Below are 83852 nucleotides of genomic sequence, written 5' to 3' on the forward strand. Positions count from 1 at the left end.
TTTCTCCGGCGGGGGGGGGGGGGGGGGGGGGGGGCGGGGGAGGGGGGGGACGGCGGGGCGCCGAGGCCGCCAGCCACCCCCGCTGCCCGGCCGCCCACCACCGCGCCGGCGGGCGGCGCGGGGGCGGGCGGCGGGGGGGGGGGGGGGGGGGGGGCGGCGCGGCGGCGCGGCCCCCAATGCCGAGAGGCTGGGGAGCGCCTGTCCGGCGCCGTGGAGCTATATCGCCACGGCGCAAGCCAATGACGAGGAGATGCGCCAGCGTATCGCGCTGCACCGGTCGCGGCGAGGCGAGGGCTGGACGACCATTGAGGCGCCGCTCGACCTTGCCGACGCGATCGAGGCACTGCCTGACGGCCAGCCGGTGCTGATCGATTGCCTGACGCTGTGGCTGACCAACCATATGCTGGCCGAACATGATGTCGAGGCCGAATGCCGAAGGCTGGCGGATGTGCTGTCGCGGCCGCGTGGGCCGTGGTTCGTGGTGTCCAACGAGGTCGGCCAGGGCATCGTGCCGGACAATGCGCTGGCAAGACGGTTTCGCGACGCCGCCGGCCGGCTGAACCAGGACGTCGCGGCCGTTGCCGGCACCGTGCTTTTGATGGTGGCAGGGCTGCCGCTCAAGGTGAAATGACATGGCTGATGTTGATCCCAAGGACGAGGAACGCCACCGCGCCAAGATGGCCAAGCGCAAGGCGGTGCAGGACGCCGAGGTCGCGGCCAAGACGGTCGAGAAGGGGCTGCTGATCGTCAACACCGGGCCGGGCAAGGGCAAGACCACGGCCGCCTTCGGTCTGGCGCTCAGAATGCTCGGCTATAGCAAGCGCGTCGGCGTCGTCCAGTTCATCAAGGGCAAGTGGCACACCGGCGAGAAGGACGCTTTTGCCTGCTTCGGCGACCGCGTCGTCTGGCACGCCATGGGCGAAGGCTTTACCTGGGAGACGCAGGACCTGAAGCGCGACATCGCCGCGGCCGAGGCTGCCTGGGCGAAAGCGCTGGAGCTGATGGCCGAGCCGTCGATCAGCCTCGTGGTGCTCGACGAGCTGAACATCGCCCTGCGCTACGACTATCTCGATCTCGAAAAGGTGGTCGCGGCGCTGAAGGCGCGGCGCGAGGGCCTGCACGTCGTCGTCACCGGCCGCAACGCCAAGCCGGCGCTGATCGAGGCGGCCGATCTGGTCACCGAGATGGGCGTGACCAAGCACCACTTCTCCGCCGGCGTGAAGGCGCAGCAGGGGATCGAGTTCTGAGGAGTGTTGCTGGTTTGTCGAGGTCAGCGCTGCCCCTCATCCGCCTGCCGGCGACTTCTCCCCGTGAAGGACGGGGAGAAGGGGCTAGCCGCAACGCTGGCGATCCCCTCTCCCCGTCTTTCACGGGGAGAGGGTAAGGGTGAGGGGCAGCGCCGACCTGAAGCGATTATTTGAGGCGTAGCCCTATTTTGTTCTTGCTTTGTGCCGGCAGCTATGCTAGTAATTTGGCTATGGTGCTAATTGGCTCCAACGACCCGCCGCTTGGCGGGTTTTTTGTTTCCGCTCGATCTCGAGCGCAGGTCACGCCAAGATAACGAGCGCCGCGACTACCCCGAACAGCGCAATCAGCAGCAAGTCGGCGACGCGGTAGAGTTTCAGCGCCCGTCGGATGTCGGTGCTCTCGACATCATCGCGGCGGCCGCCTTCGCCCATCAATGCGTCATCGACCATGACGCCATCGTAGGAACGGGGCCCGGCGAGCGCCAGGCCGAGCGCGCCGGCCATCGCTGCTTCCGGCCAGCCGGCATTGGGCGAGCGGTGCTTTTTCGCATCGCGCCGCACGGCCTGCCAGGCGGCTTTGGCGTCGGCGCCCTTGACCAGGAAGGCGGCGAGTACGATCAGAAGCGCCGATAGCGGCGACGCCGGCAGGTTGATCCAGTCGTCGAAGCGCGCCGACGCCCAGCCGAAGGCTTCGTGGCGCGGGGTGCGATGGCCGATCATCGAATCGGCGGTGTTGGCGGCCTTGTAGGCGACGCCGCCGGCGAGCCCGCCGATACCGAGCCAGAAGGCCGGCGCGACGACGCCGTCGGAGAAATTCTCGGCCAGGCTTTCGATCGCGGCGCGGCAGACAGCGGCCCTGTCGAGCTTTTCCGGGTCGCGGCCGACGATCCGCGAGACGGCAATGCGGCCCATGTCCAGTCCGCCGCTGTCGAGGGCGTCGGCCACCGCTTCGACATGCTCGGCCAGGCTCTTCTGCGACAGCAACGACGTCGCCAGGATCGCGGTGACCAACAAGCCGAGGGGAATGCTCCAAAGCAAGGTTTCGAACCAGAGAGCGAGGGCGGCCGGCACCAGCACGATCACCAGCAGCGCGAAGACGCCCCAGCGGCGACGGTGGGCGTCGGAATCAGTGGCGCGGTTGAGCCTGCGGTCGAGAAAGGATATCAGCCTGCCGAACCAGGTGACGGGATGGCCAATGGCATCGAAGAGCCAGGCCGGGTAGCCGAGTACAAGTTCGATGGCCAGCGACAGGAAAGTGATCAGGATCGACATGAAGTCTCTTGATGGAGTGACGGCGGCAGTGGACCACGGCGGAAGCCTTGGCCGGGCGAGGGCGCTTTTCCCTCACGCGCCGCTGCCTTTCGTCGACCTCTCGACCGGGATCAATCCGCACTCCTACCCGCTTTTCGATTTGCCCGCCACCGCCCTGTCGCGATTGCCGGAAACAGCGCGCAGCCGCAACTTGGCTGAACTCGCGGCAAGCGCCTATGGCGCGCCGTCGGCGGCGAACGTCGCGGCGGCGCCCGGCACGCAGATCCTGTTGCCGCGCGTCGCTTCGCTGGTCAGCCCGGGCAAGGCGCTGGTGCTCGGGCCGACTTATGCCGAGCATCGGCGGGCAGCAGCGATCGCCGGCCATGCGGCGGCTGAAGTCGATGATTTCGAAGCCCTGGCGGTGGCCGACCTTGCCGTCGTCGTCAATCCCAACAACCCGGACGGGCGCGTCGTCGAGCGCGAAAGATTGCTTCGACTTGCCGCAAAATTGCGCGCCGGAGGCGGGCTGCTGGTGGTCGACGAGGCCTTCATGGATGTCGGCCCGCGCAGCGAAAGCCTGGCCGGTGACGTCGACCAGGGCGGCATCGTCGTGCTGCGCTCGTTCGGCAAGTTCTTCGGCCTGGCCGGCCTGCGGCTTGGCTTTGCACTGGCCGATGCGCTGACGGTCGAGCGGCTGGAGGCGCAATTCGGGCCATGGGCGGTTGCCGGGCCGGCGCTCGAATATGGCATAAGGGCGCTTGCCGATACCGGCTGGCAGGCCGGGATGCGGCGCCGTCTGGCCGAGGATGCCGCACGGCTCGATACGCTGTTCGGCCGCTTCGGTGTGCCTGTCGCCGGTGGCACCTCGCTGTTCCGCTATATCAGGCTGGCGGACGCCGCCGGCCTGTTTTCGGTGCTCGGCCAGCGCGGCATCCTGCTTCGGCATTTCGCCGACCGTCCGGATGTGCTGCGCGCCGGCCTGCCGGGAGCCGACGAAGAATGGCGGCGGCTCGAATCCGCACTTGCCGGCTGGGCCTCCGAGCGCGACGATGATGCCAAGGGAGAAACGATCCAATGATCCACGTCTGCTCGCTGTCCAAAGTCGAGGAAACGGTAACGAAGACCGGGGCCGAGCGGCTGCTTTCGCTGCTTGCCGCCGGCACGGAGGTGATGCGGCCGGCCTCGATCACCAGGGAAAACCATCTGCATCTGGTCATGCACGACATTGCGGTAGCGCAGGAGGGCATGACCATGCCGGGCGAGGAGCATGTCTTGAACCTGCTCGATTTCGCGCGCCAATGGGACCGCTCGCGGCCGCTGGTGGTGCATTGCTATGCCGGCATCAGCCGCTCGACTGCCTCGGCCTACATCATCGCGGCAGCGCTGGCGCCGAAGCGCGACGAGGCCGAGTTGGCCGAGACGCTGCGCGCGCTGTCGCCCACGGCGACGCCCAATCCGCGGCTGATCGCCATTGCCGACGCACTGCTCGAGCGCAACGGCCGCATGAGCCGCGCCATCGAGGCGATCGGGCGCGGTGCCGAAGCGTTTGAGGGCACGCCTTTTGCGCTGAGGATCGACGCTTGATTACGTCAGCCAATCCGCCAGCTTTGCCTTGCGCACGTCCCTCAGCAGGCCGATGAAGCCGTCGGCCTGATGCTCGGCGGTGAGCCGGCCTTTTTCGGCGGTGGCAATGCTGGCGTCGCCGACCACGCCATTCGGGTTGAGGTCGCTGGCGATCCAGGCGAAGGCGTGCGTTCCGGTTTGGCGCAGCAGCGAAAAGTCCTTTTCGGCACGGGCAACCTTGGACACGAAATTATCGGACTTGGCCATGTCGACGAGGTCAGGCCGGAAATGCAGCATCAGCGAGGTCTCGACGTCGCCGCCATGGATGCCGTGGCGGTCTTCGAGGTCGGTGTACATGCCGGCCGGCCGGCCAAAACGCTGCCAGCTGGTCTTTACCGCCAGCATCTTTGCCCGCACGCGCAATTCGCGGGTGATAATGCCTATGATCTCCTCATTGCCGCCATGCGAGTTGACGACGACCAGTTTTCGGATGCCGGCGCGCGCGACCGACAGGCCGAGTTCGGTCCATGCTTCGACCAAGGTCGTCGCCGGCAGGGTGAGGGTGCCGGGCGCATGCAAATGCTCGTTCGACTTGCCTATCGCCTGCACCGGCAGGATGCGGATATCGAGATCGCCGGGCAGGCGGGCGATCACCGTGTCGAGCATGCCGTTCATGATCGAGGTGTCGGTCGAAACCGGCAGATGCGGCCCGTGCTGTTCGATCGCTGCCAGCGGCAGAACGGCAATGGTCGCCTCCGGATCGATGGTCGCATATTCGGTGGTCCGGTAGTCACCCCACCATACGCGTTTTTTTGTCCCGGCCATTTTGAACCTCAAAGAGAGACTGAATGCGCGCTTGATGAGGGGCGGCGCCAACCTTTGTCGTGTAACTTGAGATCATCGGCCTGTCGATTCCAGCCGCTGGCCAGCGCTGCTCATCCCGCCGCAATGACCTCGATCTCGACCTTGAATTCCGGCCGGGCAAAGCCGGACACGATCATCAGCGTCGAGGCCGGCGCCGGGCTGGCGAACAGCCGGTCGCGAACCTCCATATAGGGCCGCAGGAACGCGCGGTCGGTGACATAGGCGTTGATGCGGACGATGTCGGACAGGCCGAGCCCGGCCTCGCCGAGAATCGCCGCTATGTTCTGGAAACAGAGCTCGGCCTGTGCGCCGGGCTCCTCGGGGATCTGGTCGTCCGCTGTGATGGCGACCTGGCCCGAACACAGCACCAGCCGTTTGCCGGGCGGCAGCTCGACGCCGTGGCTGTAGCGGGCGAAGGGCGGCTTGATCGACTTCGGCGTGAGAAATTTGAACATGGCAATCTCCGGTTCTCGTCAGCGTAAAGCTGGATGTAGGCGGGCATCAAGATGGCGGTGCATGTCACGAGGGCGATTGTGGACAGGCGATCAAAAAATAGGCACGATGCCTTTCGTACAGCATGACCCGTCCGGCCTTCGCGCCGCCATTGCACAGGCGGGCATTGCACAAGCGGGCGGTCCCGGCGCAACGCGCCGGTGGCATGTGTCTTGCTTCTTGAAACAATGGTGTCTAGCCCGGCGCGTGATGCGCCGGAGCGAACAAAGGGTGGTGTGGATGTACGGAAGACTCAAGATTTCGGCGGGCGCGATCGTGCTGCTTGGCGCAGGTACGCTTGCCGCGGCAGCGAACGAAAAAGTCACCTTCGGCACCAACTGGTTGGCCGAGCCGGAGCATGGCGGTTACTACCAGGCCGTGGTGGATGGTACTTATGCCGCCTGCGGCATCGACGTGACAATCATGCAGGGCGGCCCACAGGTCAGCGGCCGGCCGCTGCTGCTGGCCGGCAAGATCGATTTCTACATGGGCGGCAATCTGCTGTCGGCCTTCGATGCCGTGCAGCAAGGCATACCGATGCGCGTCGTGGCCGCCGACTTCCAAAAGGACCCGCAGGTCATCATGTCTCATCCAGGGCAGGGGCTGGACAAATGGGAAGACCTGAAGAACGCCGACCAGTACATCCTCGGCGACGAAGGTGCGCAAACCTTCTTTCAGTGGATGGTCACCGACCTCGGCTTCGATGCCGCAAAACGCGTGCCCTACACTTTCAACCCGGCGCCGTTCATCGCCAACAAGAAGTCGATCCAGCAGGGTTACGTCACCTCGGAGCCATTCGCCGTCCAGAAGCAGGGCGGTTTCACGCCGAACCAGTTTCTGCTGGCCGACTATGGCTGGGACACATATGCAACGACGGTCGAGACCATGCAGGAGACGATCGACAAGCGGCCCGAGGTGGTCCAGTGCTTCGTCGATGGCTCGGCCAAGGGCTGGTACAATTATCTCTACGGCGACAACAAGGCCGCCAACGAAATGATCAAGAAGGAAAATCCGGACATGACGGATGAGCAGATCGCCTTCTCGATCGAGCAGCTGAAGAAATTCGGCGTGGTCGATTCCGGCGACAGCGAAAAGCTCGGCATCGGCGCCATGACCGACGCACGCATCCAGAGTTTCTACGACAAGATGGTCAAGGCCAAGGTCGCGCTGGCGGGCGTTGACATCAAGAAGGCCTACACGCTTTCCTTCGTCAACAAGAGCGTCGGGCTCGACCTGAAGAAGTAGGCCGTGAAGCTGGAGAAAGTGGCGCAACAGCCAGGAAGTGTACCGGGGCCGACACTGTTGGCGCTGCGTGGCGTCGGCAAGGTGTTTTCCAACGGCGTCACCGCGCTCAGCAATGTCGAGCTGACGATCCGGGAGGGCGATTTCCTCAGCCTGCTCGGGCCGTCGGGTTGCGGCAAATCGACGGCATTGCGGCTGATTGCCGGCCTGTCGACGCCGACCTCGGGCGTGCTCGACTGGCGCGGCAGCGGCGCCCGCGATCGTTCGAATATCGGCGACCGTTCGAATATCGGCTTCGTCTTCCAGGAGCCGACGCTGCTGCCCTGGGCCGACGTCTTCGACAATGTCTGGCTGCCGCTGCGGCTGAAGGGCGTGTCACGGGGCAAGGCGGCGCCCGCGGTGATGGAGATGCTGGCGCGGGTTCACCTGACCGGCTTCGAGAATGCCGTGCCACGCGAATTGTCAGGCGGCATGAAGATGCGCGTCTCGATCGCCCGCGCCATGGTGACCAAGCCGCGGATTCTGTTGATGGACGAGCCGTTCGCGGCACTCGACGAGATCACCCGCTTCAAGCTCAACAACGACCTTCTGGAGCTATGGCAGGATGAGCGCTTTACTGTCGTTTTCGTCACCCACAGCGTCTTCGAAAGCGTATTCCTCTCCAATCGCGTCGTCGTCATGGCGGCGCGGCCGGGCCGGGTGTTCGCCGAGCTTGGCGTTGACGCGCCCTATCCGCGCGACGAGGCGTTTCGCACCTCGCCCGACTATGCCGCGCTTTGCCGCCAGGCATCCGACGTGTTGATCGGCGCCATCAACTCAACAGCCGGGCCGCATCATGACGGCCATTGAAGAACAAATCCTGGCGCTCGACCCGGAGGAGGCGCGTCGCGTTCGCCAGGAGCGCTTCGAGCGCATCGGCAGATGGTTGCTGCCGCTGGCGATCATGATCCTGGCGATCTGGCTGTGGGACCGCGTCTGCGTCTGGAACGACATCCCGAAATACATCCTGCCGCGTCCCGGCGTGGTGCTGCAGACGCTGCATGACGATGCCGGGCTGCTGTTCTCCTCGCTGCTGGTGACGCTCAGGATCACCTTCTTGAGCCTGCTTCTCGCCGTGGTCGGCGGCGTCGGGCTGGCGGTGCTGTTCGCTCAGTCGAAATGGGTGGAGATGTCGTTCTTTCCCTTTGCCATCGTGCTGCAGGTGACGCCGATCGTCGCGATCTTTCCGCTGATCAACATCTATGTCAACGATCAGACAACAAAGCTGCTGCTTTGCGCCTGGATCGTCGCCTTTTTCCCGATCCTGTCCAACACCACGCTCGGCCTCAATTCCGTCGACCGCAATCTGCGCGATTTGTTCAAGCTCAACGGCGCCACCCGCTGGCAGCAATTGCGCTATCTGCGGCTGCCGGCGGCGATGCCTTATTTCCTCGGTGGGCTGAAGATCGCCGGCGGCCTGTCGCTGATCGGCGCGGTGGTGGCCGAGTTCGTCGCCGGCGCCACCGGCCAGTCGTCCGGCCTCGCCTCGCGCATAATCGAGGCCGGCTACCGGCTCAACGCACCGAGGCTGTTCGCGGCGCTGATCCTGATCTCGCTCACCGGCATCCTGATCTTCCTGGTGCTGTCGCTGATTTCGCATCTCATTTTGCGGCGCTGGCACGAGAGCGCGCTGAGGCAGGAGCGGTGATGGTGGGCAGCGCCAGCACCCCCCTCTGTCCTGCCGGACATCTCCCCCTCAAGGGGGGAGATTGGATGCCATCCAGGATTTCGCCAATTACCAACGTTGCAAGACGAACACCATCGGCGAAGCTGCCAATCTCCCCCCTTGAGGGGGAGATGTCCGGCAGGACAGAGGGGGGTACGCCTTGATACCAGCTTCTGGTTCCTACCATCTTTCCAATGTCCGGCTTCACGCGTCGCTGACGCCGGGCCTTGCTGGAGGCTTCGACGCCGACGGATTTGCGCTTGCCGATATCGCCGTCGCAGATGGCAGAATCTCCAATATTGTCGGACATAGCCGATCCAACGCACCGGCAGACGCAATCGACCTCGCCGGCCGAATCGTGCTGCCCTGCTTCGTCGACTGCCACACCCATATCGACAAGGGCCATATCTGGCCTCGAAAGCCCAATCCCGACGGCACTTTCATGGCCGCGCTGAATGCAACCGGCGCCGACCGGGCGGCGCGCTGGAGCGCCGACGACGTTGCCCGCCGCATGGATTTTTCGCTGCGCTCGGCCTATGCGCACGGCACCAGGGCGCTGCGCACGCATCTCGACAGCGTTGCGCCGCAAGAAGAGATCTCCTGGCCGGTGTTCGAGACGATGCGGGAAAAATGGCGCGGCCGCATCGAGCTGCAGGCGGCCTGCCTACTCGGCATCGAGAGCGTGCGCGACAGGAAATGGTTCGAGAGGCTGGCCAAGCGGGTGGCTGCGGCCAAGGGCGTGCTCGGCGTCGTTACTTACATGGTGCCAGATCTCGAAGAACTGCTCGACCAGGTGTTCGCGCAGGCGATCAAGCACGGCCTCGACCTCGATTTCCATGCCGACGAGACCGACGATGTCGCGGCGATCTCGCTGAAGAAGATTGCCGAAGCAGCCCTTTGGAACGGTTTTGACGGGAACATCCTGGTCGGCCATTGCTGCTCTCTGGCGCGCCAGCCCGACCTCGACGTGCTCGACACGCTGGACAAGGTCGCCAAAGCCGGCCTGGCGGTGGTGTCGCTGCCGATGTGCAATCTCTATCTGCAGGACCGGCGCGGCGACAAGACAACGCCGCGCTGGCGCGGGGTGACGCTGCTGCACGAGATGAAGGCGCGCGGCATTGCCGTCGCCGTCGCCTCCGACAATACGCGCGACCCGTTCTACGCCTATGGCGATCTCGATATGCTGGAGGTCTATCGCATGGCGACGCGCATCCTGCATTTCGACCATCCCGTTGCCGACTGGCCGCAAGCTGTGACCGCGACGCCGGCCAAGGTGATGCGGCTCGATGGTTTCGGCACGCTTGCCGCCGGAGGGACGGCCGATTTCGTCGTCTTCAGGGGGCGAAGCTGGACGGAATTGCTGTCGCGGCCCGAATCGGATCGCATCGTCGTGCGCGACGGGCATGCGATCGAGCGCCAGCTGCCCGATTATGCCGAACTCGATGATCTGATGGTGGAATGATGGATATTGTGGCGCTCAAGCGCGACCTGGACGGCCTCAAGGTCGACGACCATCCGGCGATCGTCCAGCAGAAGAGCCGCGACTTCTACTGGTACAGCCCCGTGCTGAAGCAGCAGCTCGACCATGTCACCGGTGACCTGATCGTGACGCCGAAAACCGAAGACGAGGTCGTCCGCATTCTCGCCGCCTGCCACCGGCATGGCGTCCCGGTAACGCCGCGCGGCAGCGGCACCGGGAACTACGGCCAAGCGATGCCCTTGTCCGGCGGTGTGGTGCTCAATCTCGCTGAGATGAACGCGATCAAGACGATCGCGCCCGGCCGTGTCGTCACCGGTCCCGGCGCCGTGCTCGCCGACATCGACAGAGCGACGCGGGCGCATTCCGGCCAGGAGCTCCGGATGTCGCCATCGACCTACAATACCGCATCGATCGGCGGGTTCGTCGCCGGCGGCTCCGGCGGTATCGGCTCGATCCGCTGGGGCGGACTGCGCGACCTCGGCAACGTCATCCGGCTGAGGACTGTGACCATGGAGGCACAGCCACGTGTCATGGAGCTCACCGGCGAGGACGTGCTGAAGGTCATGCACGCCTATGGCACCAACGGCATCATCACCGAAGTCGAGATGCCGCTGACCGCCAGCTATGACTGGATCGACGTCATCGTCGGCTTCGACGATTTCATGGATGCGGCCGGCTTCGGCAACGACCTCGCCATCCAGGACGGCATATTGGCGAAACTGATCACGCCGATCGCAGCACCGATCCCCTACGATTACTTCAAGCGCCACCAGCGGTTTTTCCGGCGCGGCCAAAGCATCGTCGTCCTGATGATCGCCCCGCATGCGATGGATGCCTTCCTCGCCTTCACGACGCGCAGCAAGGGCGAGATCGTCTTCCGCGCCGACAAGGAGGCCGATCTCAAGGGGCTGCCGCCGGCCTATGAGCTGACCTGGAACCACACCACGTTGCGCGCCATCCGGGTCGATCCGACGATCACCTACCTGCAGACCCGCTATCCGTCGCCGGACCACCTCGGTCACGTCAAGGCGATGGTCGAACGCTTCGGCGACGAGGTGCCGGCGCATCTCGAATTCATCCGCTTCGACGGAGCCATCGGCATCGCCGGGCTGCCGCTGGTGCGATTCACCACGGCCGAGCGGCTGGACGAGATCATCCGCATCCACGAGGACAATGGCTGCTGGATCTTCAACCCGCACCGCTACACGCTGGAAGAAGGCGGCATGAAGCGGACGGATGAGGTGCAACTGGCCTTCAAGCGCGAGACCGACCCGCAAGGGCTGCTCAATCCGGGCAAGATGATTGCCTGGGAAAACCCGGACTATGATTATCGCTCCGGCAAGTCATTCCTGTTCAAGGGGCTGGAGAAGACGGGTTGAGACGATGACGGGCGTATGGCGCTGTACCCCCCTCTGGCCTGCCGGCCATCTCCCCCTCATGGGGGGAGATTGGCAGTTTCGATGTCTATCGAATCTTGCGGCTTTGGTGTTGAGCGAAGGCATTGGTGACGGCCAATCTCCCCCCTTGAGGGGGAGATGCCCGGCAGGGCAGAGGGGGGTGCCTCGCGCTGACCTGCGGGTTGTTCTCCTGTGAACATCCTCGTCCTCTACGCTCATCCGGTCGAGACCAGCTTCAACGCCGGTCTGCACCGGACCATCGTCGAGCGGTTGACGGCGGCCGGCCATGTCGTCGACGACTGCGATCTCTATGCCGAGGGTTTCGATCCCAGGCTGACGCGGGCCGAACGGCTCTCATATCACGACGCGCGCGGCGCCGGCGATCCTGCGGCGGCTTATGTCGAGCGCCTGCTCCGGGCCGAGGCGCTGGTGCTGTCGTTTCCGGTGTGGAACTTCGGCTATCCGGCCATTCTGAAAGGCTTTTTCGATCGCGTCTTCCTGCCCGGCGTGTCGTTCAAGCTGGTCGACGGCAAGGTGCAGCCGTCACTGCACAACATCCGCAAGGTGGTCGCGGTCACGACCTATGGCGGCAGCCGGTTCCGAGCCATGCTGATGGGTGACCCGCCGCGCAAGCTGGTCAAGCGGGTGCTGCGTGCGACCATCAAGCCCGGCGGGTCGGTTTCATACATCGCGCATTATTCGATGAACCTGTCGACCGACGAGACGCGGACGAGGTTCGTGGCGAAGGTCGCGGTCAGGATGGACGCATTCTGAGGTGCGTTACATCCTGACCCGTTCCGACTTCGGATCGTACATCGGCTTAAGCGAAGCCTCGGCGGCAAAGCGCTCGCCGGCGATCTCGATCTCGTAGGACGACGACAGCACATCTGCCTCGCTCTCGCCCTTGCAAGGCACGTAACCAAGGCCGATTGCGCCGCCGAGATGATGGCCGTAATTGCCGGAGGTGATCGGCCCGACGATCTTGCCGTCGCGCAGGATCGCCTCATTGTGGAAGAGCAACGGCTCGGGGTCGTTCAGGCGGAACTGCACCAGCTGGCGTGACAGGCCGGTTTCTTTCTTCCTCAGCACTGCATCGCGGCCGATAAAATCGCCCTTGGCCGTTTTCACTGCGAAGCCGAGGCCGGCCTCCAGCACATTGTCCTCGTCGGTGATGTCGTGGCCGAAATGCCTGAACGCCTTTTCGATGCGGCAGGAATCCAAAGTGTGCAGGCCGCATAGCTTCAGGCCGACATCGGTGCCTGCCTCCGCGATCGCCTCGAAGACATGGGCAGCCTGGTCGGTCGAGACATAAAGCTCCCAGCCGAGTTCGCCGACATAGGTGACGCGGTGGGCGCGGGCCAGGCCCATGCCGATCTCGATCTCCTGAAACGTTCCGAACGGGTTGTTGTCATTGGAGAAATCATTCGGGCTGACCTTTTGGATCAGCTTCCTCGAATCCGGGCCCATCAGGCAGAGCACCGCTTCGGCCGCGGTCACATCGGTGATGACGACGAACTCCTCGGCAAGATGTTTTCGCAGCCACGCCAGGTCGCGTTGCAGCGTCGCGCCGGGCACGACGAGGAAGAAGGCGGTTTCGGACAGCCGCGAGACGGTGAGATCGCTCTCGATGCCGCCGCGCTGGTTGAGCATCTGGGTGTAGACGATCTTGCCCGGCGCCACGTCCATGTCGTTGGCGCAGAGTCTTTGCAGGAAAGCGCAGGCGTCGCGACCCTCGACACGGATCTTGCCGAAGGAGGTCATGTCGAACAGGCCGACGCTGTTCCTGACCGCCAGATGCTCCTCGCACTGGTTGTCGAACCAGTTTTGCCGTTTCCAGGAATAGCGGTATTCGCGCTCCTGGCCGGACCTAGCGAACCAGTTGGCGCGCTCCCAGCCGGCGACCTCGCCGAACACCGCGCCGCGCGCCTTCAGATGTTCGTGCAGCGGCGAGCGCCTCACGTTCCGCGAGGTTGCCATCTGCCGGTAGGGGAAATGATCGGCATAGAGCAGGCCGAGCGTTTCGGAGACGCGCTCCTTGAGATAGCGGCGGTTCTTCTGGAACGGCTGGGCGCGGCGGATGTCGACCTCCCAGAGATCGAACGGCGCTTCGCCGTCATTGATCCATTGCGCCAGCGCCATGCCGGCGCCGCCGGAGGAGACGATGCCGATGGAATTGTAACCGGTCGCCATCCAGTACCCGGAAAGCTCCGGCGCCTCGCCGAGATAATAGCGGTCGTCGGGGGTAAAACTCTCGGGGCCGTTGAAGAAGGTGTGGATGCCGGCGGTGGCCAGCATCGGCATGCGGTTGACGCCCATTTCCAGGATCGGCTCGAAATGGTCCATGTCCTGCGGCAACTGGTCGAAGCAGAACTCCTCGCTTATGCCGTTCATGCCCCAGGGCTTCGCCACCGGCTCGAAAGCGCCGAGCATCATCTTGCCGGCGTCTTCCTTGTAGTAGGCGCACTCGTCGGGCACGCGCAGCACCGGCAGCCGGCAGAGCCCGGGGATCGGTTCCGTCACGAGATAGAAATGCTCGCAGGCGTGCAGCGGGATGGTGACGCCGTTCTGGGCGCCAAGCTCGCGTGCCCACATGCCGGCGCAGTTGACGACGATATCGGCCTCGATCAGGCCTTGCTCGTCGCCTTGCGCCCAGGAAACGCCGGTGACGCGGCCGGCCCTGGTATGCACCTTGGCCACCTTGACGTTCTCGACGATGGTCGCACCGCGCTGGCGCGCGCCCTTGGCCAGCGCCATGGCGATGTTGGCCGGGTCGCACTGGCCGTCGAGCGGCAGATGCACGGCGCCGACCACGTCTGACACATTGAGATGCGGATACATCTCCTTGACTTCACTAGGCGAAATCTCGCGCACATCGACATCGAAGGCGCGGGCGAGAGACGCCTGCCGATAGATCTCGTGCTTGCGCTCCTCGGTCAGCGCCACGGTGATCGAGCCGACCTGGCGCATGCCGGTGCCGACATCGGTCTCGGCCTCCAGCTTGACGTAGAGGTCGGCCGAGTACTTCGCCAGCCGCGTCATGTTCTGCGAGCCGCGCAACTGGCCGATCAGGCCGGCGGCGTGCCATGTCGTGCCCGACGTCAGCTGCTTGCGCTCCAGCAGCACGATATCGGTCCAGCCGAGCTTGGCCAGATGATAGGCGACCGAGCAGCCGGAGACGCCGCCGCCGATGATGACCGCCCTTGCTTTGGTCGGAATGGTTTTGGTAGGCGGGGCGCTCATGCGGCCTCACGGCGATAGCTTGAGGCGAAGCGGCGCAGGCGCGTGGCAGCCTCCATCAGCACCGGCTCAGGCTGGCAGAGGCTGAAGCGGATGTGGCCGGCTGCAGCCTCGCCGAAGCTCGAGCCGGGCATGACGCCGACCTTTTCCTGGTCGAGCAAAGCCCAGGCGAATTTCTCATCGTCCGGCTCGATGGCCGATATGTCGAGCATGACGTACATGCCGCCCTCGGAGCCGCGCACCGTGATGTTGTTCATGCCGCGCATGGCATCGAGGACGACGGTGCGCCTCGCGGCGTAGCGCTCGGCGATCTCCTTGACGCCGTAGCCATTTTCGAGCGCCTCCGCGCAGGCGAGACTGATGAAGGCCGGCAGGCCGTAGGTCATCACCAGATTGAGGTCGGTCAACAGCGAGACCATCGGTTCCGGCCCGGTCAGCCAGCCCATGCGCCAGCCGGTCATGCCGTGGCTCTTCGACATCGAATTGATGACCAGCGTGCGTTCCGCCATGCCGGGCAGCGAGCGTGGTGAGACGTGCTCGCCGCCGCCCAGTGTCCAGTAGACTTCGTCCGACAGCAGCCAGAGGTCATGCTCGCGGCAGATCTGCGCCAGCTCTTCCAGGCGCTCGCGCGAATAGACGGCACCGGTCGGGTTGTTGGGCGTGTTGATCAGGATGGCGCGGGTGTTCGGCCGAAGTGCGGCGCGGATGTCGGCGGCGCGCGGCTGAAAGCCATCCTCGGCGGGTGTCTCGACGACGCTGAACTCGGCGCCCGCCGCGCTGAATGTGTTGGGATAGGTGGCGTAATAGGGCGCGACGACGATGGCATGGTCGCCCTGGTCGAGAACCGCTTGAATGGCCGCGTAGAGCGCGGCCTGCCCGCCCGGCGTGGCGATGACCTGGTCGGGGCCGGTCGCAACGCCGGTGCAGAGCGTCGAGGCCGCCGCCATCGCCTTGCGCAGGCGCGGAACGCCGGCAAGCGGGGTGTAGTGGTGATTACTGGCGCGAACCGCCGTCACGCAGGCTTCGATGGTCTCGCTCGGCGTGTCGAAATCATGATCGCCGACCGACAGCATGATAATGTCCTCGCCCGCCTGTTTGCGTGCCCAGGCAGCGGAATGAACCTCCCAGCCGTCCTTGCCGGAAGGCACGATGCCGGAAATGCGTGATGATGGTCTGGGCATTATGCTACTCCCGACATTTCGTAGCCGGCCTGTTCGAGCCGGTCGCGCAGGGTGGCAATGTGGGTGGGGCCGACTTCGCAGCAGCCGCCGACGATGCCGGCGCCGGCCTCGACCCAACCGACCGCCTGGCCGGCATAGGCATCCGGATCGAGGTCGTGGCGGGCGTGCAGCACTTCCACGGTGCCGCCATGCTTGAGCGCCTCGACCGAGGTGAAGCCATTGGCATAGGCGCCGACCGGACCGCCGAGAGCGATCAGTTCGGGCAGCGCTGCAGCGATCGCTTCGGGCCGGCAGCAATTGATCAGCCGGGCCGCGACGGGCAGGCCGTCAAGAGCGCCTGACGTCGCTGCAATGGCTTCGCCGCTGCGCAGGCGCGGCGTGCCGTGGTCGGAAAGCGTCCACGACACCCATACGGGCTTGCCGCTTTCCGACGCCGCGGTGACGGCAGCGCGCGCCTCTTCGGCCGACGCCATTGTCTCGCACAGAAACAGATCGACGCCGTCCGCCTGCTCGGCAACGATGCGGCGATAAATGTCGAGCGTATCCTGGAAGGATATCGTCAGCGCCGGCGCATAGCTGCCGAACAGCGGCGACAGGCAGCCGGCGATCGCCGCGTCGCCGGCCTGGTCGCGTGCTTGCCTTGCCAGTTCGATGCCGCGCTTCTGCAGCGGCTTGAACAGCTCTTCCGCGCCCTCGCGCGCCAGCCGCTCCGGCGTGGCTGAATAGGTGTTGATGGTGATGACGCGGGCGCCGGCGCGGATGAATTCCGCATGCAGATCGCGCACCAGATCCGGTTCGTCGATCAGCACCCTGGCTGACCACAGCGGCGTCGGCTCGGAACTGCTGCGGCGGACCAGCTCCTGTCCCATTCCGCCATCGGTAAGGATGACTGTCTTCATGCTCTGAGCCTCTCGTTCTTTGGATCCCATAACGGCTCATCGTTCTGCACGACCGCCCGAAAACGTTCGCCGAAGATCTCGACCTCGACCGCGGTTCCCGGCTCGGTGAGGTCGGCGCGCAGCATGCCGAGCGCGATCGACTTGTCGATGCGATGACCCCAGCCGCCGGACGTCGTCTCGCCGACGATCCGGCCTTCATGCCACAGCGTCGACATATAGGGTGCGTCGCAGTCGCCGGGGTTCTCGACGACCAGCGTGACGAAGCGTTTCTTTACGCCCTGCTGCTTTTCGTTCTGCAGCGCCGCCTTGCCGCGGAAGTCGGGCTTGTCCCATCTGACGAAGCGCTCCAGCCCGCCCTGCAGGATCGAATAGTCGGTCGACAGGTCGCCCTTCCAGGTGCGGTAACCTTTTTCGAGCCGGAGCGAATCCAGCGCGTACATGCCGAACGGTTTTAGGCCATGCCTCTGCCCGGCCGCCCAGACCGCGTCGAAGATGGCTGCGGTATCGTCGACCTTGCTGTGGATTTCCCAGCCGAGCTCGCCGGCGAAGGACACGCGCACCAGCTTTGCCCAACGTCCGGCGATATTGGTCTCCTGATGCGTCAGCCAGGGCAGGGTGAGGTCGGCTGCGCAGACTTCGGCGAGGATGTTTCGCGAGTTGGGGCCGGCAAGGATCTGCGTCGAATACTCCTCTGTCCGGTCGACCAGCTTGAACATCGCGTCCTTCGGGATGCGCGACTTCAGCCATTCGAAATCATGCCACTGAGCCACAGCGGCGGTGATCAGCGTAATCAGGTTCTCGTCGTGGCGGACCACCGACATTTCGGTGACGATGCGGCCCTTGTCGTCGGCAAAATAGACGAGGCCGATGCGGCCGGGTTTCGGCACCAGGCCTGTCACCTGGAGGCTCAGCCATTCGGCGGCACCCGGACCGTCGAGATTGAAACGGGAAAACCCCGGCAGGTCCAAAATGCCGGCGGCATCGCGGACGGCGAGGCATTCCTCGCGCACGCGATGCTGCCACGGTCCGTCGCGGCGGAAGGTCAGGGTGGATTCTTCGGAGATGTCGTCGCCTGGCTTCGCATACCAGGTGGCACGTTCCCAGCCATTATAAGCGTCGAACCGGGCGCCGAGTGCCTTGATGCGGTCGTGGAGCGGCGACAGCTTGCGGTCGCGCCCGGCCGGCCAGGCATGGCGCGGGAATTGGATGGCGTATTCGTTGCCGTAGATCTCCATGCCCTTGGCGACGCAATAATCCGGGGCCGAGGCAAAGGCGGTGAAACGGCGCGGATCGCACGACCACATGTCCCATTCGGTCTGGCCCTCGGTCACCCATTCGGCCAGCACCTTGCCGGCGCCGCCGCCCTGGGCGATGCCGAAGGTGAAGACGCAGGCCTCGAAGGCGTTGGGCACGCCGGGCATCGGGCCGATCAGCGGGTTGCCGTCCGGCGCATAGGGGATCGGCCCGTTGATGACCTTGGACAGGCCGGCGGTGCCGAGGATCGGCACGCGGGCGACAGCATCGGCCAGGTAATGTTCCAGCCGGTCGAGATCGTCGGGAAACAGCTGGAAGGAAAAATCGTCGGGCATCGGGTCGTTGTGGCCGACCCAGTGGGCGCGGCAATTGCGCTCATAGGGGCCGAGATTCATGCCGTTCTTTTCCTGGCGCAGATAATAGGACGTGTCCACGTCGCGCAGCAACGGCAGCTTTTTGCCCTGTTCCTTCGACCACGCCGCCAGTTCGGGGATTTCCTCGAACAGGATGTATTGATGGCTCATCACCATCATTGGTACCTCGCGGCCGAACATCCTGCCGACTTCGGCGGCGCGGTAGCCCGCGGCGTTGACAACGATCTCGCAGCGAATCTCGCCTTGCGCCGTCTCGACCACCCACTCGTCGTTGTCTCGGCGCACGCCGGTAACCGGACAGAAGCGGATGATCTTCGCGCCCATGTCGCGGGCACCTTTAGCCAGCGCCTGGGTCAATTGCGCCGGGTCGATATCGCCGTCATTCGGATCGTAGAGCGCGCCTTTCAGCTCATGCGTCTCGATGAAGGGGTAACGGCGCTTGATCTCGTCGAGCCCGACCACGTCGATGTCCATGCCCTGGTAGCGGCCCATGCCTTTGGCGCGCTGGAATTCCTGCATGCGCTCCGCGCTATGGGCCAGCCTGAGCGAGCCGGTGACGTGGTAGTTCATGGGATAGCCGACCTCGTCGGCCAGCCGGCGATAGAGCTCGGTCGAATAGCGCTGCATGTTCATCAGCGACCATGACGAGGAGAAGGTCGGCACATTGCCGGCGGCATGCCAGGTCGAGCCGGAGGTCAGCTCGTTCTTCTCCAGAAGCACGCAGTCGGCCCAGCCCGCTTTGGCGAGATGGTAGAGCGAGGAGGCGCCGACGGCACCGCCTCCAATGATCACAACGCGTGCCGTGGTCGGCAAACCGGCCATGTTCTTCTCCAGATCAATAGACGGGCGGCGAAACCACCCAGATCACCACAGCCGGTTCCGTTCCAGGATTGCGCCAGCGGAACGGCTTGCCGTCGAAGCGGAAGGAGTCGCCTTCTCCAAGCCGGTGCCAGACGCCGGCAATTTCGATGTCGAAGCTGCCGGACGCGACGTAACCGGCTTCCTCAGTCGGCCGGCGCGCCTCGGTCTTCAGCTCGGCACCGGGGGCGAAGACCGAACGCAGCATCTCGAAGCTACCGCCGAGATCCGGCGACAGAAGCTCCTCCACCAGGCCGGAATCGCTTGTGCCAAGCGTGCGCCGGTTGCCGGCGCGCACGACCACGCCGCGTTCGGTCTCGACAGGCACGTCATGGCTGAAGAACAGGCTGACCGGCACGCCGAACAATTCGGCGAAGGCCCTGAGATCGCCGAGCGACGGGACCGACAGGCCTCGCTCGACCTGGCTGACCCAGCCGACGGAACGGCCGAGCTTCAGTGCGATTTCAGCAAGCGTCAACCCGCGCGCCTTGCGCAACGCGCGAATGTCGCCAGCCAGCAGCCGCTCGCCACTGTCCTGTTCCGATCTGGCGGCGGTTGAGGGCAAAGCCATCCCTGTTTCGGTGAAAAATTCCCACCGGATTTCATGTGATGGCAGGCTCATGAAAAAATCAAGAGGATTTTCACGCGTCCACAAGATTTACTTGCGCCATTTTGACGGTTCGGGCAAAGGCTCGGCGCACGAGCGGCGAGTGGGGGCGTCCGGTCGAGGCGGATAGGCTTATCGGGCGTTCAAAAGACGCACAAGGATGCTCCATCACTTCTAGTCGGCGCTTGATCCTTCCGGAAGGCCGGGCTCGGGATCATACGCAAAGGGACGGCCATGCTGGAAAACAACTCCCGGATTGCGGCGGCGATCGTCGATGACGCGATCACCTCGCGGCGGTCGGTACGCGCCTTCTTGCCCGATATGGTCGACGACGAGACCATCCGCGATATTCTCGCCGTTGCCGCGCGCGCCCCATCAGGCACCAATATGCAACCCTGGAAAGTCTATGTGACCAAGGGCGAGGTCAAGCAGCGCATCACCGACGCTATCCTCAGCTCGGGTATTCGCGCCGAAAAGGCCGAGTGGGACGAGTACCGCTATTATCCCGACCAGTTCTTCGAACCTTATCTGACGCGACGGCGGACCAACGGCTTCGGCCTCTACGGCGTGCTCGGCATCGGCCGGCGCGAGGTCGACAGGATGCGTGCACAGCACGACCGCAACTTCGTCTTCTTCGATGCGCCGGTCGGCATGATTTTCACCGTCGACCGGCGGCTGAACAAGGGGTCATGGATCGACTACGGCATGTTCCTGCAAAATATCATGGTCGCGGCGCGGGGCAGGGGCCTGCACACCTGTCCGCAAGCTGCCTTCGCGCCCTATCACCGGCAGATCAGGCCGGTGCTCAACATTCCCGACGAGGAGATCGTCGTCTGCGGCATGGCGCTCGGCCATGAGGACACGTCCAAGCCCGAAAATGCCTTCCGCACTGACCGCGCGCCGCTAGAAGAGTGGGTGACATTCGCCGAGTAAGGTGACGACGCGCCGTCCAGCTACTGCACTTCGAAGCCGACTTCCTCGCTGGCGTGGCAGAGCGCTTTCCCGAACGAGCGTGCGAACGAGCGGAACACATAAATGTCGAACTGATCGGCGCCGGTGCGCTGGATCTGCGCGAAGACGTCGTGATGCATGGTCGAGCGGCCGGCGCCGATCGGGAACGCCGGCAGCGCGAAGTCGATGGCGAAGAATTTTGCCAGCACCCACTCGGCCTTCGGCCCGGCGATACGGATCGCTGTGCGGCCGTGCGAAAGATCGGTCACCGTACCGATGGCCGAAGTGACGACACTGGCAAAGGCCGACGCCAATCCCTCGGCTTCATCGACCACAGTGAACTTTCCCGGCGCAAAGCCAAACACCGACCTGACGCCGTCCGTGACACCGCCGCCGGCACCGTCGGGCAAAGCCAGGCCGGTGACCGCATGGATGCCGGCCATCAACGTCTTCTCCTCGCCGGGCCAGGCGGCGAGCTGCAGGATCGAACCCGGCCTGGTTTCGGAGAGGATGATGTCGACACCGTGCTCGAAATTGCCATGCGAGCCTGGATGCAGCACCGGCTCAAGTGGTGATTGGCGCTCAACCATGCATGCGGCTCCCGTCCGGATCGAAGAAATGGTTGGAGACGATCTCGACTGGCCCGAACCGGTTGCGCAGTGGGTCCGAGACATAAGCGCGCGAGCCTCGCCGCGCCTTGCCGCCCTTGACCAGGGCAAGCGCGATATATTTGCCCAGCGCCGGCGAATAGCAGCAGGCGGTGATGTGGCCGAGCGAGCCGTGCGGATTGGCTTCGTCAAGCTCCTCGACGATGTGTGCGCCGCCGTTTAGTGGCTGGTTGTCGAGCGAAACAATACCGACGAGTTCCAGGCTGTCGGGTGCGATCAGCCCCTCGCGATCCATCATCGCCGAGCCGATGAACGGCTTCTTCTTCGACAGCATCCAGTCGAGATGCAGATCGCGTGCCGTGGTGCGGCCGTCGATCTCGGCGCCGGTGACGTGGCCTTTCTCGATGCGCATGGTGCCCAGCGCCTCCAGCCCGTAGGTCACCAGCCCGAACGGCTTGCCGGCTTCGATCAGCGCCTCCCAGACATGGGTGCCGTAACCGGCGCCGGAATAGACTTCGAAGGCCATTTCGCCGGAGAAGGATAGCCGGCAGATCATCACCGGCACGCCGGCGATCTCGCCGTGGACGATGCCCATGAAGGGAAGGGCGGCATTGTCGACGGCGGTGCCGCTGACGCAAGCAGCCAATATCTGCCTTGCCTTCGGCCCGCCGATAGCGGCACCGGCCCATTGGTCAGTGACCGAGGTGACGTGGACCTTCAACTCCGGCCAGATCACGTCGAGGAAATATTCCAGATGCTGCATCACCTTGCCGGCATTGGCGGTGGTGGTGGTCATCAGGAAATCCTGCTCGCCGAGGCGCCACGTGGTGCCGTCGTCGAAGGCGATACCGTCCTCGCGCAGCATCAGCCCGTAGCGCGCCTTGCCGACGGCCAGCGTCGAAAACATGTTGGTGTAGACGCGGTCGAGGAATTCCGCAGCGTCCGGGCCTTGCACGGCGATCTTGCCCAGTGTCGAGACGTCGACGATGCCGGCGCTCTCGCGCGTGGCTCTCGCTTCGCGCACATAGGCCTGCTCGATCGTCTCGCCGGGATGGCCGTAGATCATCGGCCGGTACCAGAGGCCGGCCGAATACATGGTGGCGCCGTTGGCGACGTGCCAGTCATGCATCGGCGTCAGCCGCTCGGGCTTCAGATCGCCGAAACGTTCGGCGGCAAGCGAGCCGATCGACACCGCCGAAAAGGGCGGGCGAAAGCGCGTCGTGCCGACCTCTGGGATCGGCTTGCCGAGCGCCTCGGCCATGATGGCGAGGCCGGGTATGTTGGAGCTCTTGCCCTGGTCGGTGGCCATACCGAGCGTGGTGTAGCGCTTCAGATGCTCGACCGAGACGAAGCCTTCGCGATGCGCTAGCCGCACGTCATCCGCCGTCACGTCATGCTGGAAATCGACGAAGCTCTTTCCTTCGGCCTTGATCTCGAACACCGGCGCCGGATCGGGATCGCCAGGTCTTGCGTCGATGGCAGGCAAGGCCGCCGGCGTGGCGGTTGCGCCCGCAGCGGACAGGCCGGCGGCGCGGCCTTCGGCGATCGCCTCGGCGGTGGAGAAACTGCCGGTGAAGGCGCCGGCGCCGATCCATTGCCGTGTCGTCGGCTTGGGCGGCAGGAACGCTTGTAACGCTTCGTTCCATTCGGCTTTGGCTCCGGCCTGGCTGGCCAGATGGATGGTCGGCGACCAGCCGCCCGACATCAGCAGGCAATCGGCATGGATGCTGCGTGCATCGCCGGAAAGCGCGCCGTTGACCATGTCGAAGCGCTGCACCTTGAAGCCGGAAAGCGCCTTGCCACCCTCGGTGGCGATCACCGCGTGGCCAGAAAGGATCTCGGCCTCCGCTTCGCCGGCCACCTTGCGCATTTCGCTCGAAAGCTCAGGGCGCACGTCGACGATGGCGACGACCACGGCGCCGGCCTTCTTCAACGCCAGTGCTGCGCGATAGGCGCTGTCATTGTTGGTGAACAGCCCGATCCTGTCGCCGGGCAGCACGCCATATTCATTGGCATAGCGCTCGGCCGCATGCGCCAGCATCACGCCTGGCCGATCATTGCCAGGAAAGACCAAGGGACGCTCCAGGGAACCGGTGGCTAGCACCACCGATTTGGCGCGGATGGTCCAGTAGCGATGGCGCGGCTCGCCTTTGCCCGGCGTTTCCTTATGGTCGGTGACGCGTTCGATCGCGGCAAGCGTGTTGCCGTCATAATAGCCCCAGACCGTGGTGCGCGGCAGCAGGCGGACATTGTCACGGCCTTCGAGCTGGCCAGCGGCGCGCGCTGCCCACTCGGCGGCCGGCATGCCATCGATCGTCTCGCCCGACCAATTGGCCGAGCCGCCGAAATGCGGCTCTAGCTCGGCCAGGATGACGCGTGCACCCTGATCGGCAGCCGCCCTGGCGGCCATCAGCCCGGCCGGGCCGGAGCCGACTACCAGCACATCGCAAAACGCGTTCATGCGTTCGTAGCGCGCCGTATCGGGAGCCGTGCCTGCCTTGCCCAGGCCGGCGGCACGGCGGATGAAATGCTCACAGAACATCCAGAAGCGAGTGCCCTTCAGCGGACCGATCACCGGTCCCATGAAGGTCTTGTAATAGAAGCCGGCCGACAAAAGCTTGCCGCCGAGCTGGTTCACGGCACTGACGTCCCAGGCAAGCGAGGGGAAGCGGTTCTGGCTGATTGCGGTCAGCCCGTCATAGATCTCGACCATGGTGGCGGGAATGTTCGGCTCGCGAACCTCGCCCCTCAACACGGTCACCAGCGCGTTCGGCTCCTCGACGCCGGCGGTCAGCACGCCGCGCGGGCGGTGATATTTGAACGAACGCCCGAACAGGGTGACGCCGTTGGCCAGCAGCGCCGAAGCCAGCGTGTCGCCGGCGTGGCCGGTATAGGGGGCGCCGTCGAAGGTGAAACGGATGGTCCGCAGCCGGTCGATGAGGCCGCCAGCCTCGGTACGGCGCGGGCTCATGGCTTGTCCTCGGCCCGGTGCCGCGCAACCGAGTTGTGGTCGCCGCGCGCGAACGCGGTGCTGGAGATCTCGTGCGTCAGCGTGTTGCGCACCACCCTTAGATGGGCGCGGCAGCCGCCGGAATGCTGCCAGATCTCGTTGTGGTCGCCGGCCGGGTTCAGCCGGTCGTAGACATAGGCGTTCCAGGCGTCGAGGTTTTGTGAGGCGGGCTGTGGGCGCTGGCGGTTGCCGTCCCCCTGATAGGTGAATTCGATCACGTCGCGCGGGCCGCAATAGGGGCAGGTGATGAGCATGGATCTCTAACCTAATGCAGCCGGGGCGTGGCGCCCTGGCCCTTGTCGTCGATCACCAAGCCACGGTAGAAGCGGTCGAGCGTGAAGGCCGCGTTGAGATCGTGCGGCTCGTCCTTGGCAATGGTCCAGGCAAAGCACCAGCCGGAAGCCGGCGTCGCCTTGAAGCCGCCATAGCACCAGCCGCAATTGAGATACATGCCCGGCAGCGGACCGGTGGTGATGATTGGCGAGCCGTCCATCGACATGTCGCAGACGCCGCCCCATGAGCGCAGCATCCGGACACGGGCCAGCCCAGGGAACAGCGCCAGCATCTCGCTCATCACCTCATCGACGATCGGCAGGCTGCCGCGTTGGGCGTAGCTGTTGTAGCCGTCGAGATCGCCGCCGTAGACAAGGCCGCCCTTGTCCGATTGCGACATATAGAAATGGCCCATGCCGAAGGTCAGGACCGTATCGATGAACGGTTTTAGCGATTCCGTGACGAAGGCCTGCAGCACGTGGCTCTCGATCGGCATTGTCTCGATGCCGGCAAGCCCCATGACCCGCCCGGTGCTGCCGGCCACCGCCACCGCTACCTTTTTGGCGCGGATTTCGCCGCGTGTCGTCGTGACGCCGGTGATGCGGTCGCCGTCGCGCAGGAAGCCGGTGACCTCGCAGTTTTCGATGATGTCGACGCCGCGGCGATCTGCGCCGCGCGCATAGCCCCAGGCGACGGCGTCGTGGCGGGCGGTGCCGGCGCGCCGCTGCATCAGGCCACCGACGATCGGGAAACGCGCGGTGGCTGAGACGTCGAGCGCCGGCACCAGGCGCGCGATCTCGGCCGTGGTCATCAGTTCGGCGTCGACGCCGAGATGGCGCATGGCGTTTCCGCGCCGGGCATAGTCGTCGAGCTGGGCAGGTGTGTGGGCGAGGTTCAGGCAGCCGCGCTGCGAGAACATGACGTTGTAGTTGAGGTCATGGGCCAGGTTCTCCCACAGCTTCATCGAATGCTCGTAAAAGCGCGTGTTGGCCGGCAGGAGATAGTTGGAACGGACCGCCGTGGTGTTGCGGCCGACATTGCCGGAGCCGAGCCAGCCCTTCTCCAGCACCGCGACATTGGTGATGCCGTGCTCCTTGGCTAGATAGTAAGCGGTCGACAGGCCATGGCCGCCGCCGCCGATGACGATCACGTCGTAGGACGCCTTCGGGTCGGGCTTGCGCCAGGCCGGCCTCCAGTCCTTGTTTCCGGTCAGCGCGTTTTTGAGAAGCGAAAAGGCCGAATATTCCGCCATTCTTATTGTCATCCATTTCAGGCTTTGCGGCAGACTATAGAGCAGGCCGCCAATGCAAAGCCAAGATTGCGCCATCGCTTTTCGACTCCCCGACTCCGATTGGCCGACTTCGATTGGCGACTTCGATTGGCCGACTTCGAAAGCGGGCCGTCAGGGACGGCTTGCCCCCAGATATGTCGGTCTTTATCAAGAGCGGGCCTTTAGAACGCCTTATCGCCCGTGAGTCGCCAGACAATCATGCTTTTCCGACTGCTCCGTTTCGTTCTGGTCCTGGCGCTTGTCGCCACGGCGCCGCTTTCGTTGCGAGCGGTGGCGCAAGGGCTTGGCCAGGCGCCTGCGGGACTGGTCAGCGATCAGCAGAAAATCCTCCAGGACCTGACGACGAAGACCGACAATCTCGAAAAGAAGATCCAGCAGGACGGCGACGACGACGCCAGCCTTGTCGATATTCGGCTGCAACTGGAAGAAATGTCGCGTGCGTCGCTGAACAGCGCGCTTGCTTTCCGGCCGCGGCTGAGCGAGATCAACAGCCGGCTCGAGCAGCTGGGCCTGCGGCCGGCCGCGGGCCAGCCGGCCGAGCCTGATATCGTGACCGGCGAACGCCAGGCGCTGGCCTCCGAAAAAGCCGAAATCAATGCCGTCATCGCCACGGCGCAAACCCTGTCGATCCGCATCAGCGGGCTGATCGAGCAGATCGGCAACATGCGCAGCCAGCTGTTCCGCAATCAGCTCACCAAGCGCTACGTGCTGTCCGATGCATTGAGCCCCGAGGTCATTTCCGACGCCAACGACGAATTTACCAGTTTCTATAAGGCGGTGTCGTCCTGGCTGAGCTTCGCCTTCAAGTTCAAGTTCCAGGCCATTCTTGCCGCGACCCTGATGGCGCTCGCGCTGGCTGCTGTGCTGTTCGTCGGCGGGCGGCGCCTGTTCGGCCGCGTCTTCGAAGCCGATCCTTCCGTCGCGGATCCCTCCTATCTCAGCCGGCTGTCGGTGGCGTTCTGGTCGACATTGCTGCCGACGCTGGCGGTAGGCGTCTTCCTTGTCTCGACCATTTTCTTCTTCAATTATTATAACGTGTTGCGCGGCGACATCGGCATCTTCCTGAATGCGCTGGTTGCCGTTATCGCGGTGGTGTTCTGCGTCAACCGGCTGACCAATGCGGCGCTGGAACCGCAGCTGTCGAACTGGCGTCTGATCCCTGTCGAAACCGGCCCGGCGCGCTGGCTGGTGCGGCTGACCACTGCCATGGCCGTCGCCATCGGCATCAATTATTTCCTGTCGGTCGTCAACGACAAGATGGGCTCGCCGCTGTCGCTGACCATCGCCAGAAGCTTTGTCGCCACCATCAGCGTCGGCGTCATCCTGATCCTGATGAGCCTGCTTAAGCCGTTCAAGGCTGGCGACGGGAGCTGGCGCCCGTGGCCGGCATGGCTGCGCTACACCGCCGTCGCGCTGGGGCTATTCACCATCGCGTCGGCGCTGCTCGGGTTTATCGGCCTTGCCATTTTCGTCTCGGTGCAGGTCGTGGTCACCGGCACGATCCTGGTCACCGCCTATATCGGCTTCCTGTCGGCGCGGGCGATCGGCGAGGAAGGCGGTTTCGCCAACACTTCGATCGGGCGCTGGCTATCGGCCAATTCAAGCTATGAAGAGACCGCGCTCGACCAGCTCGGGCTTGTCGTCAGCGCCGCCATCAACATCATGATCGTGCTGGTGTTCCTGCCGCTGATCCTGTTGATGTGGGGCTTCCAGCCCGGCGACATCCAGGCGTGGGCCTACAAGCTGGCGACCGGGCTCACCATCGGCTCGGTGACGATCTCGGTCACCGGCATCCTCACCGGCGTCGTCGTCTTCATCATCGGCTATTTCCTGACGCGCTGGTTCCAGGGCTGGCTCGACGGCTCGGTGATGGCGCGCGGCCGGGTCGACACCGGCGTGCGCAATTCGATCCGGCTGGCGGTCGGTTATGCCGGCGTCGCGCTCGCGGCACTGGTCGGCATCTCGGCGGCCGGTATCGACCTCTCCAATCTCGCGCTGGTCGCCGGCGCCCTGTCCCTCGGCATCGGTTTCGGCCTGCAGAATGTCGTCTCGAATTTCGTGTCGGGTCTGATCCTGTTGGCCGAGCGGCCGTTCAAGGTCGGCGACTGGATCGTCGCCGGCGACATCAGCGGCACGGTCAAGAAGATCAGCGTACGCGCCACCGAGATCGAGACGTTCCAGCGGCAATCGGTGATCCTGCCCAATTCAAACCTGATCAACAATGCGGTCGGCAACTGGACGCACCGCAACAAGCTCGGCCGCGTCGACATCAAGGTCGGCGTCGCCTATGGCAGCGACGTCAAGCACGTGCATGGCGTCCTCTTGGAGATTGCGCGCAGTCATCCGTTGGTGCTGAAAAATCCGGAACCCTTCGTGCTGTTTTCCAATTTCGGCCCGGCTGCACTCGAATTCGAGATTCGCGTGTTCCTGGCAGACGTTCTTAGTGGCAATATCGTCCAGAACGACATCCGCTTTACTATCTTCGATGTGTTCGCCGACCAGCATATCGAAATTCCGTCGGCGCCGCGCGCCGTCGTCGAGACCAAAAAGCACGAGGCGTGGCCGATCGACGACGACAAGATCGAAGTCGAATTCGCCGAGCGGGAACAAGCAAAAGCACTGGCGGCGGTCGAGGCGAAACGTCTCGCCAAGTCGGGACGCAAGGTACGGAAGCCCGATCCTGACTAGCTGTTTGGAGCTTGCCTTCAAGCCTTCGGAAACCAATTGCGGCATGAATGCGGCATTCAGTTGCCGTTCAGCTTGCATTGCATATAAGCTCACCTGCAAACGGCGAGAATGCCTTGCGAAATGCAACAGAGGCGGTGGCAACACCGATACTGCAAAATGTGGAAGTCTCTCGTCGCCGCCATCGCTCTTCTGGCCGTGGGCGGTTCGGCCCATGCCGCCAGCGCGGTCAACAAGGACGCCGAAACCCGCACGCTGATCGTGACGGAAGGCGGCGGCAAGACCGAGCTGGCGCTGGCCGCCGGCGAAACCGTGGAATTTTGCCCGAGCGGCTGTTTTGTTACCTTGCCGAATGGCGACCTCGAGGCGCTGACCGGCTCGGAAACCATTGAGATCTCGGGCGGCGTCGCGCGCATCAAGTAAAGTCGACGCCATGATTTTTGAAGGCCGGGCAAACGCCCGGCCTTTTATTTGCTTCCGGTAATCGGCGATGAAGGTATGCACTTTTCTTCGAAGCTGCGCAGGACTGGCTCTAGCAGCGCCTTCGTACCGAGCAGGGCGAACGCGTAGGTCTAACTGCATTCGACGAGCTGGTGGCGCGGGCTTTTTTGGCGATGTCGCAAACAGGCTGCAAGCGCGCCGCCGCGCCACCCTATAGTCTGCCGCAATAGCATCTTGGAGTCGCGGGCAATGGCAGGATTTCCGGAAAAGGCGAAGGTCGTCATCGTCGGGCTGGGCGGTATCGTCGGCGCGTCGGTCGCCCATCACCTGATCGAGCGCGGATGGGACGATATTGTCGGCATCGACAAATCGGGCATCCCGACGGATATCGGCTCGACGGCGCACGCCTCCGACTTCTGCTACACGACCAGCCATGATTTCCTGTCGTGCTGGACGACGCTCTATTCCATCGATTTCTACGAAAAGATGGGTCATTACGCGCGCATCGGCGGCCTCGAGGTCGCCCGCGTCGGCGACGACGCCCGTATGGCGGAAATCAAGCGCAAGATCGCTTCGGCGAAGGCCTTCGGCACACGCGCGCGCCTAATCGATCCCGCCGAGATCAAGGAAAAATTCCCGCTGATCGAAGAACAGATGGTACAGGGCGGCCTGTGGGATCCCGACGCCGGCCTCGTCATCCCGCGCTCGCAGACCGTCGCAGGCAAGCTTGTCGACCAGGCGGAAGCTTCCGGCAAACTCAGGGCGTTTGCCAACACCTCGGCCAGGTCGCTCGTCATCGAGAACGGCCGCATCAAGGGCGTGGTGACCGACCGCGGCACCATCGAAGCCGACTATGTCGTGGTCTGCACCGGCATCTGGGGACGGCTGATTGCGGAAATGGCGGGCGAGGACCTGCCGGTCATGCCGATCGACCATCCGCTTACCTTCTTCGGGCCGTACACTGAGTTCGCCGGCACCGGCAAGGAGATCGGCTGGCCGCTGCTGCGCGACCAGGGCAACTCGGCTTACATGCGCGATACCGGCGACCCCAAGACCGCCGAAGGCGGGCAGATCGAATGGGGTTATTACGAAGAGACCAATCCGCGCCTTTGCCATCCGCGCGATATTCTCGAGAAAAACGAGGCGCGGCTTTCGCCGTCGCAACGCGATCTCGACATGGAGCAGATCCTGGCGCCGCTCGAGCGCGCCATTGAACTGACGCCGATCCTGGGCGAGCTGGGCTACAATGAGAGCCATTCCTTCAACGGCCTGCTGCAGGTGACGGCGGACGGCGGCCCCTCGATGGGCGAAAGCCAGAAGGTGAGGGGCCTCTGGTATGCCGTTGCCATCTGGGTCAAGGACGGCCCCGGCATGGGCAAGCTCATTGCCGACTGGATGACGGACGGCCGCACGGCGATCGACCACCACGCCATCGACTATTCGCGTTTCTATCCGCACCAGACGAAAGAGCAGTTCATCTGGGACCGCTGCACCGAAACCGCGATGAAGGTCTACAACCCGGCGGTGCATCCGCGTGAGCCCTTCTCCAAGGCCCGCAATGTCCGCCGCTCGCCCTTCTGGGAGCGCGAGAAGGAACTCGGCGGCTATTTCATGGAGCTCGGCGGCTGGGAGCGCGCGCATGGCTACGCCGCCAACGAGCATCTGCTCGAGAAATACGGCAACCGGGTGCCGGTGCGTCAAAACGAGTGGGACAACCGCCACTTCTGGCGCGTCTCGAACGCCGAGCATCTCGCGATGAGCGAGGATTGCGGCATCGTCAACCTGTCGCATTTCGCCATGTACGACGTGGAAGGCCCGGACCATGTCGCGCTGATGGAATGGCTGTGCGCGGCAAAGATCGGCGGTGACGGCAATATTGGCAAGGGCATCTATACCCATTTCCTCGACGAGGAAGGCATGGTGCGCGCCGACCTGACCGTCATCCGCACGGCCGACCGCTGCCGCGTCATCGACGGCGCCGATGCCGGACCGCGCGACTTCCAGTACATGCGCCGGACGGCAGAAGACAAAGGCTTCGACGTTACCGTCATCGACGTGACCGAGAAGTACGTGACCGTCGGCATCTGGGGTCCGAACGCGCGGGCGACATTGAGTAAGTGCGTGGAAAACCCCGACGGGCTGACGCCGGAGAATTTTCCCTTTGCCGCGATCAAGCCCGTCAGGATCGCCGGCAAGGACGTGACCGCCTTCCGCATCTCCTATGTCGGCGAGCAAGGCTGGGAACTGCACATGCGCTACGAGGACGGCCTCACTGTCTGGGACGCGCTGCGGTCGACCGGCGTGATGGCCTTTGGCGTCGAGACCTATGCCAACAGCCGCCGTATGGAGAAGAGCCTGCGCCTGCAAAACGCGGATCTGTTGACCGAATACAATCTGCTGGAAGCCGACCTTGCCCGCCCGAAGGTCAAGGAGGCCGATTTCTGCGGCAAGGCAAAGCATCTGGAATATCGCGCCCGGGCGCATCAGCCGGCCATGCTTTGCACGCTTATCATGACGGACAATACCGATTCCAACGGCGTTCCCCGCTATCCGGTCGGCACGATGCCGGTGATGGATCCGCTAACCGGCGAGACGCTCGTCGACGAGCTCGGCCGCCGCTCCTTCACGACCTCGGTGGCCTATGGTCCGACCCTCGGCAAGAACATCGCGCTCGCCTACCTGCCCTGGGCTTATTGCCAGGAGGGCCGCAAGCTGAGCGTCGAATATTTCGGCGAGAAATACCCGGCCGAAGTGGCCGCCGTCGGCTACAGGCCGCTCTACGACCCGGAGAACCTCAATCCGCGCAGCTGAACGTTGCTTGCTTGCCGATTCTCCACACAGGCAGCCCGAGTAGTGCCAGCAGGACCTGAATGCAGAAGCCCGATTCATCGTCGGGCTTTTCGCTTTGTGGAGCGATGATTCTCGCTTACCGTCGCGCTGCGATTGGGGGGTGCCTTTGCGGCGGATCGGCTGGGACAGAAAAAACGATGCGCTTGTGTTTCAGCTGAACCGGAATATCCCGGTTCGCGTCAGCTGGACCTTGGCAATTCCCATCGTGCTGCCCTTCCTGAACGAGTGGGCGAGCCGACCCAAGGATGCACTGATCCATACCTCTATCTTTGCAGCGCTTCTATTTGCGTCGATATTTTTGCACGAACTGGCACACGCCTGGATCGGACGCCGACAAGGCGTCGCCACCGACAGGATAGAATTATATCTCTTCGGCGGGCTCACGCGTTTCAAACGCGCCGCAGCGCCATCGCCTGCCTGGGCGCGGATTGCGATAGCGGGTCCCCTGGCGAACGTCGCGCTCGCCGCGTTTTTCGCTGCGGCCTATTATCTGGTTTTTGGAGAACTCATCCCAGTTGCGCCCGAAAGGCCATTCGGGTGGCTGCCGTCAAGGTCGGCCGGTCCTCTGGAATGGACGCTTTGGATTGGCGCATTGTTGAACGTGTCGCTTATCGTTCTCAACATCCTGCCCGCCTACGATCTGGATGGCGGCGTGATTGCAAGACATTTGTTCCTGAGACGCTTCGGCGTCCGCCGGGCCGCGCAGATCGTCGGCATCTGCGGCATCGTACTTTCAATTCTGCGTTTTGCGATCATCTTGCCTGCCGCGGGTGCAGGTATTCTGTTGTGGCTTCCGCCGTCATTCAAGCCGAACTGGAGGGCAGCGCGCGGGGTCGGTACTAGAAAACCGAAGCCGGACCCATCCCCCGAGACGGATGTCGAGAAGGCCGTGGAGTGGCGGGGACGGGGCGGGCACCGCATCCACAAATGAAATTCATTTTCCGGCGGTTCGCAAAAATGTGACCGGATGAGCCCGGCTCTCCACCGGGCTTTTCTCTTTGTCGATCGGCGATTTTCGCTTACCGTGCGGCATGTCTGGTTTTGCCCGTGCAAGACATCTCGTCTCGGGCGCCGCCGCGCTGGCGTCGGCGCTGTGGCTGACTGCGAACTCCCGCGCCGCCGAGCCGGTTGATGTCCAACTGGTGCTGGCCGTCGACGTATCCTTGTCCATGTCGCCCGACGAGCTCGAAATCCAGCGTCACGGCTATGCGGCGGCACTGACGCATGACGATGTGCTGCAGGCAATCGGCGAAGGCGCTCATGGCAAGATTGCCGTCACCTACGTCGAATGGGCTGGCGCGACCTGGCAGCAGGTCGTGGTGCCATGGACGGTGATCGCCAATCGTGCCGACGCCGAGCGGCTGGCAGCGCAGCTTTCCGCTCATCCGCCGGCCAGTGCCAGGCGCACCTCTATCTCCGGCGCCTTAGAATTCGCCAGCGATCTCTTTGCCGAAAGCGGCTTCCAGGGCGTCAAGCGGGTGATCGACATTTCGGGTGACGGCCCCAACAACCAGGGCGCACCTGTCGATATCACCCGCGACGCCGTGATCAAGCAGGGCATCACCGTCAACGGCCTGCCGCTGATGACCAGGGGCGGATTCAGCAGCGCTTACGATGTCAACAATCTCGACCGTTACTACAGCGACTGCGTCATCGGCGGGCCGGGCTCCTTCATGATCCCGGTCAATGACTGGACGCAGTTTCCGGAGGCCATCCGCCGCAAGCTGGTGCTGGAGCTTGCCGGTCCGGCCTCGCCGCAGCGAGCGGCGGAAGAGGCGGCCCATCCGCCATTGGTGCTGGCACAGGACATCCCCGTCACCGACTGCCTGGTAGGGGAAAAAATGTGGCGCGACCGCAGCTGGATGTACAACACCCGCTAATGGCGAAGTTTGCTGTCGGTGGTGACATACCGCAGTGCAGCATCTGCTTCATTGACAAGCCTGTGGGCGTCTGTGACACAATTCCCCATCCGAACACATAAAAGGGGAACCGACATGAACAGGATCGGAATTCTTGCCGCAAGCTTGACGCTTGCCGTTGGATTGTCCGCGCCGGCGATGGCTGCCACATCGATCAGCATCGGCATCAGTGGATGGACGGGCTTTGCGCCGCTGACCCTCGCCAAGCAGGCCGGCATCTTCGAAAAGCACGGGCTCGATGTCACCTTGAAGAAGGTGCCGCAAGCCAGCCGGCCGCTCGCCATCGCCAGCGGCGACCTGCAATGCGCCGCCACCACGGTCGAGACCTGGCTGGTCTGGAACGCCAATGGTGTGACGACCAAGCAGATATTCCAGCTCGACAAGTCCTACGGCGCCGACGGCATTGTCGCCCGCAACGACATCAAGACCGTCGCTGATCTCAAGGGTAAGTCGGTCGCGTCCTCGGCGCCGGGCACGTCGCCCTATTTCATGCTGGCCTGGGTGCTCAACAAGAACGGCATGTCGACCAAGGACGTGACTGTCGTCAACCTGGAGCCGGACGCGGCGGCGCAGGCGTTTCTCGCCGGCCAGAACGATGCGGCGGTCACCTATGAGCCGTTCATCTCGGCGGTGCGCGAAAAATCCGACCAGGGCCATATCCTTGTGACCACTCTCGACTATCCGATGGTGCTCGATACGGTCGGCTGCACGCCGGAGTTCCTAAAGGCCAATCCGGATGCGGCCAAGGCGCTTGCCGACAGCTATTTCGAGGCACTCGACCTGATCAAGAGCGATCCCGCGAAATCCTATGAGACGATGGGCGCCGACGTGAAGCAGTCGGCCAAGGAGTTCGAAGAGTCGGCCAAATACCTGAAATGGGCCGACAGGGCCGAGAACAAGCAGTTCTTCACCAAGGAATTCCAGGACTTTTCCAAGACCGCCGGCGAGCTTCTGCTGCAGATGGGTTTGATCAAGGAAGCGCCCGACGTCTCGACATTGGCCGACACCAGCGCCGTCGCCGACTAACCGGCAGGATTGTCGCCCGGCGGCGGCGCGTGCGCCGCCGCTTTTTCATTCAGATCAAAGGACGGTCGAAGATGCCGCGCCCCTTGCATCCGGTCTCGCCGGGCATTCGAACCGTGCTCGGCATCTCGTTCTTCGTGCTGTTCGTGGCGTTCTGGGCGTGGATCACGCTTGGCGGCCACGTCAATCGCATTTTCCTTGCCGATCCGCTGTCGATGGTGAGAGACGGCTGGCGGCTTCTGGTCGAGGACCGCTTCTGGCTCGACATCCTCATCACCATCTGGCGCGTCTTCGGCGGGTTTCTGATGGCGGCCATCGTTGCCGTCCCGCTCGGCATCGTGATGGGCGCCTGGAAGCCGGTGGAAGCATTCCTGGAGCCGTTCGTCTCCTTCGCCCGCTACCTGCCGGCATCGGCCTTCATCCCGCTGCTCATCCTGTGGGCGGGCGTCGGCGAGCTCGAAAAACTGCTGGTGATCTTCGTCGGCTCGGTGTTCCAGATCATCCTGATCATCGCGGTCAAGGTCGGCGGCACACGGCGCGACCTGGTCGAGGCCGCCTATACGCTTGGCTCGTCCGACAACGGCATCGTGCGGCGCGTGATCATGCCGGCCAATGCGCCCGAGATCGCCGAAACCCTGCGCCTGGTGCTCGGCTGGGCCTGGACCTATGTCATCGTCGCCGAGCTGATCGGCTCGTCGTCGGGCATCGGCTACATGATCATCAACAGCCAGTCGCGGTTGGCGACGGGGCAGATCATCTTCGGCATCATCGTCATCGGCCTGATCGGGCTGCTGTCTGATTTCGCCTTCAAGGCGCTCAACCGCTGGCTGTTTCCGTGGAGCCTGGCGTGAGCAAGCTTCTCATCGAAGGCGTCTCGCGCACCTTCGCCGGTGTCGGCGGCGGGCAGCCGGTCAAGGCACTGATGCCGGTCGATCTGGCGGTTGCTGCCAACGACTTCATCACCATCCTTGGCCCGTCCGGCTGTGGTAAGTCGACGCTGCTCAGGATCGTCGCCGGCCTCGAAGCGCCGAGTGAGGGCCGCGTGTTGCTCGACGGCAGGGTGGTGGACCGGCCGGGTCCAGACCGTGGCATGGTTTTCCAGTCCTATACGCTGTTCCCGTGGCTGACGGTCGCCGACAACATCGCCTTCGGCCTGCGCGAGCGCGGAATGGCCGAACGAGAGCGGCACGATATCGTCGCGTCCTATGTCGATCTCGTCGGGCTTAAAGGCTTCGAGAACCATTGGCCGAAGCAACTTTCCGGCGGCATGCAGCAGCGCACCGCGATCGCCAGGGCACTGGCCAACGATCCGGAGATCCTGCTGCTCGACGAGCCGTTCGGCGCACTCGACAACCAGACCCGCGGGCTGATGCAGGAACTGCTTCTCGGCATCTGGGAGCGCCGGCAAAAGACGGTGCTGTTCGTCACCCACGACATAGAGGAGGCGATCTTCATGGCGTCGCGCGTGGTCGTGATGACGGCACGGCCGGGCCGCATCAAATCGGACGTTGCCGTCGACCTGCCGCATCCGCGCCACTACACGCTGAAGACCAGCCCGGAGTTTTCGGCACTGAAGGCGCGGCTGACGGAAGACATCCGCGTCGAGGCGATGCGCACGGCCGAAGTGCATTGACTCGGCGGGCTTCGTTCAGCCGATAGTCCGATCAAGCCGCCAGAAGCTGCTTGCGGTCGACGCGTTCTTGTTGCGGCGAGCGAGCGTACAACTCGCGATAGCATTTGGAGAAATGCGAGGCGGAAACAAAGCCGCAGGCGACCGCCACTTCGACCACCGGCAACGACGACTGGATCAGCAGGTGCCGGGCGCGGTCGAGGCGGATCTCCAGATAGTAACGGGCAGGGGAGCGCCCCATCTCTGTGCGGAACAGGCGCTCGATCTGCCGGCGCGACAGGTCGACATGGTCAGCGATCTCGATCAGCGAGAGCGGCTCGGAGAGATTGGCCTCCATCAGCTCGATAATGGTCAGAACCTTGGAATTCTGCACGCCAAGGCGGGCGCGCAGCGGCAGGCGCTGGCGGTCGGTCGGGCTGCGCACGCGATCGGTCAGTACCTGCTCGCAGACACGGTTGACGAGGCTCTCGTCGAAATCGTCGCCTATCAGCTTCAGCATCATGTCTAGCGCGGCGGTGCCGCCGGCGCAGGTGTAGATGTTCTGGTCGATCTCGAAGAGGTCGGCGAAGACATTGGCCTTGGGGAACGCCTCGGAAAAGCCCGGCAGGTTCTCCCAATGGATGGCGCAGCGCTTGTTGGACAGCAGACCGGCGGCGGCCAGGATATGCGCGCCGGTGCACAGGCCGCCGACGGCAACGCCGCGATTGTACTCCTCGCGCAACCAGGCAAAGGCCGATTTGTTCTGGTAGCGCTCGACATTGATGCCGCTGCAGACGATGGCCATGTTCGGCCGGTCCGGTCCGGACATTTTCTTGCGCTCTTCCTCCAGCGAGGTGTTGACGGCGCATTCGACGCCGTTCGAGGCGCGCACCGGCTTGCCGTCGATGCTGGCGAGCCGCCAGCGATAGGCTTCATAGCCGAGCATGCGGTTGGCCGAACGCAACGGATCGAGCGCCGTCGCGAAGGCGATCATGGTGAAATCGGGGACCAGGAAGAATACGAACGATCGCCGGATCGGGTGCTTTACGACGTTCACGGTAGATCCTCACGCTGCAATGGCGCGAACAGGATGTCGCGATCAGCATAGCGACATCAGGAAAAACGTTTCCTGTCAATTGGCTAGATGGCAACGGAAAGACTTTATTTGCGACATGGGTCGCAAATGGGCAATCGCTATGCGGCGAAGGGCACAATGTGCCGCCGGATCGACCAAACGAGCCGACGCAGTCTGCGCACACCAAAACGCCGCCTCGGCAAAGCCGAAGCGGCGCTGGATCGACTTCGAAGCAGCGCTAGGCTGCTTCCGTCAAGATTACTGTCTCAGGATTACTGTCTCAGGCGACAAAGCCGAGGCGCGCGGCAGCCATGGCTCCGGTCTGGCCGGGCATGGTGTTGGCCAGGCGCTGGCGCTCGAGCGCGGTCGTCAGGTTCATTTCGCGGCGGGCAAAAAGGCGGGCAAAAAGCTTCATGATCATCTCCATTCGGTTGCTCAGACGGGTCGCCTTCGCTTGATGGAGTGGGGCAGCTCGTTTGTTGATGATGATATAGGCTTACGTCAGGGGAAACTAAATCGCAAAAGCGAAGCACTTGATATGAAAAGCGACACGGAATGCGACAAATTTGGGCACTCTGCCCAGGATTTGCGATTATTTACAATGTGTTGATTGCCGGCGCGGGCTGCTATGCGACTTGCTCATATGCGTCATGCGGCGGCGACATGGCTCGGGAAAATCATTTGAATACAAACAAAAAGGCCTGCCGGGCTGATCTACGCGGCAGGCCTTCAGCTGTTGATACACACGGTTTACTTTGCTCCAGCCCAGGATCCCACACCATAGCGAGTGCCGGTCTTGGCATCGGCAGCGTCGGGCCAGCCGATATCCTTCTGCAGTTCAATCGGCAGCGCGCGGATGGCGCGTTCCGTCTGGTAGCGGGCGCGGGCCTCACTGAATTCGGTCGCGATCCGACCGATGGATGACAGGATAGACATCTCATTCTCCTTCGCGTTGGGCCGGGATTTTCCCGGCGCTTGCAGCGTCAGGCGGTACACCGGGTTTGTTTCAGCTTCATTTCGTGTCGATTGCAGGTCCGTGTCATCGTTGTTTCCCGGACCACTTCGATGCGTCCTGCCTTCGATGGAGTTGACTATCCTCCCAAACTGATGTTCAATCAAACGAAATGAAATGATGGTTTGCATCAGAAAAATTGAAGGTCGCTTCCCATGAACGCCCCACTCAATCATCCGCTGCCGCTGCTCGATCTTGATGTACTGCGCACTTTCGTCGCAATCGCCGAGACCGGCAGCTTCACCACTGCGGCCAATGCGGTCTTCCGCACGCCGTCGGCCGTCTCCATGCAGATCAAGAAGCTGGAGGACATACTCGGCCGCTCGGTGTTCGCGCGCGACGCCCGTTCGGTGACGCTGACCACCGATGGCGAGATGCTGCTCGGCTATGCGCGCCGGCTGCTGTCGATCAATCGCGAGGTGGTGTCGAAGTTCATCATTCCAGACATTGTCGGGGTGGTGCGGCTCGGCTCGCCGGACGATTACGGCGAACGTGTGCTGCCGCATGTGCTGAAGCGGTTCGCACAATCGCATCCATCGATCGCGGTCGACGTCACCATAGACCAGAGCGTCAATTTGCGTCGGCGCATGGACGACCGGGCGCTCGACATCACGCTGCTAACCAACTCCTACAAGACCAGCGCGATCGGCGCCGAAGTGCTGCTCACAGAGCCGATCGTCTGGGCCGGTGCCAAGGGAGGTTGCGCGCATCTGCGCGAGCCGCTGCCGGTCTCATTGTGGGAAGAGGGCTGTGCCTGGCGGGCAGGGGCATTGGAGGCGCTTGGCCGCGAGGGCCGCAACTACCGCATCGCCTATATGAGCGCACACACGGCCGGCCAGCGCGCCGCGATCATGGCGGATCTTGCAGTCGCGCCGCTGCCGAAATCGTTCCTCGGCAGTGACATGGTCGAGCTGTGCCCGAAGGACGGCATGCCTGACATCGGCACCTACAATCTCGCCATGGTGGTGACGCCAGACGCCAGCGCGCCGGTGAAGGCAGTCGCCGACCATATCCGCGCGACGTTTGAGATGTTCAGGGAAACTGGGAAGTTCTGACCCAAACTACGACCTGAGCGGCGCAACCAGATCGCGAGGGGTTCCGTCGCGGTCTGTCCTTTGCAGCGACAACTCGCCTGCCGTGGCATGGTACCTGTCAGTTTCGTTGGTCAAGAAGGCCACTATACTGTCCCGCGCGCGTCGCGCCTCCGGCATGTCGATCAACGGCCAGACATGGAACATGCCTTGCTCGTGGACGACCTCAATTTCGACGCCGGCCGCGCGTGCCTTTTCCGCGAAGATCAGATTGTCGGGGGTGAGCAGATCGCGTGAACCGGTCAGCAGCAGCGTTTTGGGCAGCACCGACAGGTCGCCGTAAACCGGGCTGATGCGCCAGTCGGTGGGATCTATGCCGGCGCTGTAAAGCCGGATCGCCTCGCGGCCGCCAGCAATGCCTAGCCACGGATCGTTGCGTTCAGCCTCATACATTTCTGGGTTGGCGAGCGACACGTCGAGGCCGGGCGAAATCAGCACGTGGCGTGATGGCAAGGGCAAGCCGTCTTGCGCAGCCATCATGGTCAGCACGACGGCCATGTTTCCGCCGGCGGAATCGCCCATGAAGATGATGTCATTCGCCCTGGTTTCGCCGAACATCTGGCGGTAGACGGCGCCGACCATGCCGAACATGGCGTGGAAATCGTGTTCGGGAGCGATGGGATAGATCGGCACGGTGATGCCGAACCCGAGACGGTCGGCCATGTCGGCGATCAGCCGCCAATGATAGGGTGTGATTTCAAAGACGTAAGCGCCGCCGTGCAGGTAGAGAATCCGCCTCCGCTCGCCAGCCTGGGGAGCGATCTCGTAGACGGGGAAGCCGCTGATCGTGCGGGTTGTGATCTCCAGGCGCGACTGCAGCGACGCAGGCGGCTGATGGTTTTCAGTCTTGCGCGCATAGGCGATCCAGCGCTGCAGGTTCTCCGGGCTGGAAAACGCCTTCTTGCGACTGTACCTGAGGACGAACGACACGACGTGGCTTTTGAGGCTGGGCATGCAGATACACGGACTTCGGCTGAGCCGACTAAGAGAACCCCCGACTATTTCGAAGATTGTGTCGCCACCAAAAAAGTCAAGATTTATGCGATCTCAACACGGTGGTTTGATCCCGGCTGGCGACAAAGCGTCCGGCCATGAAGTCGCTGGCCAAGCGGCGCAGCTCAACGCCTGGGCAGTAATGCGGCACGCAGCCAATTGCTGGGTGCAGCCGGAGCCGCATTGCGGCCCCAGCGAATACCGAGCAGCTTGCATTTGTCGATGAATTTCATCCGCGCTGCATGCCCCAGCCGACCGAAAGCTGCTTTTCGCTCGAACGCGGCGACACCGGCCAGCCAATGTCCTTTTGGATCTCAGGCGGCAAGCTGTTCAGGATGCGCAGCGACTTGCGCGCTTCGCGTGTCTTCTTGATGGCCGCACCATAGCGGCCGAGGCTTTCGAACATCGACATCGTGCTCTCCTTTGAGTGTTGCGGCGGGACAAGAGATGTTCTCTACCGGCCATCGATGCCGGTTAAATGCGCCGCATATGTATCTGGCGGATTTCACGAAAACGCATTTTCGTTTCCAGATCTGGTTGATCTGGAAACATTTGCATACAAATGAAAATGGAAGGTCTGACAGCCTAGCGGAGGCGAGTCATCCCCGCCCGCGCCGCGCGGCGTGGCCTTCGCGCGAACGCCGCCGCGGGGCAGCGTCGCCGGCAATGCCGTCTTCGCTCACCGTCTTGCGCGGCGGCAGTTTCACCGCCGCCGACAGCTTGGGGAACGGGTCGACCTTGTTCGGCAACGCCATGGCGTAGACGAAATGTTCCTGGAATTTCGGCTCCAGCGCCGTCTCGATCTTCTCGATCTTGCTAACGGTTTCCTCGATCTCGCGGCGATAGCCACGGTTCAAGAGCGCCATGCGGGCGCCGGCGCCGGCCGCATTGCCAACGGCCGAGACCTTATCGAGGTCGCAATCCGGGATCAGGCCCAGCACCATTGCGTATTTCGGGTCGATGAACGAGCCGAATGCGCCGGCGAAGTGGATGCGGTCGACGTGATCGGTGTGCTGCTTTTCCATCAACAGCTTGGTGCCGGCATAAAGTGCCGCCTTGGCGAGCTGGATGGCGCGCACGTCGGTCTGCGTTATGGTGATCTTCGGCTCACCTTCCTTCAGCACATAGGAGAAGGTGCGGCCGTTGGCGACAACGCGCGGCGAGCGGGCGGAAAGCCCGCCATCGATGACGCCGTCCTCTGAGATGATGCCGGCGAGATACATCTCGGCGACCACCTCGATGATGCCGGAGCCGCAGATGCCGGTGACTCCGGTCGCCTGCACGCTGTCGAGGAAGCCCGGCTCGTCGGACCAGAGTTCCGAGCCGATGACGCGGTATTTAGGCTCCAGCGTTTCGGGATCGATACGGACGCGCTCGATGGCACCCGGTGCGGCACGCTGGCCACCGGAGATTTCCGCACCTTCGAAGGCGGGGCCAGTTGGCGAGGAGGCCGCCACGACCCGCTGGCGATTGCCGAGCACGATTTCGGCATTGGTGCCGACATCGACGATCAGCATCATCTCGTCCTGGCGGTGCGGGCCTTCCGACAGCGTCACTGCAGCAGCGTCCGCGCCGACATGGCCGGCAATGCAAGGAAGCATATAGAGCCTGGCGCCCTGGTTGAGCTTTAAGCCGATATCCGATGCCTTGATGTGCACGGCGCCCGAGATGGCTAGCGCGAAGGGGGCGCCGCCGAGCTCGGTCGGATCGATGCCGAGGAACAGATGGTGCATGATCGGATTACCGACAAACACGGAATCCAGGATGTCGTTGCGCTGGACGTTGCCTTCGGCGCAGACCTTGTCGACGAGGCCCGAAATGGCCTCGCGCACGGCGACCGTCATGCCTTCGCGGCCGTCCGGGTTCATCATCACGTAAGAGACGCGGCTCATCAGATCCTCACCGAAGCGGATCTGCGGGTTCGACGTGCCCGACGAGGCGGCAACGCGGCCAGACAGCAGCGAGACCAGATGCATGGCAATAGTGGTCGAGCCGATATCGCAGGCAAGCCCGTAGGCCTCGTTCTTGAGGCCCGGCCACAAAGCGATGACCCGCGCGGTCTCGCTGTCGGTGTCCTTGTGGATGGCGGCGGTCGCGGTCCAGTTGCCCTTGCGCAAAATGCCTTGCACCTGCGGCAACAGATGGAAATCGAACTCGAGGCTCTTGAGGCCCCAGTCCTTCATCAGCGCGATCGTCAGGCGGTCGAGGTCGCCGAGTGGCTTGTGCATGTCGGGTTCTTCGATCTCGACATAGCACATGCGGATTGCTGCATCGCGGGCGATGACCCTGGTGTCGGCATCCTTGCGGATGGTTTGCGCGTTGATGACGGTGTCCTGCGGGACGTCGACGACGAGATCGCCGAGGATCTGCGCCGAGCAGGACAGGCGGCGGCGTTCGGGCAGCCCACGCACGCGCTCGTAGCGCTCTTCCTTCGCGCCCTTGGGCGAGATGTGGTCGTTGGAAGAGACAATCTTGTGCTTGGCGAAATTGCCTTCCTGCACCTCGATCTGGCAGCGCCCGCAAGTGGCACGCCCGCCGCACACGCTCTCGACATAGACACCGAGCTGGCGCGCGGCATCCAGCACCGGCGTGCCGACCGGAAACCGCCCGCGCTTGCCGGACGGCATGAACAGCACGAGCGGATCGGTGATGTTGACGGGAGAGTTCATACGTTCCAGACTTTACTTTCTACGCTGCTCGGGTCTTGGCCACGGCAGCGATGCCGCTGTGTTTCGGTTCCTCCCCAGTCCTAAGCCCCATATCGTGTCGGCCAAGCCATGGCTCAACCCCGGGCCATCCGCGCTTCGCGGCCGCCGCGCCTGCGTCCGCCATTGCCATTGCCATCGCCCGGCGCGTTGACCTGTGTCCGGGCGGCAACGGCCTGGCCGCCTTCAGCAGGCTTGTAGTCCTTGTAGGTCCTGATCCAGTTGGTGCAGTTCTCATCGGTGCCGTTCAGCACGTTGGCGCCGCGCACCGCTTCCATTTCCTGCGGCCGCACCGGGTTCATGATCGCCGAGGTCATGCCGGCGCCGATCACCATCGGGATGAAGGCGGCGTTGATGCCATGACGGTGCGGCAGGCCGAACGAGATGTTGGAGAGGCCGCAGGTGGTGTTGACCTTGAGCTCCTCGCGCAGCCGGCGTAGCAGGGCAAATACCTGGCGGCCGGCATCGCCCAGCGCGCCGATCGGCATGACCAGCGGGTCGACGACCACATCATGCGCCGGAATGCCGAAGTCGGCGCAGCGCTGAACGATCTTCTTGGCGACGGCAAAGCGCACATCGGGGTCCATCGAAATACCGGTCTCGTCGTTGGAAATGGCGACGACCGGAACGTTGTATTTCTTGATCAGCGGCAGGATGGCTTCGAGCTTTTCCTCCTCGCCGGTGACGGAATTGACCAGAGGCCGGCCCTTGGCGACCTTCAGCGCCGCTTCGATTGCCGCAGTCACCGAGGAGTCGATCGACAGCGGCAGGTCGACCAGGCCCTGCACGATCTCCAGCGTCTGCACCAGCAGGCCGGGTTCGGTCTCGTTCGGATTGACAGAGGTGACGCCGGCATTGACGTCGAGCATCGTTGCGCCGCAGGCGGCCTGCTCCAGCGCATCCCTGATGACAGTCTCAAAATTGCCCGCGATCATTTCGGCGGCCAGCTTTTTGCGGCCGGTCGGGTTGATGCGCTCGCCGATCACGCAGAAGGGCTGATCGAAGCCGATGATGATTTCTCGTGTCGCCGAGGCGACGATGGTCCGGGTCATGAAATCTCTCCATCGTGATATAAAGAGTTCTTTATATCGTTATCTGTTTCTGATCAAGCGAATGCTGACGATTCGCGCCGTCAATGCGCGGTTTTGACCATGTCGACCTGGGTTTCGGTGACGTCGTCATGCAGTATGTGGTCAAGCCGATCGGCAACGAGCTGGTCGTCGCGGCGGATTTCGCGATTCCACGGCCGGCGACCCTTCAGCACGCCGGATTCGTCGACGATCTCGGCGACATATTCTTCCTGGCGGTAGGCCATCACATGGACGCCGGACACACCAGGAATTTCCTTCACCTCATTGATGATGTCGATGCAGAGCTGCTTGCCTTCCTTCTTCTGATCCTGGGCGCCTTCCAGGCGCTTGACGATCTGATCGGGAATGTGAATTCCCGGCACATTGGAGCGGATCCATTTGGCCGTCTTGGCCGAGGCGAGCGGCCCGACGCCGCACAGGATGAAGCATTTCTCGGTATAGCCGAGATCGCGGACCTTCTGCATGTAGGCGCGGAACATCGGTACGTCGAAGCAGTACTGGCTCTGCACGAACTGCGCGCCGGCGGCGATCTTCTTGCCCAGCCGATAGGGACGGAAATCGATCGGCGGCGCGAACGGGTTGATGGCCGCGCCAAGGAAAAGCTGCGGCGGCGTCGTGAGTTTGCGGCCGGACAGGAATTTGCCGTTATCGCGCATGATACGGCAGGTTTCGAGCAGCGACATGCAGTCGAGATCGAACACCGGCTTGGCGCCGGGCTGGTCGCCGGCCTGCACGCCGTCGCCGGTCAGGCACAGCATGTTGGCGACGCCCATCGCAGCACCCCCAAGCACGTCGCCCTGGATGGCGATGCGGTTCCGGTCGCGGCAGGCGATTTGCATGATCGGGGCATAGCCCATGCGGGTCAGCAGCGCGCAGATGCCGACCGACGACATGTGGCAGTTGGCGCCGGAAGCGTCGACGGCATTGATGGCATCTACCCAGCCGTCGAAAATCCTGGCGCGGTTGTAGACGTCTTCCGGATCGGCGCTGTCGGGCGGATTGAGCTCGGTCGTCACTGCGAACTCGCCGCGCCTGAGGACGCGTTCCAGCCGGCCACGCGAGGTGTGGCCGGGCAGGGGATCGAGCGGCAAATGGATGCCGGCCGGATTCTCGTCTGGCTGACGGCCGATCATGCCGACGCTCCGGTGTTCGTAGTATTCCGGGCCGCATTGCGGGCGGCCGCGGCCTGCGCGGTCACCCGCAGCCAGGCGGAGGTTTCGCGCAAGGACTGATCCACCGGCTTCTGCACTTCCAAAATCTTGTCGCGATGCACCATGTTCTGCGAGCCTTCCCATGCCTTGACCCAGACGCAAGGCATATCAGGCTCGACCTCGCAATTGCCGTTGGCGCGCACACCGCCGCAAGGGCCGTTGCGCAATTGCTTGGGGCAGTTCATCGGGCACGACATGCCGGTCGAGGAAAGAATGCACTGACCGCACATGCGGCAGTCGAACATGAAGCCCTTGACGCGCTTCTCGACGAATTTCACCGGCCCTTCGACACGGCTGTAGCCGATGCCCTTCCATAGCGGGTGGAGAGTCAGGAACATGTCGGCGAACCTGGCGTAGAACCATTCGAGCAGCCGCGAATGCCGCACCGACCAAAGCCGCACCGCAAACGAGCGCTGCACGCGCCGCTGCGGCGACACGTCGGCCGGCTTGTAGTCGGATTTCGGCGCCGCCTTCTTGACGATGGTCGCCTGGGTCACGCCGGCTTGAGCCGTCGTCACCGGCATTGATTGGGGATCAGACATTTTCTTTGCCGCCCGCCTTGACCAGAGCGACCAGCCGCTCACGGTCGTATTTCGCATCGAGCTCCTGAAGGGCCTTCTCGGCCTCGGCTTCAAGATCGTCGCCGACCGGGATGGGCTCTGCCTTGCGCCATTCGGCAAGATAGTCGTCGGTGCCGCCCGCGCCGGTGCGCATGGCGCACATGTCGATCGCCTCGGTGAAGCGCAGCGGCAGTTCGTGCTTTGCGTTCTGCCGGCCCTTTTTGACGATGACCTGGGCGGGGATGTCGCGCCAGTAGACGACGATCAGATCGGCCATGAATTCCTGCTCCTGTAGGGCGCCGCGCGTCCAATCGAACGCACAAACGATGCTCTACCACCTAACTCCGCTGCGTCGTGCTCTCCGAAGATCGATTCCGATCTTTTGGGCCGATGCAGTGGTTTCGAGCATTGCCGGAAGCGCTGTTGGGCTGCTTGTTATGGGACGACGCGGGGGCCTTCAAAAGCGACGCAATCGACGGCCGCGGTTGAAAGGGGAGTTTCTTCCAGCACTGGTCAGCCGGCGCGGCCATCGAAGCTGCCGACCAGCTTCCTGTGGAAGCGCACGTAACCTCGTTCGGTCGTGCGTAGATGCTCCGCGACTATCTCATGGAAGCGCGGCAGGCTGTGGAAGGGAACGGCCGGATAGGAATGGTGCTCCGAATGGTATGGCATGTTCCAAGCCACGAAGCGCACCAGCCTTGTGGTGAAGGTGGTGCGGGTGTTCTCGAGCATGTTGGCGACATGCGGGCACAACGCGTGCTCAGCCAGCAGGTAGGCCCGCAAAAACGGCTGTCCTACCAGCACCGGCACGATCCAGACCCACAACAGCAGCGCCGACTGCATGGCGAGAGATGCGGCCAGCAACGCCGCATAGCCGATCAGGAACAGCCGTGCTTCGGCAACCACCTTGCCGCGACCCCTTTCCGGTACGAAGCCGTCGCGGTTGCGACCAGCCGCATTGGTTGCGATCACACGAGCCATAGCTATCCAATAGGGGCCGCCGGACAGATAGCGCAGATATTGGCCGATGGTCTCCGGCTTCGGGGCCATCAGTTCGGGGTCGTTGTCCGGGTCGTGGGTGTGGCGGTGATGGGCGAAATGGAAATAGCGGAACCATGCCGGCGGCAGCAGGATCAGGAAGCCGGCCACGGCGGCAACAGCGCGATTGAGCCACGCCGTTCTGAACGCCGTTTCATGGATGGTCTCGTGCAACGGCGTGAAGAAGAAGACGATCAGGATCCCCTGCGGCAAGACGAGAAGCGGCCAGAACGGGATGCGGGCGGCGATCAGTGCGCCCAGCACGACAACCAGCCCGCCATGGACGGCCAGCCGGACAATGCCTGGCCGGTCAAACCTGGCGGTGAGGTCGCGACGGTCCTCGACTGAAAGGCCGGCGATGATGGTGCGGTGATCGATGTCGCTCATGATGCAATGTTTAGCGGCGGGTGGCTGTCGGGTAAATCGCCGCGCATTACCAGACGCTGTTTCTTATCCCGGTCCAGAGATAGAACCAAACCGTCGGATGATACCATTGTTTCGAAGGCAGGCCGGGCTCGACCGTACCGAGCTTGCCGGCCAGCGCATCCCTGACCGCCTCGACGCAGATGTCGCGCGAGAACGCTGCCTGCCGCAACGCGTAGCTTGAAATTGTGTCGCCCGGCTGCGGTTTGCCGCGCGGCTCCCGAAGCACGCCGCCAGTGCCGCGGCCGGCGGCGACGAGATGCACGGTGGTGCCGAAATTTCCCGCATCGCCTGAAGCCAGCGCCCAGTAGCCGCCATTCATGCCACGATATTTCGGGGCGATGCCGGCATGATAGTTGAGAACCGGGCAATGGATTTTCGCCAGTGTCTGCCGCGACAGCAAGCGGCAGCCGGCGAGCAGCACGACACCCGGCTGGATTTCCGCGATCGCCTGCAGGCACTCCGGCGCGTTGGCCGACGGGACATGGATGATCTTTTGCCCAGGCTTCGGTTCGGTTTGCAGCTTCTGCTCGGCCGCAAGCCGTGCTGCGTGGGCGGCGAAGAAGCGCTTACCGAGCCGGGTCAGCATCATCGTGCCGAGTTGCCCGATGGCCGAGGTCCGGCCTTGCCGCCGCGCCCGCCCGAGAAGCAATTGCTTTTTGGATTCAGGGGCTTCGAGAATGACGCTGACAGGCGCGAGGTGGTCGGCGATGGCGTTGACGATCGCCCAGATATGCGGGCCGCCTTCGGTGACGACGACGATCGGCCGTTGGTTTGGTTTCGACCGTGCCATATTTCGCGACCCAACAAGACCCGTTCTCTGGGCGCGAATGCTAGGCTGAGCGGGTTAACCGTTGGTGATAGGGCTCAGCGCTTGAATTCGAGGATGTCGAGCTTCGATTCGAAGTAGGGCGCCGGGAACTCGATGCGCCATTCGTCGGCGCTGTTGCGGAAGGCATAGCCTACCTGATCGCTTTCCGGGCCGCTGCCGTAGGGCTTTGCCGGATCGTCGTTGACGTGGAAGGAACCGAGATAGATCGCGCGTTTCTCGCCATCGTCGAAGAAGCGGCCCTTGGTGCGCTGCGAGCCGGTGATCTTTTCCAGTCTCCAGCCGGAACCGTCGTCGCTCACCTTGCATTTGAACCAGCCATAGATGACGAGCGGGCTCAATCCGCCGGCCTTGATGGTGCGGCATTGCCAATTGCCGGTCAGGTCCTTGTCGGAGAAGGAAACCAGCGGCTTTGCCAGCAAGGCGTCGAGCTGCTTGACCTCGGCGGGATCGCCGGCCTTCGCCTCGTCAAGCGCTGCCTTGCGCGTCTCGCCATATTTGTCGAGCCGCGCCTTGTCGGCAGTCGTGATCAGCTTCTGCACCTCGCCATCGGCGAACGCGGGCAATGTCAAGCAGAAGACAGCTGCTGCGGCAAACATGAGGCGAACGATCATCGGTGGCGTTTCCCTTTTTGATGGCTGGAGCAGCCTGTTTTCTTGTCTGGCGCATACCTTAATGTTTCGCCGCGTTCTGTCATCCGTGCCTGAGCATCGACAGCAGAAACGAGGTGGAAAGAATGCGGATCTTGCTGACGGGATCGTCGGGTTGGCTGGGCAGCGCCTTGGCACCGCGTCTGCGAGCCCTCGGCCATGACGTCACCGGTCTCGATCTCGTTCCGTCTTCGGAAACGCCAATCGTCGGCTCAGTCGCCGATCGCGACCTGGTCATGCAGGCGGTCAAGGAGAACCGTATCGAGGCAATTATTCACAGCGGCGCGCTGCACAAGCCCGACATCGAACGTCATCGCAACGAGGATTTCGTCGAGACGAATGTGCGTGGCACGCTCAACGTGCTCGATGCGGCAGCAGCATTCGCGGTTCAGCGCTTCATCTTCACGTCGACGACATCGCTGATGATTTCCCAAACCATCCGCACCGGCTTCACCGGCGGGGCGCGTAAGGCGGCATGGCTGACGGAAGACATGTCGCCTGAACCGCGCAACATCTACGGCGTCACCAAGCTTTCAGCCGAACACCTCTGCCGGCTCTATCATTTGCAGTTCGGCCTGCCGGTGATCGTGTTGCGCACCGCCCGGTTTTTTCCCGAAGCAGACGATATGGCGCACGCGATCGAACAGTCGGATGCCAACACCAAGGCCAATGAGCTGTTGTTCCGCCGGCTGACGGTAGAGGATGCGGCCGACGCCCACATCGCTGCTTTGGAGAAAGCGCCGCAATTGGGCTTCGACATCTTTATCATTTCGGCGCCGACACCGTTCCAGCCCGACGATTGCGCGGCATTGATCGCCGACGCACCGTCGGTCGTCGCGCGCTATTTTCCCGATTATCCGGCACTCTACACGAAGAAAGGCTGGACGATGTTTTCGTCGATCGATCGGGTCTACGACGCGTCGCGGGCGAGGGACCGGCTGGGTTTCGTCTGCAAGACGAGCTTTGCCGATGTGCTCGCCAGCATCGAAGTTGCCTAGAAGTATCGTCAAGCCAGGATTGCGGCGCTGGCCAGTTCCTTCGTCAGGTCACCATAGCCGGTCGAGCGCCGCTCATAGGCGAGGCCGAGCATTTTCGCCGCCTTTTCGGCGACCTTGTCGAGTTCCGGGTCGTTGGTCTGAGCGATATAGATCAGCTTCTCGTAGTTGCCGAAGTAGTCCTTGATCAGCTCCGGGTGCTTGTCCAGGCCGAGCGGCTTCATGAAGAAGGCATCGAATTGCCGGCAGAGGAAATCGGTCATGTAGAACGACATCATGTCATCATCGGCGACCTTCGCATAGGCATCCATGCCCTGGTAGAAGGCAAAGCAATGCGGCCCGGCCATACGCTCGACGCCGTGCTTCTCGCAGATCCGATCGAGCAGGCCACCCGTGCCGCAATCGGCATAGCCGACGAAGATGTGTCTGTAGCCGTCGGTCTTGGCCTTCTCGATAGCCTTGTCCATGGCCGGCGCGATGCGGTCCGGATAGAAATGGAACTCTGCCGGCAGGCAGGTCAGGTCGAGATGGTCGAGCCCGAGCTGCTCCTTGACCGCCAAAACTTCGCGCGCAATCATCCCGCAGGCGATGACGAGCAGCCTGTCGCCTTGATCGGATTGTTGTTTTCGCGCGGTAGTCATGGAACCAGTCTAATCCATCTTCGTTGCTGTCCAGCGGATTTATATGCTGAGGGAGCCACCATTCATGAAATTGTTCCGCGTCGCGCCAATTGCTATTCTCGCCTGCGCCTTGGCTGTTTCGGCCTGCGCCAACACGGTGCGCGGCGTCGGCAAGGATCTTAAATCCACTGCGAAGGCGGTTGACGATACCGTCAAGAAACCCTGATCTGCACGATTTCAAACATTGGGAATAAAAAAGCCGCACTGCAAGGCGCGGCTTTTCTCGTCGGTGCCGAATTTGTTGGCTCAAGCCGAAGCGCGGACGTTGTGCTTGCGCTTCATGAAGTCCTTGGCGGTCTCGACTGCCACCGCGGCGTCGCGGCAATAGGCGTCGGCGCCGACGGCTTTGCCGAATTCCTCGTTGAGCGGTGCGCCGCCGACCAGCACGACATAGTCGTCGCGAATGCCCTTTTCCTTCATCGTATCGATGACGACTTTCATGTAGGGCATGGTCGTCGTCAGCAGCGCCGACATGCCAATGATGTCGGGCTGGTGCTTTTCGATGGCATCGAGATATTTTTCGACCGCATTGTTGATGCCGAGGTCGATGACATCGAAGCCGGCGCCTTCCATCATCATGCCGACCAGGTTCTTGCCGATGTCGTGGATGTCGCCCTTGACGGTGCCGATCACCATCTTGCCCTGCTTCGGCGCGCCAGTGGCGACAAGCAGCGGACGCAGGATGAACATGCCGGCCTTCATCGCGTTGGCCGACAGCAGCACTTCGGGAACGAACAGGATGCCGTCGCGGAAATCCTCGCCGACGATGCGCATGCCTTCGACCAGAGCCTCGGTCAAAACCTTGTAAGGCGCCCAGCCGCGCTCGAGAAGGATATTGGTGCCTTCCTCGATTTCTTCCTTCAACCCGTCATAAAGATCGTCGTGCATCTGCTGCACCAACTCGTCGTCGGAGAGTTCCGAAAGGATGATCTCGTCGTCGGCCATTTTTTCTCAGGCTCCTTGCCGGCTACAACTATCGCGGCAGCTTAAAAATATCGCGTCAATACCTAACCTGCGCGGGCCGGTTGTCCATAGCTGATTTGCGACTTCCCGCAAAACGAAAGCGACCGTAAATCTCTTGGAATTCTTGTCGATTTTGCGACAGGCGTTGGCGCTGGCGAGCCGTTTCGAATAGGGTGCATGGCTACGATCCGGCCAGAGACCGCAATAGGCGGCCGCAAACGGATTTCAGGCCGGTACAAGAGCCCGGCCGGAGTAAATCAGGCCAGAACGAAAGCCAGGGAAGAACGATTATGAGTGAGAACGCGCCGGTCGACCAGGAAGCGTCAAACGCACGGCGCGGGCGCGCTGCCAGCGGTGGCGCCGCAGCCCGACGGGCTGCGCGTTCGGGCGGCGGCCCCGGCACACAGCTCACCTATATCAAGCGCAAGATCAACGTCTATGAAGTGCTGGACGAGGAAGGGCTGGCGCTGATCGAAAAGAACACCGACACGGTGCTGGAAGAGATCGGCATCATCTTCCGCGACGACGCCGAGGCGCTGCAGCTTTGGAAAGAGGCGGGCGCCGACGTCAAGGGCGAGCGGGTGCATTTCCCCAAGGGCCTCTGCCGCTCGCTGTTGAAGACCGCTCCGTCCGTCTATACCCAACACGCCCGCAATGGCGAGCGCTCGGTGCAGATCGGCGGCAACGCGACAGTGTTCGCGCCGGTCTATGGACCGCCCTTCGTGCGCGATCTCGACGGCGTCAGGCGCTATGCGACGATCGAGGATTTCCGGAATTTCGTGAAACTCGCCTATATGGCGCCGTCGATCCACCATTCCGGCGGCACGGTTTGCGAGCCGGTCGACGTGCCGGTCAACAAGCGCCATCTCGACATGGTGTATAGCCATATCAAATATTCGGACAAGCCGTTCATGGGCTCGGTGACCGCGCCCGAGCGCGCCGAAGATACGGTGGCGATGGCCAAGATCGTGTTCGGTGGCGATTTCGTCGAGAACAACACGGTGCTGACCAGCCTGATCAACGCCAACTCGCCGATGGTCTTCGACGAGACCATGCTGGGGGCGCTGAAGGTTTATTCGCGCCATAACCAGGCCTGCATCGTCACGCCGTTCATCCTTGCCGGTGCGATGAGCCCGGTGACGGTCGCCGGCACGCTGACCCAGGTTTTGGCCGAGGTTCTGGCCGGGGCGTCGTTCACACAGCTGATCCGACCGGGTGCGCCGGTGCTGTTCGGCACCTTCGCCTCGTCGATCTCGATGCAGTCGGGCGCGCCGACCTTCGGAACGCCGGAGCCGTCACTGGTCTCGTATGGCGCCGCACAACTTGCCCGCAGGCTCGGCCTGCCATTCCGCACCGGCGGTTCGCTCTGCGCTTCAAAAATCCCCGATGCGCAGGCGGCCTATGAAAGCGCCAACACGCTGAACTCGACGATCCTCGCCGGCACCAATTTCGTGCTGCATTCGGCCGGCTGGCTCGAGGGCGGTCTCGCCTCCTGCTACGAAAAGTTCATGATGGACATCGACCAGCTCGGCATGACGCAGAAGTTCTCCGAAGGCGTCGACCTGTCGGAAAACGGCCAGGCGATGGATGCCATCCGCCAGGTCGGCCCGGGCAGCCACTATCTCGGCTGCGATCACACCCAGGCGAATTTCCAGACAGCGTTCTACCGTTCCAACATCGCCGACAACAATTCCTACGAGCAGTGGCTGGCCGAAGGCGAAAAAACCGCGCCGCAACGTGCCAACGAGCTCGCCCGCCGCTGGCTGGAAAGCTACGAGGCGCCGTATCTCGACCCGGGCATCGACGACGGACTGAAGGACTTCATTGCCAGGAAGAAGGCGTCGATGGCCGACGCCTTCACCTGAAAGGAGCCCGAATCAGGCGGGGCTAAAGTCGCCAACATCATCCACAAGGAAGTCTGGCGGAGTGCCTTCTCCGATCCGGACAAGAAGGGATGATTTGCGCTTCGCGGGTGAGACGAGCGGCGAGGGAACGGTGCCAATGCCTTTCAATCCAACCAGGCGAAACCGGAACATTGGCACGCCGAAGCAGGGCCATGGGCAAAACAACCGCATGATCGTTCCCCGACCGTGGACATCCGCCGGATGGTGTGCGGCGCAGCTCAATCCTGGCCAGACGCTGCGCAGGACGGTGAATGGCAGGGACGTAACGCTCATTGTCGAAAAGACGAGCGGTGGGTGTGTTCACGCTTGCTCGGTCGAAGATGTTGTCTTCCTTCTCTCTCATGTTCCTCTCGCTGACTGGGCCGGGCTGGAAACATTTGTCTTGCGCCAACCGACGCGAAAAGCGCGCGTACTCAGACCGGCGTGGGGGCGGATATTTTATTATGCCGATCTTGGATTCCGCGGATCCTCCATCGAAAAGAGTGGTCCGGCCTTATTTTTGGAAGCCTGTAATGTTGGCGACACCATCGAATGGTCCACATCGCTGGACCCTGAGGATGCGGCAGAGTTGGACAGACTTCGTCTGGACGGTCACAAAATCAGCCGGGTAGGGAAGAAGCATCTCGTTTCCACCTCAATCGAATCGGTGCGAGCCACGCAGCTCTATCGCACGCTTCTGCATGAGATCGGCCACTGGGTTGATTGGCTTGAAAAAGTGGAAACGCCGTTCGCCCAAGGTGAGGACTACTCAACACTTTATGACCGCTATTTTGCCCGGCCCAAAGGTGAAGTAGAGGCGTTTGCGCATCGCTACGCCGATAATTTGCGCGCCACGCTTGAGCAAAAAGGAGTCATCCCGTTTTCGAGGATCGAGGCGTGACGGCCTTCTGCTACCTAGGCAAGAAAAGATGAGGCCTGCGCACAGCAAGGCTGATGATATAGCGGCTGCGCTTTCCGCTCACGGTCTTGTTCCTCGCGGTGGTTTTGCTTTCACATCGAGCGATGCGCCGCCAACAGGCTTGTCAGGCGCTCCCGCCAAATCAGTGCTGCTGGTGGGGCAAGCAGGAGCGGCACCTTGGCCGCACTTCCTGCGCTGGCTGGAGAAACAGTCACAGCCGATCGCCGATCCGCTCGACGCTTGGTCGCGCGAAGTCATCGGCACCGTGGCCGAAAGATTCGCGGCACGCGCGGTGTCGCCGTCCGACAGGCCTTATCTGCCATTCCAGCAATGGGCGATGCGTGCAGAGGGGCTGAAGCCGTCGCCGCTCGGCATTCTCATGCATCCGCAATATGGGCTCTGGCATGCCTATCGCGGCGCGCTGCTGTTCGAAGACGAAATCGCGCTCCAAGAACCCCGCGACGTGATTCACCTTTGCGATACATGTCTGGAAAAACCTTGCCTGAAATCCTGTCCGGTCGAGGCTTATTCTGCGGATGGGTTTGCACATGAAACCTGTCTGGCCCATGTGCGCGGGCAAAACGGCGCACCCTGCCGGACCGGCGGCTGCCTCGATCGCAACGGCTGTCCTTACGGTACCGATTATCGCTACCCGGCCGAGGTTCAGGCCTTTCACATGGCAGCATTCGCGCGTCTGTAGCGTCGCCGAATGCCGCACGAAATCTTGAAGGATCTCTCTGCATTACGGCTTGCCACGACGGTCGTCGCGGGTATCTGTCGCACGACAGATCAACGGAGCGGATGATGGCCACGCAGGCGATGCAGATCAAGACAAGCGACGGAATTGCCAAGGCCCGGCTGTTCCGTTCGGCGGCTCCGGCCAAGGCGGCGATCATCCTCTACATGGATGTTTTCGGTCCGCGACCGGCGCTCGATCAGATGGCGGAGCGGCTTACGGACGAAGGTTATGCGGTGCTGGTGCCGGACCTTTTTTACCGCAATGCGCCCTACGGTCCGTTCGATCCCAAGACTGCGTTCGGCGACGAGAGGAGCAAGGCCGCCATCACAGGTCTCCTCGGCGGCACGACCCAGGAGATGACGATCCGCGACAGCGGCGCTTTCCTCGATGCACTTGCTGCGCAAGGCCTGGCTGGGCCGGTTGGCATTGTCGGCTACTGCATGGGCGGAGCGCGGGCGCTGAACGCGGCGGCCAGCTATCCCGACCGCATCGTCGCCGCGGCCAGTTTCCACGGCGGCAATCTGGCTGGTGACGCAGCCGACAGTCCGCACCGGAAGGCCGCCTCGCTCAAGGCAAAGGTCTATATCGGCACTGCCGGTGTGGACCGCAGCTTTCCGCCGGAGCAATCGGCGCGGCTGGCCGAAACACTGCGCGCCGCCGAGGTCGATCATGTCATAGAGAACTATGCCGGCATGGCGCATGGCTGGTGCATGCCGGACCATAGTGCCTTCGATGCAGCCGGCGCCGAACGCCACTGGAGGCGGCTGACGATGCTGTTTGCGGAGACGCTCGGCCAAGGCGCGCCAACCATTACGACGTGACTGCCCGCCAAAAAATTCTTTCCATCGCCCCAAGGAACCGCCATTAGCCTTCGTCCAACAGGCAAATGATGGCGATGATGCTGGACGAAAGCGAAGCCTCCGACGCCGAACTGATCGGGCGGGCGAAGGGCGGAGACCGGGGTGCTTTCGGCAAGTTGCTCGAAAGGCACTATGGTTTCATCTATCGCGCCGCCTATCGTTGGTGCGGGAAAAAGGCCGACGCCGAAGATATCGCCCAGGAAGTCTGCGTCCGGCTCGGCCGCGCGATCCGCGACTATCACGGCAGCGGTGCCTTCACGACGTGGCTCTACACCATGACGCTGAATGCGGCGCGCGACATGATGCGCAAGACCGCCCGCGACACGGCCAAGACCGAGGCCTATGGTGCCTATGCGCTGATTTCGGGGGAAATCTCGGTAAAGCCGGAGGACCCAGCCGAGGCGCTCTGGTCAGCGGTGCGCAAGCTGCCGGACAAGCAGCGCGATGCGGTGCTGCTGGTTTATGGCGAGGGGCTGAGCCACGCCGCCGCCGCCGAGGCGATGGCAATCTCGGAGGCAACGGTTTCCTGGCACATCCATGAAGCGAAGAAACGGTTGAAGACGCTAATGCGTTCAGCCGGGGAAGTGTGACCATGGTCGACGACAATCAACTGAACAGGCTGCGCGATATCGCAGCACCGGCGCCCGACGCCGATGCAAAGGCGCGTGCCCTCCAGGCCGCGCTGCGCGCCTATGACATGGAAGAAAAAACTTTGCCGGCCGCCCAAGGATCGGCAGGCGGGCTTCGTCTCACAGAGCGAGCACAAAGGCTCTGGAGCGAAATCATGCAAAAGAAACTCTTCGCCACGCCGGCCATTGCCGGGCTCGTTGCCCTGCCGATCGCCGGATACGCTACCATCTATATGCTGGGAGAATCCAAATTCGGCGGCCCCGAATTCGGCGGGGACGATAAGATCACCGAAACGCTGGCTGACAGGCCGGCGACCGTCAAACCGCCGGTCGGTGCCGAAGCAGATAAGCAGAAGAAGGTGGACGCCGACAGCGAAAGCCGCGACGCCGGCGAGGCGCTTGTGGTGCCGACATCGCCGCCGAAAGCGGAATCGACCGCAGTCGGCGGGTTGACACAGCAGGACGTGCTCACCCGCAATGCTCCCGAACCGGCGCAGAGTGGCGAATTTGTGCTGAATGGCGGCGCCAGCTCCGCGGCTCCGGCCGTCGATGGCGGTGCGCGGGTCGGACGCATGCCTGGCACGGTCGCCGAGTCCAAGCTGATGGCACAGCAGCCTGCCGCTGCGCCGGCCGACCAGATGCTGCCGCAAGAGGAAAACCGCGACCGGGTCGAGGATTTCAAGACCAACCCGGTGCATGCCGCACTCGAAGACCCGGTCTCGACTTTCTCGATCGATGTCGACACCGCATCCTATTCCTTCGTGCGGCGCTCGCTGAAGGAGGGTTTTATTCCGCAGGCCGATACGGTGCGCGTCGAGGAGATGGTCAACTATTTCCCCTATGACTGGAAAGGCCCGGACTCCGCCTCGACGCCGTTCAATTCGACCGTCAGCGTCATGCCGACGCCGTGGAACGAGCACACCAGGCTGATGCATGTCGCTATCAAGGGTTTCGACGTGAAGCCGGCCGAGCAGCCCAAGGCCAATCTGGTCTTCCTGATCGATGTGTCGGGCTCGATGAACGAGCAGGACAAGCTGCCGCTCCTGCAGTCGGCCTTCCGGCTGCTGGTCAACAAGCTGAGACCTGACGACACCGTCTCGATCGTCACCTATGCGGGCGATGCCGGTACCGTGCTGGAGCCCACCAAGGCTTCGGAAAAGGACAATATCCTCGCTGCCATCGACAATCTGGCATCCGGCGGCTCGACGGCAGGCGAGGCGGGCATCAAGGAAGCCTACAGGCTGGCGCAGAAATCCTTCGTCAAGGACGGCATCAACCGGGTGATGCTCGCCACAGATGGCGACTTCAATGTCGGCCAGACCGACGACGACGACCTGAAGCGGCTGATCGAAAAGGAGCGCAAGACAGGCGTGTTCCTGTCGGTGTTCGGCTTCGGCCGCGACAATCTGAATGACCAGATGATGCAGACTATCGCCCAGAACGGCAATGGCACCGCTGCCTATATCGATACGTTGGCGGAGGCCGAGAAGGTGCTGGTCGAGGATGCCTCCTCGACACTGGTCACCATCGCCAAGGACGTGAAGATCCAGGTCGAGTTCAACCCGAACAAGGTCTCGGAGTACCGGCTGGTCGGCTACGAAACCCGCGCCTTGAACCGAGAGGATTTCAACAACGACCGGGTCGATGCCGGCGAGATCGGCTCAGGCCATTCGGTCACCGCGATCTACGAGATCACGCCTAAGGGCAGCGGTGGCGAACAGATCGATCAGCTGCGCTATGGCCAGGCCTCGGTGAACAATGGCGGCGTCGCCAATGCCGACGAATATGCCTTCGTCAAGATCCGCTACAAGCTGCCGAACGAGGACACTTCGAAGCTGATCACCACGCCGGTAACGTCAGCCAACGAGGTGGCGTCGTTCGACCTGGCCAGCACCGACCAGCGTTTCTCCGTTGCCGTCGCTGCCTTCGGCCAGAAGCTGCGCGACGAGGATGCGACCGCGAAGTTCGGCTACGACAAGATCATGGAGATTGCCACCGCCGCCCGAGGAGCCGACCCGTTTGGATACCGGTCCGAGTTCCTCTCGCTTGTGCGCCTTGCCTCGGCGCTCGGCGGTAACCGGTAGTGGCAATGACGACCGGTTTCTTTCAGATGGGATCGTTGTGATAGGGGGTGCCGGCCAACGGGCGGGTGAGGCAGGCCGGCGAGGGAACCTTGCCGGCCTTTTTTCGCGGCTGCACCGCCTCGCGCGGACCGCGTCGCAAACGAAAGTGTCAGGCGCGTCCGCGGCGCCGTTCGCGGCGGGCTTCGCTGGTCTCGGCGACGTTGACCGTCGCCTGCTTATTACGCATCGGGCCAATGCGTTCGACGATCTGCTCGACGGTCGGGCGATCCGACTTGGTGTGCGCATCGAGCGCCTTGCGCATGGCGGCAAGGTGCTGGAACGAGGTGCCGCAGCAGCCGCCGACGATTTTGGCGCCGGCATCGACGGCTAGGCGCACATAGTCGGCCATCAGCTCGGGTGTGCCGGAATAGTAGATCTCGGCGCCGCGAAATTCGGGAATGCCGCAATTGCCCTTGACGATCACCGTTGCTTCCGGCTTCGCCTCGGTCATGTCGAGCAGCGAGGCGAGAATGTCGGAGGCGCCGACACCGCAATTGGCGCCGACCCCGAGCGGTGTCTGCGACAGGCCATCGACGACGCCGTGGATGTCCTTCGGCAGCAGTCCCATCATGGTGCGGCCGGCGGTGTCGAAGGAGCCGGTATAGGTATACGGCAGGCCGACGCGGATGGCAGCTTCGGCGGCGGCGCGGATTTCGTCTGGCGCCGACATGGTTTCGATCCAGGCGACTTCGGCGCCGCCGGCCTTCAGCCCCTCGATCTGCTCGGCAAAGGCCTCGACCGCCTCGTCATAGGTCATGGCGCCGAGCGGCACCAGAAGCTCGCCGGTCGGGCCGACGGAGCCGGCCACGATCACCTTGCGGCCAGCCTTTTTTGCAACGGCGCTCGCGATCTCGGCTGCGCGCTTGTTCAGCGCGTAAACCCGGTCCTGCGCATGGTGCAGCTTCAACCGGTGACGAGTGCCGCCAAAAGAGTTGGTCAGGATGATGTCGGCGCCGGCATCGACAAAGTTCTGGTGCAGGCTGGTGATGGTGTCGGGCGCGGTCTCGTTCAAGAGCTCGGGTGCCTCGCCGGCCTCAAGACCCATGGCGAACAGATTGGTGCCGGTGGCGCCATCGGCGAGCAGGACGCCCTTTTCGGCAAGCAGAGCGTCGATCGGATTGGTCATGTGAAATACGCCTTCCCGGAAGAATAACTGAGATAAGGATATAAAGAATTCTTTATGTGCCGTCAATGTCGGCGCGAAGAGCAACCGGTCAAAATCGCATCTCCGCCAGCTTTCGTGTGAAGCTGGCCGCTTCATGCGCGTTGACGTCCGCGGCACGGATCAGATTGTCGAAATGGCTGGTCAGGATGCGGATCGGCTGCGTGGCGTTCAGCACCAGATACATGTCGCCGACGTAAATGGCGGCGCGATAGGGCCCGAAGATGGTGTAGGGGATCGAATAACGCATCCGCCCGTCATAGAGAAACAGCCGAAAGGTTGGATAGAGGTCGTCGAGCAGCGTCGCCATATGCAGGAGCTGCTGGTGGCGGGCGGCCTCCGGAAAGCGGTCCCACACGCCCAGCCCGCGCGCGAAGATCTCCAGCGTGTGGCGCGGCATACAGACTTCCATGTCGGTTTCGGGCCGTCGGTTGTAGTCGATGCGGTACTGCGTTTCGCCGGCCTGTGCCTCGCGGCTCTTGTTGGCGATGACGGCTTCGTAATCGACAAGCGCCTCGGTGCGCAGAAGATCGGGAATGCCGGCCGGCACGTAGCGGATTTTCGTTCCCGCCGCCTCGGCATGCCAGCGAGCCAGCAGCGTGCGGTCGAAGCCGTCCGGCGCCTCCTCGATCTCAAGGCTCTCGCGGATTTCACCGGTGACGCCCTCGTCCTGGCTGAGGCCGAGCAGCCAGTCGAGCGAGACTTTGAATTCGGCGGCGATGTTGAGCAGCGTTTCGGCGCGGGGAAGGCGGGTCGAGGCGCCGGAGAGCAGCTGTGACAACGCCGAACGGTCGATGCCAACCGCGGCGGCGAAGGCCGACTGGTTCAAATCGGACCTTGTCAAGAGCATTTTCAGGCGCTCGCGAAAGATCGTCGACAGGTCGCGCTTGTCCAAATCGCCATCCCATTCGATGGGAGGAAAAATTTGCGCTGAAGCCGCGAACGCGGAGCTTCAGGCGTAAATGAATCCTGTGCGTTGTTTACAATGCATAACATATGCAGCTGAAAATGCGCAATCGCACAGTTTGTGCGCTTTATCGCGTTGCAGCAATGCAACGCTCCTGACACAATATTGTCAGGAATCAAACGGGTTCCGGCGACTGGAAGGCAGTGGTCGATAGCATGACGAGCACGGGCAATAGGCGACACGGCGCAGCGGCCATCGAATGGCCGACCGTGTTTCTCGCATTTTTCTGCTACGGCGGCTGGCTCGCTACCGGCTTTCTGCTCTGGCCCTCTTACCCGCTATTGGCGCTCGCCCTTCTGGCCCTGATTGCGGCGCTGCAATCCTCGCTGATGCACGAGGCCCTGCACGGCCATCCAACCCGGAACGCGCGGCTCAACGAAGCCTTTGTGTTCCTGCCGATTGGGCTTGTCTGGCCGTTTCGCCGGTTCAAGACCATTCACCTGCGCCATCACGCAGACGAGCGCCTGACCGATCCGCTCGACGATCCCGAAAGCTATTACAAGGCGCTCTGGCAGCACGAGGAGCTGCCGTCGGCTATGAAATTCCTGCTGAAGGTCAATAATACGATGATCGGGCGTTTGGTGCTCGGTCCGTGGCTTTCCTGCATCGGCTTTTTCATTGACGACGCCAGGCAGGTTGCCGCGGGCGACCAGGTCGTCCGCAAGGCATGGCTGCTGCACGCGATCGGCCTCGCCGTAGTGTTGCCTGTCGTGCAGTTCGGCTTCGGCATGCCGTTATGGCTCTACATACTGGTGCCGGTGTGGCTTGGGCAGTCGCTGATTTCGATCCGCACCTACGCCGAGCACCAATGGTCGGAACATCCGGAAGGCCGCACGATCATCGTCGAGCGCTCGCCGCTGTCCTTCCTGTTCCTGAACAACAATTTGCATTTCGTCCATCACAAGAGCCCGACGGTGGCCTGGTACAGGCTGCCGAAGCTGTTTCGCGACCGCCGCGACGAGTGGCTGCGGATGAACAATGGCTACGCCTATCCGAACTATTTCGCGCTGCTCAAGGCCTATGCCTTCAAGGCGAAGGAGCCGATCGTCCATCCCGTGCTGCGGCGCATGCCGGAACCAGGACGCGCATTCAAGCCGCGCGTCAGGGCACGCAGCCTCAATGGGCTTGGCACCGCACCGGTACCCGCCGAGCCGCCGAAGGAATGATTCTTGCGTTGTTGCAGGCGGTTCCGCGCGGACGACGCTTTCCTGACCTTGTCAATTCCCCGCATAACGGTCAAATCCCGGCATGAGCGAATTCATTGCGGCTTTGCCGATGTACGACTGGCCGGAAGCGCGGGACGAGGTCGACGCGCAATGGGCGCGGCTGCGCGATGCTTTCAGACAAAAAGGCATCGATGCGCCGGAGACGATCATCCGCCGCACCGGCGATTTGCCCCCCGTGCCTGGCGGTATTCGCGATGATCAGGGAAAACCCATCGCGCCCGATCCGGCGACATTGCCGCCGGACGAGCTGGATTTTCACCAGCTCTGGCTGCATCCGGCGCTGCTCTTGGCGCAAACCTGTTGGGGACCGATGGAACTCGGCCTGTCGCAGCGTGTCCAGCTCGTCGGCCAGCCGCGTTACGACGCCTTTGAGGGCGGACAGGGCGAACTCTATTCGAGCGCCATCGTCATGAGGGCGGGCGAGGCACCGCCGGCAAGGTCGCCGGCCGACGGCGGCGCCGTCATTCCGCTCGATCAGCTTCGCGGCAAACGTTTCACCTTCAACAGCCTCGATTCCATGTCGGGCATCATCGCGCCGACACGCGACCTGCAAGCACTGGGCGAGAGTTTGGATATCTTTTCCGCGCTGAGCGAAAGCTGGGGGCACCGCGCTTCGGTCGTTGCTGTTGCCGAGGGCAGGGCCGACGTCGCGGCGATCGATTGCGAGAGCTGGGCGCTGGCGCGGCGTTTTGAGCCTGCGGCGCAGAAGATGACGGTCGTCGGCTGGACAAGGCGGCGCAAAGGCTTGCCGTTCATCACGGCCAGGAGGACGCCGGAAACCTTCGTCGCCGCGATGCGCGAGGCAATCGCGGCGCTCACATAAAGCGCGTCGCGTTCGGTCGGCCTCATGCGACGCGCATTAGATTCTTGTTTTATGCGTGTCGTTATCGCAAAATCGCTGCACACTTTTGCGCGACATGCATTAGCTTCGCTCAGCCGCCAAGCAGCCGATTGTCGAGCGGGTAGGTCGAAAGCTTCTCGTTGCCGGTCTCGGTGATCAGGATCTGTTCTTCGATCTTGACGCCTTCGTAGCCGCCAAGCCGACCGATATAGCTCTCGACGCACAGCACCATGCCCGGTTCGAGCACGCCGTCCGGCGTGTCGTCGGTCCAGTCGCCGGCATGCGGCAATGTCGGGTATTCGTCGGCAAGGCCGACGCCGTGATAGAGCACCCCGTAACGGGCCGGGAAGCAGTCTCCCGGTGGCACTGACGAGCCCTCGACGAGGTCGCGGAACGATATGCCCGGCCGCATCAGCTCCGTGTTGTGGGCGATCTGGTCGGCTGCGATCCGGAACAGGCCGCGCTGCTCCTGCGACGGCGGCGCGTCACCGCAAAGCCAGGTGCGCGAAAGGTCGGCGCAGAAGCCGTAAGGACCGATCAGGTCGGTGTCGAAGGCGACGAGATCGCCGGCCTCGATCGTCCGCGACGAACACTCCTGGAACCATGGATTGGTGCGCGGACCCGACGACAAGAGCCGGGTTTCGATCCATTCGCCGCCGCGCGCGATGTTTCCGCGGTGGAGTTCGGCCCACAATTCGTTCTCGGAAATCCCCGGCTTCAGCGCCTGCTCCATCTCACCCATCGCTGCCTCGCAAGCGACGATCGCCCGGCGCATGGCAAGGATCTCGTCGGGCGATTTGATCAGCCGCGCATTTTCCATCACCGCCTCGCCATTGCCCGTCGAAATGCCGAGACGGGCGAGCTCTTCGATGCCCTCGGGATTGATATGGTCGACGGCGATACGGCGATTGCCGCCGCCATGTTCCAATACCAGCTCGGCGATGCCGGCTGCCCAGCGGCGGACTTTTTGACCGGTCAGCTCGCCGCTGTAGAGGTAAGCCCACGACACCGCCGGCCGCACCTCGTCGACGACGCCGGAATGATCGGAAAGGTGCTCGCACGAGAAATAGTCGAACAGCACCACCGGCCCATCGGTGGCGACGAAACAATGCCTGGTCGGATTGTGCGCGACCCAGAGCTGCATGTTGGTCGCATCGGTCGCGTAGCGGATGTTGACCGGATCGTAGAGCAGGGCTCCCGCATAGTCGCGGCGCTTCAGCTCGGCGCGGATGCGCTCGAGCCGGTATCGGCGCATGGCGGGCAGGTCAGGAGCGGCAATACCCGCCACCTGCCACTCGGCTTCCGCAAGCGCCCCATAGCCCAGCAGATGCTGGTTGAGTTCAGCGGCCTTCAGGCGCGATTTTTTGCGCAGCGCATCGATCGAGCTGTCCGGCTCGAACGGCATGATCTTGCGATGATGACGGGGCCGGTCAGTCGGGTTCCTGTCCACCCTCGCCTCCTTCGCCAGCGCCTTTCTTGGGCGCCATGGCTCCTTCCATTCTCTTCAGTCGGACGAATGCGCCGGGCCGGGCGGACTTGTCGGTGCCACGCAACAGCGGAACCATCATTTGCCGTGGCTGGCCGTCCGGCTCATAGCCGGCCGCTTTGAGCTGCTCCAAAATGACCGGCCTCGGATCGTCGCGGTCAAGCCAGACGAGTACGGCCGGCTCCTGCATCAGCGTTTCGAAATTAGGCACTTCCTGGTCAAGTGCGACCAGTTTTTGGTCGACCAGCCGCAGGTTTCCGACCCATGCACCATCAGATATTGCGGTTTTGACCGGTCCGTCCGCAGTCAGTTGGCGATAGAGGGCGGGGTAATCCACGCGGATCATCCGCGACAGACCACTGGTCCCGTTTATCTGGACGTACCAGGTGGCGGGGGCGAGCAGCACGGCGATGATCGCTCCAGCCGAGATCACCAGGAGCTGCGCATTCCTGCCGCGCGGCGCCAGCCGTTCCATAGTGGCGACGATGGCCAGCGGCAAGATGAACAGGACCGGCAGCAGCCAGCGGTCCTTGACCACCGTCACGCCGGTGGCCAGCACAAGTATCGCCAGCATGGCCAAGCCGAGCGCCAAGCTACGCCACAACAGAATTTCCCTGGCCGGACGTTTCGGGTGCCGCTCGGAGAAACGGAACTTCGCCAGCCACAAAGCCAGGGCGGAGACGAGCACCGGCAAGACCGCGAAATTGAAGGTCCCCATGACAAACTTGCCGGCGCCGATAAAGGCCGCCGCCATGCGCCCTTGTTGCGAGTCTATTCCGAACTTCTCGCCTCTCGACAATAAATCGGCGGGATGCATGAGGCTCCAATAGGTGGTTGGCGCCAGCACTAATACCGCGGCCGCTATGCTGATGGCGAACTTCGGATCAAGGATCGCGCTGCGCCATTCGCGCAGCGACAGCACCGACGCAACAAGGGCGACCACGAGGAAGACATCATTATACTTGGCAAGAATTGCCGCCGCGGTGGCCAGGCCAAACGCCGCATAGGCGATCATGCTTCGGCGCTCGAGAAGATAGGCCATGGCGAGCAGGAGCAGCGAGCAGAAGCCGACGACGGCGACGGAATGCGACAAGGCGCGCTGCGATTCCCAGACGATCTGCGGGATCGTAAACAGGCCGAACATGGCCGCCGCCGCTGTCGCTTTGGTGTAGCCGAACCGCCGCATGGCGGCGAACACGCTGCAGGCGGCGAGGGACAGCACGGAGTATTTGACGAGCTTCAGCGTGAAGATACTGGTGCCGAAAACATGCGCGGCCAGCCAGTTGATCCAGGTGTAGAGGGGTGGTTGCGAGCCGCCATATCCAGCCCAGAGATATGGAACATACATCAGTTGCTCCGCATCATCGATGCCGACGCCGGTTCCCGCCCAGGAGCTCAACAGGGACAGTATGATGGTCTGTAAGGCAAAGTAAGCCGCGACTATGACGATCGCCGCCGGGAAGGGGCCGATCCGTCCCTCGGCCAGCCACTCGGCCCATCTCAGATTGTACTTCAATGAAATCTCATCGCCCTTGCCAGCAGAGTGTTGCCGGCTGCGCTAGCATGAAGAGTATGCTCCGCACAATGCGACCGGCTGGCTGCGCCTACGTCCTCATCTTTTCGCCGCTCGGGTCGAAGGGCGGCTCGACATTGATGCGTGCCGGCCGCCGGTGTCCGAGGATTTCGACTTCGAACAGCCCGGCGCTCTCGTTCTCGGCAAGCGCTGCCGGTACATAGCCTTGCGCCATCGACTTCTCGACATAATGCGCATAGCCGCCAGAGGTGACCCAGCCGACCACGCGCCAGTCGCCGTCGACAATGCCGCGCAGGGCAGAAGCGCCTTCCGCGGCCTTGGAGCCGCGCACTTCGTTACCGCCCGCGTCGAAGCGCGGCGCGCCATAGCCATGCGGCTTTTCCACGGTGCCGTAATCCTTGCCGCCGACCTTGGCCCAGATCGGCTCATCGCCCATGACGTCGGCATCCGCGGCATCGACGATGAAGGAAACGCGGCGCAGCTTCGGCCCTGCCGCCTGTTCCCTGGCCGCTGCTTCCCGGCCGATGAAGTCGTTCTTCTCGAGCTTGATGAAGCGGTCCATCGAGCCTTCGAACGGTCCGTAGATCGGACGTAACTCGCGGAACCAGGTCGGGAAGTTCTTCTCAAGCCGCATCGAAAGCAAAGCGCGCATGCCGAAATCGACGATGCCGAACTCTTCGCCAGCCTCCTTGATCGCCTTGTAGACCAGGCGCTGGTAGGCGGGCGCCATCCAGATCTCATAGCCGAGGTCGCCGGTGTAGGTGATGCGGTTGACCATGCAGGGCGCGCCGCCGACCGCCATTTCGCGGAAATCCATGAAGCGGAAGGCCTTGGTCGAGATGTCGACATCGACCAGCTTCTGCAGCAGGTCGCGCGATTTCGGCCCTGCGATGGAGAGACCGACCAGCGTCTGGTCGAAGCGGTGGATGCGCATGCTTCCATCCTTTGGCAGATGCTTCTCGAACCAGCGCATGTGGTATTTTTGCGCTGCCGAAGAACCCCAGATCATGAAGCGGTCTTCCCCAGCCCTTGGGCCCGCCTTGGCGATGGTGAAGTCGCCGATCAGTCTGCCGAACTCGTTCAGCATCGGCGTCAGCACGATGCGGCCGGTCTTTGGCATGCGATTGGTCATCAGCCGGTTGAGGAAGTCCTCAGCCCCTGGTCCGGAGACTTCGTATTTGGCGAAGTTGGCGATCTCGGTGACGCCGACCCTCTCGCGGGTGGCGCGCACCTCCTCGCCGATCGGACCGAAATCATTGGAGCGGTGGAAGGACACTATGTCCTTCGGCTCCGAGCCTTTCGGCGCGAACCAGAGCGGGGTTTCGAGACCCCAGCTGTCGCCCATGACGGCGTTGTTGGCGAGCATGGTGTCGTAAAGCGGGGTCGTCTGCGCTGGTCTTGCCGCCGGTAATTCCTCGTTGGGAAAGCGGATGGAGAAACGGCGCGAATAATTTTCGCGGACCTTTGCGTTGGTATAGCGCAGCGTTGCCCATTCGCCGAAGCGTGCAACGTCCATGCCCCAGACATCGAAGCCGGGGTCGCCATGGACCATCCAGTTCGACAGCGCCAGGCCGACGCCGCCGCCCTGGCTGAAGCCGGCCATGACGGCGCAGGCGCACCAGAAATTGGTCAGGCCCTGCACCGGGCCGACCAGCGGGTTGCCGTCCAGCGCGAAGGTGAAGGGGCCGTTGATGATCTGCTTGATGCCGGCCTTCTCGATGCCGGGAAAATGCTTGAAGCCGATCTCCAGCGACGGCGCGATGCGGTCGATGTCGGGCTGCAGCAGTTCGTGGCCGAAATCCCACGGCGTGCTGACCGGTGACCACGGCTTGCAGGCCTTTTCATAGGTGCCGAGCAGGATGCCGTTGCGCTCCTGGCGGGTATAGATCTCGCCCTTGAAGTCGAGCACGCCAATCATCTCGCGGCCGGTCGACTTGTTGAATTCCTCGACCTCCGGCATCGGCTCGGTCAGGAGATACATGTGCTCCATGGCCAGCACCGGCAGTTCGACGCCGACCATGCGACCGATCTCGCGCGCCCACAGGCCACCGCAGTTGACCACATGCTCGGCTTTGACTGTGCCTTGCTCAGTGACGACGTTCCAGGTGCCGTCGACCTCCTGCGTCAGTTCGACGACGCGGTTGCGCAGTACGATCTCGGCGCCTAGCTTCCTAGCGGCCTTGGCATAGGCGTGGGTGGTGCCGGAAGGATCGAGATGGCCCTCGACTGGATCCCACATCGCGCCGACGAAATTCGTCTCGTCCATCAGCGGGAACATCGCCTTGGCTTCGGACGGCGTGATCAGTTCGGTGTCCATGCCGAGATAGCGGCCCTTGGCGTGGGCGAGCCGCAAGAAGTCCATGCGCTCGGGCGTGTCGGCCATCATCACGCCGCCGGTCAGGTGCAACGAGCAGGATTGGCCGGAAATCTCCTCGATCTCCTTGTAGAGCTGCACCGTATAGGCCTGCAGCTTGGCGACGTTGGGATCGCCGTTCAGCGTATGGAAGCCGCCCGCCGCATGCCAGGACGAGCCGGAAGTGAGCTCCGAACGCTCGATCAGCATGATGTCGGTCCAGCCAGCCTTGGCCAGATGATAGAGCACCGAGCAGCCAACGACCCCGCCGCCGATAATAACCGCTTTTGCATGAGATTTCATGAAGATAGTTCCGTTTTTGAAGAGATTGAATCGAGTGAGCGGGGCGCGAAAACAAAGCGGAGATCGGAAACGGCGATGTTTTCGGCCAGCCTGCCATCAAGACGGAGTGGGGGTCGACTACTCATCAGATGATCAGAAATCGGTGGGGGCGCCGCCTTCGGCCCGGCGCTTGTCGACGAAAGCGTTGAGCTCCTCGCGGATCGCCGGGTCCATGTAAGGCACTTCATAGGACGCCAGCCGTTCCTTCCAGATGCGATTGGCCTTTTCGAGTGCCGTCGGCGACCCGGCCTCCGCCCAACTCTCGAAATTGCGCCAGTCGGAAATGATTGGCGCGTAAAAGGCGGTCTTGTAGCGGTCCTGTGTGTGCTGGGTGCCGAAGAAATGGCCGCCGGGGCCGACGGACTGTATGGCGTCGAAACCGAGTGCTTCCTCGGAAAGATCGAGCGGCGTCAGGAACTCGGCGACCATCTGCAACAGGTCTATATCGAGGATGGTCTTCTCGTAGGAGCAGCGCAGGCCGCCTTCGAGCCAGCCGGCCGCATGCATCATCAGATTGCCGCCGCCCTGGATGGCGCCCCACAGCGAGAACACGCTTTCATAGGCAGCCTGCGCGTCGACCGTGTTGGCGGCGCAGGTGTTGGAGGTGCGGTAGGGGATGTTGTAGCGGCGGGGGAGCGGCCCGCCGACCAGCTGCGCCTTCATATATTCCGGCGTGCCGAAGGCCGGCGCGCCGGACTTCATGTCGACATTCGAGGTGAAGCCGCCGTAGCCGACAGGCGCGCCCTTGCGCACCATCTGCGCGAAGGCGATGCCGGACAGCGCCTCGGCATTCTGTTGCACCAGCGCGCCGGCAATCGTCACCGGCGCCATGGCGCCGGACAGGGTGAACGGCGTCACGATGACCACCTGGCCCTTGCTCGACATCTGGATAATGCCTTCCATCATCGGCACGTCGAGCTTGAGAGGCGAATTGGTGTTGATGATGGTGAACACCGACGGCTCTGCGAGCAGCTGCTCATGACTGATGCCGCGTGCGATCCTGGTGATCTCTATGCCGTCGACATTGCGTTCCTTGCCGAGCGAATAGATGTGGAACATCTTGTCGGTCAGGGTGGCGAGGTCACGGATGCATTCGAGGTGGCGGACGGACGGATGGATGTCGATCGGCTCGACCGGATAACCGCCCGTGCAGTTCAATATGTTGTGCATCTGCGCAAGCTTGAGGAAGTTGCGGTAGTCCTGCTGGTTGCCCGGCCGGCGGCCGCGGTCGACGTCGGAGCAATTGGGCGCCGACGCCATCATCGAGATGATCAGATTATCGCCACCAAAGCTCACATTGTGCGCCGGGTTGCGGGCGTGGATGGTGAATTCCGGCGGGCAGTGCCCAACCAGTTCGAGGATCATATCGCTGTCGAAGCGCACCCGCTCGCTGCCTTCGCGGACATCGGCGCCATGCGCCTTCATGATGCGCCGGGCTTCGTCATGCAGCACGTCGACGCCGATTTCCCTGAGCACGCGCAGAGAGGCGAGGTGGATGGATTCCAGCTCGTCGTCGGAAACCAGCCGGGTCGGCGCCAGCGGGTTCTTCAACTGCCGAAACGGCGGCTGCTCGAACGCCGCCGATCCGCCGGCACGCTTCCCCGCGCGGCCGCCGCGACGGGCGCGATCGTTTGCCAATGCCGGTTCGGCGGGCTGAAGGGCGGCGGTCATGATAGTCCTCGTACGCTGCGGCAATGCGGCGGCATAATGGACTGCCGGCTGGCCGGCCATTGCGGAGGCGGCGACCACTAGGACGAGGGAAGCGACATGCCCTGGGGGCAGCCGGCGGGATCGTCAGCCTCTTGATCGCGTTCCGGCTGGCGCAAGCGGTTTTCGTTGCCGGTGCTTACTGTGACGGAACCGAAACGCTAATGCTGCAGCCCGATATTTGGTGTGGATCATGGCGCGGGCGGAACAAAGCAGCGGCGAGACAGTGCAATGGGCGGCGATCACCGGCGTGATCGCCACCGTCTCGGTGTTCGCCGTCGCGCAAGGGCTGAGCTATCCGCTGTTGAGCTTCATCCTGCAGCGCCAGGGCGTCTCGCCGGCCATGATCGGACTGTCGGCGGCAATGACGCCGATCGGCTTCATCGTCTCTTCGCCGCTGGTTCCGGCGTTGGCGCGCCGTTTCGGGGCAGGGCGCACCGCGCTTATTTGCGCGGCACTTTCCGCGCTGGTGCTGGCGCTGATCGGCTGGACGCAAAATGTCTATCTGTGGTTTCCGCTGCGCTTTTTGATCGGCGCCGTCACCAACCCGCTCTACGTGCTGAGCGAAGTCTGGGTGATCGCACTGGCGCCGCCGGAACGCCGCGGCCGCGTCATGGGCATCTATTCGACGATCATTTCGGCGGGCTTTGCGGCGGGGCCGCTTTGCCTGCTTGCGGTCGGCACCGTGGGATGGCCGCCGTTTCTGGTCGGCATCGGCGCTTTCCTGTTTTGCGGCGCCTGCCTAGCCTCTGTGCTGGCACGGCTGCCGAGGGTCGACGAGAGCGGGCACCGGGTTTCGGTCCTGGGATTCGTGCCGCAGGCTTGGCTGTTGTTATCGGCGGTCGTCGTGGCCGCCGGTTTTGAACAGGCGGTGCTCGCCTTACTGCCGGTCTATGGAACACATTACGGCATCGCCGAAGCGCGCATGTCGGCGCTGCTGTCAGTGATGATCGCCGGCAATATCGCTATGCAGGTGCCGCTCGGCTTGTTGGCGGAACGGCTGACGGCGCGGCTGGTGCGGTTCATCTGTGTTTCGGTGACGGTGCTCGGATGCGTGCTGTTGCCGGTTCTCATCGAGACGCCGCTGATCTGGCCATGCGTCTTCATCTGGGGCGCGGTTTCCTACGGGATTTACACAATGTCGATCATCGAGCTCGGCGAGCGGTTCACCGGCTCGGCACTGGTCGCCGGCAACGCCGCCTTCTCGCTGATGTGGGGCGTCGGCGGGATCGCCGTGCCGCCGCTGGCGGGCAGCGCCATGGATGTCCTTGGCGCAGGCGGTCTGCCGCTCACGCTTGGCGCCATTTGCCTGGCGCTGGGGGCTGTAACTGTCATTCGAAGGCGGATGGTGTGAATGCCAGAAGGTTGCCGTTCCTGACGCGATGACTTGAATATAAGCGGCCCCATGTCGATCTGGGCGGTACCGACGTCCGACTCAACCGGAGACCTCATGACCAAATCGAATACCAAGGGCCAGCCGGATTCGGCGGCCGAAGATCCGTTTCTCTGGTTGGAGGACAGACGAGGCAAGCAGGCGCTCGACTGGGTGCATCGCCAAAATGCGATCACGGTCGGGGAGCTGCAACGTGATCCGTCCTATCAGACCTCGTTCGAGACCGCGCTCGACCTGATGACTGCCGAGGATAACATCGCCGTCGGTGCCGCTATCAACGGCTATGTCTATAATTTCTGGCAGGACCGGACGAACGTACTCGGCCTCTGGCGGCGCACCACGGTCGCATCCTACAAGACCGACAAGCCGGAATGGCAGACGATCATCGACTTCGACAGCCTGGCGGCGGAAGAGGGGGTGAAATGGGTGTTCAGCGGCGCGAGCCGGCTCTATCCCGACTTCAGCCGCTGCCTGCTCAGCCTGTCGCCGGATGGCGGCGATGCCAGCGAGATGCGCGAATTCGATATCGAAAGCAGGTCCTTCGTCGATGGCGGTTTTCGGGCTCCTGCCTCGAAATCGAGCTTTAGCTGGCTGGACGAGGACACAGTTATCGTTGCCGCCGCCTTCGAGGAGGACGACAAGACCCAGTCCGGTTATCCGCGCGTGGTCAAGCTTTGGCGGCGCGGCACGCCACTGGAAGCGGCGATGCCGATCTTCGAGGCGCTGAAGCAGGATCTCGCAGCCGGCGGGTCCGTCGAATTCGACGGCGACAAGCGTCATGTCTTCCTCGCCCGGACCCTCGACTTCTTCGCCTCGCACAATTTCCTGCGGCTGCCATCGGGCGAAAACAGGCGTATCCCGCTGCCGGACGACGTCACCGATACGGCGCTATTCCAAAGCCAGTTTCTCTTCGGCGTGCGCACCCCATGGACGGCGCCGGACGGCACGCTGTGCAAGCCCGACGGGCTCTATTCACTCGATTTCGAGCGCTGGATCGAAACCGGGCTATTCGGATCCATCGATACCGTGCTCGAGCCGGCGCACCGCGTCTCGATTGCCGGCATTGCCCGCACGCAGGACCGGCTGTTCATCAATTTGATGGACAATGTGCGCGGCAAGGTCATCGCCGGCGAACGCAGTGACAGCGGCTGGGAGTTCAAGCCCGTGGCGTTGCCCGAAAACGGCAATGTCGGCATCAGCCATGCCGAGCATTTCGGCTCCAGCGTCTCCTTTTCCTTCACCGATTTCCTGACGCCGAGCTCGATCATCTGGTCGGACGACAACGCTGCGACGCTGGCACCGGTGAAATCGCAGCCGGCGCGCTTCGACGCGTCGTCCCTGGTCTCAGAACAGTTCGAGGCGCGCTCGGAGGACGGCACGATGATCCCGTACTTCGTCGTCAGGCGGCGCGACCAGGACGGGCCGGTGCCGACATTGCTTTACGGCTATGGCGGTTTCGAAGTGCCGCTGCTGCCCGGCTATGCCGGCGTGCGCGGCCGGCTGTGGCTGGAGAAGGGCAATGCCTATGTGCAGGCCAACATCCGCGGCGGCGGCGAGTTCGGCCCGAACTGGCATCAGGCGGCGCTCAAGGCCAATCGCCAGAATGCTTTCGACGATTTCGCCGCCGTGGCGCAAGATCTCGTCAAACGCGGCATCGCCACACCGGCCACGCTGGGCATCCAGGGCGGATCGAATGGCGGTCTGCTGACCGGCGTCTCGCTGACGCAGCACCCGGAATTGTTCGGTGCGGTGATCATCGACGTGCCGCTGCTCGACATGCTGCGCTATACCGAGCTGCCGCCCGGCGCGTCGTGGATGGCCGAGTATGGCGATCCGGCGAAGCCGGAAGAGGCGGCCTGGCTCGCCGCCTATTCGCCCTACCAGCATGTAGACACGGATCTAGACTATCCGCCGGTGTTGCTGACGACCTCGACCGCCGACGATCGCGTCCATCCCGGGCATGCCCGCAAGATGGCGGCACGGCTGCAGGCAGCCGGGCACAGCAAGACGCTGTTCTTCGAGGAGACCGAGGGCGGCCATGGTGGACGCGGCGACCGGCGGCCGCAGGCTGCACAGGCGGCGATGAAGTACGTCTTCCTGCAGCGGGCCCTGACTGGCACCAATTGACCGGCGTCGCTTGACCGGCACGGCTTGAACTGAGGGCTCGAGGCAGCCTAAGGTACATGCATGGCTCGGCTGGCGAAATCGGGTTGCGCATTTGGGGTGGCGGTGACGCCGTCGTCGCGCACGCTACGCGCCGAGCTGTTGCGGCTCTGCGCTCGCATCGGCTATTCGCCGCCCGCTGTCCTCTGACGAATCCGCCCCGGCGCGAAAGCTGCCGGATTGGTTCAAGAGGAAAGATCAGACATGACCTACCAGAATTATTCGCTGAAGCAGCTTCAGCAGATCGATGCCGCGCATCACCTTCATCCGTTCACCGACCACAAGGAGATGCGCGAGACCGGCTCGCGCATCATCACCCACGCCAACGGGCCGTTCATCTACGATGCCGAAGGGACGGAAATCCTCGACGGCATGGCCGGGCTGTGGTGCGTCAATGTCGGCTATGGCCGCGACGAGTTGGCCGACGCCGCCTACGCCCAGATGAAGGAATTGCCCTACTACAACTCCTTCTTCAAATGCTCGACGCCGACGCCGGTTCTGCTTGCCAAGAAACTGGCGGAGATCGCGCCGAAGCATATCAACCAGGTGTTCTACGGCTCGTCCGGTTCGGAGGCCAACGACACGGCGCTGCGCCTGGTCCGTCACTATTGGGTGCTGGAAGGCAGGCCCGAGAAGAACCGCATCATCTCACGCAAGATGGGCTACCACGGCTCGACCATCGCCGGCGCCTCGCTCGGCGGCATGGATTTGATGCACAAGCAGCTCGGCGGCGCCGTGCCCAACATCGTCCATGTAATGATGCCCTATGCCTACGAGCTCGCACTGCCCGGCGAAAGCGACCATGATTTCGGCCTGCGCGCGGCAAAAGCGGTCGAGGACGCGATCCTCGAAGCCGGCGCCGATAAGGTCGCCGCCTTCATCGGCGAGCCGGTGATGGGGGCAGGCGGGGTGAAGATCCCGCCGATGAGCTATTGGCCGGAAGTGCAGCGCATTTGCCGCAAATACGATGTCCTGCTGATGCTGGACGAGGTCATTACCGGCTATGGCCGCACCGGCGAGTGGTTCGCCGCACAGGCCTTCGATGTCGAGCCCGACACCATCACCACGGCCAAGGCGCTGACCTCTGGCTATCAGCCGCTGTCGGCGCTGCTGGTCGGCGACCGCATCGCGGCGACACTGGTCGAAAAGGGCGGCGAATTCTATCACGGCTACACCTATGCCGGGCATCCGGTGGCCTGCGCCGTGGCGCTGAAGAACCTCGAGATCATCGAGCGGGAAGGCCTGGTCGAGCGCGTCAGGAACGATACCGGGCCTTACTTCGCCAGGGCGCTGCAGGAACGTCTCGGTGGGCACGATCTGGTCGGCGAGGTGCGCTCGTTCGGGCTGATGGGAGCGATCGAGATCGTCAAGGACGAGGCAACCAAGGAGCGCTTCCTGCCGGCCGGCAGCGCGGCCGTGCTTGTCCGCGACCATGCAGTTGCCCAGGGCATGATGCTGCGCGCCACCGGCGACACGATGATCCTGTCGCCGCCGCTGATCTGGACGCGCGAGACGATCGACATCGCCTGCGACCGCATCGCCAGGGCGCTCGATTTGGCGGAAGCAGATCTGCGCAAGCGGTGAACGATCGCCGGGCGCCTGGTAATCGGGCGCCCGGAGATTGAATGCCGCTTTATGGCGAAGCGTTCGCCAGGCGAGGCTGTTGGCGGTATAGACGACCACGCGTGATCACTGGCCCGCCTTGACACCGATGACGTGCCCCTTCGCGTCAGTGACCAACATCCCTTTCGATTGGTCCAAGATCACAACTATGTTGCCGAAAGGATCGCGGACACGGGCGCACCGTCCGACCGCGATCTCGAATGGCGGTTGCACAGCCTCACCGCCGGCGGCCAAGAATTCCTCAAACGCGTCGTCCACGTTATCGACCAGGATATCGGTCTCGGGACCGATATGAAGATGGACAACCAGTTCCGCATCGGTTTCCGGCAGCGCAAAGCCAGCGGCTTCATCGTCCCGCCAAACGAGGGCATGACCGAGCCGATCCCCATAGAACGATACGGCTGCATCGAGGTCGCTCACGCGCAATAGATGATTATCGAGCTTGCGGAATAATGGTCTTTTTCGAGGCTCGTGCGCCATTGCGGGACCTCAATATGTGAAGAGATTCGTGCGGCCGTATAGCCTCTAACGAAATAGTCTTCGAGACTATGTCTGCAACCGGGTTGCCTTCACTCTTCCGCTCGGTGGAAATGGCGGGGCGTGTCCTGTCGACTTCAACAAGTGATCCGAAAGGCGATGGTGCCTCGGTTTGGATTCGGCTGTGGGTGGAACGTTGCCATTCGTCTCGTCGATGGAAACGAGCAGCAGTAAAGGTCCTCGTTAGGGTGGCGGGCGGATCGTCCTAGCGATCTGCTCTGTATCCATGTCTCCCGGTCCGGTTGCTAGTTGACAGACACGTGCTTTAAGATGGCTGCTTGAAGCGCCGATCGGCCCGTTGCCCGAACGGCTGGTCCGGGAGGGACGCTATGGCCCAGCAAGAGCAGTGGCAGCTGGAAGGCAGCGCTGCGGAACTCTACGAGCGCTACCTGGTCCCGGCAATCACAGCCCAGTGGGCTGCCGACCTTTTGGATCGTGCTGCGCCTCAATCTGGTGAGCGGATTCTGGACGTAGCTTGCGGCACCGGCGTGGTGGCACGCTCGGCGGCCGAGCGTATGGGAAATGGGCAGGTCGTCGGCCTCGACATCAACACGGGCATGCTTGCCGTTGCTCGATCGCTCCCGAGAGGTGCTGGACCGCGTATCGACTGGCACGAGGGAAGCGCGCTCGAAATGCCGTTCCCTGACTCCACCTTTGATTTGGTTCTTTGCCAGCTCGGACTGCAGTTTTTTCCGGACCGATCGAGTGCACTACGTGAGATGTTCCGGGTTCTGGTGCCTGACGGCCGACTGGTCTTAAACGTTTTCAGCGCTATCGAGCACACTCCCGCGGCCAAGGCGTTGGCGGATGCCTTGGATCGACACCTCGGTCCGGGCGCTTCGGCAACGAAACGGTCCGAGCATTCACTCGCCGATGCGGACGAGCTTTACCGATTGGTGGCCGGGGCGGGATTTCGTCAGGTGACCATCCACACGACGACACAGAACATCCGGTTCCCCTCGTCAAAGCAATACGTGCGATTACAGCTGGCAGCGACTCCGCAGGCTGGGCTGATCAGCGGAATGGAGGCCGGACATCGGGCCGCAGTCGTCGCAGCGATCACGGCTGATGTAAGTTCGTCGCTGGCAATCTATTCAACTGGAGGGGAGCTGATATTCCCCCAAGAGGCTCATGTCTTGCTCGCACGCAAGTAGCGCAGCTGACGCGCCGGTCGTCAACGTAGGTCAGGACCGCCGCCACGAGGCCGACGATCATCTGGAGTCGCGCCAGGGCGATCGTCTCACTGTCCTTGAAGAGTCCGAAACGCAAAAACCGCGCTCCATCGGAGCGCGGCTTTGCCAGATACGCATGGCGCTTCGCCAACAAAACACTTGCGAAACTTACGGCGAAACTTGCGGGCTCCGGTACGCGAGACCTGATCCGGAGCGCCGGGCGGATGTCCGCCTCGCAATCCGTTTTAAACGCACATCGTTACTGCAAGGTTAGCAAGAGCTTAAGCAAACCTAAACTTGCCAGCTTTCCGCATCAGGATATCGAAAAAACGATGAAATTCGGAGTTTACCCCGTGGCACCGCGCAGGAAATTTATGATGCCGGAAAAATCCGCGCCGGCGTTGCCTTGTGCATTGAACAGCGCATAGAGCTGGGCTGCCTCGGCGCCGAGCGGGGTTGCCGCACCGGCGCTCTGCGCGGCCTCCTGCGACAGTTTCAGGTCCTTCAGCATCAGTGCCGCCGCGAAGCCAGGCTTATAGCCATTGTTGGCGGGCGATGTCGGCACCGGGCCGGGCACCGGGCAGTAAGTGGTCAGCGACCAGCACTGGCCGGACGACGTCGAGGCAACGTCAAACAGCGCCTGGTGCGACAGGCCAAGCTTTTCCGCCAGCACGAAGGCCTCGGCAACGCCGATCATCGAAATGCCCAAAATCATGTTGTTGCAGATCTTCGCCGCCTGTCCGGCGCCATCGTCGCCGCAATGAACGATGCGGCCGGCCATCGGCTTGAGGATTGGTTCGGCCTTGGCGAAGGCGTCCTTCGAACCGCCGGCCATGAAGGTCAGCGTGCCGGCCGCCGCACCGCCCGTGCCGCCGGAGACCGGCGCGTCGATCGTCAGCAACCCGTGCTTGGCGGCGATGGCATGGGCCTTTCGGGCCGACTCGACGTCGATGGTCGAGGAATCGATGAACAGCGCGCCTTTTTTCGCCTTGGCCGCGATGTCTGCGTAAACCGACAGCACATGCTTGCCGGCCGGCAGCATGGTAATGACCGCATCGGCATCCTTCACCGCTGCAACGGCATTGGCCATGATGACGACGCCGTGCTCCCTGGCGATGACGAGGTTTTCCGGCACCAGGTCGAAGCCGTACACGGCGTACCCGGCCTTGACCAGGTTGGCGGCCATCGGATTGCCCATATTGCCGAGGCCGATGAAGGCGATAGTGGTCATAATGGCGCTCCGTGGTTGGGTAAGGCAGTAGGCAGTAGGCAGTAGGCAGTAGGCGGCCTATTCGGGCGCAAGTTTGCTAATAAGTTGGCGAAGCATTTTTCCGATGCCCTCGGTCGCTAATAGCATGTGATAAGCTTGATCATGCGTAGCAAGGCCAATGCGTTCGGCGATCTGGAGGTGCGTCTCGAACTCCTTCAGCGACCCCTGCGCTATCCTGAGAAATTGCTGATAGGAGCCTCTGTTGTCTCGGCCATAACCTTCCGCGATGTTTGCAGGAATAGAGGTTGCCGAGCGGCGGATTTGGCTGGTCAACCCATACAATTCTTCTTTTGGCCATGCCTTGGTCAGGGAGTAGGTTGTGACGGCCAGATCCATCGCCTGCTGCCATACGATAAGATCCTTGTACGAATTGATCTTGCCGGTCATCTTTCTGCCTACTGCCTACTGCCTACTGCCTACTGACTTACCGTCCGATCAGGGCGCGAGCGATGATGACGCGCATGATTTCGTTGGTGCCTTCGAGGATTTGGTGGACGCGCAGGTCGCGCACCAGCTTCTCGATGCCGTAATCATGCAGATAGCCGTAGCCGCCATGCAGTTGCAGGGCGTCGTTGGCAACATTGAAGCCGGTGTCGGTGACGAAGCGCTTAGCCATAGCCGACCATTTCGAGGCATCCGGCGCCTTGCGGTCGAGCTTCGAAGCGGCGGTGTAGAGAAAGATGCGCGCTGCCTGCAGTTCGGTCTCCATGTCGGCGAGCTTGAACTGCAGCGCCTGGAACTGGTTGATCTTCGACCCGAAAGCCTTGCGCTCGGCGGTGTAGGCGAGCGCCTTGTCGAGTGCCGATTGCGCGCCGCCGAGCGAGCAAGCGGCGATGTTCAAGCGGCCGCCGTCCAGCCCGGCCATGGCGATGCCGAAGCCGGCGCCTTCGACTGAGAGCAGGTTTTCCGCCGGCACCTTGCAATCCTCGAAAACGACCTGGCGCGTCGACTGCATGTGCCAGCCCATCTTGTGCTCGTTGGCGCCGAAGGAAAGGCCCGGCGCATCGTTCGGCACGACAAAGGTGGAAATGCCTTTCGGCCCGTCGGCGCCGGTGCGCGCCATGACGACATAGAGATCGCTGTCGCCGGCGCCGGAGATGAACTGCTTGGCGCCGTTCAGCACATAATCGCCGCCGCTCTTGACCGCGCGCGTCTTCAGCGCCGCGGCATCGGATCCCGAGCCCGGCTCGGTCAGGCAGTAGCTGGCCAGCCATTCCATCGAGGTCAGCTTCGGCAGGAAGCGCCGGCGCTGTTCGTCGCTGCCGAAGCGGTCGATCATCGATGCCGCCATGTTGTGGATCGAGATGAAGGCGGAAAACGCCGGATCGGCCCGCGAAAGCGCCTCGAAGATCAGCACGGCGTCGAGCCGGCCGAGCCCCGAGCCGCCGACATCGTCGCGGACATAGATGCCGCCAAGGCCGAGCGGGCCTGTCTCGCGGATCACATCGGCGGGGAAATATTTGTTGCGATCCCAGTCGAGTGCGTTCGGCGCCACACGGTCGGCCGCGAAGGCCTCGGCCATCTCCTGGATGGCGCGCTGGTCCTCGTTGAGTTCGAACTGGCTGGTGCCCGCATCGACAGCGGCGTCCATGGCGTGCTCCCTGATGTTCCGGCCTGCTGGCCTGTCGTTTTTGGCTTTGCGCGCAGTCTAATCTAGACCAATGATGCCGCCGCGCAACCCGACCGTCTCGATCCAACTATCCGGGCAGCCGCTGTGCGCGAATGCGCTTTGGAGCAAAGTGTGACGACAAATTTTGACGAACTGCTTGGACGCTTCCATGCCTATCTCCAGACGTTCGACGATGCGCTGGTGCGCAACGCCGTGGCCCGCATCGGCTGGGACATGCCGGGCCGGCAGCTTGAACCGCATGCACTGCCTTGTCTTGTCCAGCTCGACCGTATCGTCGAACTCGCTCCCGCTGCGGCCAAGTCGCTGGCGCGGCTGGTTGCGGAGCGTCGCGGCGATCTGCACTGGGGCCAGACCTATGGCGAAGCGGATTTCGGCAAGGGTTTCATCGACAATTACGGCTGGCTGGAGGTGTTCGGCACGCGCGGCCATTTCGTCAATGAAGAGGTCGCGGCCGGCCTGCTGATCCTTGGGCCCGACATCGTCTACCCCGATCACCATCATGTCGCGGAGGAGATCTATATCCCGCTGACCGGCGGCGCCGAATGGCGCATGGGCGATGGCGGTTTTCGCCTTCGAGCGGCGGGCGAGGTGATACACCATGCCTCTGACGTCAGCCACGCCATGCGCACCGGCAAGGAGCCACTGATGGCGCTCTATCTCTGGCGCGGCGGGCCACTGGCAGCCAAGTCGACGATCACCGGAACCGTTGCGCAGGGCAGGGACTGACATGGCCAAGGCGATCATGCTGCAGGGCACGGGTTCGGATGTCGGCAAGACGGTGCTCGTCGCCGGTCTCTGCCGCGCGGCGAAGAAGCGCGGCTTGAAAGTGCGGCCGTTCAAGCCGCAGAACATGTCGAACAACGCCGCTGTCGCCGATATTCCGGGCGTTTCAGGCGGCGGTGAGATCGGCCGCGCCCAATGGCTGCAGGCGATCGCCTGCGGCGTGGCGCCGACCATCCACATGAACCCGGTGCTGCTCAAGCCGCAGACCGATGTCGGCGCTCAAGTCGTCGTGCAGGGCAAGGTGTTCGGCGAGGCGCGGGCGCGCGATTACCAGGCGCTGAAGGGCCGGCTAATGGATGCGGTGCTGGACTCCTGGGCAAAGGTCGGCGAGGGCGCCGATCTGGTCATTGTCGAGGGCGCCGGCTCGCCGGCCGAGATCAATCTCAGGAGCCGCGACATTGCCAATATGGGCTTTGCGACGTGCGCCGGCGTGCCGGTGATCCTGGTCGGCGATATCGATCGCGGCGGCGTCATCGCCTCGGTCGCTGGCACCCATCTGATCCTGCCGGAGGAGGACCGGCGTATGATCGTCGGCTATCTCATCAACAAGTTCCGCGGCGATGTCTCGCTGTTCGACGATGGCATCGAAGCGATCGAAAAATTCACCGGCTGGCGCTGCTTTGGCGTTGTGCCGTGGCTGAAGGCGGCGGCGCGGCTGCCGTCGGAAGATTCCGTCGTGCTCGAACGGCTGGCGTCCGGCGAGAAACGTGCGCTGAAGATCGCCGTGCCGGTGCTCTCGCGCATCGCCAATTTCGACGATCTCGACCCACTCAAGGCCGAACCGCAGGTCGAGGTGGTGTTCGTGCCGCCTGGCCAGCGCCTGCCGCAGGATGCAGGGCTGGTGGTCATTCCCGGCTCGAAGTCGACGATCGGCGATCTCCTGAAATTCCGCGAGAACGGCTGGGACCGCGACCTCGCCGCGCATAGGAAACGCGGTGGCCATATCGTCGGCATTTGCGGCGGGTTCCAGATGCTCGGCCATGTCGTGCGCGATCCCGATGGCATCGAGGGCAGCGTCACCGAGACGCAAGGCCTCGGGCTGCTCGACGTCGAAACGGTGATGGAGCCGGAAAAGACGGTGCGCAACGTCAGCGCGCGCTCGGTGCAATTCGATCTGCCGCTCGAGGGCTACGAGATCCATCTCGGCCGCACCACCGGTCCGGACACGCTGCGGCCGTCCGCCGTCATCAACGGCATCGATGACGGCGCTATCTCGGCCGACGGCAAGGTGCTGGGCACCTATATGCACGGTCTGTTTTCCGCCGATGCCTTCCGGGCGAAATTCCTCGAAAGCCTCGGCGTCAAGGGCGGCGGCATCGACTACCGCGCTGAGGTCGAACGGGCACTGGACGAGATCGCAGCCGAGCTGGAAACCCACCTCGACTGCGACGCCATCTTTGGGCTGGCGCGTTAGCTGGCGGGTTCGTCGGCCTTAGGCCAGTAGGTGCCGAACGACCAGACATTGCCTTCCGGATCGCGATGAATTCGCGGCTGCCATAGTCGCGGTCGGTGAGTTCTTCCAGAATCTCGGCGCCGGCGGTCTTTGCCCGCGCGTATGCCGCGTCTGCGTCGGCGACCGCAACGTAGATCGACTTGCCGCCGCCCGAACCGGGCGCGCTGACCATCTTGCCATAGGCATCATCGCGCGCCGTGCCGAGCATGATGATCGAGGACCCGAAAGCGAGTTCGGCGTGGTGCACCACGTCGCCTTCGCCATAGCGGGCGCGGACGCTGAAGCCGAAGGCCTCGCAGAGCCAGTCGATCATCTTGCCGGCATTCCTGTAGCGCAGCGCCGGATAAAGCCGCGGTGGTTCGGTGGTGTTCGGCATGGCTGATCTCCTTCAGTGGGTTAGTCGATAACCCAGTCTGGGCGAAGGCCGGTCACGCGTCTTGAAGAAATGTTACCTCGCGCCAAGCGCCGTCGGCGTCATGCCGGCGAGGTCGCGGAACTCGCGCACCAGATGCGCCTGGTCGGCATAGCCGCAGTCGGCGGCGATGTCGGCCCAATCGCTGTTGACCTGTCTCGACAGGCCGAGCGCATGGTTGAAGCGGACAATGCGCGACAGCGTTTTTGGGCCGGTTCCGATCGCGTCCGAAAATTTTCCGGCAAGATGCTTGCGGCTCCAACCCAGCTTGTTGGCAAGCAATGAGACGCGAATCCGGCCACCCGTCGTGACGATCGTCTGGTAGGCCCAGGCTATTTCGGCTTGAGTGCGGTCCGCCGTTGCCAACCGGTCCGCGACGAAGGCCTCTGAGATGGCAAAGCGTGTGCTCCAATCCGGTGCATTGCCAAGCCTTTCGCGCAGCGCGATGCCTTCAACGCCAAGCACGTCATCGAGCCCGACCATGCGGTCGGTCAGTTCGCTCATCGGCCGGCCGAAGAAGCGACGAGCGCCGAGCGGGGTGAAATTGATCTGCACGCAGCAGGCGCCGCCGAAGGATTCGATCACCACCGGCCCGGCATAGAGGCCTGCGGCAAAACTGGCGAAGCGGTCATTGTCGCTTGGGTCCTTGCCAAGCCCGATGGCAAAGGGTTCGGCAAAGCTGATGACCAGCGGCACGGTCAGCGAGGCATATTCGACCGCGCGGAAATGGCCTGGCATGGTTTCGCGAAAGCCGCATATGTCAGTGACGGCGCCCTGAAGCCGATGACTGGGCGCGCGCCGCACCATCTCGAACCGATCGAGCCCTGGGCCGTCGTGGCGGCTGCCGTCTTCGCTGGCGGGCATGCGCTTTCCTTCCGCAAAGCGACTTTAACAGACCATCCTGCAGAATCAAAAGCGCCCGGGTGTTTGCCGGGCGCGCCGAGTTGGCTGAGATTATTAATTTTAATGCGGTGTTTTTAATCGCCCCGACAAAGGCAGCCCGCGGCCCGCGCGAGTT

The 83852-nt window shown here is 63.0% G+C and carries 73 protein-coding genes and 2 pseudogenes; 36 read left to right on the forward strand and 39 right to left on the reverse strand.

Annotated elements, in window-relative coordinates; all coding sequences use genetic code 11:
• Positions 1 to 148: 148 nt before the first annotated feature.
• Both cobU and cobO read left to right on the forward strand, forming a co-directional pair.
• A pseudogene (gene cobU, locus NKJ40_RS21000) lies at positions 149 to 631 on the forward strand (bifunctional adenosylcobinamide kinase/adenosylcobinamide-phosphate guanylyltransferase); the annotation flags it as partial.
• 1 nt (position 632) lies between these two features.
• Entirely contained in the window at positions 633 to 1247 is a 615-nt protein-coding gene (cobO, locus tag NKJ40_RS21005; protein WP_352467691.1) for a cob(I)yrinic acid a,c-diamide adenosyltransferase, read from the forward strand.
• Between the two features lie 300 nt (positions 1248 to 1547).
• On the opposite strand, the gene cbiB is transcribed toward cobO, so the two are convergent.
• Positions 1548 to 2519, reverse strand: a complete 972-nt coding sequence (gene cbiB / locus NKJ40_RS21010) for an adenosylcobinamide-phosphate synthase CbiB (RefSeq protein WP_352467692.1) — start codon at positions 2517 to 2519, stop codon at positions 1548 to 1550.
• On the opposite strand from cbiB, the gene cobD reads away from it, so the two are divergent.
• Both cobD and NKJ40_RS21020 read left to right on the forward strand, forming a co-directional pair.
• Positions 2518 to 3576, forward strand: coding sequence for a threonine-phosphate decarboxylase CobD (gene cobD, locus NKJ40_RS21015; protein ID WP_352467693.1), 1059 nt, complete (start codon positions 2518 to 2520; stop codon positions 3574 to 3576). The genes cbiB and cobD overlap by 2 nt on opposite strands.
• Positions 3573 to 4082 (forward strand): tyrosine phosphatase family protein, encoded by a 510-nt coding sequence (locus tag NKJ40_RS21020; protein WP_352467694.1) that lies wholly within the window; start codon positions 3573 to 3575, stop codon positions 4080 to 4082. The genes cobD and NKJ40_RS21020 overlap by 4 nt, the downstream gene beginning before the upstream one ends.
• On the opposite strand, the gene NKJ40_RS21025 is transcribed toward NKJ40_RS21020, so the two are convergent.
• Both NKJ40_RS21025 and NKJ40_RS21030 read right to left on the reverse strand, forming a co-directional pair.
• The gene (locus NKJ40_RS21025; protein ID WP_352467695.1) at positions 4083 to 4886 is read right to left on the reverse strand and encodes a creatininase family protein; all 804 of its coding nucleotides are present in this window, start codon (positions 4884 to 4886) and stop codon (positions 4083 to 4085) included.
• Positions 4887 to 4996: 110 nt separating this feature from the next.
• Positions 4997 to 5380 carry a RidA family protein gene (locus tag NKJ40_RS21030; RefSeq protein WP_292662997.1) on the reverse strand — a complete coding sequence of 128 codons (384 nt, stop codon included), beginning with the start codon at positions 5378 to 5380 and terminating at the stop codon, positions 4997 to 4999.
• A 277-nt stretch (positions 5381 to 5657) separates the two neighbouring features.
• Here NKJ40_RS21030 and NKJ40_RS21035 point away from each other — a divergent pair, with 277 nt between their 5' ends.
• The 6 genes from NKJ40_RS21035 to NKJ40_RS21060 all read left to right on the forward strand — a co-directional run bounded on the left by NKJ40_RS21035 (position 5658) and on the right by NKJ40_RS21060 (position 12015).
• Positions 5658 to 6662: an ABC transporter substrate-binding protein gene (locus NKJ40_RS21035; RefSeq protein ID WP_352467696.1), complete on the forward strand. Its 1005-nt coding sequence runs from the start codon at positions 5658 to 5660 to the stop codon at positions 6660 to 6662.
• Positions 6663 to 6665: 3 nt separating this feature from the next.
• Positions 6666 to 7508 (forward strand): ABC transporter ATP-binding protein, encoded by an 843-nt coding sequence (locus tag NKJ40_RS21040; protein WP_352467697.1) that lies wholly within the window; start codon positions 6666 to 6668, stop codon positions 7506 to 7508.
• A complete protein-coding gene (locus NKJ40_RS21045; RefSeq protein WP_352467698.1) occupies positions 7495 to 8346 on the forward strand; it encodes an ABC transporter permease in 852 nt (283 codons plus the stop codon). Before NKJ40_RS21040 ends, NKJ40_RS21045 begins: the two co-directional genes overlap by 14 nt.
• Positions 8347 to 8524: 178 nt before the next feature.
• The gene (locus tag NKJ40_RS21050; RefSeq protein ID WP_352467700.1) at positions 8525 to 9826 is read left to right on the forward strand and encodes a cytosine deaminase; all 1302 of its coding nucleotides are present in this window, start codon (positions 8525 to 8527) and stop codon (positions 9824 to 9826) included.
• Positions 9826 to 11223 carry an FAD-binding oxidoreductase gene (locus NKJ40_RS21055; protein ID WP_352467752.1) on the forward strand — a complete coding sequence of 466 codons (1398 nt, stop codon included), beginning with the start codon at positions 9826 to 9828 and terminating at the stop codon, positions 11221 to 11223. Before NKJ40_RS21050 ends, NKJ40_RS21055 begins: the two co-directional genes overlap by 1 nt.
• Positions 11224 to 11433: 210 nt before the next feature.
• Positions 11434 to 12015: an NAD(P)H-dependent oxidoreductase gene (locus tag NKJ40_RS21060; RefSeq protein WP_352467701.1), complete on the forward strand. Its 582-nt coding sequence runs from the start codon at positions 11434 to 11436 to the stop codon at positions 12013 to 12015.
• 6 nt (positions 12016 to 12021) lie between these two features.
• Here NKJ40_RS21060 and NKJ40_RS21065 read toward each other — a convergent pair whose 3' ends face one another.
• From NKJ40_RS21065 to NKJ40_RS21085, 5 genes are read right to left on the reverse strand one after another with little or no spacing between them, the layout of a single operon-like run.
• Positions 12022 to 14481 carry a GcvT family protein gene (locus tag NKJ40_RS21065; RefSeq protein WP_352467702.1) on the reverse strand — a complete coding sequence of 820 codons (2460 nt, stop codon included), beginning with the start codon at positions 14479 to 14481 and terminating at the stop codon, positions 12022 to 12024.
• Entirely contained in the window at positions 14478 to 15659 is a 1182-nt protein-coding gene (locus tag NKJ40_RS21070; RefSeq protein ID WP_352467703.1) for a pyridoxal phosphate-dependent aminotransferase, read from the reverse strand. Before NKJ40_RS21070 ends, NKJ40_RS21065 begins: the two co-directional genes overlap by 4 nt.
• Complete coding sequence (locus NKJ40_RS21075) at positions 15659 to 16558, reverse strand: homocysteine S-methyltransferase family protein (protein ID WP_352467704.1); 900 nt, start codon at positions 16556 to 16558, stop codon at positions 15659 to 15661. Before NKJ40_RS21075 ends, NKJ40_RS21070 begins: the two co-directional genes overlap by 1 nt.
• A complete protein-coding gene (locus tag NKJ40_RS21080) occupies positions 16555 to 19008 on the reverse strand; it encodes a GcvT family protein (protein WP_352467705.1) in 2454 nt (817 codons plus the stop codon). Before NKJ40_RS21080 ends, NKJ40_RS21075 begins: the two co-directional genes overlap by 4 nt.
• 13 nt (positions 19009 to 19021) lie before the next feature.
• Positions 19022 to 19615 carry a helix-turn-helix domain-containing protein gene (locus NKJ40_RS21085; RefSeq protein ID WP_352467706.1) on the reverse strand — a complete coding sequence of 198 codons (594 nt, stop codon included), beginning with the start codon at positions 19613 to 19615 and terminating at the stop codon, positions 19022 to 19024.
• Between the two features lie 270 nt (positions 19616 to 19885).
• Here NKJ40_RS21085 and NKJ40_RS21090 point away from each other — a divergent pair, with 270 nt between their 5' ends.
• Positions 19886 to 20584: a nitroreductase gene (locus NKJ40_RS21090; protein ID WP_352467707.1), complete on the forward strand. Its 699-nt coding sequence runs from the start codon at positions 19886 to 19888 to the stop codon at positions 20582 to 20584.
• Between the two features lie 20 nt (positions 20585 to 20604).
• Here the strand turns inward: NKJ40_RS21090 and NKJ40_RS21095 are convergent, their stop codons facing one another.
• From NKJ40_RS21095 to NKJ40_RS21110, 4 genes are read right to left on the reverse strand one after another with little or no spacing between them, the layout of a single operon-like run.
• A complete protein-coding gene (locus tag NKJ40_RS21095; RefSeq protein ID WP_352467708.1) occupies positions 20605 to 21192 on the reverse strand; it encodes a sarcosine oxidase subunit gamma in 588 nt (195 codons plus the stop codon).
• Positions 21185 to 24181, reverse strand: coding sequence for a sarcosine oxidase subunit alpha (locus NKJ40_RS21100; RefSeq protein WP_352467709.1), 2997 nt, complete (start codon positions 24179 to 24181; stop codon positions 21185 to 21187). Before NKJ40_RS21100 ends, NKJ40_RS21095 begins: the two co-directional genes overlap by 8 nt.
• Positions 24178 to 24474: a sarcosine oxidase subunit delta gene (locus NKJ40_RS21105; RefSeq protein WP_023676536.1), complete on the reverse strand. Its 297-nt coding sequence runs from the start codon at positions 24472 to 24474 to the stop codon at positions 24178 to 24180. The genes NKJ40_RS21100 and NKJ40_RS21105 overlap by 4 nt, the downstream gene beginning before the upstream one ends.
• An 11-nt stretch (positions 24475 to 24485) precedes the next feature.
• Positions 24486 to 25745: a sarcosine oxidase subunit beta gene (locus NKJ40_RS21110; protein ID WP_352467710.1), complete on the reverse strand. Its 1260-nt coding sequence runs from the start codon at positions 25743 to 25745 to the stop codon at positions 24486 to 24488.
• Between the two features lie 237 nt (positions 25746 to 25982).
• Between NKJ40_RS21110 and NKJ40_RS21115 the strand changes: the two genes are divergently transcribed.
• From NKJ40_RS21115 to NKJ40_RS21150, 8 genes are all read left to right on the forward strand, one after another.
• Complete coding sequence (locus tag NKJ40_RS21115; RefSeq protein ID WP_352467711.1) at positions 25983 to 28472, forward strand: mechanosensitive ion channel family protein; 2490 nt, start codon at positions 25983 to 25985, stop codon at positions 28470 to 28472.
• 156 nt (positions 28473 to 28628) lie between these two features.
• A complete protein-coding gene (locus tag NKJ40_RS21120; RefSeq protein WP_352467712.1) occupies positions 28629 to 28892 on the forward strand; it encodes a hypothetical protein in 264 nt (87 codons plus the stop codon).
• A gap of 267 nt (positions 28893 to 29159) precedes the next feature.
• A complete protein-coding gene (locus NKJ40_RS21125) occupies positions 29160 to 31721 on the forward strand; it encodes a GcvT family protein (RefSeq protein WP_352467713.1) in 2562 nt (853 codons plus the stop codon).
• 145 nt (positions 31722 to 31866) lie between these two features.
• On the forward strand, positions 31867 to 32691 hold the full coding sequence (locus tag NKJ40_RS21130; protein ID WP_352467714.1) for a site-2 protease family protein: 825 nt from the start codon (positions 31867 to 31869) through the stop codon (positions 32689 to 32691).
• A 100-nt stretch (positions 32692 to 32791) separates the two neighbouring features.
• Complete coding sequence (locus NKJ40_RS21135) at positions 32792 to 33640, forward strand: DUF1194 domain-containing protein (RefSeq protein WP_352467715.1); 849 nt, start codon at positions 32792 to 32794, stop codon at positions 33638 to 33640.
• A 114-nt stretch (positions 33641 to 33754) separates the two neighbouring features.
• A complete protein-coding gene (locus NKJ40_RS21140; protein WP_352467716.1) occupies positions 33755 to 34705 on the forward strand; it encodes an ABC transporter substrate-binding protein in 951 nt (316 codons plus the stop codon).
• A 71-nt stretch (positions 34706 to 34776) separates the two neighbouring features.
• Positions 34777 to 35553, forward strand: a complete 777-nt coding sequence (locus NKJ40_RS21145; RefSeq protein ID WP_023676527.1) for an ABC transporter permease — start codon at positions 34777 to 34779, stop codon at positions 35551 to 35553.
• The gene (locus NKJ40_RS21150) at positions 35550 to 36335 is read left to right on the forward strand and encodes an ABC transporter ATP-binding protein (protein ID WP_352467717.1); all 786 of its coding nucleotides are present in this window, start codon (positions 35550 to 35552) and stop codon (positions 36333 to 36335) included. The genes NKJ40_RS21145 and NKJ40_RS21150 overlap by 4 nt, the downstream gene beginning before the upstream one ends.
• A gap of 31 nt (positions 36336 to 36366) precedes the next feature.
• On the opposite strand, the gene NKJ40_RS21155 is transcribed toward NKJ40_RS21150, so the two are convergent.
• The 3 genes from NKJ40_RS21155 to NKJ40_RS21165 form a co-directional block, all read right to left on the reverse strand.
• Positions 36367 to 37305, reverse strand: a complete 939-nt coding sequence (locus NKJ40_RS21155; RefSeq protein WP_302895626.1) for a GlxA family transcriptional regulator — start codon at positions 37303 to 37305, stop codon at positions 36367 to 36369.
• Positions 37306 to 37666: 361 nt separating this feature from the next.
• Positions 37667 to 37801 carry a hypothetical protein gene (locus NKJ40_RS21160; protein ID WP_013894968.1) on the reverse strand — a complete coding sequence of 45 codons (135 nt, stop codon included), beginning with the start codon at positions 37799 to 37801 and terminating at the stop codon, positions 37667 to 37669.
• A gap of 335 nt (positions 37802 to 38136) precedes the next feature.
• Positions 38137 to 38322: a hypothetical protein gene (locus tag NKJ40_RS21165; protein WP_352467753.1), complete on the reverse strand. Its 186-nt coding sequence runs from the start codon at positions 38320 to 38322 to the stop codon at positions 38137 to 38139.
• Positions 38323 to 38553: 231 nt separating this feature from the next.
• Here NKJ40_RS21165 and NKJ40_RS21170 point away from each other — a divergent pair, with 231 nt between their 5' ends.
• Entirely contained in the window at positions 38554 to 39453 is a 900-nt protein-coding gene (locus NKJ40_RS21170; RefSeq protein ID WP_023676521.1) for a LysR substrate-binding domain-containing protein, read from the forward strand.
• Positions 39454 to 39459: 6 nt separating this feature from the next.
• Here the strand turns inward: NKJ40_RS21170 and NKJ40_RS21175 are convergent, their stop codons facing one another.
• The 10 genes from NKJ40_RS21175 to NKJ40_RS21220 form a co-directional block, all read right to left on the reverse strand.
• Positions 39460 to 40443: an alpha/beta hydrolase gene (locus NKJ40_RS21175; RefSeq protein WP_352467718.1), complete on the reverse strand. Its 984-nt coding sequence runs from the start codon at positions 40441 to 40443 to the stop codon at positions 39460 to 39462.
• Between the two features lie 268 nt (positions 40444 to 40711).
• Positions 40712 to 40894, reverse strand: coding sequence for a hypothetical protein (locus NKJ40_RS21180; protein WP_352467719.1), 183 nt, complete (start codon positions 40892 to 40894; stop codon positions 40712 to 40714).
• Positions 40895 to 41081: 187 nt separating this feature from the next.
• Positions 41082 to 43151: an ASKHA domain-containing protein gene (locus tag NKJ40_RS21185; RefSeq protein ID WP_352467720.1), complete on the reverse strand. Its 2070-nt coding sequence runs from the start codon at positions 43149 to 43151 to the stop codon at positions 41082 to 41084.
• 113 nt (positions 43152 to 43264) lie between these two features.
• A complete protein-coding gene (locus NKJ40_RS21190; RefSeq protein ID WP_352467721.1) occupies positions 43265 to 44239 on the reverse strand; it encodes a methyltetrahydrofolate cobalamin methyltransferase in 975 nt (324 codons plus the stop codon).
• Positions 44240 to 44319: 80 nt separating this feature from the next.
• Positions 44320 to 45411 (reverse strand): methylenetetrahydrofolate reductase, encoded by a 1092-nt coding sequence (locus NKJ40_RS21195; RefSeq protein ID WP_352467722.1) that lies wholly within the window; start codon positions 45409 to 45411, stop codon positions 44320 to 44322.
• Positions 45408 to 46031, reverse strand: a complete 624-nt coding sequence (locus NKJ40_RS21200) for a methylenetetrahydrofolate reductase C-terminal domain-containing protein (protein ID WP_352467723.1) — start codon at positions 46029 to 46031, stop codon at positions 45408 to 45410. The genes NKJ40_RS21195 and NKJ40_RS21200 overlap by 4 nt, the downstream gene beginning before the upstream one ends.
• Positions 46024 to 46326, reverse strand: a complete 303-nt coding sequence (locus tag NKJ40_RS21205) for a virulence factor (RefSeq protein WP_352467724.1) — start codon at positions 46324 to 46326, stop codon at positions 46024 to 46026. Before NKJ40_RS21205 ends, NKJ40_RS21200 begins: the two co-directional genes overlap by 8 nt.
• 236 nt (positions 46327 to 46562) lie before the next feature.
• Positions 46563 to 47474 (reverse strand): fatty acid desaturase, encoded by a 912-nt coding sequence (locus tag NKJ40_RS21210; RefSeq protein WP_352467725.1) that lies wholly within the window; start codon positions 47472 to 47474, stop codon positions 46563 to 46565.
• A 46-nt stretch (positions 47475 to 47520) separates the two neighbouring features.
• Entirely contained in the window at positions 47521 to 48303 is a 783-nt protein-coding gene (locus NKJ40_RS21215; RefSeq protein ID WP_352467726.1) for a formyl transferase, read from the reverse strand.
• A gap of 74 nt (positions 48304 to 48377) precedes the next feature.
• Positions 48378 to 48953: a DUF4893 domain-containing protein gene (locus NKJ40_RS21220; protein WP_352467727.1), complete on the reverse strand. Its 576-nt coding sequence runs from the start codon at positions 48951 to 48953 to the stop codon at positions 48378 to 48380.
• A gap of 122 nt (positions 48954 to 49075) precedes the next feature.
• Between NKJ40_RS21220 and NKJ40_RS21225 the strand changes: the two genes are divergently transcribed.
• A complete protein-coding gene (locus NKJ40_RS21225; protein ID WP_352467728.1) occupies positions 49076 to 49987 on the forward strand; it encodes an NAD-dependent epimerase/dehydratase family protein in 912 nt (303 codons plus the stop codon).
• An 8-nt stretch (positions 49988 to 49995) separates the two neighbouring features.
• On the opposite strand, the gene NKJ40_RS21230 is transcribed toward NKJ40_RS21225, so the two are convergent.
• A complete protein-coding gene (locus NKJ40_RS21230) occupies positions 49996 to 50625 on the reverse strand; it encodes a DUF1638 domain-containing protein (protein ID WP_352467729.1) in 630 nt (209 codons plus the stop codon).
• 64 nt (positions 50626 to 50689) lie between these two features.
• Between NKJ40_RS21230 and NKJ40_RS21235 the strand changes: the two genes are divergently transcribed.
• Entirely contained in the window at positions 50690 to 50830 is a 141-nt protein-coding gene (locus NKJ40_RS21235; RefSeq protein ID WP_292654758.1) for an EncA/B family entericidin, read from the forward strand.
• A gap of 80 nt (positions 50831 to 50910) precedes the next feature.
• Here NKJ40_RS21235 and NKJ40_RS21240 read toward each other — a convergent pair whose 3' ends face one another.
• Complete coding sequence (locus NKJ40_RS21240; protein WP_023676506.1) at positions 50911 to 51609, reverse strand: cobalamin B12-binding domain-containing protein; 699 nt, start codon at positions 51607 to 51609, stop codon at positions 50911 to 50913.
• A 308-nt stretch (positions 51610 to 51917) separates the two neighbouring features.
• Here NKJ40_RS21240 and NKJ40_RS21245 point away from each other — a divergent pair, with 308 nt between their 5' ends.
• The 6 genes from NKJ40_RS21245 (at position 51918) to NKJ40_RS21270 (ending at position 58741) form a co-directional block, all read left to right on the forward strand.
• On the forward strand, positions 51918 to 53492 hold the full coding sequence (locus NKJ40_RS21245) for a trimethylamine methyltransferase family protein (protein ID WP_352467730.1): 1575 nt from the start codon (positions 51918 to 51920) through the stop codon (positions 53490 to 53492).
• Positions 53493 to 53628: 136 nt separating this feature from the next.
• Positions 53629 to 54411, forward strand: a complete 783-nt coding sequence (locus tag NKJ40_RS21250; RefSeq protein WP_352467731.1) for a hypothetical protein — start codon at positions 53629 to 53631, stop codon at positions 54409 to 54411.
• A gap of 28 nt (positions 54412 to 54439) precedes the next feature.
• Positions 54440 to 55129 (forward strand): hypothetical protein, encoded by a 690-nt coding sequence (locus NKJ40_RS21255; RefSeq protein WP_352467754.1) that lies wholly within the window; start codon positions 54440 to 54442, stop codon positions 55127 to 55129.
• A 104-nt stretch (positions 55130 to 55233) separates the two neighbouring features.
• Positions 55234 to 55989 carry a dienelactone hydrolase family protein gene (locus tag NKJ40_RS21260; RefSeq protein ID WP_352467732.1) on the forward strand — a complete coding sequence of 252 codons (756 nt, stop codon included), beginning with the start codon at positions 55234 to 55236 and terminating at the stop codon, positions 55987 to 55989.
• Positions 55990 to 56057: 68 nt separating this feature from the next.
• Positions 56058 to 56618, forward strand: coding sequence for an RNA polymerase sigma factor (locus tag NKJ40_RS21265; protein WP_352467733.1), 561 nt, complete (start codon positions 56058 to 56060; stop codon positions 56616 to 56618).
• Between the two features lie 2 nt (positions 56619 to 56620).
• Positions 56621 to 58741 (forward strand): vWA domain-containing protein, encoded by a 2121-nt coding sequence (locus NKJ40_RS21270; RefSeq protein ID WP_352467734.1) that lies wholly within the window; start codon positions 56621 to 56623, stop codon positions 58739 to 58741.
• 148 nt (positions 58742 to 58889) lie between these two features.
• On the opposite strand, the gene bmt is transcribed toward NKJ40_RS21270, so the two are convergent.
• Positions 58890 to 59906, reverse strand: a complete 1017-nt coding sequence (gene bmt / locus NKJ40_RS21275; protein ID WP_292654777.1) for a betaine--homocysteine S-methyltransferase — start codon at positions 59904 to 59906, stop codon at positions 58890 to 58892.
• 88 nt (positions 59907 to 59994) lie between these two features.
• Complete coding sequence (locus NKJ40_RS21280) at positions 59995 to 60837, reverse strand: helix-turn-helix domain-containing protein (protein WP_352467735.1); 843 nt, start codon at positions 60835 to 60837, stop codon at positions 59995 to 59997.
• 227 nt (positions 60838 to 61064) lie between these two features.
• Here NKJ40_RS21280 and NKJ40_RS21285 point away from each other — a divergent pair, with 227 nt between their 5' ends.
• Together NKJ40_RS21285 and NKJ40_RS21290 are read left to right on the forward strand one after the other, a co-directional pair.
• Entirely contained in the window at positions 61065 to 62075 is a 1011-nt protein-coding gene (locus tag NKJ40_RS21285) for a fatty acid desaturase (protein WP_352467736.1), read from the forward strand.
• An 82-nt stretch (positions 62076 to 62157) separates the two neighbouring features.
• The gene (locus NKJ40_RS21290) at positions 62158 to 62958 is read left to right on the forward strand and encodes a phosphate/phosphite/phosphonate ABC transporter substrate-binding protein (RefSeq protein WP_352467737.1); all 801 of its coding nucleotides are present in this window, start codon (positions 62158 to 62160) and stop codon (positions 62956 to 62958) included.
• 109 nt (positions 62959 to 63067) lie between these two features.
• On the opposite strand, the gene NKJ40_RS21295 is transcribed toward NKJ40_RS21290, so the two are convergent.
• From NKJ40_RS21295 to NKJ40_RS21310, 4 genes are all read right to left on the reverse strand, one after another.
• Positions 63068 to 64381, reverse strand: a complete 1314-nt coding sequence (locus tag NKJ40_RS21295; protein WP_352467755.1) for a M24 family metallopeptidase — start codon at positions 64379 to 64381, stop codon at positions 63068 to 63070.
• Between the two features lie 25 nt (positions 64382 to 64406).
• The gene (locus tag NKJ40_RS21300) at positions 64407 to 65978 is read right to left on the reverse strand and encodes an ArnT family glycosyltransferase (RefSeq protein ID WP_352467738.1); all 1572 of its coding nucleotides are present in this window, start codon (positions 65976 to 65978) and stop codon (positions 64407 to 64409) included.
• Between the two features lie 88 nt (positions 65979 to 66066).
• Positions 66067 to 68652: a GcvT family protein gene (locus tag NKJ40_RS21305; RefSeq protein WP_352467739.1), complete on the reverse strand. Its 2586-nt coding sequence runs from the start codon at positions 68650 to 68652 to the stop codon at positions 66067 to 66069.
• A 132-nt stretch (positions 68653 to 68784) separates the two neighbouring features.
• A complete protein-coding gene (locus NKJ40_RS21310) occupies positions 68785 to 70362 on the reverse strand; it encodes a trimethylamine methyltransferase family protein (protein WP_352467740.1) in 1578 nt (525 codons plus the stop codon).
• Between the two features lie 229 nt (positions 70363 to 70591).
• Here NKJ40_RS21310 and NKJ40_RS21315 point away from each other — a divergent pair, with 229 nt between their 5' ends.
• From NKJ40_RS21315 to NKJ40_RS21325, 3 genes are all read left to right on the forward strand, one after another.
• Positions 70592 to 71752 carry an MFS transporter gene (locus NKJ40_RS21315; RefSeq protein WP_352467741.1) on the forward strand — a complete coding sequence of 387 codons (1161 nt, stop codon included), beginning with the start codon at positions 70592 to 70594 and terminating at the stop codon, positions 71750 to 71752.
• Between the two features lie 96 nt (positions 71753 to 71848).
• Positions 71849 to 73918, forward strand: coding sequence for a prolyl oligopeptidase family serine peptidase (locus tag NKJ40_RS21320; protein ID WP_352467742.1), 2070 nt, complete (start codon positions 71849 to 71851; stop codon positions 73916 to 73918).
• Positions 73919 to 74158: 240 nt separating this feature from the next.
• Positions 74159 to 75538: an aspartate aminotransferase family protein gene (locus NKJ40_RS21325; RefSeq protein WP_352467743.1), complete on the forward strand. Its 1380-nt coding sequence runs from the start codon at positions 74159 to 74161 to the stop codon at positions 75536 to 75538.
• A 105-nt stretch (positions 75539 to 75643) separates the two neighbouring features.
• On the opposite strand, the gene NKJ40_RS21330 is transcribed toward NKJ40_RS21325, so the two are convergent.
• Positions 75644 to 76057, reverse strand: a complete 414-nt coding sequence (locus NKJ40_RS21330) for a VOC family protein (RefSeq protein WP_156948098.1) — start codon at positions 76055 to 76057, stop codon at positions 75644 to 75646.
• Between the two features lie 386 nt (positions 76058 to 76443).
• Here NKJ40_RS21330 and NKJ40_RS21335 point away from each other — a divergent pair, with 386 nt between their 5' ends.
• Positions 76444 to 77268 (forward strand): methyltransferase domain-containing protein, encoded by an 825-nt coding sequence (locus NKJ40_RS21335; RefSeq protein WP_352467744.1) that lies wholly within the window; start codon positions 76444 to 76446, stop codon positions 77266 to 77268.
• A 364-nt stretch (positions 77269 to 77632) separates the two neighbouring features.
• Here NKJ40_RS21335 and mmsB read toward each other — a convergent pair whose 3' ends face one another.
• Genes mmsB through NKJ40_RS21350 form a run of 3 tightly spaced genes read right to left on the reverse strand, consistent with a single transcriptional unit; the run spans position 77633 to position 80147 of the window.
• The gene (mmsB, locus tag NKJ40_RS21340; RefSeq protein WP_352467745.1) at positions 77633 to 78517 is read right to left on the reverse strand and encodes a 3-hydroxyisobutyrate dehydrogenase; all 885 of its coding nucleotides are present in this window, start codon (positions 78515 to 78517) and stop codon (positions 77633 to 77635) included.
• A gap of 57 nt (positions 78518 to 78574) precedes the next feature.
• The gene (locus NKJ40_RS21345) at positions 78575 to 78943 is read right to left on the reverse strand and encodes a four helix bundle protein (RefSeq protein WP_352467746.1); all 369 of its coding nucleotides are present in this window, start codon (positions 78941 to 78943) and stop codon (positions 78575 to 78577) included.
• Between the two features lie 37 nt (positions 78944 to 78980).
• Entirely contained in the window at positions 78981 to 80147 is a 1167-nt protein-coding gene (locus NKJ40_RS21350; protein WP_352467747.1) for an isobutyryl-CoA dehydrogenase, read from the reverse strand.
• 150 nt (positions 80148 to 80297) lie between these two features.
• Between NKJ40_RS21350 and NKJ40_RS21355 the strand changes: the two genes are divergently transcribed.
• Both NKJ40_RS21355 and NKJ40_RS21360 read left to right on the forward strand, forming a co-directional pair.
• Entirely contained in the window at positions 80298 to 80912 is a 615-nt protein-coding gene (locus tag NKJ40_RS21355) for a dimethylsulfonioproprionate lyase family protein (protein WP_352467748.1), read from the forward strand.
• Between the two features lies 1 nt (position 80913).
• The gene (locus NKJ40_RS21360) at positions 80914 to 82383 is read left to right on the forward strand and encodes a cobyric acid synthase (protein WP_352467749.1); all 1470 of its coding nucleotides are present in this window, start codon (positions 80914 to 80916) and stop codon (positions 82381 to 82383) included.
• Here NKJ40_RS21360 and NKJ40_RS21365 read toward each other — a convergent pair.
• Positions 82380 to 82798, reverse strand: a pseudogene (locus NKJ40_RS21365) (VOC family protein). The gene NKJ40_RS21360 and the pseudogene NKJ40_RS21365 overlap by 4 nt on opposite strands.
• Before the next feature lie 72 nt (positions 82799 to 82870).
• Positions 82871 to 83698, reverse strand: coding sequence for a helix-turn-helix domain-containing protein (locus NKJ40_RS21370; protein ID WP_352467750.1), 828 nt, complete (start codon positions 83696 to 83698; stop codon positions 82871 to 82873).
• Positions 83699 to 83852 lie beyond the last annotated feature (154 nt).

This window comes from Mesorhizobium sp. M0119 (assembly GCF_040322615.1).
Lineage (GTDB): Bacteria > Pseudomonadota > Alphaproteobacteria > Rhizobiales > Rhizobiaceae > Mesorhizobium.

Excerpts from the sequence above, each read along its gene's own strand:
- NKJ40_RS21110 (WP_352467710.1), bottom strand. The coding sequence starts at position 25,745 with ATGGCGGAATATTCGGCCTTTTCGCTTCTCAAAAACGCGCTGACCGGA.
- NKJ40_RS21360 (WP_352467749.1), top strand. The coding sequence starts at position 80,914 with ATGGCCAAGGCGATCATGCTGCAGGGCACGGGTTCGGATGTCGGCAAG.
- NKJ40_RS21095 (WP_352467708.1), bottom strand. The coding sequence starts at position 21,192 with ATGGTTGAGCGCCAATCACCACTTGAGCCGGTGCTGCATCCAGGCTCG.
- NKJ40_RS21185 (WP_352467720.1), bottom strand. The coding sequence starts at position 43,151 with ATGAACTCTCCCGTCAACATCACCGATCCGCTCGTGCTGTTCATGCCG.
- NKJ40_RS21215 (WP_352467726.1), bottom strand. The coding sequence starts at position 48,303 with ATGGCACGGTCGAAACCAAACCAACGGCCGATCGTCGTCGTCACCGAA.
- mmsB (WP_352467745.1), bottom strand. The coding sequence starts at position 78,517 with ATGACCACTATCGCCTTCATCGGCCTCGGCAATATGGGCAATCCGATG.
- NKJ40_RS21075 (WP_352467704.1), bottom strand. The coding sequence starts at position 16,558 with ATGAAGACAGTCATCCTTACCGATGGCGGAATGGGACAGGAGCTGGTC.
- NKJ40_RS21080 (WP_352467705.1), bottom strand. The coding sequence starts at position 19,008 with ATGGCCGGTTTGCCGACCACGGCACGCGTTGTGATCATTGGAGGCGGT.
- NKJ40_RS21165 (WP_352467753.1), bottom strand. The coding sequence starts at position 38,322 with ATGTCTATCCTGTCATCCATCGGTCGGATCGCGACCGAATTCAGTGAG.
- NKJ40_RS21180 (WP_352467719.1), bottom strand. The coding sequence starts at position 40,894 with ATGTCGATGTTCGAAAGCCTCGGCCGCTATGGTGCGGCCATCAAGAAG.
- NKJ40_RS21330 (WP_156948098.1), bottom strand. The coding sequence starts at position 76,057 with ATGGCGCACGAGCCTCGAAAAAGACCATTATTCCGCAAGCTCGATAAT.
- NKJ40_RS21250 (WP_352467731.1), top strand. The coding sequence starts at position 53,629 with ATGCCTTTCAATCCAACCAGGCGAAACCGGAACATTGGCACGCCGAAG.
- NKJ40_RS21350 (WP_352467747.1), bottom strand. The coding sequence starts at position 80,147 with ATGGACGCCGCTGTCGATGCGGGCACCAGCCAGTTCGAACTCAACGAG.
- NKJ40_RS21290 (WP_352467737.1), top strand. The coding sequence starts at position 62,158 with ATGAGCGAATTCATTGCGGCTTTGCCGATGTACGACTGGCCGGAAGCG.
- NKJ40_RS21320 (WP_352467742.1), top strand. The coding sequence starts at position 71,849 with ATGACCAAATCGAATACCAAGGGCCAGCCGGATTCGGCGGCCGAAGAT.
- NKJ40_RS21305 (WP_352467739.1), bottom strand. The coding sequence starts at position 68,652 with ATGAAATCTCATGCAAAAGCGGTTATTATCGGCGGCGGGGTCGTTGGC.
- NKJ40_RS21160 (WP_013894968.1), bottom strand. The coding sequence starts at position 37,801 with ATGAAGCTTTTTGCCCGCCTTTTTGCCCGCCGCGAAATGAACCTGACG.
- NKJ40_RS21145 (WP_023676527.1), top strand. The coding sequence starts at position 34,777 with ATGCCGCGCCCCTTGCATCCGGTCTCGCCGGGCATTCGAACCGTGCTC.
- NKJ40_RS21200 (WP_352467723.1), bottom strand. The coding sequence starts at position 46,031 with ATGTCTGATCCCCAATCAATGCCGGTGACGACGGCTCAAGCCGGCGTG.
- NKJ40_RS21140 (WP_352467716.1), top strand. The coding sequence starts at position 33,755 with ATGAACAGGATCGGAATTCTTGCCGCAAGCTTGACGCTTGCCGTTGGA.
- NKJ40_RS21090 (WP_352467707.1), top strand. The coding sequence starts at position 19,886 with ATGCTGGAAAACAACTCCCGGATTGCGGCGGCGATCGTCGATGACGCG.
- NKJ40_RS21065 (WP_352467702.1), bottom strand. The coding sequence starts at position 14,481 with ATGAGCGCCCCGCCTACCAAAACCATTCCGACCAAAGCAAGGGCGGTC.
- NKJ40_RS21030 (WP_292662997.1), bottom strand. The coding sequence starts at position 5,380 with ATGTTCAAATTTCTCACGCCGAAGTCGATCAAGCCGCCCTTCGCCCGC.
- NKJ40_RS21135 (WP_352467715.1), top strand. The coding sequence starts at position 32,792 with ATGTCTGGTTTTGCCCGTGCAAGACATCTCGTCTCGGGCGCCGCCGCG.
- NKJ40_RS21125 (WP_352467713.1), top strand. The coding sequence starts at position 29,160 with ATGGCAGGATTTCCGGAAAAGGCGAAGGTCGTCATCGTCGGGCTGGGC.
- cbiB (WP_352467692.1), bottom strand. The coding sequence starts at position 2,519 with ATGTCGATCCTGATCACTTTCCTGTCGCTGGCCATCGAACTTGTACTC.
- NKJ40_RS21230 (WP_352467729.1), bottom strand. The coding sequence starts at position 50,625 with ATGACTACCGCGCGAAAACAACAATCCGATCAAGGCGACAGGCTGCTC.
- NKJ40_RS21035 (WP_352467696.1), top strand. The coding sequence starts at position 5,658 with ATGTACGGAAGACTCAAGATTTCGGCGGGCGCGATCGTGCTGCTTGGC.
- NKJ40_RS21225 (WP_352467728.1), top strand. The coding sequence starts at position 49,076 with ATGCGGATCTTGCTGACGGGATCGTCGGGTTGGCTGGGCAGCGCCTTG.
- NKJ40_RS21020 (WP_352467694.1), top strand. The coding sequence starts at position 3,573 with ATGATCCACGTCTGCTCGCTGTCCAAAGTCGAGGAAACGGTAACGAAG.
- NKJ40_RS21265 (WP_352467733.1), top strand. The coding sequence starts at position 56,058 with ATGGCGATGATGCTGGACGAAAGCGAAGCCTCCGACGCCGAACTGATC.
- NKJ40_RS21235 (WP_292654758.1), top strand. The coding sequence starts at position 50,690 with ATGAAATTGTTCCGCGTCGCGCCAATTGCTATTCTCGCCTGCGCCTTG.
- NKJ40_RS21190 (WP_352467721.1), bottom strand. The coding sequence starts at position 44,239 with ATGACCCGGACCATCGTCGCCTCGGCGACACGAGAAATCATCATCGGC.
- cobO (WP_352467691.1), top strand. The coding sequence starts at position 633 with ATGGCTGATGTTGATCCCAAGGACGAGGAACGCCACCGCGCCAAGATG.
- NKJ40_RS21070 (WP_352467703.1), bottom strand. The coding sequence starts at position 15,659 with ATGCCCAGACCATCATCACGCATTTCCGGCATCGTGCCTTCCGGCAAG.
- NKJ40_RS21205 (WP_352467724.1), bottom strand. The coding sequence starts at position 46,326 with ATGGCCGATCTGATCGTCGTCTACTGGCGCGACATCCCCGCCCAGGTC.
- NKJ40_RS21170 (WP_023676521.1), top strand. The coding sequence starts at position 38,554 with ATGAACGCCCCACTCAATCATCCGCTGCCGCTGCTCGATCTTGATGTA.
- NKJ40_RS21370 (WP_352467750.1), bottom strand. The coding sequence starts at position 83,698 with ATGCCCGCCAGCGAAGACGGCAGCCGCCACGACGGCCCAGGGCTCGAT.
- cobD (WP_352467693.1), top strand. The coding sequence starts at position 2,518 with ATGAAGTCTCTTGATGGAGTGACGGCGGCAGTGGACCACGGCGGAAGC.
- NKJ40_RS21270 (WP_352467734.1), top strand. The coding sequence starts at position 56,621 with ATGGTCGACGACAATCAACTGAACAGGCTGCGCGATATCGCAGCACCG.
- NKJ40_RS21260 (WP_352467732.1), top strand. The coding sequence starts at position 55,234 with ATGGCCACGCAGGCGATGCAGATCAAGACAAGCGACGGAATTGCCAAG.
- NKJ40_RS21155 (WP_302895626.1), bottom strand. The coding sequence starts at position 37,305 with ATGATCGCCTTCGCGACGGCGCTCGATCCGTTGCGTTCGGCCAACCGC.
- NKJ40_RS21045 (WP_352467698.1), top strand. The coding sequence starts at position 7,495 with ATGACGGCCATTGAAGAACAAATCCTGGCGCTCGACCCGGAGGAGGCG.
- NKJ40_RS21055 (WP_352467752.1), top strand. The coding sequence starts at position 9,826 with ATGGATATTGTGGCGCTCAAGCGCGACCTGGACGGCCTCAAGGTCGAC.
- NKJ40_RS21335 (WP_352467744.1), top strand. The coding sequence starts at position 76,444 with ATGGCCCAGCAAGAGCAGTGGCAGCTGGAAGGCAGCGCTGCGGAACTC.
- NKJ40_RS21325 (WP_352467743.1), top strand. The coding sequence starts at position 74,159 with ATGACCTACCAGAATTATTCGCTGAAGCAGCTTCAGCAGATCGATGCC.
- NKJ40_RS21285 (WP_352467736.1), top strand. The coding sequence starts at position 61,065 with ATGACGAGCACGGGCAATAGGCGACACGGCGCAGCGGCCATCGAATGG.
- NKJ40_RS21100 (WP_352467709.1), bottom strand. The coding sequence starts at position 24,181 with ATGAGCCCGCGCCGTACCGAGGCTGGCGGCCTCATCGACCGGCTGCGG.
- NKJ40_RS21345 (WP_352467746.1), bottom strand. The coding sequence starts at position 78,943 with ATGACCGGCAAGATCAATTCGTACAAGGATCTTATCGTATGGCAGCAG.
- NKJ40_RS21220 (WP_352467727.1), bottom strand. The coding sequence starts at position 48,953 with ATGATCGTTCGCCTCATGTTTGCCGCAGCAGCTGTCTTCTGCTTGACA.
- NKJ40_RS21210 (WP_352467725.1), bottom strand. The coding sequence starts at position 47,474 with ATGAGCGACATCGATCACCGCACCATCATCGCCGGCCTTTCAGTCGAG.
- NKJ40_RS21255 (WP_352467754.1), top strand. The coding sequence starts at position 54,440 with ATGAGGCCTGCGCACAGCAAGGCTGATGATATAGCGGCTGCGCTTTCC.
- NKJ40_RS21120 (WP_352467712.1), top strand. The coding sequence starts at position 28,629 with ATGTGGAAGTCTCTCGTCGCCGCCATCGCTCTTCTGGCCGTGGGCGGT.
- NKJ40_RS21195 (WP_352467722.1), bottom strand. The coding sequence starts at position 45,411 with ATGATCGGCCGTCAGCCAGACGAGAATCCGGCCGGCATCCATTTGCCG.
- NKJ40_RS21175 (WP_352467718.1), bottom strand. The coding sequence starts at position 40,443 with ATGCCCAGCCTCAAAAGCCACGTCGTGTCGTTCGTCCTCAGGTACAGT.
- NKJ40_RS21025 (WP_352467695.1), bottom strand. The coding sequence starts at position 4,886 with ATGGCCGGGACAAAAAAACGCGTATGGTGGGGTGACTACCGGACCACC.
- NKJ40_RS21115 (WP_352467711.1), top strand. The coding sequence starts at position 25,983 with ATGCTTTTCCGACTGCTCCGTTTCGTTCTGGTCCTGGCGCTTGTCGCC.
- NKJ40_RS21085 (WP_352467706.1), bottom strand. The coding sequence starts at position 19,615 with ATGGCTTTGCCCTCAACCGCCGCCAGATCGGAACAGGACAGTGGCGAG.
- NKJ40_RS21240 (WP_023676506.1), bottom strand. The coding sequence starts at position 51,609 with ATGGCCGACGACGAGATCATCCTTTCGGAACTCTCCGACGACGAGTTG.
- NKJ40_RS21315 (WP_352467741.1), top strand. The coding sequence starts at position 70,592 with ATGGCGCGGGCGGAACAAAGCAGCGGCGAGACAGTGCAATGGGCGGCG.
- NKJ40_RS21310 (WP_352467740.1), bottom strand. The coding sequence starts at position 70,362 with ATGACCGCCGCCCTTCAGCCCGCCGAACCGGCATTGGCAAACGATCGC.
- NKJ40_RS21295 (WP_352467755.1), bottom strand. The coding sequence starts at position 64,381 with ATGCCGTTCGAGCCGGACAGCTCGATCGATGCGCTGCGCAAAAAATCG.
- NKJ40_RS21105 (WP_023676536.1), bottom strand. The coding sequence starts at position 24,474 with ATGCTCATCACCTGCCCCTATTGCGGCCCGCGCGACGTGATCGAATTC.
- bmt (WP_292654777.1), bottom strand. The coding sequence starts at position 59,906 with ATGACCAATCCGATCGACGCTCTGCTTGCCGAAAAGGGCGTCCTGCTC.
- NKJ40_RS21245 (WP_352467730.1), top strand. The coding sequence starts at position 51,918 with ATGAGTGAGAACGCGCCGGTCGACCAGGAAGCGTCAAACGCACGGCGC.